Below are 115,343 nucleotides of genomic sequence, written 5' to 3'. Positions count from 1 at the left end.
TTCCCGCATCTGGGTGAACTGCGCAAACGCCACCCTTTGCTGCACATCGACATCGACACCGGCCCGCATCTGGAAGACCGGGTGGGTGACACGCTCGACGCGGCAATCATTTTGTCCCGCGGCCCGGCAGCCGGGCTTCACGCGGTCCGTCTAGACTACAACATGGTGCACGCGATCTGCAGCAAGGAAGCGGCGCAGATGCTGGGCACCAACCCCGACATCGACAAGCTCGCCAAGCAGACCTTCCTGATCCACAATGAACTGCCCGCGAGTTTCGAGGCATGGAAGCAGGAACTGGGTATTGAAGCGCTGGAACCCGCGGCCATCGATCATTACGATTCGGGCCAGCTGATGCTGGAGGCTGCGGCTCAGGGCCTTGGGATCGCCATCATGCACGACGACCATATGAAACGCGCAGCCGACAACCGTCTGGCAAGACTGTTCGATGCAGAAGTCGAGAGCCCCTATAGCTACTGGTTTATCTGCAAACCGACCGCGCTGGAAAGCCGACCTGTACGCCTGTTTCACGACTGGCTGGTACGCGCCGGCCTATAATCGTCAGCCGCCTTTCTTGTGCGGTGTCATCGGCGCATGGACGCATGGATCGGTGCGGAGGAAGCCAGCTCCCGGATGGGGTTTGCCTGGTTCACCGCATTCGACCTCTGGTTTTGTAATCGGATCATCGTCCGCTTCCAGCAGCCCGTAGGCCAGCGGGTCCTCATACGCTGCGATCCAGGTTAGGCAGTCCGCCAGTTTTCGGATGCTGTGTTTCTCGCCCGCGCTGGCAGACGGGTTGCAGTTGATCACAAAGACATCGGCAGCAGGCGGAGCTTTATACTGCCGCAGAATGCGCAGAAATTCACCACGTTCGGCCACGGCCAACCTGCTGATGTCATTCTGCATCGGATCGCCGCTGAAGAATGGCGACGTGTTGAAAACGTAGGCGCGAACGCGCTTGTTATCGATCGAGATCTGAGTAGCGAGTGCACCGCCAAGCGAATGGCCGGTCACTTCGATGGGAATGTCCTGATATTGCTCGGCATCAAGCGCAGCCCGCTCCGCAGCGTAAACCATGCGTGCGCCTTCGCGCTGGCTTTCGCCAAGCGAGCCGGAAAATATGTCTGAAGTAGAACCGAACTCTGTGCCGCGAAATGCGATGACTCGGGCGAGCAGTTCAGTCCGCTCCCCATTTTCGATCAGGTACCGGTCGAACACCGAGTAAGCGAGCCCGCTATCGTCGTTCTCGCTCGCTTCGCGCCTCAGGAAAGCAGGGTGCAGGACGCCGTATTGGTCATCATCCTGGTATGAATTGGAAGCGAGCATCGCATAGGGATAGCTCTCTACCGCCGCCTCCCGCACGAATTCGCACCAGCCGCCCGGCTCCATCCGGCACGGGCTGCGCGACTGAGTGAGGTCGGGATAGGGCGTGATGCAGCCGCTTAACAGCAATACACCCAGCATCGCTGCGATAGTACGTTTTACCATCCGGCGTGCGCCCTATCCCGATCCTTGTCTCTTACGAAACGGTCGCTTTCACGATCTTGCCCGGATTTGCTGGCGGTTCGCCGGTTGGCAATGCGTCAATGTGTTCCATGCCGCTCTCTACCTGGCCCCAGACGGTGTACTGACCGTCGAGGAAGTGCGCATCGTCAAAGCAGATGAAGAACTGGCTGTTCGCGCTGTCAGGAACCTGAGTGCGAGCCATCGAGCATGTTCCGCGCACGTGCGGTTCTGCATTGAATTCCGCCTTCAGATCAGGCTTGTCGCTGCCGCTCATGCCGGTGCCGGTCGGGTCACCGCCCTGGGCCATGAAGCCGGGGATCACGCGGTGGAATACCACGCCGTCGTAAAATCCGTCCTTGGCAAGTTCAGTAATGCGTTCAACGTGACCCGGTGCCAGGTCAGGACGCAATTTGATGACTACGTCGCCGGAATCGAGAGTGAGGGTAAGCTTTTGATCGGCCATATTCTTGGTATCTCCTTCTGAATTGCGCCCGATATAGACACTCATGCGCCGATGTCACCCGCCCGGGGGATGCTGGGCTTGCTTTTCACCCCCGCCCCCTTAGACGAGCGGCATGGGGAACGAGACTTATCAGGACGATGAAGAGCTGATGATCGCCGATAAACCGGCGGAAGAAAGCGCGCGTCCCGATGACCGGATCGATGATGAACGTCTCGACGAGGAAAACACCCTGAAGGCTGACTATGTCCGTTCGGTGCGCGATGCGCTGGACGAAGGAGACAAGTCGCGGGTCTACGATCTGGTGGAACCGCTACACCCGGCCGACATCGCCGACTTGCTGGAACTGTTCGACCGTGATGACCGGCATACGCTGGCCGAGGCGATTACCGACCTGATGTCCAGCGACGTCATCGCGGAACTCAACGATTACGTCCGCGAAGACATGATGGAAGCGCTGCCAGCCGAGGCTGTAGCGCAAATCGCCGAACAGCTGGACACCGACGATGCCGTCCAGCTGATCGAAGATCTCGACGAGGATGACCAGCAAGCCATTCTGGCCGAGCTGGACGATGAAGATCGTGTCGCGATCGAAAGCGCGCTGGCGTATCCGGAAGAAACCGCCGGCCGCCTGATGAGCCACGAAGTTGTGGCGGTGCCTGAGCATATGACCGTGGGGGGCTTGATCGATTTCCTGCGCGAAAACGTCGATCTCGCCAATGATTTCTACGAAGTCTTTATCGTCGATCACAAGCATCACCCGGTCGGCACCTGCCAGCTGAGCTGGATCCTGCGCACACCGCGAAATATCGCCCTCTCCGACGTGATGAAACGCGACCAAACCCTGATCCCGGTCAGCCTTGATCAGGAAGAAGTCGCGTTGATGTTCCAGAAATACGCACTGATTTCTGCCGCCGTGGTCGATGAAAGCGGACGGTTGGTGGGGCAGATGACGGTGGATGACGTCGTCCACATCATTTCCGAAGAGGCGAGCGAAGACGCCCTGCTGATGTCCGGTGCGGGCGACGGCGACATCAACGAACCTATTCGGGAAGCGTATAGTTCCCGCGTCACTTGGCTGATCGCCAACCTTGGCACTGCGCTGATCGCCAGCTTGATCATCGCCTATTTCGGCGCTGCCATCGAGAAACTGGTCGCACTCGCCATCCTGATGCCGATTGTCGCCAGCATCGGCGGTAATGCCGGCACCCAGACAATGGCCGTGGCGGTCCGCGCGATCGCGATGAACCAGCTGACCGAAGCGAACACGATGCGCATTCTGTGGCGCGAACTGCGCGTTGCCATCCTCAACGGGCTGACCATCGCTGTTCTGATCGGATTGGCAACTGGTGCAATATTCACCCCGATGCTGGGCGCCGTAATCGCGCTGGCCATGGTCATCAACGTGGTGACCGCCGGTCTTGCCGGGGTGATGGTTCCGGTGATCTTCGAACGTTTGAAGCAGGACCCCGCGGTTGCCAGTTCGGTGTTCGTTACGATGATCACCGATTCGATGGGCTTCTTTGCATTCCTTGGATTGGCGGTGGCCGCCGGCTTGGCAAACTGATGCCGCTAAACATGACCAAGATCGCCTATCGCAGCGAAAGTATTCACACGCTGCGCGCCTGGGTCGAAGGGCAGCCTGACGGCGCGGTAATGACCACGCGCTATTTGCCCAAGCGGCATGAGGAAATGAAGGGCGGATCGCTTTACTGGATTCATGATCATTCGATCTGCGCCCGCAGCCCGATCAAGGAATTCCGCCAGCGCGACGACGGGCGCTGGAATATCATCCTTGAGCCGCGCCTTATCCTGGTTGAGGCGCGGTACAAGAGGGCCCATCAGGGCTGGCGATATATGGAAGAAGACAAGGCCCCGCGCGATCTGGCCGAGAACGAACAGAGCGGCGATGTGCTGCCGGGCAAACTGCAGAACAAACTGCGCAAGCTTGGGCTGGTTTAAACTGGCCTCGAAACGGCTTTAACCGCTGGCCGGAAATTTCGCGGCCACCCTGCGCAGCGCGTTGGCGTAGACCTCTGGTGCCTGCGCCCCCGGGATCAACATTTTGCCGTCAACGATCATCGCCGGAACGCCGGTGATATTCAGATCGAATGCCTGCGCCTCTTCGGCCCTGACATGCCGGGCAATCTGTTCGTCATCCAGCGCCCGTTCCGCTTCCGTCCGATCAAGGCCGGTTTCAGCAACAACATCGAGCAAAACCTGCCGCTGGCCGATATTGCGCCGCTTGTTGAAATGCGCCTCGAACAGCGCGAGTTTCAGCCGGTGCTGAGCCTGCGGTCCGTGAGTGTGGAGCGCCCATGACAGCGCCTTGTGCGCGTCGAACGTGTTCCACATCATCGCGGGCGGTGCCTCGCCTTCACCGTCATAGTCGAGAGACACCCCCGCCTGCTGCGCGACGCTGCGCATCTGACCGCGCACGGCCTGCGTTTCTTCCGCAGTCCGGCGATATTTGCGGGCGATGTGTTCGGCCTGCTCTTCACCCTGCTGGGGCATATCCGGATTCAGTTCAAACGGCCGCCAGCGGATTTCCGCCTCGATCTCACCTTCCAGTTGAGCCAGCCCTTTTTTCAGCTGGCCGTAGCCGATGATGCACCACGGGCACATGACGTCGGAATAGATGTCGATGGTCATTTTGCGCGGTGTCTGATCGGTCATTGCGGGTCCTTGTTGAGCCACCAGTTCAGCAGGTGATGCGCGATTGCCTGACGCGGCGGCGTATTTATCGGCGCGCCTGCATCACCGTTCATCGCTGCACGCACTTCCTCCCGCGTAAACCAGCGGGCATCGGCCAGCTCCGTGGTGTCGAGCGTGATTTCAGGCGCCTCTGCAGTCGAATAGCACCCCATCATCAGTTGCGAGGGGAACGGCCAAGGCTGGCTGGCGATATATTCGACATTGCCTGCAACCACGCCTGTTTCCTCAAGGACTTCGCGAGCCACGGCTTCCTCGATACTTTCACCCGGCTCGACAAAGCCGGCAAGCGCCGAATACGCCCGCTCCGGCCAGCCGAGGCCGCGGCCAAGAAGCAGCTTCGCATCATGTTCCACCAGCATGATCGTGACCGGGTCTGTCCGGGGGAAATGCTGGGTCTGGCACGATCCGCAATTTCGCTGCCAGCCGCCCTTGGCGATCGAAGTGTCGGAACCGCATGCAGAACAGAACCGGTGGCGTGCGTGCCAGTCCGTTATACTGCGCGCGCCGCCATAGATCGCCAGATCATCGGCGCTGAGCGTGGCCATGATTGCCCACAGATTCGGGTTCGCCATACGCGGGCTCGCATCGCCTTGCGCAGGGACGGCAGCAAAGCATGGCTTCCCATCGTCCAGCCCCAGAAACACCAGCTCCGCATCTTCTGCTGCGTCGGCCAGCGTTCCCCACACCAGCTCGCCTGCATCTCCGATTTCCGGCATCAGCCCGTCGAGTTTGAGGAGCCGTGCGCGCCAGTTCATCATTCCGGCAATCGCCTCGGGATCAGCGCGCAGATTATCAGCCCGGTCCAAACGCGAACCGGTGAATGCAATCGGTTTCGTCATCACTGGATTATGCGCCCTGCAGAACTGCCAGATCCTTCAGCACCAGATCGGGGAATTCCCGCTGGATGCCATAAGATTCGGCTGGCATGTACTGTGTGAAGTTGCCCGCACGAAGTCCGCTCTCGATATCACAGAATGCGGTGGTTCCGGCAGCACCGCCCCAGCCATAGGTTGACCCGGTGACACGGCCGCCAGCACCGAACCCTTGGCCCGCCACCCAAGTACCGCTGAGATCGACAGCTTCTGGCAGAATATTGCTGGTGCCAAGGCGAACAGCCTCTTCGCTCATCACCCGCACTCCATCGATCTCGCCAAGGCCAACGAGCATCCGCTGGAACCGGTCGAAATCTGCCGGGCTGCTGACCAGCCCTGCACCGCCGAATGGGAAGGCAGGCTTGTCGAGATAGATCGAGGCCATGCCCGGATCGATCGGCAGCGGAGTGCCGTTCATGATCCCGTAATTGGTGGTCAGACGGCCGACCTGTGCCTGAGGTACGCGGAAATATGTGCTGTTCATGCCCGCCGGTTCGAACAGGCGGGTGCTCAGGAAACGGTCGAACGGCATACCCGAGACAACTTCGATCACCCGACCCAATAGGTCGAGACCAACCGAATAACTCCATTTTGTACCGGGTTGATAAACCAGCGGGAGCTTGGCCAGACCATCTGCGAATTTCTCAAGACTGTCGACCGGATTGCCGCGGCCCAAACCAGGTATCGGCAACCTGCTGACCTGTCCCGGGATCAGACCATGCTGCTCGTATGCATCCTTGATCGGACCCTTTTGGATGATCCCGTAACCAAGGCCAGCAGTATGCGTCAGCATATGGCGGATGGTGATTTCCGTCTTGGCAGGTTCGAGGTTTTCTTCACCTATGCTGCCGTCATATTCCTTCTGCACCTGCATGTTTGCGAACGCAGGAAGGATTTCGGAAAGCGGCGTGTCCAATGTAATTTCGCCGTCTTCGATCAGCATCATCGTGGCCATGCCGGTGACAGGTTTGGTGTTGGAATAGATGCGATACAGGCTGTCAGTATCGGCTTCGGTGCTGCCGCCAAAGGCAAGCGTTCCGCGCGCAATCACGTCAGGCGCGTTCTGCCCCCAGCCCAGCGTTGCCACCATATTGGCCACCTTGCCCGATGCAACGTAGTCTTCCACCGTCGCCAACACATTGGGCCAATGGCCGCCATGCGCCAATGCCATGCGACCCATCGGCAGCGCGGAAAGGGCAGCACCCGCACCCAGCCATGCGCCGCCCCGCAGCAAAGAACGGCGGGAAAATTCTTGATCGTTGAAATTGCGAAACGCCATGGCCGGATCCTCTGTTGGAAATATATTTTGCAGCTGTTTGGGGGAATGATCCTGAACGGTCAATTGCATGCTTTTCACCCTTGAACAGGCGAAGTGTGCTACTTATATAACACACATGTTCAATATCATCTCTATCCTCATCGGGATCGTCGCCCTTGTTCTCGCCATACCTTCAGCCATCCCGCTGCTTGGGTGGGGCAATTGGATCGTCCTGCCCATTGCCGTGCTTGGCGCAGGCATCGGCGCACTTTCATCGAGCAATGGCGGACGCAATTTCTGCCTGATCGTGTTCATCATCGCGGTCATCCGCCTCAGCCTTGGTGGCGGCATCATCTGACCAAGGGCTGGCTAACGCCCGGCTAAGGCAAGCTGTGCGGCCTTGGCATACAGCGTCGGCAAGCCCGCTTCGCCAAGTTCGCCTAAGGGCCACCATTGCCCTTCGCGGTCTGCAGGGGCGGCGTCGACCTGGCCGATTTTCACAGACAGTTCCAGATGTGCGTGAGTGAATGTGTGGCGTACGGCGCCTGCTGCTTGCCAGTCAGCGTCTACGGGCGGCTGCCCAGTGCCATCGCTTCGTGCAGTCCACCCATCATCGGGTAGCGCGCGCATTCCGGCGAGCATGCCGTTCCCCTGCCTGGTCTCAAGCCAGACATGACCGGCGCACTCAATCCAGAATGCGGTCCCGGTCCGGTTCGGCTTCGGTTTCTTCTGTGCCTTGACCGGAAACCTCTCTGGCTCCCCGGTTTTGCGGGCCTCGCAATGCGCATTTAGAGGGCAAAGGCTGCAAACCGGATTGCGCGACGAACACACTCCCGATCCCAGATCCATCATCGCCTGCGCAAAATCACCTGCGCGGGCATCAGGCGTGATCGCGTCGGCTTTTTCGCGGATGGCCTTGCGTGCGCCCGGCAAAGGCTCGTCAATCGCAAACAGGCGGGAAACCACCCGTTCGACATTGGCATCAACCACTACAGCCCGCCGACCAAACGCGATCGCAGCGACCGCTGCCGCCGTATAAACGCCAAGCCCGGGCAGTTCGCGCAGACCAGCCTCGGTTTCGGGAAACGCTCCTGCCTCCCCGACAACGCGTGCGCATTTCACAAGATTTCGAGCGCGCGAATAATATCCCAGGCCCGCCCAGGCAGCCATGATCTCTTCTTCCGGCGCCGCCGCGAGATCGGCTATGGTTGGCCACCGCTGTGTGAATTTCGCGAAATACGGCTTCACCGCCGCCACGGTTGTCTGCTGCAGCATCACCTCGGACAGCCAGACCCGGTAGGGGTCCGGCGCCGGCTTCCCGGGAAGCGCGCGCCACGGCAAATCACGCGCATGGCGGTCATACCATGCGAGCAGCTCCCCTCCGATCATATCCATGCTGGCAGTCACGCCGCGGCTATGGCATGGCCTGCCGCACGATGGAACGGGATAGCGACTCTTCGAAGGCAAAAGGTGCCGCTGCAAAAGCTGGCGGACTGAAATCCGCGAAGCCGAGGGCCGGAAAAGCGAAATATGGCCAGAAATACGAACGCCCCCGTGGCGGCGCGGCCAAATCCATTTCCGAATTGATGCCGCAAATCGGGCGGACGGCGTTTCGCCGCTTCGGCTTTGTGCAATCGTCTGTCGTCACCCGCTGGCCCGAAATTGTCGGCCCGCACCATGCAAAGGTTTGCGCGCCCGAGGCGATCCGCTTTCCGCCCGGTGACAAGGAAAACGGCATCCTGCAGCTTGTCGTCTTGCCCGCCCATGCCCCGCTGATCCAGCATGTGATCCCGGAAATCATGGAGCGAGTGAACCGGTTTTTCGGGTATCAGGCAGTTACCAAGGTCAAAATCCGGCAAGGCTCGGTTAAGCCTCCGTCTGATGAAAGGCGCAGCAGTGCACCGCCGTCGCTAAAGCCGATCCCGATGGAACTCGGGGAAAGTCTGCGCGATGTGGGTGACCCGGAACTCCGTACCGTTCTGGAATCGCTTGCCCGCAGCCTGGGAAACCAGGCGGAAAATGAGAGATAGGGGATTTTTGTGAAGCAGTTTGTTCGTGCAGCCGGCCTGGTGGTGGCAGCATTCCTCAGCGTGGGTGCCAATGGCAACTGGAACACCAATGTCGTCGAGACTGATCGCGGATACGAAATCGGCAATCCCGATGCCGATGTCCACCTGATCGAATTCGTCAGCTACACCTGCCCTCACTGCGCCGACTTCACCATTCAGGGCGAGGCACCGCTACAGCTAGCCTATATCGGGCCGGGCAAAATGAAATTCGAAGTGCGGTCATTCATCCGCAACGATGTCGATCTCGCGGCGACGATGCTGGTGCAATGCGGCGACAACAGCAAATTCCTGCAGAACCACACCATGTTCATGACCAAGCAGGGCACATGGCTTGGCGAAGCGCGCAAGGCATCGGACGCCCAACTGGCCCAGTGGCTGAACGGCAGCGCATCTGGCAGGCAGTCGATGGCATCTGCGCTAGGCTTCTACAAAATGATGGAAACCCGCGGCTATGGCCGGCCGGAACTGGACAAATGCCTCAGCGATCAGGCCCTGGCCGACAGGCTCAGCTCGAATACGCAAAAGGACATGACCGATTTCGGCGTGCGCGGCACACCCAGCTTCGTGGTTAACGGAGCACTGCTGGAAAATGTGCATGGCTGGCAGCCGCTGGAACAGCATCTCAACACGCTTTATTGAGGGATAAGACGGGGGAGAAGCTGTGGATAGCGCCCCTGCCTGCTTTACCCTTCCCCCCCATCGTATAGCCTTCCCATTCGCAAGAGGAACCTGACATGACGACCACGACTTTCCGCAAGCTGGCATTTGCAACGCTCGCCGCCCCGTTCACTTTGGGACTGGCCGGTTGCGACAGCGCGCCTGAAGGCGGCGCGGCTACATCAGAGCCCATCGCCCCGATCGAGGCTCCGGCTGGTCAGCAATGGACCGACATCGTCAACGTGTCGGAATCGGATGGTTATATCGTCGGCAACCCCGACGCGCCGATCAAGGTCATCGAATACGCTTCGCTTACCTGCCCTGCCTGCGCTGCCTTCGCGGCCAATGGCGCAGAACAGCTTAAGTCGGAATATGTCAGCACAGGCCGGGTCAGTTTCGAACTGCGCAACCAGATCCACGGGCCGCATGATCTTGCCTTGGCAACGATGGTCCGCTGCGGGGCGAAAGAAAGTTTCCACCCGCTATCGGATCAGGTCTGGACGAACCTCCAGCAGGTGCTCCAGCCAATCTTCGACAACGCCGAAGCGGTCGAGCAATCGCTCACTCTTCCTGAAGATCAGCGACTTGTACAATTGGCGGAAATCGGCGGTTTCTACGACTTCTTCGCGGCTCGCGGCCTCAGCACGGATCAAGCGCGCCAGTGCCTCGCAGATGCCGACAAGTACAAGCAGATCGCTGAGAATTCGACGACCCAGTCGAACGAACTCGACGTTACCGGTACGCCGACATTCTTCATCAACGGGCGCAAGCTTGACGCCAATTCCTGGACTCAGATCGAACCTGAGCTGCAACGCGCGGGCGCTCGCTAAGGGCGCCTAGCAACGAAGAGGGGGGACAGCGCCAGCGATGCTCATAAAGCGGCTCAAGCTCAGTGGCTTCAAAAGCTTCGTAGAGCCAGCCGAATTGCGCATCGAACCGGGGCTGACCGGTGTTGTCGGACCAAACGGGTGCGGCAAATCCAACCTGCTTGAGGCGATCCGCTGGGTGATGGGCGAAAATTCACCCAAATCCATGCGGTCCGGCGGGATGGAAGATGTGATCTTCGCGGGCACCGAAACCCGCCCTCAACGCGATTTTGCCGAGGTCGTCCTTCATGCGGAGGACGATTTCGGCGAAGAGCTGGAGGTCATGCGCCGTATCGAGCGCGGAGCCGGCAGCGCTTACCGCGTTAACGGCAGCGATGTGCGGGCGAAGGACGTTTCGCTTACCTTCGCCGATGCCGCCACTGGCGCGCACAGCCCCGCATTGGTCAGTCAGGGCAAGATCGCACAAGTCATTGCCGCCAAACCTGCCGAACGCCGCCAAATGCTGGAAGAGGCGGCCGGCATCGCAGGTTTGCATGTTCGCCGGCGTGATGCAGAAAGCAAACTCAGGTCCACAGAGAAGAATCTCGAACGGCTGGAAGACCTGATGGCAGGCCTCGATTCGCAAATGGCTTCGCTCAGGCGACAGGCGAAGCAGGCTGAACGTTATACGAAGCTGACGGAACAGATCAGCGTGGCCGAAGCCCGCCTGCTGTTTGCGCGCTGGCGTGATGCCGCCGCGGCTGCAGATGCCGCCCGCAAGCAGGCCGAAACTGCCGAACAGCGCGTGAATGTGGCAAAGGGCGAAAGCGCCGAAGTCCAGAAAGCGCAGCATGAAGCAGCCAAGGTGCTCGCCGAAGCACGCGAGGAACAGGCCGACCGCCGCGACGATGCCAGCGCGCACGGTCACCGAATGGCCGCGCTAACGTCTCAGCTGGAAGCGGCGGAGCAGCGGCTTGCCGATCTCGACCGGCAAAAGGCGCGGCTGGAGGAAGATCGCGGCGATGCCGACCGGCTGACCAAAGATGCCGCAGAGGCGCTCGCCCGGTTGGAGAAAGAGCTTTCCGGCAACGAAAAAACCCTCGCCGCAGATGAACAACGTCGCCCGATACTTGCAGCGACTCTGGAAGATGCAGAACGCGCTGGTCGCAGCGCCGAACTGGCGCTTGCGAAGGCAACTGCCGATCACGCGGGGGTCGAAGCAGAATGGCGGGTGGCCGAAGCCGAAATCACTCAGGCCCGCAGCCGCGTGGACCGCGTTCGTGCCGAAACCTCGCGGCAGGAAGAAGCACGAGCTGCCCTTTCATCATCTGGCGACCCGGAGCAGGCGGTTCTGGAGGCAAAAGCCAATGCCGAGGATGCAGGCAAGGATGTCGCTCGCCTGAAAAACAAGCTGGAGGATATGCGCGCCAGCAAACAGGCGCTGCAAACAGCCCGCGATGAAACCGGCAGCGCCCTGGCCAGCGCCAAGGCGGAACTGGCCGGTATCGAGCGGGAACTGAACGCGCTCGTGCGGGACCGTGACGCGCGCGAACGGCAGCGGGCACAGCGTAGCGGGCTGCCCACCGCACTCGACGAAGTACGCGCGAAGCCGGGCTATGAACGGGCCGTTGCCGCGGTGCTCGGGCGTGATGCCAAGGCACCTCTCGGCAGCCCCGATGCGGGCAGCGAAGGGCGTTTCTGGACTGGCAGAGCAGCCCCGAAACCGGTGAACGACAGCCTCGTTAAATATGTGACCGCGTGCCCTGATCAATTGGCGGCTCGCCTCGCTCTGGTCCATGTCACGGACACTGATGACGGGCGGGAACTTGGCCCGGGCGAATGGTTGGTAACCCTCGGCGGACATTTGCGGAGATGGGATGGCTTCGTGGCACGCGGGGAAGGCGCTGCAGAAGCCGCGCGGCTTGAGGCTGAAAACCGGCTTGCGCAGCTCGAAGCGGAAATACCGGAAAAGCAGAAGGCAGCCGAGCAGGCAGAGAATGCACAGGCCGAGGCGCAGCGTGAACTGACCGAATTGCAGCAATCACTTGTGGCGGCAGAACGCGATGTCGCCGAGGCTTCCGAGGCAGAGCGGCAGGCCCTGCGCGCACTGGATCAGGCCGAGACGGCCCGCGAAAGGATCGCTTTCCGGCTGAAAGAGCTTGAAGCGGCGAAGTCCGAACTTGCCGACCAGCAAAGACAGGCGGAACAGGACCTGAAGGCAGCCGAAGACCGGAAATCCGCCCTGCCCGATCCTGAAACCGGGCGAGCGTCTCTCGAGGCGACTCGCGCGAAACACGAGGCTGCACGGTCCGCGCTGCAGGCAGCCACCGCAACGCTCGCCGCCCATGATCAGGCGCTCGCCGTTGCCCGCGAACGAACAGCAGCGCAGCGCAGCGACATGGCCAATTGGCAGACCCGATCCGGCGAAGCGGCTCAGCGTCTGTCTGATATGGCCCGGCGGTTCGAAGAGATAGCGGAAGAGCGAGCGGTGTTCGCGGCCAAGCCGGAAGGCCTGATGCGCGAAATTGAGCAGGGCGACACAGTGCGCACCAGATTGACTCAGGAGCTTGCCGATGCGGAGGCTGCTGTGGCTGAGGCCCAGGAAACCGCACAAGAAGCCGACCGCCGCTTTGCCGAAGTGAACGAAGCGCTGGCAACCGCACGCGAAGCGCGGGCCGGCCTGGCTGCGCGCGCCGAAAGCGAGGAAGCGCGCCGATCTGAAATGGCCCGCGTGTCGGGCGAGCGGTTCCAGTGCCCGCCACCAATGCTGGCACAGAAATTCGGTTTCGAATCAGATGAGGTTGGAAATTCCGGCCTTGAGGGCGAAGAACTCGAGAAGCTGAACGCCAGCCGCGAGCGCATTGGTCCGGTCAATCTGGTCGCCACGGAAGAACTGGCAAAGATCGAACAGGAACACGGTTCCAGCGCGGCGGAGCAGGCGGAACTACACGAGGCCGTCAACCGGCTACGCGGGTCAATCGGCAATTTGAACCGCGAAGGGCGCGAACGACTGAAGGCTGCGTTCGAACAAGTTGATACGCATTTCCAGCGCCTGTTCACGCGGCTGTTTAATGGCGGGCAGGCGCATCTGGCGCTGATCGACAGCGACGATCCGCTTGAGGCAGGATTGGAGATCTATGCACAGCCACCCGGAAAGAAGCTGCAATCGCTCACCTTGCTATCAGGCGGCGAACAGGCGCTGACCGCGATCGCCCTGATCTTCGGGCTGTTCCTTACCAATCCGGCACCCATTTGCGTCCTCGACGAAGTCGACGCGCCGCTGGACGATGCCAATATCGACCGTTTCTGCGATTTGCTGGATGCGATGGCGGCTGAGACCGACACTCGCTATCTGATTGTCACGCACAACGCCGTGACCATGAGCCGTATGCACCGCCTGTTTGGCGTGACCATGATCGAACAGGGCGTATCCCGGCTAGTCAGCGTGGATCTGGGTGCGGCAGAAAATCTGCTCGCTGCGGAGTAGGATCAGGCCGCGAGTGCGTCGGCCAGATTTGCCCTCAACGCCTTCAATTTCGCGAGAATTTCCGCGCGCGGCACGGCGTCGGTATGCGTTTCGGGCTCGGTCGTGGTCAGCGCCGGCGTTTCCGCCTGGGGCTCATTCGATTCTTGCGGCGACGCGGTGTCTTGCTCCGCTTCGCTCTCCGCCGGCTTACCGAAGAAATCCCCTACGCCGCCGTCCACCGCGATGGGGCTGTCAGCGCTGGACATGAAAGGGGGCGTCGAAGTCACTATACTGCTCTCCGTTTCCGCAGTTCCGCCATCGTTTGCGCGCGAATCGACACCGGTTGTGTCGGCGGTGCCGGGAATGTCTGCGCCAGAATCATCTACCGGTTCTGTGCCGTCCGTAGTTTTCGCTTGGCTGTTCGAGGCATCCCTGATGGCTTTTTTGGCGCCCTTCAGAGTGTAACCTTCATGATTGACCAGCCGGTCGATCGTTTCGATCAACTCGACGTCTTCGCTGCGATAATATCGCCGACCGCCGCTTCGTTTAAGCGGTTCCAGCATGGGAAACTGTTGTTCCCAATAACGCAGGACGTGAGTCTTTATCCCCAGCGCCTTGCTGACTTCACCAATGGTACGAAGCGCGCCTTCGTCTTTTCCATCCTCGAATTGCGCGCTCATTTTTTATCCCTTGGCTATTCGTTCTTTAAGCAGCTGGCTTGCGCGGAAGGTCATGACGCGGCGCGGAGTAATCGGCACCTCGACACCCGTTTTCGGGTTTCGGCCAACACGTTCCTTCTTGTCGCGCAGAATAAAGCTTCCGAAACCGGAAATCTTCACATTTTCACCATCTGACATGGCTTCGCACATATGTGCGAGAATTGATTCCACCAGATCGAGCGATTCCGCCCGAGAAAATCCCATCTTGCGATTGATCGTTTCGGCGAGATCGGCCCTTGTCAGTGTGCTCACTGATCGAGACATTCGCTCACTCCCTTACCGGACGCGACCCGGAAATTTTTATCTTATGGCTTAATATGTAACCAGAAAATCGCATTCAGGCAAATTATCTTAGCCAGAAAATGCATTTTCATTCACATGCGGACGAGAGAGGCGCCCCAAGTAAAGCCGCCGCCCATCGCCTCGAACATCACGAGATCGCCTTTTTTGATCCGGCCATCGCGGATGCCGACGTCGAACGCGAGCGGTACGGATGCGGCTGAGGTGTTGGCGTGCTGGTCAACAGTGACGATCACTTTTTCCGCCGGAAGCCCGAGTTTGCGAGCAGTCGCATCGAGTATCCGCGCGTTTGCCTGATGCGGCACCACCCAGTCGATATCGCCCGGCGTGAAGCCGCTCGATGCGAGTGCTTCCTTGAGAACATCGGCCAAATTGACCACTGCATGGCGGAACACTTCGCGGCCCTTCATGCGCAATTTACCGACCGTTCCGGTGCTTGACGGCCCGCCATCAACATAAAGCAGCTGGTTATGGGCGCCATCGGCATGCAGTTTTGTATCGATGATGCCCGGGCCGCCATCGTCCACGTCCTGCACCTCTAGAACGAGCGCACCGGCACCGTCGCCAAACAATACGCAAGTGGTCCGGTCTTCCCAGTCGAGAATACGGCTGAATGTTTCAGCGCCGATGACCAGAGCACGCTTGCCCATGCCTGTACGAAGCATCGAGTCGGCAGTTGCCATGGCATAGAGAAAACCTGAACACACAGCCGCGACATCGAAAGCGATCCCGCCATTGCAGCCCAGATTATGTTGAACCTGTGTGGCGGTGGCGGGAAAAGTCTGGTCGGGTGTGGCAGTGGCCAACACGATCAGATCGATGTCCTTCGCCGCGACACCGGCAGCTTCCATTGCCTTTTCCGCAGCCTTTGTCGCGAGAGTAGAAGTGGTCTCTCCCTCACCCGCGATGTAACGCTGGCGGATACCGGTTCGTTCGACGATCCATTCGTCGCTCGTGTCCACTCGCTCTGCCAATTCGGCATTGGTGACAGCACGTCCCGGCAGGGCCGAACCGCTTCCGATGATGACTGAACGGATCACTTTGCGGCGGCGCTTTCACCGGCGCTTTCATCGGCGCGGCGTGCCTGCAGCTCAGCCAGATCGCTGGTGATACGGTGGGTCAAATTGTCTTCCAGCAGTTTCGCGGCGACAGTGACCGCATTCGCGACACCTGCGGCATTTGCACTGCCATGGCTTTTCACGACAACGCCGTTCAGCCCCAGGAATACCGCGCCGTTATGATTGTTCGGATCAAGGTGGTGTTTCAGCAATTCGGTCGCGGGACGCGAAACGAGAAAGCCGATCTTGGAACGCAGCGAACTGGTGAAGGCATTGCGTAGCAGGTCGGTAACGAACCGTGCCGTGCCTTCGATCGCTTTCAATGCGATATTACCGGAGAATCCATCGGTAACCACCACGTCGACTTCGCCGCGATTGATCTTGTCCGATTCGACATAGCCATCAAATCTGAAATCCAGCCCCGGTGCCGCTGCTTGCAACTCACTGGCCGCGTCGCGCAGACGGTCGAAACCCTTGATCTCTTCTGTGCCGATATTGAGCAAGCGTACACGCGGCTGGCGGCCCAGGATAATCCGCGAATACGCAGCACCCATGATCGCGAACTGGACAAGGTTGCGCGCGTCAGCCTCGGTATTCGCACCGAGGTCGAGCATGATCACATCATCATCTTCGAGAGTGGGCATGACCGCAGCAAGAGCCGGACGATCGATCCCAGGCATCGTGCGCAAGGCAAGCTTGCTCATCGCCATCAATGCACCGGTGTTACCCGCGCTGACTGCAGCGCCGGCGTCACCTTGCTTGACGGCATTCACCGCAAGACCCATCGATGTGGTCTTGGCACGGCGAAGCGCCTGGGTGGGGATTTCATCACCGCCCACCACATCATCGCAATGCAGAATTTCGGAAGCCCCACGCATGTTGGGATGTTGATCGAGAGCGGTTTTGATTCGCGCCTCGTCACCTACCAACAGGAACTGGAACTGGTCATGTCGGCGGCGCGCCTCGGCAGCGCCGTCGATCATCACGCGCACGCCTTCGTCGCCGCCCATCGCATCAACAGCGATACGCGGCAGACTCATGAGCGCAATCTCCGAAAAACGGTCTTAAAGACCGACAGCGACGATTTCGCGTCCGTTGTAGTGGCCGCAAGCGTTGCACAGATTGTGCGGACGCTTGAGCTCGCCACAGTTGGAGCATTCATGGAATGCTTCCGGCTTGAGCGAATCGTGCGAACGACGGATGCCACGACGATGCGGCGATACTTTTCTCTTAGGGACAGCCATAGCGGCACCTGTTCCTTGATAAACTGCAGTTTGTTAAAGCCGCTCTAGGCGAAGCCACATCCGCGCACAAGTGCGTGGAATCAGGCCCGGCCATGACGGGAAGACGCGCCCTATAACCCATATTGGCGCGCATGCAACCCGCGCATTGCAACGATTGCACATTCTCACTAGCACCGCTGCACCGATGTTTTTGCATTTCGGGGCATGAGAGAGGGACCACCAATGCTGTTACCAGTAACACTTTGCACAGCCGCCGCCGCTGGCATTCTGACCCTGTGGATGATGGTCCGCACCGGGCAAATTCGCGCAAAGGCGCACATCGCGCATGGTGACGGCGACAATCCGCATCTGGTCCGCAGGATGCGCGCACAGCTCAATTTCGTTGAAAGCGCGCCGTTCATTTTGTTTCTGATCGCCGGAATCGAATTATCGGGCAAAGGCGCGCAGTGGCTCGGCTATGTTGCCGCATTCTATGTTCTTGGACGCGTGGCGCACACGGTCGGTATGGACAACGAAGAAGTCGGCAAACCGCGCATGATCGGCGTTGCGATCACGATGCTCACCCTTCTCGGCCTGTCGGTAGCTGCGGTGCTGATTGCTGCGAGGGTAATTTAAACCTGTTTAGCTCAGGGCGTAATCGCTGACGAACTGGTTTGTTTTGCGTTCGTGACCGAAGGTGCTGACCGGGCCGTGGCCGGGGATGAACGTCACGTCTTCGCCCAGCGGCCACAGTTTTTGCGTGATCGCATCGATCAGGTCCTGATGGTTGCCCATCGGGAAATCGGTGCGCCCAATCGATCCCTGAAACAGCACATCGCCAACCACCGCGAACTTGCTCGGCCGGTGAAAGAAAACCACGTGGCCGGGCGTGTGACCGGGGCAGTGAATGACCTCGAGCGTCAGATCGCCCACGGTTACCGTGTCGCCATCGTCCAGCCAGCGATCCGGTTCAAAAACTTCCCCGCGAATGCCGTATTTCGCGCCGTCTTCGCCCAGCCGCGAAATCCAGAACCGGTCGGCTTCATGCGGGCCTTCGATCGGCAGGCCGAGCTCCTTCGCCAACACACCGCTTTCGCCGCAATGATCGATATGGCCGTGCGTGATCAGGATTTTCTCCAGTTCCACCCCGGCTTTCGCAACGCCCGCTTTCAGTTTCTCCAGATCACCGCCCGGGTCGACCAAAGCGCCCTTCATTGTCTTGGTGCACCAGATCAGCGAGCAATTCTGCTGCAGCGGTGTCACCGGCATAATGGCGGCTTTCATCGGGGGGATTGCGGATGTTTCAGTCATGTTGGTGATGTGGCGGCTGCAGAGGTATGATGCAAGTCCCACCGCAGGCCCCAGTATGCCCCACCGCGCCAGCCCCAGCGCCGTGCCCCATGCACGGCCAGGTCAACGGCGTTGGATCAGGGTCTCGCCACTACCAGACGGTAACCGCAGTCGATTTCGTCCTTCGCCAGCAGCGAACCGTAGCGCCCTTCCCACACGCCCGATTCGAGATCGGCACGCAGCGCCGCCAATTGTTCGCTGACATCGCCAAGCGCCCAGAATGACGACATGGCACGCCGAACACGGTCATCCAGATACGCTGCAGGGCGCCGCCAATACGCGCTCAAAAAACCGTCAGTGCAGTCATGCGGGATCATCACAGGAGAGATTTCGACGGGCCCGAGCCAGCGCTCATAGTCATCCATTGCGGGCATCTGCCCTTCATCCAGAGTGATCAGGTCGGGAAAATAATCGGTCAGCCAGAAGCCGCGAAATGCAGGGTCAAAGGTCAGCAGCACGATGTTCCCCCGCGTAACCCTGCGCATTTCCGCCAGCCCCGCTGGCTGATCGGACCAGTGATGGATGGTCAGAACCGCCATCGATGCATCGAAACTGTCATCGGCAAAGGGCAGACTTTCGGCGCTCGCCTGCACGGCCGGCGCGGCTGATGCTGCACGTTGACTGATCATCTCTGATGAAGGCTCGACCGCTGTGACGTCCTTGTCCTCCGGCTCATAAGAGCCCGAACCCGCCCCAACGTTCAAGATCGTCTGCGCGCCGCCCAATGCCAACTGGATCGCCGCAGCAATGCGGGGATCGGACTGACGCAGCTTGGCGTAATCCAGGCCGATCGCATCGTAGCGTACCCCCATGTCAAAGCCTCCCGCTCTTCCACACCACCCGGCCGATAATCTCGACATCGTCCGCCCGCACTTCGATTGGCGGATAGGACAGGTTCTGGCTCAACAGCGATAACCGCCCCCCGCCTTGCGAGGCAACACGCTTCACCAGCAGGCTGTCGTCCAACCGGACGACATGGATACCGTCGCGGAACGGCTTGGGCGACCGGTCGACCAGGACTTCATCCCCGGCGCGGAGCAGCGGCTCCATCGAATCGCCTTCGACCGCGATTGCGGAGAGATACGATCCGTCCAGACCCTGTTCGCGCAGCCATTTGCGAGAGAACCTGAAATTGTCGAACGGGATCTCTGCTCCCGCCGCGCGGCCCGGCCCGGCAGACGCACTCAGCGGAAGACGCGGCACATCGACCCAATCGCTCTGGAGAGGCAATGGGCGAGACGGGTTATAGGATTTTTCCTCCGGCCCTCCCAATTCCGATTCGGCCACTCCGAAAAACTCGGCCAATTCCCGCCGATCCTCCTCCTCCAGTTTTCGCGGGCTACCTTTTCGGATAAACTGCTGAAGGTATGTTGGATTTCGGCCAATCATCTCTGACAGCCGAGCCAGAGAGCAGCCTCTGCTTTGCGATAGTTCCAGTAAGCGATCCCGTGCGTCCGACATAGTTTGTCCTCATTGCCGATTTTTTCCTACCTACACGATGTATTTTTCCTAGACAAGTAGGATTTCGGCGGCGACGACTCGGGCATTCAGCCGAATCGCTGCCTTTCAGCACCCGCGATTCACCCGTGCAATCCAATCGCAGAGGACCCGCATGCTAATCCGCAATATCGAGAAATTCCTTCGTCAAACCGGGATGCCCGCAACCAAATTCGGTCGCCTGGCAACCCATGATCCCCGCTTCGTGCTTGACCTTCGCAATGGTCGCATCCCCCGCAGCGACACGGAACGCCGGGTTCAGGAATTCATCCGCAGCTATGACCAGGAGCATGCGCATGTCGGCTGAAACCATGTTTGCAGAAAAGCGGGTCGAATTGTCACCACGCCGGGCACGGCGCGGTCCCGGTGAACGGCTGCGCACTGCGTTGCTGGTCCTTGCCGAAGGGCATGGCGAGGTTGCCCACCATCAGGAACGCGGATGGGCCAGCATCACGTTTTCCGGCACCCGGCACACCGTGCAGCTGGTCTTTGCAGGCGATGCCGCAGTCGAAGCGGGCGAAAACTTCGTCGCCGCCCTGCCCGATCACGAGTTCACCCTTTCCGGCCAGCTGGTCGCTGACGCGGCAATCATCAGTGTTGAACACAGCCAGTTGCCTGAACCGCGGATGCTGGTTGAATGCGAACTGCTGTTGCTGCTGGACGGCTAGCCCGCGCTCTCGCGGCGAATGACGAGGTTGCGGATTTCGGACATGTCTTCCATCGCGAAGCGGATGCCCTCACGGCCCAGTCCGGAATCCTTGACCCCGCCATAGGGCATGTTGTCGACGCGGTAAGATGACACGTCGTTTACAACCACGCCGCCAACATCGAGTTCGTCCCACGCATCGAGCACCTTGTGGATGTCGCGCGTGAAGACGCCGGCCTGCAAACCGAATTTGGAATCGTTGACCTCTTTCAACGCTTTGCCGAAGTCGGAGAACTTGCTCAGCAGCGCCATCGGGCCGAACGCCTCTTCGCGGTATGCGTCGCAAGATGTATCGACATTCTCCAGCAAGGTAGCCTGCAGCATGTTGCCGTCGCGTTCGCCGCCGCACAGCAGCGTCGCACCGGCTTCTACCGCGCCGTCGATCCAGCCTTTGAGCCGCTTGGCCTCACTTTCGGAGATCATCGGCCCGATAAATGTGTCACGGTTTTTCGGATCGCCGGAAACGAGGCTTTTCGTCTTCCCGATCAGCATGTCACGAAATTCGTCATAAACATCTTCGTGAATGATGATGCGCTGCACGCCGATACAGCTTTGTCCGGACTGGTAGAATGCGCCGAAAATGATCCGCTCCAGCGCGTGATCCAGGTCCGCATCCCTGTCGACCACCACGGCGGCGTTGCCGCCCAGCTCCAGGATCACGGGCTTCTTGCCGGCCTTCGCCTTCAGGTCCCAGCCAACCCCGGGCGACCCGGTAAAGCTGAGCAGCTTGAGCCGGTCGTCGGTGGTGAACAGATCGGCCCCGTCGCGGCTGGCGGGCAGGATCGAAAATGCCCCTTCCGGCAAATCGGTTTCGGCCAGAACCTCGCCCATGATGATCGCGCCTAGCGGTGTCTTGCTGGCCGGTTTCATTACGAACGGGCAGCCAATAGCGATCGCCGGTGCGATCTTGTGGGCCGCCAGATTGAGCGGGAAATTAAACGGCGAGATGAAGCTGCACGGACCGATCGGCACGCGTTTCCACATGCCCATATACCCTTTGGCGCGCGCAGAGATGTCGAGCGGCTGCACCTCTCCGTAATTGCGGACGGATTCTTCCGCCGCGATCTTGAAGGTGTCGATCAAACGGTCGACTTCCCCCTCGGCATCGTTGATTGGCTTGCCTGCTTCGACACACAGTGAATAGGCCAACTCGTCATACCGCTCCCGGAACCGCTTCACGCAGTGCTGCAGCACATCCTGCCGTTCGTAGCTGGCCATTTTTGCCATCGGCTCTGCCGCACGGACAGCACCTGCAATCGCTTCATCAATCACATCCGGCGTGGCGAGTGCAGTACGGAACGCCACCTCGTTGGTGAACTTATCCGTCACCTCCAGGTCGGTGTTAGGCTGCGCTGCCTTGTTGTTGAGGTAGAGCGGGTATGTATCCTTGAGCTTGACCATTTTCGGCCTCCTTTAACGCGACAATCCTAGAGCTTTGCGGAAAGTTCCTTGATGTCGTGATTCAGGATCTGGTCGTTTTCCGTATAATCGACAGGGCAGTCGATCAGATGGACGCCAGGCGTGTCGCGGCAATGGGCAAGCAGTTCCTTCAGGTGCTCCGAGCTTTCGACCCGGTGCCCTTTTGCGCCATAACTTTCCGCATACTGGACAAAGTCCGGGTTGCCGTAAGTCAGCCCAAAATCCTTGAAACCCATATTCGCCTGTTTCCAACGGATCATACCGTATGCATCATCGCGCAGGATCAGAACGGTCATGTTGAGGCCAAGCCTGACCGCGGTTTCCATCTCCTGACTGTTCATCATGAACCCGCCGTCGCCGCATATCGCCATGACTTTGCGGTCGGGATACAGCATCGCGCTCATCATGGCTGATGGCAGGCCTGCACCCATCGTCGCGAGGGCATTATCGAGCAGCACCGTGTTGGGAAGATACGCGGTATAGTTGCGCGCAAACCAGATTTTGTAGACCCCGTTGTCGAGGCAGATGATGCCGTCTTCCGGCATCGCCTCGCGGATTTCCTGCACCAGATGAGGCGGGAATATCGGGAAGCGTGTATCATCCGCCAGCGGTGCCGTGTGCGCTTCTTCCGCCTTGCGGTAATCAAGCATTTTGGCAAAATCCCATTTGCCCTGCGGTACGATATCTTCCTTGATCTGCCAGATCGCGTTCGCGATGTCCCCAATCACCTCGATCTGGGGAAAATACACCGGATCGACTTCTGCGGTGTTCATCGAAACATGGATCACCGTGGCTCCGCCTTGCTGCATGAAGAATGGCGGTTTCTCGATCACATCGTGCCCGACATTGACGATACAATCGGCATCCTCGATTGCGCGGTGGCAGAAATCCCCTGCCGAAAGTGCTGCACAGCCGAGGAACAGCGGATGCCGTTCGTCGACCACGCCCTTGCCCATCTGGGTTGAGACAAACGGGATGCCCGTTTTTTCGATCAATTGGCGCAGCATCCGGCCGGTCATCTTGCGGTTTGCACCGGCACCGATGATCAGAATGGGGGCCTTAGCTTTTTCCAGTGCTTCCACCGCGAGGCGCACCGCCTTGTGCTCGGCCGACGGACGCCGTGCGACAGAGGATTTCAGCGGCTGCGCGGATGTGTGTTCTTCCGCGATGTCTTCCGGGAATTCCAGATGGGTCGCACCGGGCTTTTCCTCTTCGGAAAGGCGGAATGCCTCGCGCACGCGGCTGGGAATGTTGTCCCCAGCGGCCAGTTGATGCGCGTATTTCGTTATCGGTCCCATCATGTCGACCACGTCGAGAATCTGGAAACGGCCCTGCTTGGACTTCTTGATCGGTTTCTGACCCGTAATCATCAGCATCGGCATTCCGCCAAGCTGGGCATAAGCCGCAGCGGTCACGAAGTTGGTCGCACCCGGTCCAAGTGTCGCCAGGCAGACACCGGTTTTCCCTGTGTGCCGGCCATATGTCGCCGCCATGAAGCCAGCACCCTGTTCGTGCCGCGTCAGGACCAGCTGGATGGTCTTTGAATATGAAAGCGATTCCAGAAAATCGAGGTTTTCTTCCCCCGGCACGCCGAAGATGTATTCAACGCCCTCTTCTTCCAGGCATTCGATGAAAAGATCAGAAGCTTTCTTCGTGTCGGTCATGGTCGTCCCCCCTGACGATGCCCGGGTGGGCACCGTGTGATGAATTGCGCGACCATTGGCATCCCCGATCCGTGCCGGAGCAGCCTGACTTAAGCTTTACTATCCAACCCGCGGCAGCCTGTCACTGCCTTGCCCACTGTGTCAGTAACCGAGAACCGGATCGAACACGGGATGTATCTCACCGCCTGCAACGTAGGCTTGGAGATTCTGGACAAAGCGTTCGGCAGATCGCCGGAACATGGAATTCTGCGCGCGTCCGGAAAGGTGCATCGTGATATGGGCATTCTCAAGTCCCCATAGCGGATGGTCCGACGGCAGCGGTTCCGGCGTGGTTACGTCGAGCATTGCCGATGCGATTGATTTCTTCTGCAGCGCGTTGATGAGCGCCGGCTGGTCCACCACTGTGCCCCGGGCGACATTTACCAGGACTGCAGTTTCCTTCATCGCCGCAAATTCTTCCGCACCGATCATGCCCTCGGTTTCCCTCGTTGCGGGAACAGCCAGGATCACCCAGTCGAATTCGCCCAGCTTGTCGCGCCATTCATCGGGCCCAAGCGCACCATCGCCGCCCGACCGGCGCACCGGCACAACCTCCACACCGAACCCTTCGAGCCTCGGCTTCACTTGTTTGCCAATGCCGCCAAAGCCCAGCAGCAGCGCGCGTGTCCCGGCCAGCTCGATCTTGCCCGGCGCGTCCATCAGCCATTCGTGACGATCCTGCGCACGAACGATGGTGCGATAATCCTTGGCGATGTTCAGCATCCCCATCACGACATATTCGGCAATCGCGATCGCATTGATGCCGATGCCGTTGGTGATCTTCGTTCCGCGTTCGTGCAGCAGGTCGAGCGGCAGAAAATCGAGCCCGGCGTAAATTGAATTGAGCCATTTCAAATTTTTCGCCAGCTTGACGGCTTCGATCATGGGCTTCTGGTCTTCCAGATCGAACCAGCCGATTTCCGCCTTCGGTGCCAGCTCGTGCATTTCCGCGACCGACGTGTAAAAGTGGGCTTCCACACTGTCTGGAAGGTGCGGCTCTACCATGGGGCGGATCAGGCTGCTGAGAACGGCAATAGTCATACTGGGGAAGCCTCCAATGCTTGCGGCACACCGGAGCAGCGGCAGGGCGTCCGCGTCAAGTAAGAAGCGAGATCCAGCGTGAGTACGGAAAGCTCTCTGTTCACGAAATTCGGCACAATCGACGGGTTTCTCGGCCCAAAAATGTCAGCTCGATTTCTCGAATTTGCCCTGCTGCAAGAAAACAGTTTTGCGCCGACCCGGGTAACTACATCCAGCGAGGAAAGCTCCAGTGACCGATCAGTGCGGCGCAGCTGGCACTATCCCGGCGACCTAGGCGAGATTGGCCGCGAATTTCGCGCCGCCATATCGGACAATCTGGAAAAATGTTTCAGCCTGGCCGGGCTGATGCCAATAGCGGACCCGATCATAGAATGTGACATGGCCGCGCACCGCGACGGGTGTTTCTTTACCCGGCATATCGACACCTTCACCGACGAAACACGCAAGTTTTCGGATACCGACCGCCTGCTGAGCGCGGTCTATTATTTTTACCGGCAACCGTCGGGATTTTCCGGCGGCGAATTGGCAATTGCACCGATCAGGGGCGATGCAGCGCCGCAATTGACCGCCCCGCTGCATGACCGATTGGTGGTCTTCCCGTCTTTCACGCCCCATGCGGTTTTGCCGGTATCTATCCCGGGCGACGCCTTTTCCAACGCGCGTTTTTCGGTCAATTGCTGGATCAGACGCGCGCGTACGCGCTAGTTTGACCGAACGGCTTCAACCCAGCTTCCATTCCCAGCCAATCGGATCGCCGTCCATCAGCTCCACGCCCTTGGCCGCCATTTCATCGCGGATGGCGTCGGATGTGGCGAAATCCTTGTCCGCCCGGGCGGTCTTGCGCCGCTCGATTGCCGCTTCGATTTCGGCTTCGCTTAGCAAAGCATTTTTGGGCCGAATACGAAGGTCTGCACGATTTAGACCGAATAGATTGAGGCCCAAAATTTCATCGCATTCACGAAGAGCAGTGAGTCGGTCTGATGCATAGCCTTTTGAGGCAGCGATTGATTCAGCGATTACTAAAACACGTGCAGTGTTCAAATCATCTGAGATGGCCTCGTCAATTTGGTGGACACTCATGTCGGCTTGGCCAGCGGGTTCCGCCTCAATCCTGGCATTTAGCCGCTCGATGCCTATCAGCATCCGCTTCAGGCGGGTGAGCGCGGCGCCCAGCCCTTCCCATGAAAATTCCAGTTCGCTGCGGTAATGCGCCTGCAGGCACATCATGCGGTAAGCGAGCGGGTGATACCCCTTGTCGATCAGCAATTGCAGACGCAGGAATTCGCCTGAGGACTTAGACATCTTGCCCGATCGTTCGACCAGGAAATTGTTGTGCATCCAGATGCGTGCGCCGCTGTTTTCGGCGTTATCGAGGCCGTTGGTGCAGCAATATGCCTGATTTTGCGCGATTTCATTGGGGTGGTGAATCTCGCGGTGGTCGATCCCGCCGGTGTGGATGTCGAACGGAAATCCGAGCAGGTTTTCGCCCATGACCGAACATTCGAGATGCCAGCCGGGCGCGCCGCGGCCCCATGGGCTGTCCCATTCCATCTGCCGCGTTTCCCCTTCCGGGGTCTTGCGCCAGATCGCGAAGTCGGCGGCGTTGCGCTTGCCTTCGACCGTGTCGATGCGGCCTTCCCCGTCTTCGGTCACTGCGCGTGCCAACCGCCCGTAATCATCGACCGTCGAGACGTCGAAATACAGCCCGCTATCGAGCTCGTAACAGTGTTTGTCTGCGATCCGCTTGCCCCAGGCAATCATCGCCTCGACGAACTCTGTCGCGCGCGGGTGCTGCTTTGGCTGGACGTTCAGGCGGGCAAGGTCACGCTCGAAATCTTCCTGGTAGAATGCTGCGATATCCCAGGCTGACTTGCCTTCGCGGGCCGCCATCCGTTCCATCTTGTCCTCGCCCTCGTCCGCGTCAGAGGTGAGGTGACCGACATCGGTGATGTTGATGACGTGGGTGAGCCTGTACCCCTTCCATTGCAGCGTCCGGCCCAGCGTATCTGCGAACACATAGGCGCGCATATTGCCGATGTGCTGGTAATTGTAGACCGTGGGTCCGCAGCTATAAACACGCGCCTCGCCCGGATGGACGGGTTCGAATGTTTCGAGGCTGCGGGTCAGGCTGTTGAACAGTTTCAGCGGGGCGTCTTTCATGGCCGGTGCCATGCACACGGCGGGCCGACCGGGTCAAGCCACCACTTGTCCCGCCATTCTATTCAGCCGCGCACTGCTCCGCATCGCCTTGCTCGCACTCTTCCGCCTCGATGAACCAGAAATCCTCGTTGCCCGCACCGGTTACCGGCTCATCCAGCAGCGGATCAGGCGAACGTTCAGGATCCGTCCTGAATTCCACTACCATCGACACGATGGTGTCGCCCGCTGGGCTGTCGGGTTCGATCTGGTCTTCGATCAGTTCGCGGATCGGGCTGTCGTTCGGATCATCAAATTCGGGATCGACGATGATGTTTACGCAGGTCGAAGGATCGGCGATCAGGCAGCCGTTGATCGTGGATTGCGCAGCGGGGTCGACATCGGTCAAATCAACCAACGCCAGGGCTTCGACACCGGTTTCGCCTGCGACGATGCCATTGATCACGATATCGACCGGATCGGTGCTACTGTTCCCCACCACGATAACGCTGTCCGCAACGAAACCACGCCTGTCATCAAACGCAGTTCCGGCACCGGTGTTCTGGATCAGCAAGCTTTCGCCCACTTCGAACAGGATTGTACCTGCCTGGAAGAACCCATCGGGCCGCACCAAACCGTCATTCTGGCCAAGCCGTTCGTCGACTTCCGGCAATGAGAGGCCGGAGATATCCGAACGCGCGCTATCGCTGATGGCTTCGACCGATGTGGCGATCAGCGAGACTGTGCCGCCGAACAATCCGTCCGTATCGGTGATGCCGATATTACCGGCCTCGTAATCCACCGTAATCAGGTTGAGGGCATCGAGTTCCACGAAGGTTGCAGACGTCGCATCTGTAACCGAGAGGGAGCCTTCCACTGCGATATCACCGGCGATAACCACAAGGCCGCCATCCTGGCCGATATTGGAGCCGCTCAGATCGCTGCCGACGCCTGCGACAACATCAAGATCATCGATGGTCACGAACGAACCGCCCGTGCTGGAACCGACCGCGTTGAGGGTGACGATCCCGCCGCTGAACACGCGGCTGAATTCATCATTGTCCAGTTCGTACACGCCGGTCACACCGCCTGCTCCGCCCAGAACGGCTTCATCCGTAATGGCGGTGAAAGTAATGCCTGTCGTGCGGTCACTCTGGCCAATCGCTGCGTCGCTGCCGACAGCGATATCGGCAGAAATGATATCGACCAGAATTCCGCTGGCAACTGCCTGAATGTCGACCAGCCCGCTTGCATCGATTTGCAGGTTACCGGCAGCAATAACGTCCGCCAGCACAGTCACATCCGGTACTGCCGAGATGACAATGTCACCGCCGCTTGAATTGACCTGCTGCGACACCGTGACCGAACCGCCCGTGCTGACCAGAGAGATGTTTCCGGGTGCGGTCGAACCGCGAACATCAAGATCGCCCGTGGTTTCAATGTCGACAGTGCCGGTATTGGCGTCAGCCTGCACTGCCAGATCATGGGCGGATCGAAGGAATACCTCGCTACCTTGGGCAACCAGCAAATCATCGAGGATTATGTCGGTATCGACAGAGATTGCCCCGTTCACCGATTGCAACGCAGCCGATGCGGCGGAAAGCGTGTTGAGGATGATCGCCTGATCGGCTGAAATTGTGACCGATCCGGCTGCTGAAATACTGCTCCCCGTCACGCCGCCGGAACTGGCAATCATGCTGACGTCGCCGCCAGCGTCGATGGATGTGAAATCGATCGAAGTGCCTGCAAGGAAATCGGCGTTACCTGCGACCGACACCTGATCGAACGCGATGCTCTGACCGGCAGCGGCAGAAAGCGCCCCACCCTGAATGTCGCCAGACGTGAGGCTGATCGAGCCAGCTGCATCAAGCGACAGGCTGCCGCCGACAATCGCCGATCCGGTCAAGGCAATCGAGCCGGTTTCGGCAGTCATGCTGCTTGCCCCGCCGCCTGCACTGGTCGTGACCCCGGTGATATTGCCATCACCGCGCACGGTGTTGCCTGTAATCCGGGCGAGCAGGTCGATCGTGCCGCCGGCTGTCAGAGATACGTAGTCGATCTGACTGCCAGCCACATCGATCAGGCCGCCGGCGCTCGAATTGCCCAGATCGACGATATTGTCGACATTGATGATGATATCGCCGCCGGTGATTATCGAATTGAGGCCGGTGGTAATGTCCCCGCCGCCAGTCGCGATGAAATCTGCGCCGGCTTCCGCATGGTCAGCGAAGATGTTTCCGTCTGCATCCAGGAAGATAGAGCCGTCGGCAATCATATTGGCGACATCAATATCCCCGGCAGAGGCACCGATGGAAATCGTTCCGCCGCTGAGTATCTCGGCAATCACGGCTGACGATCCGATCATTGTAACATCGCCCACGGCATTGATGCCTGTTCCGGCGATTGCCCCGTCAGCGGCCAGATCGATCGCCCCGCCAGCGACAAGCGCGCCAAAGTCGATAGATGAGGCCGAAACCACACTGATATTTCCAGCAGCGCTGACATCACCGAATATGACCGAGCCGCCATCAAGCGAGATATTGATCGCGGAATTGGCGGCGTCCAATTGCGCCAGGCCGCCAGCTGCAAACAGGATATCCGAGCCCGGAACGGTAACTGTTCCCACTACAATGTCGCCGCCTGCAGAAAAGTCGAGATTTCCACTGCCGACCGAAATCGTGCCCACGCGGATACTGCCCGGGACAGCGAAGAAGCCTTCCAGCACCTCGCCGACATCGGCAGCAGAGGTAATCTCGCCGCCAGCGACAAGCGAGGCAGCGTTAACGTCCAGGCCTACGGTAATTCCGATATCGCCGGAACTGGTGAGCGCGGCATTGCCCAGCAGGCTACCGGCTGCATCAATGATGATCTGCGTGCTGGAAATATCGGCATCGAACAAATTCACATTGCCGGAAATGCTGGTCGCACTGAACAGGTTGGCGGCGCTCAGCTGGGTTGCAATGCCGTTCGTGCCCATAACGATGTCGTTCCGGGTCGTGATCAGGATGTCGTTGGCATCGACGCTGCCTTGCTCGATAATCAACTGGATTACGTCGTTATTGCTCTGCTGGCCGATCTCTATGACGTTGTCGGCTTCGATGTTTCCGATGCAGATATTGCCCTGAAGGCAGTTGGCTGAAAGCAGCCCGGCATCATCACTTTGCGTCACCCCGTCCGCTGGCGCGTCGTTGATATCCAGCGCAATCGAACTGGCGATGAAATCGCCGTCCAGCCCGTCAATCGCATTCCCGGTCGCAATGATCGCCGCACCGTTTGCGTTCAGAGTGCCGTCGATCACGATCGACGCCAACGGTGTTGCCGGAATGCTGAGAAGATTGGTCAGACCTCCTGCATCCAGATCAATCGCCCCCACCCCGTTGAATGGATCGGCGGGATCGGGCGCATTAAGGGGGCTGCGCGCACTCGTAAGCGCGGCACCTGTCCCGACGATTATGTCATCTCCGGTCTGTACGAAAATGCGGTCGTTCGCGGCCGTAGACGATCCGGCCTCGAAGATGGTGCTGCCCCCTGACCGGATCGAAACACTGGCATAGGAATCGACGGCGCCAGTAATCCTGACATTGGCAAGATTATCGTATGCCGAACTGCCGAACGGGTTCAGGCCAGCGTCGATCGAAATGCCGCGAAGGTTTGAAATCCCCTGCGGTCCGGCGGCGAGTGCATTGTTTAGCAACACGCTGCCGCCCGACTGGATGGAAATCGCCGCCGCTGCGCGTAAATCGTCCGCAATCAAAGAACCGCCTGAAAGCAGGATGATCTCGATCGCCGAAAGGATCGAACCCTGCTGCGCGTCGATATTGCCTTGCGCGCTGCCAATGAGGCCAAAGCCGCTATCCAGCGAAATTGTTCCAGCCGCGTTGTTGGTGTGGACGACCGTAATATCCTGCGTGGCATTGAGCGTCGTGGCACCACCGACCCGTATTTGCTCCGCACCGTCCAGCTGCAACAGAATATCACCGGCCTGAGCGTCAAGCAGCAGGCTGCCGCCGATATCACTAGCACCAAGCGTAACAGAATCGCCCGTTATGCTCGCATTTCCGCCTGTGATGATGCCGCCAACCATGGGGGTCCCAGCAGCGGCGATGGTAATTGATGTCGCCGCATCGACGACACCGAAACCAGCATCACCGGCTGTTGCAGTTGCATCCACCGCCCCGCCAGAAGTTACATCGCCGACATCAATCGACTGGCTCAGCAGTGTCACATCGCCGCCGCTTTCAATGTCCCCGGCACCGTTGTTCGCACCGATCAGGCCGTTCGAAGCGCTGAGCGAAATCGCATTGGGCGATGAAAGAAGATTAAACAGCAGGTCCGTCGCACTGGTAAGCGCGATATTCCCTGCGGCAACATCGCCGAGCGCAATCGAATTGGCGCCCACGGTTACCGCATTGGTCGCCGTCAAATCACCGCCATTTACGGCACCGCCTGCGTTGAAAATGATGGAGGCGTTGCTGCTTGCGCCGCCGAATGCGATGTCGCCGCCAGCATCGACAGTGAACGCTCCACCTTGTGCATTGAGCGAGCCGAAACCGATGTTTCCGGTTGCATCCAGATCTATCGCGCCGCCAACCGAAATCGCCCCGCTGCCATCGATATTGCCTGCGGTTGCTTCCCATACCAGATCGCCGGTGATTGACCCGGAGTCGAGAGACGCACTCGCCCCGCGGATCGTAAAGCCAGTGCCCGTTACGGCATTGCCGACCTGCGCCAGCCCTGCCGCAGTAACTGCAGTGCTGAAGGCAGAATCTGTATTTCCGACCAGAGCATCACCCGATGCAGCATCAATGGTAACGGACTGAGTATCCGATACCGCCGAAGCGATATCGACCGAGCTTGCATTGATCGTCAGAACGCCATTGGCACTGAAGGAGCCGCCGGTGAGCGCGCCGCCGACAGAAATCGCCCCGGAGCCGGCAGAGGCATCGAAGGAAGCAATTGCGGCATCCCCGCCGACGCTGATCGGCGTGCCCGGGCTGACAAGGTTCGAAAACAGATTGCCAGCCACAAGATTGCCGCCAGCGGTAATGCTGAGGCCGTTACCGGCAGTGGCATCGCCAATGTTCGCATCCGTCCCCGCGGACACAGTTATGTCGGAAGCGTTTGCGGTGCCGTTGACCAGAAGGTTGCCGGTTGTCACCGACCCCGTCGATCTGGCCACAATGCCGAAGGTTGTGCTGGTTAGATCGCCGGAGACGAGATCGCCCATCAACGCATCGAGCAGGATACCGCCATTCTCGATCACAGCGACCGAGCCCACCGCAATGTCGCTCGCAGAAATTGTCACGCCATTGTCTGAGACGATATCACCGCCAGCTATCGACACGGCGTTGATACTGATGCCGCGGCCGGATGTCAGCGCACCGAAACTCGCGGTGCCATTTGCATCAAGGTCGATCGCAATGCCGCGAATATCCCTGCCGATCGCATCCACATTACCAACCGTCAGGTCCGTACCCGCCGAAACGGTAAGAATGCGCGTGACGATATCATCCAGCACGACCGCAGCGCCTGCGGTAAATGTCGTGTCAGCAGCACCGCCGGTATCAATGGCACCGCCCAGAATACTCCCCCCAGCGACGAAATTCATTCCTGCGGAAGAATTGGCAGCGCTAAATGTGATGTCACCCCCAGCATTGGCATTGAATGTGCCGGTCGAGGTGAGCGACTGGAAATTGATATCAACCCCGGCATCGAGGTCGATGATACCGCCCGCCGTGATCGGGGTTGCTGAATTGATAAAAATGGAATCGGTTGCATCGATATCCAGCAATCCGCCGGTCGAAACGCTGCCGGAAATGGTCGCCGAACCTGCGGTTGCATCGAGCCGCAGATTGCGCCCTGTCGCAACATCGCCAACCGTTACCGAAGTACCGCGGATCAGCGAATCCAGTGTGGGCTGGACCAGGTCGATATCCGCCAATCCAGCGGAGAAGACATTGAAGCTCAAGCGTGACGAGATGCTGCCAATCAACGCATCGCCGGATGTCGTTGTGACCGTGCCCGAGTTGTTCGTATCGACCGAAGCCAGATCGACCGAGGCGGCATCCAGCGTGGTCAGGCTGTTGCCGAAGAAATTACCGCCCGTCAGCGCTCCGCCGACATCCCAGTTCAGAAGCCCGTTGGAACTGACATCGCCCACAATCGCATCGCCGCCCACGGTCACGCCCATGCCGGGGCTGCTCGCCAAGGCGGTTATGTCGCCAGCTGTCAGATCTCCGCCGATATTCCAGGTAAGGCTGGACCGTGAGAATGCCGACGCGATATTCGCATCGCCGCCGGTGGTGACCCCTGTGCCGCTGCCTATAAGTGCACCGGTTGTCGCAGAACCTGTCGCACTGATAGTGACGCCGAAGCTGTCGGACGTCACATCGCCCACGATCACGTCACCCGCGAGACCGCGCACGAAAACGAAACCGCTCAGCGAGCGGACAGTGCCGACATTTACGCTGTCGCCGATTACGTCGACCTGATCATCGCCCAGGACATCGCCGCCATTGATCGCGGTGCCGGTGATATCGAGCAGGGACGCGGAATTGGCCGAAACGAAATCAACCGTTCCGCCTGCCTGGAGGTTCAGGCTGGCCACCCCGCCAGTCGTCGAAACATTGCCGACATCGACATTCGTACCTGCGCGCACTTGCAAGCCAAATCCGCTGGCCGACGCATCACCCAATGTAATGCTGCCCGGCGTGTCGAATGTAGTCAGCGCGCCGCCGCTTACATCACCGCCAACGATATCGCCGCCCGCATTGACATCAATCGAGCCGGTGCCGGTCAGGCTGCCGAATGCAATGCCGCCGGTTGCGTCGATATTGACGATCGCCCCGCCGCTGATGGCACCGGTACCGGTGATGTCGCCTGCCGTCGCATCGATGGTCAGGAACTGCTGAATGTCGGCATTGTCGAGGTTGATCGACGTTCCACGGAAGATACCATCGAAGGCGTTGGTGTTGGCCGCCGTTCCGACGGACAGAGTCCCGCCTGCGATAACCTGAATGCTGTCAGCTGCGTCGATTACTGCAACGCTGATATTCCCGCCCGCATTGATGAAAACGCCATCATCGACCGACTGCGCGGTTCCGCTAAGCGTGATATCCGTGCCTGCGGTAAGCACCGTTCGATCGAAGAATGCGCTGCCGACCGGAGCGTCGTTGATCGCAGAAACGCCGCTGATCGATCCGCCTGCATTAACGGTCAGATTACCATCCGAATTGATGACTGTACCAAATGCGACATCGCCGCCCGCATCGGCGGTAAATCCGGTCGCGGCATCCGCATCCAGAACCGAAATCGCCTGAGTTGCATCCAGATCGATAAAACCGGTCGCAACCATATCGGCGAGGCCGGTGATATCGCCATTCGTAGCGTTCAGGATGATATTGGTTCCGGCAAGAACATCAGAGAAAGTGATGCTTTGTGCGGTGATCGAAACAAGTCCCGACCCGTTGATGATCGATCCGGACTGGAAATCGAAGTTGCCACCAGCCGAAGCGATGAAAGCGCCAGCGCTGTCTATTGATGTTACGGTCAGCGGATTGTTCGTATGGGTGAGCAGGATATCCCCGCCGGCACTGAGCGTGGTCGAACCGCCGACCAGCATTTGTCCATCGCCGTCGAAATTGAAGATAATGTCACCAGCGACATCGGCGTCTAAATCGCCCAGCACCGTAATAGGTCCTGAACTGCTTTCGATGGTCAGCGACGGCGTGCCCGGCGCTGCCGCCGTTCCTGTTGCAATCGCGGTCAGCGAACCCATCGTGATAAGGCCGGCCGGGTCCGCCGAACCATCGGTGATCGTAATCTGTCCGCCTGCCGTTGCTCCGGTGAGCAGGCCCGCACCGCCAATTGCAGTCGCGTCCAGCAGCACATTACCGAGCGTGATGATGCCCGGGCTACCGTCGAAAGTCTCGATCGTCGGCGTGCCTCCCACACCGCCCCCGCCAAGACCCTGCGGGCCCAGCGTCGCATTGCCATCATCGCCGCCGAAACCACCGTTTCCGCCGATCCCCAGTGCGGTCAATTCAACATCGCCTGCAGAGATCGTCCCGCCAACCGATCTGAGCACCGGCGAGCCGCCCGTACCGATCCCGCCGTCTCCGCCCGACCCTTGCGTGCCGCCATTGGTCAGATCCAGATTACCGCCAGTTCCCCCGGCACCGCCCGTGCCGTTTGCCCGCAAGCCGAACGGGTCCGTCGATGGTTGGATCAACGAAACAGAGCTACCGCTTCCGGCGATAATCGCGACTTCACCGCCGGTCGCGCCGCCGCCAATTCCGCCATTACCCGCTGTGAAGCCGAGGAAATTGTCGCCGCCCGATCCGCCAGCACCGCCGGTCGCATCGGCGCCGATCAGGACAATGAAGGGATCAAATTCGAAGCTCGCACCAGCGCCTGACACTGCGAAACGCGCAGCACCGCCGAAAGCGAGGCCGCCCGTCCCACCCGTGCCGCCGACAGAGGACGTATCGCCATTTCCGCCCCGGCCACCGGTGCCGCCAAATGCTGCGGCGTTCAGGTTTAGCGAGATCAGCGACGGCAACATCGCCCCGCTACCGGCAGCAGAGAAATCAATTGTCCCGCCGCGCCCGGTTCCGCCAGTGCCGCCATTCGCGCCGAACCCGCCAGCGCCGCCCGCACCGCCTTGCCCTTCAGCGTCAATGAAAACGGAACCCACCGATGGGTCATTTGCAAGGTTGATGGAAACAGCGCCGCCGATCCCTGCCCCGCCCTGTCCGCCGATACCGCCAAAGGGGTTGTCTGCCCCGCTTCCGCCGAAGCCATTGGCTGAGATATCCAGATTTCCAAGGATGAAGGTGGAAGCTGCGTCAGCGGATACGTTCACCAGACCGCCCGTTGCAGCGCCGCCGTCGCTCCCGTTACCGCCAGTATCCCCGACAGAGGCACCGCCATCTGCGCCGGCATCGATCACCAGATCGGACAGCGAGAGTGATCCGCCCGTCACTGAAACCGTGACAAGGCCGCCTTCCGCATCACCATTGGAGTTTTCGCCTGCGCCGCCGCGGCCAGTCACATCTGCCACCAGGCTTGTGCCAGCGAAGCTCGCACCGCTGCCGACTTGCACAATCACGTCACCGCCAAATGCCGATCCGGCCACGGAGTCTGCCCGGCTGTCGAGACTGGCCAAAGCCCGCGCTTCGGCGATCAGGCTGCCGCCGATATTGAATACCGAGCCAGTGCCCGCGGTGTTAAGCTGTATCAGCCCGCCTGTAGCGTTCCCGTTTAGACCGGGCGCTGCCCGTCCCGCTGAACCAGCAAGCCCGCCATCTCCGCCGCTGCCGCCACTCGCAATAGTACCGAGCGCCAACGTGCCGGATGCTGATGACAGATCGAGGGTCGAGCCGCCCAGCACATCGATCAATATCTGACCGCCGGTCGCGTTGCCTGCATCACCGCCGACGCCGCCCACTGTAAAGGACGCATCGCCGCCTGCCCCGCCATTGCCAGCCCTGGCATTTGCGGCGATCTCGTCATCGAAAACCAGATTGGCAGAAGCCCCGTCAGTCACCTGGATGGATACGGTTCCGCCGATGCCATCACCGCCAACTCCGCCTATGCCGCCGGTTCCGAAATCAAGTGTGTTGGGCCCGCCGACACCGCCCGTGCCGCCGAAACCGCTCGCGCTCATAGTGTTTACGCCGAAGGTGCTGAAATCACCCGCAGCGCCGCTGATATTGATCGACGATGTGCCCGCGGTACCGCTGCCGCCGGCTGCACCTGTTCCCTGAAACAGAATGGATGATCCGCCGGTCCCGCCAACGGCGAGAGTATCGATAAAGAACGAATTCACCCGGACGGAAACATCGTTCACATTGATCGACGCATTCCCGCCAAAGGCATCGCCGCCAACGCCCGCGATATCTCCATTGCCCCCTGTGCCGCCAAGCGACCGGGCAATCGCGACGTAATTTTGCAAATTATCGAGCGCTCGATTGAGATTGATCGAGGCATCTCCTGCAACGGCATCGCCGCCGGCACCGCCGATTGACGACACGCCGTCGCCGGTCTGCGCATTCCCGCCGTTTCCGCCGAAAGCCTCTGCTGCGACGAACAGATTGTTGAAACTGAGCGTTCCGGCGATGTCGTTGAATGTAGCTGTGCCGCCAATTGCATCCCCGCCCGAACCTGCATCATTGGCCGGATCGAAACCCGCAGTCAGAGTAAAGAAGAAGACATCCGACGATCCGCCATTGCCGCCATACGCAGTCGCATCGACCGTGATGATATCGGCAGTGACCACCGCATCACCATCCAGATTGAAGATCGCTGTGCCGCCAATGCCAAGGCCGCCAGCGCCGCCATCTGTGCCGGAGCCTGAGCCGCCATTGCCGCGAATTTCCAGCGTATTGCCGGTCGCGGTCACCGTTAGCGTATCGGTTACATTCAGTGTGCCTCCAATCGCGTTGAAGGTGGCCGTGCCGCCGATCCCGTTGCCACCGGCGCCGCCATTCGTACTGCCGCTGGTTCCCGCTGCGCCTTCGCTGCCGATGCCGTTTGCATTGACTGTGAAGTTCAGAACGGTCGCCGACCCTGCGGTCAGATTGAAGGTCATATCGCCGCCGATACCGTCACCGCCATCACCTGCGGAAGGCAGGCCGGTCGCATGTGCGATTTCCACTGGTGTGATCAGATCGCCGCGCCCCGAAGCAGAATAGAACGCGTCTGAACCGGTGAAGCCAAGATAGTCGGCGGGTGCCGCACTTTCATCCAGTTGGCGCAAACCGTTTCCGCCGATACCCGCATTGATCAGGTCGATCGCGGATAGGGTAAGGTCCCCTCCGCCAATGTTCAGTTCGAGCTTGCCGCCCGCGCCCATGCCGCCTTTACCATCGACGCCCGCAGCACTGGCATCAATGATCAGCGCATCACCGGCAATTTCGGCATCCCCTGATTGGTGCAGGGTGAAGCTGCCGCCCTGATAATCGCGGCCCGCACCGGTCTGCCCCAAGGCAGAGCCGTTGGCCGAAGCCTTGCTATCCACCACCATGGTAGAGAACCTGAGTGCAGCGTCCTGTATGGAAACCGTCACACCGCCCGCCCCGGTTACACCGGTTTCCGAACCCGCCGCAGCCGAGGTGCCAATCGCGATGTTGCCGCCTACGAGCAAGCCGCCAGATAGCCCGGTGCCCGATGCAGAAATCTGCACTTCTTCGCCGGACGCAGCACCGACCGCGCCCGATGTACTTGCATCAACCGTCAGATCACCGCCGACTGCCAAAGTAGAGCCCGCGCCGGTAACGGATATATCGACCGTGCCGCGCGCAATCGGGCCATTGCCGGAAACGCTGGTATCGAGCGAGAGATTGCCGCCGACATTCAGATCACCATTGGAAAACACATCAATCGTGCCGCCAGACTTCCCTTCGACGCCTGCCTTCAGCAAAACATCACCGTTTGCCGAAGCTGACTGGCCTGAGCTGGCACCAAAGCGGATCGACTGACCAGCCGTGGCGCTCACATTACCCGACAGGTCGGCGTCGATAACGTTGATGGAATCGCTATCCCCAGCGGAAAGCACTATTCGCCCGTTCGCATCAACCGATGCAGCGCTTGCCGCCTGATAGCCGACGCTGCCGCCCACCAGCATGGTCATTGCCGAATTTTTCGAGATTCCGGCCATAGTGATACCGCGCGGCGCGCCGCTGGCATTTGCCGACGGGCCCGTGGTCGTACCAGTATGAACGATGCCATTGGCATCTTCGCTGCCCACCAAAACGGCAATATCAAACAGGCCATTATCGATGGTCAACTGTGCCTGTTCAGCGGCGACATAGGCAACCGAACCGCCTGCATCGACGGTGCCGTGCTGTTCGATCCGCGGGGCGACGATAGCAAGCGAACCGGTGGCCGCGATATCAGCGCCCGCTTCGATCACAATCGCGCTGCCAGGCGTTTCCACACCGCTGAACCGCATGCCCCCGCCATTGCCGGAAATCGTGTCGAGCTGGCTGGTGGTCAGGACAAGGCTGCCAACATCAAAGGCGCCTGTCGATCCGACGATGATCCCGCCAGCGCTGTAGAACCAGACATTTCCCCCGGCTGCCCCACCCGCGACCGAGCTGCTGACGCTGCCATCGATCCGGATTGCGCTGTCGAAGCCGGGCGTGAACACTCGGTTGAGAACCGTGTATTGCGACAATTCACTGGTGAAGCCCAGCTTGGCCCCTTCGCCGAGGAAGCTGACTTCACCGCCGGGCGAACCGTTTCCGAACGTTGTCCAGTTGATGATGGCTTCTGCTGCCCTGACGTCGACAATATCCGCCGCGTTTCCAGGCCTGAAGCCGATTTCCGCATCGCTGAAACGCGCATATGCGGAGACATTTATCCCCGCCACACCCGTTCCTGCGGAGCCGACATCGGAAGGAGGCACGGCGGGCGTTGCAGGTGGAAGCACTACCGGTGTCGTGATCCGGATATCTTCCACCATGACCGGCTGCGTATGGCTTTGCACCGCCGCTCTCACGGCTGGCGCAGTCGCTGGCACGAAAGGCGGGTCAAGCGTGGCCCTGCCTGAAATGCGTATGTCGTCCGGGGTGATCAGCCGGACTGGCGCGGCATTGCTCTGAATACTGATCCGGGGCACCTGCGGACCGGACATGATTGGACTGCCGGGACGCATCGGACCCGGCGTTTCCACTGGACGCTCGATCATGACGCTGCGCGGATTGGGCATGGATGGTACGCCGCCGGCAGTCTGCGCTGCGGCTGGTGATGCCAACACCCCGGCAAGCGCGATCGCGATAGAGGTCGCAATTGCCGATCCCGACTTCATGAAGCGCTGCCGTATCGCGCGGTTGCGCTGGCCGCTCGTTCCCGAAAGAGGCGTTTTCACCCGTTGCACCGTCATAGCGTCTTCTCCGCGCTGAACCTGTCAGCGTTTACAACAGCCTGAGCCGCAGAATTAATGGCGATTGGCAAGCTTGATCTGGTCATCGGTTCCACGCCCCCAACTGCACCGAAAGGGTCATGAGCAACCGGACATCGCCCCGCTCAGTCTGGAAAGGTGCGCGCTTCAACGGAACCGCGCCAAAGATATCGAGATAGGCGGTCCGGCCCAAGGTCGTACGCAGGCCGCCGCCGACAGAGGTGATGGTCTGCGGATCGCCCGGCACGTTCTTGGTGCTGACCGACATCAGGTCGAAGAAAGCATAGGGCTGCCACGCGATGCCATCCGGCGTTTCTGGCACCAGCGAACCGTAGGCGATTTCAAACTGCCCGCCGAAACCGGTATCGCCAATTACCGCACCGGGATCGAACCCGCGACCAGCAGTATAATTGCCGCCCGACACTTGCTCGTAACTGAGCAGCGCATCAGGCGAATACTGGAAGCGCGGCTTGAGCGAAAACTTGAGCAATGGTGCCGGCCGATAATCAACCTGCCCCTGCCCCCTGATGACGAACGCGGTTGGGTCACCGTCCAGCTTGGATGGCGGAACCACGCCCGGCTGCGCGCAATTGACGAATGCCGGACCGCAGGGATCGCTTGCCCCGAACAGGTCGAAACCCTGCCTGACTTCGATCGATCCGGCGAGGGCAAAACGCGGTTCGATCGATGAATAACCGCCCGCCCCGCGGACACTCGGTTCATCGACGCTGTTGAAGTCGAGCCGCGCATACATCACCCGCAGCCGGTCTTTGCTGAGCGGCAGTCCGGAAAAGTCGATATCCTGATCGACCAAGTCGAAGCCGACCGTGCCGAAGAAGTTGGACGTCTGCGTCCGCTTGAACGGATAGGTGCCGTAAACCGAAGCGATAAAACTGTCAGATTCGAACAGGTCCGGCCCTGCGATATCGGGTTCCGACCATGCATAGGTTACGTTGCCGCCAACAGTGAAACCTTCGCTGCCAAGGCGAAATTCATGCCCCGCCTGCACTACGATCTGTTCTGATGGTGTTTCTGCCGAATAAACACTTAGCGTGGTTTCATCGCCGGCACCGGTCAGGCCGTTGAAACGTGCGCGCAGCAGCCCGCCGAACCGGCCAACCGCCTTCGAACCGAAATTCTGGATATTTGCATCGGCATAGACAGGGGTGCGGTCGACATTGAAAATCCCGACCACATCGCCCGGCTGCGCGGTTCCATTTGCCGGTGCAGGCTGCATGACCAGCCTGACATCAAGCCCGGGAATATCTCGGGCCAGCAAAAGATAACGCTCAGCCTCAGTGATATTGAACACCGGCTGGGCTGCAATCTTGTCGATGTATTTCTGCAGAAGCTTGCCTGACGGGCCAGCATCGCCGCGCACCTGTACCGCAGTCATCCGGGCCGCAATCACATCAAACCTGACTACGCCGCCGTCAATGGTCTGCACCGGCACCTGCACCGCGGCGAGATACCCCGCTTCGCGCAGCAGAGCCGCCGCCCGGTCGCGAATGTCGCATATGGCCGAGACGGGCATTTCCTGGCCGACGAAACCGGCATAGGCGGGCGTAAGCAAGCCGGGATCAATCGCGCCGAGCCCGGTAAACTGGGCCTCCGAAAGGGTGAAGCGCAGATCGGCAAACTGTTCGTTCGCCAGCGGGCAAGGTGCGCGCTCGATCACGCCGTCCACGGCGACTGCTTGCCCTTCCGTGCGCAGTTCCTGCTCCAGCCGGTCACGCTGGATTTCTTCACGGGTCGTCGGACTCACCACCTGCGCGGCGGCGGTGCCGGACCATGCGCCAATCGCGATGATTGGCAAGGACATGCGGTAGATCTTGCGGCTGAGAGCAATCATCGAAGTTCCATCAGTCTTTCTCGGGGTTTGCTCGGCGCCCCGGGCGCCCTTGGCGGTGTTCATTGCGATCATTGTCCCACCATTGTGTCCGGATCACCGGCAGCCTCGTCTGCCGCAGCCAGCTGATCGGACAGTAGCGGGCGAGCCGCATCGCCGATGATTGCAAAGCCGCCCCAGTAATAGGGGTGCGAAGTGTCAGGACTATCCATCAGAGCGGCTTGCGACTGGCGCAGCGCCTGGCCGATCGAATTGCTGCGACCTGCACGAAACATTTCGCTCATCAGCCTCTCGGTCGCGTCGTAATCGTCGGGTGCGGGCCAGTGGCTCGCCATCACCGCGCGCCCACCGGCACCGATGAAGGAGCGGACAAGACCGTCGAGCGCAGTCCCCCCGCCTGTCGCAACACCAGCTGAGCGCGTCGCCTCGATGCTTGCCTCACCTGCGGTGTCGCAGGCAGAAAGGATGATGATGTCGGCGTCCAGATTGAGCGCGAAGATCTCTTCGAATGAAAGTAGCCCGTCTGAATCGCTCCCACCGAAAGAGGTAAGCAAAGAAGGTTTCGACGGGCATGTCGGACTGGGCGGCGTGACCAGCCCGTGGGTCGCGAAGTGCAACACACGGAAATCGTCGAGATCATCCTTTTCCCTGATCAGGACGTCGGTGAAATCTGCCCCGGTCATCAGTTCGGACTGCCCCTCGCCGACAATTCTTCGAGCCGTCACAAGCTCGGTATCGTCGATCGGCGCGTTCCACACCGCAGCATCCCAGCCGCAATTGTCACTGCCGCCGGCCAGGACGGCACGAATGGCCGGTGACGGATTGTTTCCGATAGCCACATTCTCGCCCATGCCGAGATATTCGCGGCTGGCGGAAGACCGTTCCACCTTTCGCGCGTCGACGAAGGCTTGCGCCGATACGGCGGTGCTGACGCGGCGGTCCCGGGCGAGCCAATTGACCCCCGTGAAATCGAACACGTCACCGTCCGCACGTGCGGAACGCTGGCCATATGCGGCGACCGATGCAGCATCTGTCACAAGGATATCGACGGGCAACCGCAGCATCGCCCCGTCCGGTTCGAATATCAGATGATCGATACCTTCCAGTTCTGCCAAGACAGAGCCGAAAATCTTGCCGTAAAGCTCGTAGGCGAGGCCGACTTCGTAAGGATAGGTCACGTATTGTCCGGCCTCGAAAATCGAAATCGAGCCGCGCAGCATATCGACATAGAAATCCAGATCCTGTTCCGTCAGGTCCAGCTTGCTTGATTTCGCTGTCTGCTTGTCAGCATAAAACAGGAATACGTCTCCGCCGACTATCGCAAGCCGCGCGTAGGCTTCGCCCTCTTCCAGAGTATCGCGGAATTCACTCAGCTCGGTCGAGCGGGGGGATACCACGCGGTATTGCGGGTAATCGCTGAGTGCAGCCTGGGTCAGCAACTGCTGCTGCTCCAGCGCATCAACCTGCTGCGACAGCTCGGCCAGTTCCTGCTCGACAGCCGCATTCCGTTCGGCGCGAAGCAGCGTTTGATACCGGATGCGCGTACGTTCGATATCCCGGTCCAGACTGATCGCCTGCCGGAACAGGCGCGCGCCATCATCTGATTTCGCGCTCAGTTCTCGGGCCAGAATCGCCTGCGTCTCGGCAACACCGGGCCGGACCAGAACCTGCGTCGCTTTGAAGAAATCTTCGGCAGCTGAGGGATCACCCGCCACACGGTGAGCCAGCAGCGTATAGTACGGTGCCAACTGGTTGACGAAACCGGTCACTGCATCCCGTTTGCCCACGGCGCGGTCGATCACGGTCTTGTAGAGATCGAGCGCCTCGCTTTCGCGGCCCCGCCTCAGCAGGAACGAGGCTAGCCGTGCCTGTGCCCCGCTGACCGCGCGGCGTTCGGGATACTGGACCTCCAATATAGCCAGACCGTTGCGCAGATAGGTTTCGGCAGCGCCAAATTCGCCGCGGCTTTCCTCAACTGCGGCCAGCTCTCCCAGAACTTGGGAGCGCAGGCGTGTGATCGATACCACGCGCCCATCACGAACCGCGATTGCTCTGCCGTACGCCGCCAGAAACGATGACCGCGCTTCTTCAGTTTCACCGATCAGGCGTAGCGCGGTTCCGCGCAATTGCAGCGCCTGTGCGTCGATTATTTCGGCACGCTCCTCCGGCGTCAGTTTCAGCTCATCCACGAACCCGAGCAGAGGACCGCCCGACCCGCCCTGATTGATCCGTGCAGACAGTGGCAGGGTTATCGCCAAGCGCCCGTCCATCTGCGCAGCGCCCAATGCACCGCCATCCAGCGCGCGATCCAGTCGGTCGATCGCTTCCGCATGGAAACCTTGGTTAAGCAAATGGATTGCTTCGAAATTGCGCTGCAGGCGGCTGGTGACCGGGTTGGCGGCGGTCTGTTCCTCTGCCTGTGCGAAAAGGCGATTTGCTTCCCCGAATTCGCCAAGATTGCTTTTCTGAAGCGCACGGTTGACCAGGAATTCACCCGGGTTGATTTCTTCTTCGCCGGCCAGCCGCTGTTGCAGCGTCTCAAAATATGCAGACGCCTCTGCATATTCGCCGCCCAGATTGCGCCGGTACCCTTCTGCCAGCGCCTGCTCAGGCTTCAGCGTTTCGGCCTGAACACGAGCGAATGAAAGCGGATCCGCAACCGATGTCGATGCAGCGTCGATCGTGCCCGCTGCAATCCGGTTGTCGAGAATCGATTCCAACGCCAAATGCGATGCGCTGTCATAGGCGGCAAAGCCTTCAGCAATGTAGGTCGTATCGCCGCGAACGAGAGTGATAATCGACCAGTCAAGGCTAGTCCCGCTGACCTTGCACACCGTGCGGCTGCCACCGAATACGCCCGGGTTGGCGGCCGTGGTTTGTGCGGAACAGTCAATTTCCTGCCTTCGCTGGCCAGCAATGGCCTGGACCGGATCGCCGCTGAGTGACCGGAAGGCATAAATCTGGGAAACCGGCTGTGCGCTATCGCGGCAGACAACTGCCCAGGCGCGGTCGAACATCGACCGTTTCGCAGGGTTTTCGACGCTGCGGTCCTGAACCTGGCATAGGATACCGCCGCCATCACCGATCGGGAATGAATCGCGAAGAAGTACCGGCCCGCTCTGCGCATATGCAGGCAGTGCGAACCCCGCCGGGATCAGCGCTGCTGCGTACAAGCTCGCCAGGATTCTGTTATTGCGATTACGCACGTGTCGCCCCCTCCCCAAGGAACTTTGCAGGCAGATCTGATTGATCAGCCATTATAGGCGCGACACCGTTTTTCTGTTCTGTTGGGGGAAGCCTAGCCCAGCCATCGCTTCGGGCCTAGGAAATATGCGTCAGTTTCCGGAATTCATTCGGTAAAATCGGGCCACTCGCCTTTATTGGCGAATGTTCAATCGAAACCGCGCCAGCGCACGGATTCGTCCAGCGCCGCGCGTTTCACAGCGAACTGGTTCACCGGGGCATCCGGGTCTCTGTAGCCGATAGCCATTCCGCAGAAGAAGATATGGTCATCGGGAATGTCCACCACCTCGCGAATTTGCGGGCTGTAAAAGGCCCAGGCTTCCTGCGCGCAGCTATCGAGCCCTTCTTCGCGCAGCAGCAGCATGATCGTCTGCAACCACATTCCGATATCGCTCCATTGCGGCGGGCCCATGTATTGAGGCGTGTGGACCAGCATCAGCACCGGTGCACCGAAGGCACGGAAATTGTTGGCAAACCACATGAGGCGCTTGGCCTTATCCTCGCGCGTAATGCCGAGTGAGGCGTACATATCCTCGCCAGCTCCAAATCGGCGTTCCTCGTAAATCCCGTCGAGGTCTTTGGGATAGAGATCGTATTCGGGCTTCAGCCCCGCGCGCCCTTTGGAAAATTGCGGCGCCACCCGGTCGAACAACGCCTGCATCGGCTCGCCGGTCAGGATGACGGCATTCCACGGCTGGACATTGCCACCCGACGGCGAACGCTGCGCCTTTTCGAGCACGCGGGTGAGGGTGTCGCGATCGACCGACTGATCGGTGAACGCGCGGACGGAGCGGCGGGATTCAATAGCTTTGCTGACCAGCATCATGCGTCTCCAACCATGCTAAGTTTCCTACCTCCTCGTCCCACCATCGCTCGATGGTCTCTCGATGCGGTAACTTTGAATGCCAATTCTGATCGGTCGAATAATTTCGTCGCAGGTAAGCCAAGTAATCTTGAGGCGACGTCTCGTGGATCATCTTGAACTCGATGCCGAGCTCATCGGCAAAGTCATGGATCAATGCCTTGAAGGCAATCTCCTTAGAGCGCAACGGTCTCACCTCTCCACCTCGAACAAGCCCGCAAGCTGTTCGATAATCGTGCCGCCGAGCTGTTCCACGTCCATGATCGTCACCGATTTCTTGTAATAGCGGGTCACGTCATGGCCGATGCCGATCGCGGCGAGCTGGACCGGGGAACTCTTCTCGATCCACTCGATCACCTTGCGCAAATGTTGTTCCAGATAGCCCGCAGTGTTCACGCTGAGCGTGGAATCGTCCACCGGTGCGCCGTCAGAAATTACCATCAGGATACGGCGGTCCTCGGGCCGGCCGAGCAGGCGCTGATGCGCCCACAGCAGCGCCTCGCCATCGATGTTTTCTTTCAGCAGCCCTTCGCGCATCATCAGGCCGAGATTGCGGCGCGCGCGGCGCCAAGGTTCGTCAGCTTTTTTGTAGATGATGTGACGCAGATCATTGAGGCGGCCCGGATGCGGAGGCTTGCCATCGGCCAGCCATGCCTCTCGGCTTTGTCCGCCCTTCCACGCGCGTGTCGTGAACCCGAGAATTTCGGTCTTCACGCCGCAGCGTTCCAGTGTCCGCGCAAGAATATCCGCGCTGATCGCTGCGATGGAGATCGGCCGGCCGCGCATGGAACCGGAATTGTCGATCAGCAGCGTGACGACGGTGTCCTTGAATTCGACTTCCTGTTCCACTTTGTAGCTGAGCGAATGGCCCGGCATGGTGACGACGCGGGCCAGACGGGCAGCATCCAGCAGCCCTTCTTCCTGGTCGAAATCCCAGCTGCGGTTCTGCTGAGCCATCAGGCGGCGCTGAAGGCGGTTGGCGAGCTTGGTCACGATGCTTTGCAAACCGGTCAGCTGGCTGTCGAGATACGCACGCAGCCGCTCCAGTTCCTCTGTGTCGCACAGCTCCGGCGCTTCGATTTCCTCGTCGAAACGGTTGGTGAAATACTTGTAGTCGAAATCGCCGGGAATATCGGTCCACGGCCGGTTCGGGCGCACCGGCATCATGCCTTCTTCGCCGTCGTCGCCAGCCTGCCCGTCGCTCATTTCCTCATCGGAAGTCTGCTCGGTTTCGCTTTCGCCGCTATCCTCGCCCTCGGTGGCTTCGCCAGCCATTTCCGTGGTCTGCGGATCAGCGCCTTCGGACTCGTCTTCGTTTTCGTCCTGCTGATCTTCGTCTTCGCCCTGGTCGTCCTCGCCATCCTCGTCATCGGAGGTTGGGGATTCGTCTTCCTTGATCAGTTCGAGATGACGCAACATGTCGAGCGTAAGCGACTGAAACGCCTTCTGATCATCAAGCGAAAGCGCCAGCGCCTCGAAATCGCCGCCGATCTTTTCTTCTATCGCACCGCGCACCATATCGACGCCCGCTGCCGCACGTTTTGGAACCGGCTTTCCGGTCAGCGCCTCTCTTAGCATCAGCGACAGAGCCGTCTGGACCGGAACATCCGCAGGATTTTGTGCACGCGAAATCGGATCTGATGCGACGCGCAGTTCAATCGCCGCATCAAGGTTTTCCGCTATCCCGCTGAAATTGTTGCTTCCCAGCGCCTCGTAGCGGACCTGCTCTGCGGCATCGTACACCGCGCGGGCCAGCGGCTCGACCGGCGCATTTCGCGTATGGCTTGCTTCGTTATGATGCCGCAGCTTCAGTGCGAAACTGTCGGCAAAACCGCGCGCCTCGGCAGCCTGTTCAGGCGGCAGGTTGCGGCCCGGTAGAGGAACGCGGAAATTCTTGCCGCTGGAAGTCGGGCTGTCCGCGCTCCACGCAACTTCCACTTCCGCCTCACGCGCAAGCGCACGGCTGGCGCTGGTCAGCGCCTGTTTGAACTGGTCGAGAGGAGTCTGGTCAGCCAAGGTTTATCAGACGATCGATTGCCCGGTCTTGGCCCAGTCAGCAAGGAACCCTTCGATGCCCTTGTCGGTCAGGATGTGTTTGAACAGACCCTTGATGACGGCAGGCGGTGCGGTCATCACGTCCGCGCCGATCAGCGCGCTTTCCAGCACGTGGGTAGCGTGGCGCACCGATGCGACCAGGATTTCGGTTTCGAAATCGTAATTGTCATAAATCTGGCGGATGTCACGGATCAGATCCATGCCGTTCGATCCATTGTCGTCATGCCGTCCGACGAACGGCGAAATGAAGGTCGCCCCGGCCTTTGCCGCAAGCAACGCCTGGTTGGCAGAGAAGCACAGCGTCACGTTCACCATCGTGCCGTCCAGCGTCAGTGCGTTGCAGGTTTTCAGCCCATCGATCGTCAGCGGTACCTTGATGCAGACATTGTCCGCGATCTTGCGCAGGACCTCTGCCTCTTTCATCATGGTTTCGTGATCGAGCGCGACGACTTCTGCGCTGACCGGGCCGTCGGTCAGGCCGCAGATTTCCCGGGTCACTTCCATGAAATCACGGCCGGATTTTGCGATCAGTGACGGATTGGTGGTTACGCCGTCGAGCAGACCGGTCGAGGCCAGCTCCTTGATGTCGTCGATTTCAGCGGTGTCGGCGAAGAATTTCATGAACAGTGCTCCGGATTTGCGATTCCCGGTGGCCTTAAACAATGCAGCGGCCAGCGGCTAGGGGTTCGCCTCAAAGATTGCCCAGTCCGAACACGCCGATGATCAGCGGATCGTTGGTGCTTTGCGGGTCGCGCCGGATCGCCGCTTCCTCGATCCCCATTTCGTTCCAGATTGCGTCGTTGATCTGGCCGGAGAATCGGCTTGCAACTCCGCCGACGTCGACGCCGGAAAGCTGCGCAATGGCCCGTCCGATTACCGGGTCGCTGGCAAGCCTGATCGCATCGCCAAGTTCCGGCACCATCGCCTCAACCAGGCTGTTGCCCATTTCGCCGCGCAGGAACGATGTCGCCGCGGTCGGCCCGCCGCGCACAAGCTGTTCGGCGGCCTGAATCCCAATCACCCGGACCGCATCGGCCACAATCGGTGCAGCCCGCTCCGCCCCCTCTATCGCAAGGTCGGCAAACGCATCTTCCAGCCGCGATTTGAACAGGGTCGAGGTAAGAATGCTGGCAAGGATATTGCCGCGCGTGCCCATCACGTTCTCAAGCCCGATCATCCCGACCTGCTGATCCCAATACCCGCCATCGGCGGTCAGCCGGGCAAAAGCGCGCTCGCTGGAAAGCAGCAGCAACCGGCGAATGGCATCGGTAAAACCGAAACCCGGCAGGCTGGCACAACCGGAAAGCGTGACCAGGCCGACGCTGCCCGCCCCCGCCATAAATGCGCGCCTGCTTGCAGCTGTATTCAACAAATCGGTCATTTCCCTGTCTCCTCACCTTGTCCCGGCACTGTAAAGCGTCCCATATTGAGTGCCTATTATGAACCGCGTCCGCCTCATCATATTCAATGCTGCACTTGGCCCCCTTGATTACAAGGTGCCCAAGGGCATGAAGGTCGAATACGGATCGGTGGTTGTCGCCCCGCTCGGTCCGCGCCAGATCATCGGCATCGTGTGGGAGGAAGAACGCCTCCCGGCAAACCCGGTTCCAGAGGCCAAGCTGAGACCAATCATCGAGGCCCTGCCGGTTCCCCCGCTTGGAAGGGAACTGCGCCGTTTGATCGAATGGACCGCCGATTATTATTGCGCGTCCCTCGCCTCGGTCGCGCGCATGGTCCTGTCATCCGGCGGGGCAATGCGCGGGCCAACGACGATGACCGAATACCGGCTGTCGGGCAGCGAACCGGAACGCATGACCCCGCAGCGCGCAGTGGCGATGGACGCGCTGCAGAATGAACAGGCCACCATCCGCGAACTGGCTGAAATGGCAAGCGTCAGCGACGCGGTGCTGCGCGGGCTGGTCAATCAGGGGGTGCTGGAACCGGTCGAGGTGAATATCGACCGCCCTTACCCCAAGGCGCGTGCCGATCACGATCAACCCAAGCTGTCCGATGACCAGCAGCAAGTGGCAGACCGACTGACCGATGCGGTTAAGGCGCGGCAATTCGCCCCGTTTCTGCTCGACGGGGTGACTGGATCGGGCAAGACCGAAACCTATTTCGAACCGGTTGCAGCTGCACTGCGCGACAATCGGCAGGTGCTGGTTCTGTTGCCGGAGATCGCCCTGACCGAGGCATTCCTGAGGCGTTTTGAAAACCGGTTCGGGGCGGCACCTATCGTCTGGCATTCAAGCCTGAAATCGACCGAGCGCCGCCGTGCATGGCGCGCGATTGCCAGCGGCGAAGCGCAGGTGGTTGTCGGCGCGCGGTCTGCCCTGTTCCTGCCCTATGCCAATCTGGGTCTGATCGTGGTGGACGAGGCGCACGAGATCAGTTTCAAACAGGATGAAGGCGTCCGATACAACGCCCGCGATGTCGCGGTGATGCGCGCCCGGTTCGAGAAATTCCCGATCATTCTGGCCAGTGCTACGCCTGCGCTGGAAAGTCTGCAGATGGCAGAGAGCGGAATTTATGAACGGCTGGAACTGCCCAGCCGTTTCGGCGGGGCCACCATGCCCACCATTTCCACGATCGACCTGACCCAGCACCCGCCGGAAAAGGGCCGCTGGCTGGCGCCGGAACTGGTGGAAGCGTTGCAGGACCGCCTCGAAAAAGGCGAACAATCGCTGCTGTTCCTCAACCGCCGTGGCTATGCCCCGCTGACCCTGTGCCGCAATTGCGGTTACCGGTTCGAATGCCCCAATTGCAGCGCCTGGCTGGTCGAACACCGGTTTACCCGCCGGCTGGCGTGCCATCATTGCGGACACGAAACCGCCCAGCCCGATAAATGCCCCGATTGCGGTGAACCCGACTGCCTTGTTGCCTGCGGGCCGGGGGTGGAGCGCATCGCCGACGAGGTCGCTGAAATCATGCCCGAAGCGCGTGTGGCGGTGGCGACTTCCGATACACTTAACTCGCCGGAAAAAGCCGCAGAGTTTGTTGCGCAAGCAGAGGCGAAGGCGATCGACGTGATCGTCGGCACTCAGCTGGTGACCAAGGGGTTCCACTTTCCCGATCTGACCCTTGTCGGGGTGGTCGATGCCGATCTGGGGCTTGAAGGCGGCGATCTGCGCGCTGCCGAACGCACCTATCAGCAGGTCGCGCAGGTGGCCGGACGCGCGGGACGCGGCAGCAAGCCGGGCGAGGTATTCATTCAGACCCGCCATACCGATGCGCCGGTGATCGCCGCGCTGGCCGACGGCGACCGCGACGCCTTCTACGAGGCGGAAACCGATGCACGGCGTCATGCGGGCGCGCCGCCGTTTGGCCGCTGGGCCGCCATCATCGTGTCGAGCGAAGACGAAGCAGAGGCGAAAGAGGCGGCCCGCGCCATTGGCGGAACGAGGCCGAACATTCAGGACGTCATGATATTGGGGCCAGCGCCCGCCCCCCTGTCATTGCTGCGCGGCCGGTACCGCTACCGCCTGCTGATCAACGCCCGCCGCAGCGCGCAGGTTCAGGATATTATCCGAAGCTGGCTCGGCGCCCTCGACTTCCCGCGCGGAGTTCGCGTAAGCGTCGATATCGACCCCTACAGTTTCGTCTAAGGAGCCTACTATGCTGACCGTCCACCACCTTGGTATCTCGCAATCGGAACGCATCGTCTGGCTCTGCGAAGAGCTTGGCCTCGATTACGAATACAAACGTTATAGCCGGCGCGAAGATAACCGGCTGGCACCTGACGAATACAAGGCGCTGCATCCGATGGGGATCGCCCCGGTCATTCAGGATGGCGACCTGGTGTTGGGCGAAAGTGGCGCTATTTGCGAATATATCGACCGCAAATATGGCGCTGCGAAACACTGCCTGGATGTTAGCCATCCCGATTTTGCCGATCATCTGTTCTGGTTCCACTTTACCAACGGCACCTTCATGACCAACGGCATGATGCAGCTGATGCTGTCCATGGCGGAACCGAAAAACCCGATGCCCGCCGAATTCGTCGCGGACCGCACGGCAAAGGCATGGACGATGGTGGAACAGCGTCTGGGCGAGGCGGAATTCTTCGGCGGATCGCAGCTGACGCTGGCAGATATCATGATGGTTTACTGCATCACCACCGCGCGCATGTTCCGTGACACCACGCTGGACGAAATGCCCAACACAGCCGCCTATCTCCAGCGCATTGGCCAACGTGACGCCTACAAGCGTGCCTGGGAAAAATGCGAACCGGGAATACCCCCGCACCTGACCTGACGGGCACTGCCGCGCCGTTCGTGCATTGGACGGGCATGGCAGATCAAAACACAGGCCCGATCCTGGTTCCCGTGCTGGGTGACCAGCTGACCCGTACGCTCGCATCGCTGCGCGGCCGGACGAAGGACGACAGCGTCATCCTGATGATGGAGGTGTGGGACGAGGCAACCTACGTCAAACATCACAAGCAAAAGATCGTACTGATCTTCTCTGCCATGCGCCATTTCGCGCAGGAATTGCGCGATGCGGGGTGGACGGTCGATTACACCAGGCTGACCGACAAGGACAACGCGGGCAGCTTCACCGGAGAGGTCGCCCGTGCGGCCGAACGGCACAATCCGCGCGCCATCCATATTGTCGAGGCCGGCGAATGGCGCGTCCAGCAAGCGATTGAGGAATGGCCGGACAAGTTTGATTGCAAGGTGGAAATTCTGCCCGATGACCGTTTCGTCTGCTCGATTGCAGAATTCGGCGATTGGGCGGCGGACCGCAAAACCCTGCGGATGGAAAACTTCTATCAGGAAATGCGCAAGAAGACCGGTCTGCTGATGGATGACGGCAAACCCGCTGGCGGGCAGTGGAATTACGACAAGGATAACCGTGCGCCGCCCAAGGACGGGATGTCCGCCCCCGCAAGGCCCAAGCCAGAGCCGGACGAGATCACCCGCGAAGCGATGGATCTGGTAGAGGCCGAATTCCCGGACCACTTCGGTGATCTCGGCCGCTTCCAATGGCCCGTGACACGCGACGAGGCGGAAACCGCTGCCGATGCATTCTTCGCAGAACGACTGCCCGATTTTGGCACCTATCAGGATGCGATGGTCCACGGGCAGGATGATCTGTTTCATTCCATGCTGAGCACTTCGATCAATCTCGGGCTGCTTGATCCGATGGAATTGTGCAGACGGGCAGAAGACGCATACCGAAACGGGGACGCGCCGCTGAATGCGGTAGAAGGGTTCATCCGCCAATTGATCGGCTGGCGCGAATATGTGCGCGGTTTTTACTGGCATCATATGCCCGACCTAGAAAGCGCGAACGCCCTGAATGCGCAGCGCGGCTTGCCCGAATTTTACTGGACTGGCGAAACGGATATGCGCTGCCTTGCAGACTGTATCCGCTCAACCCGCGAGAACGCGCACGCACACCACATCCAGCGGCTGATGGTACTGGGCAATTTCGCATTGCTGGCGGGGATCAAACCGCGTGAAGTGCAGGACTGGTTCCTGGTGGTCTACGCAGACGCGTATGAATGGGTGGAATTGCCCAACGTCGCGGCGATGATCCTGTATGCCGATGGCGGTAAACTGGCGAGCAAGCCCTATGCGGCCAGCGCGAATTACATCAACAAGATGAGCGATTACTGCAAGGATTGCGCCTATTCAGCCAGCAAGAAAACCGGCGATGGAGCCTGCCCCTTCAATTCGCTCTATTGGCATTTCATGGACCGCCACCGCGACAGGTTGGAAAGCAACCACCGGATTGGGCGCATCTATGCCAATTGGGACCGCATGGGCGAAGACAAACAGCAGGATTATCTGGATACTGCCGACGCGTTTCTGCGCACGCTTACGCCGGCCAAAAGCGGCTGGGCGGGGGATTAACCTATTCGGAAATTGGTTGACGGGCCTTCCGGTTTCGGACCCAACGGGGCTGGATTACGTGGCCCTTTTTCATGGCCTCGCGCAGCAACCAGACGCCAGCGGTTGTCGCAATAACCAGCGCAATTACAGATGCCTCCAACCCGAATGCACCGCCCGATATCAGCGGGTGCCCGCTCATCTGCGATTCAACCAGCCCGTCCACCTGATTGCCGGAAACCGGTACATCCCAGACGTAGCCCTGCACGATATTCCAGCCGGCATGAAGGCCAATCGCAAGCCACAGATTACGGGTATACATATAAGCAGCGCCGAGCAGGATGCCTGCCTCAATCGAGATTGCGAGCGAGGAAAACCATGTTGCATTCGGGTTGTCTGCATGGAGGAAACCGAAAACCAGCGCAGAGATGACGAGCGCGGCCCAGCTTCCGGCGAACTCCTCCAGAAAACGGAAGATAATGCCCCGGGCGATGACTTCTTCGACGAACCCGGCGAAAAGCCCCGCCTGAAACAGGATCAGCGGCGCACTGGTCGATCCGCCCCAGGCGGTGATGGTGTAGGCGCCGAGAATAAAGGCCACACCGACGCACATTGTCATCAGCCACCCCGCACCGAGAAAGCCGAACAAAGTATCGCGCCCCGCCCCCTTTAATGGCAAATCATCGCGCGGCATTTCGCCCAGATGACGCAGCAAGACCTTACTCAAGGCGAACATCAGCAGAACCGCAATCACGGCGGTCAGCCCCATCATCGCAGCATCGCTAAGCCCGGTATCCGGCAGCCGCGTGACCAGCCATCCAAACCCGAGGATGACACCGACGGCGGCGCCCAGTGCAATCACCAGCGAAACCAGCGGAAACGCAACCACCCGGCGCCATGTCGGCACGGTTCCCGAAGCATTAACGGTTTCTGGCATGATGTTTCCCCTGAGCGGCCCGGTATTCAAGCCGGCAAGAATACGCAAAGCCCGCGCAAGTCAATCGCGTTTACCAAGCTCCCGCTTCAGCAATTCGCGCTTTATCTCCGGTCCGTAGGCGTAGCCTCCAATCGCCCCGTCCGATCTCACCACACGGTGGCACGGGATCAGCACCGCAACAGAGTTTGCCCCATTGGCGCTGCCCGCAGCCCGCACCGCTTTGGGATTACCCGCCGCAGCCGCAATCTGGGCATAGGACCGGGTTTCCCCCGGAGGGATCTTGCGCAATTGCTGCCACACCGCCTCCTGAAAAGCGGTACCTTTTACATCCAGCGGAATATGCGGCGCGTTTCCGGGTTGCTCCACTGCGGCAACGACCTGTTTCAGCAAGTCCGCGAAACTGGCATCTCCCTCGACCAGCTCGGCATTGGGGAAACGCCGTTCGAGCTCGTCCCTGTCCTCTCCGAAAGACAGGCGGCAAACACCCTTGCCGGTGGCTGCGACCAGCATTTCGCCCAGGCTGGTGGAGGTGATTGCATAGCGGATCATGGTATCGCGGCCGCCATCGCGCCACGCAGATGGGCTCATTCCGAAACGCTCCTTGTTTTCATCGTAAAATCTCGACGGGCCGGAATAGCCCGCATCATACATGGCATTGGTTACGGTGTCGCCGACTGACAAGGCGTCTTTCGCCCGCTCGCGCCGCAAGGCCCGGTGGTATGCCGCCGGGGACAAGCCAACTTCCCGCTTGAACAGCCGCTGCAGATGGGTCGGCGAATATCCGGTGACGGTACCCAGCTTTTCCAGAGAGACCTGGCTCTCACTCCAGCGCAAAACCTCAAGACAGCGAAGCACGGCTTTCTCGTCCGGGGCGATTGTTTCGGGGGTGCAGCGCTTGCACGGTCGCAGGCCCGCTGCCTCCGCATCGGCACCGCAGGCATAGAATTTCACATTTTCGCGCTTCGGCGCACGCGCCGGGCAGGATGGGCGGCAATATATTCCGGTTGAATGAACCCCGGTTACAAACACGCCGTCGAATGCGCGATCCTTAGCCATGGCAATCTGCCAGCGCTGATCATCGGTGAGGTTTTTCGCGTCCATCGCCGTGCTCCTATGCCATCTACTGTGCCCCTGATCCAGTAACAGGGTGTCACCGCCAGCTAGCGGCAATTGCACAAGACCGCTTCCCGAAGCTTGCGGTCAATGCAGGCACTCGCCTAAGCCCGCATCCTATGAAGCGTTTCCTGATCCTGTGCGCCGCATTGTTCGGCCTGCTGATACCCGCTCCGAGTTTTGCGGACCCTGCCGATATCAACGCCGCAGCACGCGGGGTCGTGCGCGTGGTAATCATCGGAACGGACGGAACCGACGTTTACCCGGTCAGCCATGGCAGCGGGTTTGCGGTGTCGCCGACCCGGATTGTCACCAATGCCCATGTCGTTACCCAAGCGGCGCAGGACGATACATTGCGGATCGGGATCGTACCTTCGGAAGGAAACGACGCCAATTATGCGAAGATACTGTCGATCAGCCCGCGAAACGACCTCGCGCTGGTCGAAATCACAGGATCCCTGCGCCTCCCGCCTTTGACCATATCGGGCAATCCCAACAGCGACAGCGGCGAAGTATCCTCGGTCGGCTATCCCATGAATGTGGATCAGGCGCAGGGCCTGGATCTGAATGATATCTTCAATTCGCAGCCGCCGGTTAAGAGCCGAGGGTTCATTTCGGGTGCACGACCAAGCCGCCAGTTCGATACAATCCTTCACACCGCGCCAATCGCACGCGGCAATTCCGGCGGCCCGCTGCTGGATGGATGCGGGCGCGTGCTCGGGGTGAACAGTTTCGGCGCCGATTCGGGCGGATCGGATGCGGAGTTTTTCTTTGCCGTTTCGACCAAGGAATTGCTGCCGTTCCTGCGCGCAAACAATGTCAATGCACGGGTCAACGCGCTGCCTTGCCGTAGCCTTGCCGATCTGGACGAGGCTGAACGGGAACGCATCGAACGGCAGCAGACGGCAGCGCGGGCTGAGTTGGCCGAAAGAGCGGAACAAACGCGTGCAAAGCGCGACCGCGTGCAACTGGAAGCAGAACAGGCGGTTCAGGAAGAGCGTGAGAACACCATGGCGCTCGCCTTCCTGCTGGTCCTGCTCGGGGTGGGCGCTGGCGTGATCGCTTGGCAGGCCTGGATGCAGCAAGGCGAACCGGCGACGGACGGCGACACGCATGATAGCCGTACCGAACGCAAGCTGATGATTGCCGGCACGGTCGCCGCCGCCGCGCTGATCGCCGCGCTGGCGCTATGGTTCACCCGGCCCGGCCTCGACGCCATCGACCGCCGCGTCAATGCAGCCATGAACGAAGACGATGGTTCCGACGGCGCTAAGCAGCCTGCCAGCAGCAATGGTGAAGGCACCCTGCTGTGCACGCTGCAACTGGACCGAAGCCGGGTTACCGGTACGCCCGACCCGGAACTGCAATTCACCTGGGCAGAAGACGGCTGCGTGAACGAGCGGACCCAATACGGATTTTCCGGCGGCACCTGGTCGCGCATCTTTGTGCCCAATCAGGAAGACGCCGTATCGGTAAACCGCTATGATCCGGTCACCGGCGAATTCCGCACGGACCGCTATCTGCTGAGCCGCAATGCAATGACCAGCGCCCGCGAGGCGCGCGGCAAATATACGCCCCCCAAATGCGGAACCGATGGTGCCGCAGCGAGCCTCGGCGACATGCAGGGCGCGGTTACGGCAATGCTCCCGCAGCAGCCAAACGAACGCCTGGTCTACAAGTGCGAGGCGAGGACCGACTAAGCCGCCAACGCATCTCCGCTCAGCGTGATGCGGTGCATTTCGCGGGCATACCCCTGATAATCGTTCATGGCGTTGTGCCATGTGACGCGGTTATCCCAGATGGCGACCGTTCCCGGCTGCCACACGACCTTGCATTCATTCTCCGCGCTCAGCGCCGCATCATAGAGCCGGTTCAGCAGCGGCAGGCTCTCCTCGCGCGTGCGGCCGACAATATTGATGGTGAAAGAGCTGTTCACATACAGAAGCTTGCGGCCGGTGTGCGGGTGACGGATGACAATCGGGTGGACCGCGCCGGTTTTCATATCCTGACCGCGCAGCTCGCTGCCCATGTCAGTTTTCGCGTAAATCCCGTCTTCCTTATATACATGGTCGGCGGTGTGGAACGCCTCCAGCCCGTCGATCTCCTGCTTCAGATCATCGGGCAGCGCATCATAGGCTGCGCCCATATGTTTGAAATGCGTATCGCCGCCCTTGGGCGGGAGCGTGCGCGCCACCAGAATCGAACCCATTGCCGGTATCTGGTCGTAGGAATGATCGGTATGCCATGCACCGCCGATATTGGTTTCCTGATCCGCCTTCTTGCGGACGATCGCGATTTCCGGATATTTCTGTTCCAGCGGGAAATACTGGTTGATGTCGATCTGTCCCCAGCGCTTGGCGAAGGCGATATGTTCTTCCGGGGAAAACTCCTGCTCGCGAAACACGGCCACGCCGTTTTCGTAAATCAGCTGCTTGATCGTACCCATCGCTTCGCCTTCTACCTGCGAAAGCTGGATTCCGGTGACTTCTACGCCGCAATTGGGCGACATCGGTGTGGTTTTCATGGTCCTCTCCTCTGGCGATCAGCAGCCGCCTTGCGAGAAGTTTACGCGGAAGATGACAAGAGTCCATAGACTCGTCTTGCATCGTGTCATCCCCAATGATAGGGGCGCGCCAGCTTTGCAGAGGTCGTGATTCCACCGCCTTTTCAGACAAGGCTGATGCATCGTTATTTTCCGGACCCAAGAGGACCAAACGCGTGGAGAACTCCGCCGGTATTCAGGCCAGCCTGGCAGGGCGTTACGCATCTGCCTTGTTCGACCTTGCTTCAGAAGCAGGGACGGTTAGCGCAGTCGAATCCGATCTCGACAAGCTGCACGCAGCACTTGGCGAATCGGATGAGCTGCAAATGCTCATCAGCAACCCGCGGGTCACTCGCGCCGAAGCTGAAAAAGCCGTTTGGGGCATTTCTGCCCTGCTCGGCGTAACAGAGCTCACTCAGAATTTTCTCGGAGTGCTCGCGCAGAACCGCCGCCTTGGTGATCTGCCCGGCATGATCCGTGCATTCGGAACCATCGCAGCAGCGCAGCGCGGCGAAGTGACAGCCAATGTCACCAGCGCGCACGCACTGACGGACAGCCAGCTTGATACGCTCAAGAACAAGCTGACCGCACGCGAAGGTCGCACCGTAAAACTTTCTGCCGATGTCGACCCGGACCTTCTGGGCGGCCTCGTCGTTACAATTGGATCGAAGCGTATTGACGGCTCGATCCGCACCCGTTTGAATTCCCTCGCGAACGCGATGAAAGGCTAAATGATGGAAATCCGCGCCGCAGAAATCTCCAAGGTCATCAAGGACCAGATCGCCAATTTCGGCACCGAAGCTGAAGTCAGCGAAGTCGGTTCCGTTCTCTCCGTTGGTGACGGTATCGCCCGTATCCACGGCCTCGACAATGTTCAGGCTGGTGAGATGGTCGAATTCTCCAACGGTGTTCAGGGCATGGCGCTGAACCTGGAAGCCGACAATGTCGGTGTCGTGATCTTCGGCTCCGACGCTGAAATCAAGGAAGGCGACGTTGTAAAGCGGACCGGCACCATCGTGGACGTTCCGGTTGGCAAGGGCCTGCTGGGCCGCGTGGTCGACGCTCTTGGTAACCCGATCGACGGCAAGGGCCCGATCGTTGCCGACAAGCGCAGCCGCGTCGAAGTAAAGGCTCCGGGCATCATCCCGCGTAAATCGGTTGATGAACCTGTGCAGTCCGGCCTCAAGGCAATTGACGCTCTCGTTCCGGTTGGCCGCGGCCAGCGCGAACTGATCATCGGCGACCGTCAGACCGGTAAATCGGCTGTCGCGATCGACACCTTCATCAATCAGAAGGAAGCGCATCAGGGCGAAGACGAAACGAAGAAGCTTTACTGCATCTACGTAGCTGTCGGCCAGAAACGTTCGACCGTTGCCCAGATCGTGAAGAGCCTCGAAGAAAACGGCGCGATGGAATATTCCATCGTTGTTGCCGCGACCGCTTCGGAGCCTGCACCGCTTCAGTTCCTCGCACCGTATACCGGCTGCGCGATGGGCGAATTCTTCCGCGACAATGGCATGCACGCCGTGATCGTGTATGATGACCTTTCCAAGCAGGCAGTTGCCTATCGTCAGATGTCGCTGCTGCTGCGTCGTCCTCCGGGCCGTGAAGCGTATCCGGGTGACGTATTCTATCTCCACTCACGTCTCCTCGAGCGTGCGGCGAAGATGAACGACGACAATGGCGGCGGTTCGCTGACTGCACTGCCGATCATCGAAACTCAGGCTGGTGACGTTTCTGCCTACATTCCGACTAACGTGATTTCGATCACCGACGGCCAGATCTTCCTTGAAACCGACCTGTTCTATCAGGGTATTCGCCCCGCGATTAACGTGGGTCTGTCGGTTAGCCGTGTTGGCGGCGCCGCTCAGACGAAAGCGATGAAGAAGGTTTCGGGCTCGATCAAACTCGAACTCGCTCAGTACCGCGAAATGGCGGCCTTCGCGCAGTTCGGCTCGGACCTCGATGCTTCGACGCAGAAACTCCTCAACCGCGGTGCGCGCCTGACCGAGCTGCTCAAGCAGCCGCAGTTCTCGCCCATGCCGTTCGAAGAGCAGACCATTTCGATCTTCGCTGGCACCAACGGCTATCTCGACAGCATTCCGGTAGACCGTGTGAACGAATACGAATCCGCCATGCTGAGCTTCATGCGCAGCGAACACGCTGACATCCTCGCGACCATCCGCACCAGCGGCAAGTTCGACGATGTCAAGGACGACACCGTCAAGGCACTCGACGCATTCGCCAAGCAGTTCGCTTAAGCCTGAGAGAGAAATAGGGAGCCGACATGGCAAGCCTTAAAGAACTCAAGGATCGGATCGGGTCGGTTAAATCCACCCAGAAGATCACCAAGGCCAAGCAAATGGTCGCAGCCGCCAAGCTCCGCAAGGCGCAGGCAGCAGCCGAAGCCGCACGCCCTTATGCAGAGCGTCTGGCGTCGGTCATGGCCGCCCTCGCCTCCAAGGTGTCGGGTGACGATGCACCAAAACTGCTCGCCGGCACCGGTTCGGACAAGCGCCACCTGCTGGTGGTCGTGAACACCGACAAGGGTCTGTGCGGCGGTCTTAACGCGAACCTCGTTCGGGCAGCTGCCAACAAGGCCCGCGAATTGCAGGCCGCTGGCAAGGACGTTGAGTTCTATCTGGTCGGCAAGAAGGGCCGTGCCCCTTTAAAGCGCAATTTCCCGAACCAGATCGGCACTCACTTCGACACCAGTGACGTTCGTTATCCGGGCTTCGAAGAAGCGGCTAAAATCGCTGAAGAGCTGGTCGAAATGTACGATGGCGGCAAATTCGATGTTGCCCATCTCGTATACCCGACCTTCAAGTCCGCTCTCGCGCAGGACCCGACTATCGATCAGATCATCCCGGTTCCGGCGCCAGCAAGCGCAGCGGACAGCGATGCCGTGGTCGAATACGAGCCGGGCGAAGAGGAAATCCTCGAAGAATTGCTGCCGCGTTATGTGAAGACGCAAATCTTTGGCGCCCTGCTTGAAATCGCTGCATCCGAACAGGGCGCATCGATGACCGCAATGGACAACGCTACGCGCAACGCAGGCGACCTGATCAACAAGCTTACCATCCAGTATAACCGCAGTCGTCAGGCCGCGATTACCACTGAACTCATTGAAATTATTGCTGGCGCGGAAGCGCTTTAAGATCGAAGGCTAAGGAAGACACCATGGCTACCGCACCCGTACTCAACCAATCGACCAATGGCAGGATTGCCCAGGTCATCGGCGCTGTCGTCGACGTGGCGTTCCCCGGTGAACTGCCCGCAATTCTGACCGCGCTTGAAACCAAGAACGGCGATAACACGCTGGTTCTCGAAGTCGCCCAGCACCTTGGTGAGAACACTGTTCGCACCATCGCGATGGACGCGACCGAAGGCCTGACCCGCGGTCAGGAAGTCATCAACACCGGTAAGCAGATCACTGTCCCGGTTGGCCCGAAAACACTCGGCCGCATCATGAACGTTGTCGGTGAACCGATCGACATGCGCGGCCCGGTTGGCGCGGAAATGTCCGCCCCGATCCACGCAGAAGCACCTGCCTTTGTCGACCAGTCGACCGAAGCGGCAATTCTTGTCACCGGTATTAAGGTTATCGACCTTCTCGCACCTTACGCGAAAGGCGGTAAGATTGGCCTGTTCGGCGGCGCCGGCGTGGGCAAGACGGTTCTTATTCAAGAACTGATCAACAACATTGCGAAGGGTCACGGCGGCGTGTCCGTGTTCGCCGGCGTGGGTGAGCGTACCCGCGAAGGTAACGACCTTTATCACGAATTCCTCGACGCTGGCGTTATCGCCAAGAACGAAGCTGGCGAAGCGATCTCCGAAGGTTCGAAGGTTGCTCTCGTGTTCGGTCAGATGAACGAGCCTCCTGGCGCGCGTGCCCGTGTTGCTCTGTCGGGTCTGACGATGGCTGAATACTTCCGCGACCAGGAAGGTCAGGACGTTCTGTTCTTCGTCGACAACATTTTCCGCTTCACGCAGGCCGGTTCGGAAGTGTCCGCACTTCTCGGCCGTATCCCTTCGGCAGTGGGCTATCAGCCTACCCTGTCGACCGACATGGGTAACCTGCAGGAACGCATTACCTCGACGACCAAGGGTTCGATCACCTCGGTTCAGGCCATCTACGTTCCCGCAGATGACCTTACCGACCCTGCGCCAGCAACTTCGTTCGCCCACTTGGACGCAACGACCACGCTGAACCGCGCAATTTCGGAGCTGGGCATTTACCCGGCAGTTGACCCGCTCGACTCCACCAGCCGCGTCCTTGAGCCGCGCGTTGTTGGTCAGGAGCACTACGAGACTGCCCGTAAGGTTCAGGAAACGCTTCAGAAGTACAAGTCGCTTCAGGACATCATCGCAATTCTCGGCATGGACGAGCTTTCTGAAGAAGATAAGCTGACCGTTGCCCGTGCGCGTAAGATCCAGAAGTTCCTGTCGCAGCCGTTCCACGTTGCGGAAGTCTTCACCGGCATCTCCGGCAAGTTCGTCCAGCTGGAAGACACGGTTGCCTCGTTCAAGGCAGTTGTCGAAGGCGAATACGATCACCTTCCGGAACAGGCTTTCTACATGGTTGGCGGCATCAACGACGTAGTCGAAAAAGCCAAGAAGATGGCTGAGGACGCCTAAGCGATATGGCACTTCACTTCGAACTCGTAACACCGGCCAAGCTGGTCCGCTCGGAAGACGTCCACATGGTCGTCGTTCCCGGTGCGGAAGGCGAGTTCGGTGTGCTGGAAGGCCACGCGCCTTTCATGTCGACAATCCGCGATGGTGCGGTTCAGGTTTACAAGACCGAAGGCGGCACGCCCGAGGAAATCGAAGTCCGCGGCGGTTTTGCCGAAGTGGGCGACAACGGCCTGACCGTTCTGGCGGAACACGTCGAAGGCTGATCCGTCAGCAAATCACGAATTTTAAAGGGCGGCCCACGGGTCGCCCTTTTTCGTTTGCCGCCTGGATAATGTGTCCGATTACCGCTTCACATTCGCATTGCGCTTGCCCAAGGTGAGGGCAGCACATCCCCACAGGAGAGGACATTTGAAACTTGTTTCATCACTTGCCATCGCGGCGGCCATTGCCATGACTGCATCCCCTGCCGCCGCCGACCATCACAGCACCGGTGAAATGGCCGATCAAACTACCGATGATGGCGTACCCGGCCCTGAGCAAGACCCTTACATCTGGCTGGAGGAAGCCCGCAGTGACGAGGCGCTAGCCTGGGTCAGGGCCGAGAATGAGCGCACCACCGAGCTGCTCGCCAGCGATCCGCGCTTCGACAAGCTCAAAAACGATGCGCTGGAAATCTACGACAGCGAAGACCGCATCCCATTCGTCAGCTTTTCCAAATTCGGACTGACCAATTTCTGGCAGGATAAACAGAACCCGAAAGGCCTGCTGCGCCGCACATCGCGCGAAAGCTATCAGACCGATAATCCCGAGTGGGAAACGGTCCTCGACGTCGATGCCCTCGCCGCCGCAGAAGGCCGAGAGTGGGTCTATAAAGGTTCAACCTGTTTGCCCCCAGAAGGCCGGATGTGCATGATCGCGCTGTCCGATGGCGGCAAGGATGCGGCAGAGCTGCGCGAATTCAACATGGAAACCGGTGAATTCGTGGATGGCGGGTTTTACCTTCCGGAAAGTCAGGGCAGCGTTGAATGGCTCGATGCTGACACCATGCTGGTCACGCGCAATTTCGACGAAACGTTGATGACGGAAAGCGAATATCCGTTCACCACCCGCCTGTGGAAGCGCGGCCAGTCGATCGATGATGCAGAAGAGATTTTCCGCGGATCGCCCAAAGACGTCTGGTCCGGTGCCAGCCTGCTGCGCGACAGCACGGGCAAGGTTCACGCACGCACCGCATTTCGCGGCGTCAGTTTCCACGAGACCGAATATTACGTCGACATGGATGGTGAGTGGCTGAAGCTCGACATCCCGCTCAAGGCTGCACCCTACGGCATTGTCGATGGCCATCTGCTCTATTCGACCGATGTCGACTGGAAGGTGGGCGGGCAGACTTTCCCTGCTGACAGTCTGATCGCGGTTGATCTTGAGGAATGGAAAGCTGATCCCAACGGCGCTGCCAAAACGCTCGTATGGGCACCGGCAGACCGCCAGACGAAGCGCGGCGGGGCAATCACTGCCAATCATCTCTATGTCGGCATGCTCGACAATGTGGTGGGCAAGGTGATCCGTTTCGACTTCGCCGACGGTGCCTGGACATCGAAGGAAGTCGAATTGCCCGGCAATGCCACGGTCGGCATTGCGGCATCATCGGAAGAGACAGACGAGATCATGTTCTCCGTCACCGATTTCCTGACCCCCACTACATTGTATTATTCCGACGGCGGGGTGCCAGAGGTGATCAAGACCAGTCCGGAATATTTCAACGCGGAAGGGTTCGAGGTTGAGCAGCACGAGGCTGTTTCCGCCGATGGTACCAAGATCCCCTATTTCATCGTCAAGCCGGAGGGGATGGAACTGGACGGCAGCACACCGATCCTGATGTCCGGCTACGGCGGGTTCCAGATTCCGCGCCTGCCCAGCTATCTCGGCAGCACCGGCAAGCTGTGGCTCGAAAATGGCGGAGCCTATGTACTCGGCAATATGCGCGGCGGCGGGGAATTCGGCCCGGGCTGGCACCAGACTGCGATCCGCGAGAACAAGCAGCGCACCTGGGATGATTTCATCGCCATTGGCGACGATCTGGTCGAGCGCGGTTTTACCTCGCCAGAACATCTGGGCATCCAGGGCGGATCGCAGGGCGGCCTGCTGGTCGGCACGGCGTTTACACAGCGTCCGGACCTGTTCGGCGCAGCGATTGTCGCAATTCCGCTGTTCGACATGCTGCGCTATCACGAGATCGGACGCGGCGCATCGTGGATCGGCGAATATGGTGATCCGCGCATTCCGGAACAGCGCGCATGGATCGAAGGGTATTCACCCTATCAGAAGCTGGTCGATGGCGTGGATTTCCCCGCGCCATTCTTCTGGGCCTCGACCGCAGATGACCGGACCCATCCGGCGCACGCACGCAAAGGTGCGGCGCGCATGAAGGAACTTGGCCAGCCATATTATTACTACGAAGATATGACCGGCGGTCATTCGGGCGGCGTCGATAACGAACAGCGCGCGCGGCTCCAGGCTCTGCAATATGTTTACCTGTTGCAGCGACTCAAGGATGATGAAGCGGCCGAATAACCAGCTTGCGATGAGACGAAAGGGCGGCCCTGCGGTCGCCCTTTTTCGTTTGCGGACCCGCAGCTTGGCAACTCGGCGCGTTCCTGAAACGCTTCACCTTCCGGAATATCGTTAGGGTGAAATTCACCATGTTTGGAAAGGCGGAATAAAGGATTTCCGGCAAGATTTGGCTTCAACAGGGGGCTGAATCTGGAGAATTAACAATGCCTAATGCCGTACCCCCAAGTGCCATGCGCCGCGATGTCCGTTCTCGCATAGAGCGCGCCGGCCTGCCGCCGCATCACCGTGTCCACTGGTCCGATGCCCGCAAGGCCGATGTCGTAAAGGCAGTCCGCGATCAGTTGATCACTTTTGATGAGGCCAGGTGGAATTACCTGCTCAGCCGGAGTGAATTCGAAAGCTGGCAGCGCCAGTTTGCGAAAGAGACAGACCGTCACCGCGAACTTGAACTGGGCTGACTTGATAACCGCCGCATAGGCGATTTTGCGACAGCCGTCCTGGTCCCGGCTGCTCGCAGGTTACTCTGGCCCCAAGAGCCGCCCGGCATCAACGCGAATTCCTGGTCTTTGCGTGAAAGTCGGGCGGTTTGTCTTTTACCCACCGGACGAATTTCGCCACCCGTTCATGTGCCAGGATCAACTCGCGATCTTCACCCATTCTCGCCAGTTCGGCATTGGTGAACGTTACATGGATCGTCTTGTGGCAGATGGGATGAACCGGAACCGTGTCCCGCCCCTTTTTGGATTTGGGCACGGTATGATGCCACTGTATCCGTTTCGCAAACGGCCGTTCGCATAGCCAGCAGGTTGGTTCATCACTCAACGTTCAATTTCAGGCGGATCGGCGCGCATTGTGGCCCCGGTGAAGATATCCTCTATCTCTCCGAACGCACGCTTTGCTGCGTCATACTGGACTGGCATTTCTGCCTGCCCGCCAGCGCAAAGCTGCATCCCGACAAATTCTTCACCGCGCATGATAACGACCCCATCGCTGATTGCCGGATTGTTGGGTTCGCCAGGCGCAAAGTTGGTTCGGATCATGCGGCTGAAAACGATGTAATCGGTATCGCCGTTTGAAAACAGTATCTGCGATTCGCCGCCGCCCGAATACATGGTGTTCGACCATTTACCGCCCGAGAGCGCCAGTTCGGGAGCGTCTTTGCCGAAGCGGTATTGCGCCTTCCCATCAGCCGCTGCGCACACGGCAAGACGCTTGCCGGCCGCCATCTCGCAGGAGAAAATCGTTTCTTCCCCGTCAGTGCAGTCGACCGGCGTGCGCGGCGCGGGATTTGCGGCCGCAGAAGACGGATCCGAAGCGCCTGACACTTTGTCTGGCGCTTGCGAACCTACCACATCGGCGACTTCTTTAGGCGCGGCCTCCGGCGCGGTGTCTGCGGCCTGCTCACAGCCAGCCAGCAGGGCGAATGAAGCCAGGGCCAGTGCGCGCCGCATCACTTCTTCGCCGCTGCCTTTTTCTTTTTCATCGCGTCATGGAAGCGGTCTGCCCAGCCGGGTTTGACCAGCTGTTCGCCGCGCACCATGCGCAAATCGCCCGGGCCCACATCGCGGCTGACCGCGCTGCCAGCCGCCACGATCGCATCTGCGCCGATATTGACCGGTGCGATCAGCGCGCTGTTGCTGCCGATGAAGGCCCGTTCGCCGATCACCGTCTTGTGCTTGAAATACCCGTCATAATTGCAGGTAATGGTCCCGGCACCGATATTGGCCCCTGCCCCGATATCCGCATCGCCGAGATAGGTCAGGTGGCTTGCCTTGGCGCCCTTGCCCATCACCGCCTTTTTCATCTCGACGAAGTTGCCGATTTTGGCGCCTTCTTCCAGCACCGCACCCGGGCGCAGGCGCGCATAGGGGCCGACGCTGCAATGTTCGCCCACTGTCGCCCCTTCAAGATGGCTGAACGCGCGTATCGTCGCATGGTCGGCAATTTTCACTCCGGGCCCGAAGACGACGTTGGGTTCGACCTCTACATCGCGGCCCAGCTCGGTATCCCAGCTGAAAAATACGGTTTCTGGTGCTCTGAGCGACACACCGGCGGCCATCGCCTCTTCCCGCTTGAAAGTCTGCCACTGCGCCTCTGCCGATGCCAGCTCGGCGCGCGAATTGATGCCCGCCACTTCGTCCGGGGTGGTTTCAACCGCGACCACACGGCTCCCCTCTGCAATCGCGTTGGTCGCGACATCGGGCAGGTAGTATTCGCCCTGCGCGTTATCGTTGCCGACGCTTTCCAGCAGGCGCCAGATGTCATTGCTATGCGCCACGATTACGCCCGAATTGCACAGGTCGCATTTGCGCTCTTCCTCGCTGGCATCCTTGTGCTCAACCATCTTGCGCACGGTTCCGTCGGCATCGGCGATGATGCGACCATAGGCGAGAGTATCGGTGGGTCGGAACCCGAGCACCGCAACCTTGGTATCTCCGGTAAGCGCATCACACAATTTGCGGACAGTCGCGGCCTTGACCATCGGGCAGTCACCGAAACTGACCATCACCAGCCCGTCGAAACCGGCCAGTGCATCCTTCGCCATCAGGGCAGCATGGGCCGTCCCAAGCTGCGGTTCCTGCAGCGAAACCGTAACATTCCGGTCTGCCACGGCATCGCGCAATTGCTCGTGCCGGTCACCGGCCACCACAACGGTGTGCGAAGGCGACAATTCTTCGAAGCTGTCCAGCAAATGGAACAGCATCGGTTTACCCCCGATCGGGTGCAGGACCTTGTGCAGGTCGGATTTCATGCGAGTGCCCTTGCCAGCGGCGAGGATAATGGCTGCAAAATTGTTCATCCGGCTCCCTTGCCAGCAATCGCTTGCGGTTTGAAGTCAGTTCAGCCACCCCTTCACGGCAATGAATCATTTTCCCTACAGCGCCATCGGCTTCGACCTTGATGGAACCTTGCTCGACACGTTTCGCGACCTTGGCGAAGCGGTAAATCACGCGCTTGAACTGGGCGGCTTCAAGCCGGTGCCGGTGGACAGTTCAAAGGATTTGATCGGCGGCGGGGCCAAGATCATGCTGTCGCGCGCAGTCGATGCCCAAGGCGGTATGGAGCGGGAGGATTTCCGCGCGCTGTACAAGAAAATGCTCGCCTTTTACGCAGACAACAACGCGGTCCACTCGCGCCCCTATCCGGGGGTGATCGATGCACTCGACCAGTTGGCCGAACACGGCGTGAAAATGGCGGTAGTGACCAACAAGTTCGAAAGTTTCGCCACCGATATCCTCACCCAGCTTGGCCTGGCGGATCGGTTTGTCACGATAATCGGTGGCGACACGATGGGCCGCGGCCGGGATGGGCAATTGCTGGCAAAGCCTGCCCCCGATCCGGTAATCGAGGCGCGCCAACGCTGCGCCGCCGGTCAGGACAGCACCGGCCAATTCGCATTTGTGGGCGACAGTTCCTACGATGTCGCCGCCGCGAAAGCAGCCGGTGTTCCTGTTATCGTCGCGGCGTATGGTTATTGCGACAAGCCGCCGCACGAACTGGGCGGACACGCCGTTATCGATGGTTTCGACGGTCTGATTCCGGCGCTGCACAGCCTCCCCCGCCCCTGATTCGCCGCATTGGCGGTTTATCGACGCTACGGAATGGCGGACCGGCTTGTTCGCAGTTGCAACAGGCACGATAAACTGCCACTTCACCCTCACGTTTACGGGAACGTAAAGCCCGTTCGGAATTCGGCCCTCCCCCGGGCCAAAGCAAGATGGAGAGAAAGCCATGACCATTTCGTTCAAGGATCGCGTAGCAATCGTAACCGGCGCCGGTGGCGGCCTGGGCCGTGAATACGCGCTCGAACTCGCACGCCGCGGCGCGAAGGTCGTCGTAAACGACCTCGGCGGATCGCGTGACGGCACCGGCACTTCGGACGCGGCAGCACAGGTTGTCGAAGAAATTGAAAAAGCTGGCGGTGAAGCAATCGCCAACGGTGCCTCGGTCACCGAATATGACCAGATGGAAAAGATGGTTGCCGACGCCAAGCAGAAGTGGGGCGGCGTCCACGTCCTGATCAACAACGCCGGCATTCTGCGCGACAAGAGCTTCGCGAAAATGACGCCGGACGATTTCGAGCTGGTCGTGAAAGTCCACCTGCTGGGCTCGGCCTATGCGACCAAGGCTTGCTGGGAAACTTTCCGCGAACAGGCCTATGGCCGTATTCTGATGACTTCCAGCTCGACCGGTCTGTTCGGCAATTTCGGCCAGGCAAACTACGGCGCTGCCAAGCTCGGCCTTGCCGGCCTGACCAAGACGCTTCACCTCGAAGGCGCGAAGTACAACATCCGCTGCAACTCGCTGTCGCCGGTTGCCGGTACACGCATGACCGAGGACCTGTTCCCGGCTGAAGCGTTCAAGCTGTTTTCGCCTGAAAACGTTGCCCCGGCTGCGCTGTATCTCGTTAGCGAAGATGCACCGACCAACCAGATCGTTGGTGCCGGTGCAGGCGGCTTCCACAGCGCATGGGTGACCATGAACGACGCGGTCTGGTTGCAGGAAGGCGAGCGCACAGTCGAAGGTTTCGCAGCCCGTTGGGACGACATCAATTCGATGACCAACCTCAAGGCCCCTCAGTCGGGTGCAGAACAAAGCGCTGCTATCCTGAAGGCGATGCAGGAAGTGCTCGGCCCTGATGCTGCGCCGTCCAGCACGCGTGGCTAAGCGCCTACTGTATTGACACAGTAACACACTGGGCCTACTCCAACCCTTCCACAGGGTGAGGAGTAGGCCCAATGTATACAGAAGACGATCTGCGCACGGCGGTAGCGACCGGCGCATTGAGCCCGGAAGCCGCGGACGCCTTGCGCAATTCCGTGCGGCAATCGCGCGAGGCACCGGCCGGTGATGAAGAACATTTCCGGCTGATCAACAGTTTCAACGACATTTTCGTGACCATCGCAGCGGTTCTGCTGCTGGTGGCGATGGGCGGTATCGGTCAGGCGCTGACCCCGAACATCGACGGACCGCCGCCTTTCGCCGGTTTGCTGGTGGCGGGTGCAGCTTGGGGCATGGCTGAATTTTTCACTCGCAAACGCCGCATGGCCCTGCCCAGCATCGTACTGCTACTCGCCTTTGTCGGCGGTATTTTTGCCGCCTTGCTCGGCTTCATTGTCATGTCGTTTGGCGGTGACAATTTTGGCCGCAGTGACGAGGTCCTGGGCGGCCTGCTGATTGCCGGGTCGGGTCTGATCACCGCCGGCGCAGCCTATGCACACTGGCGCCGGTTCATGGTGCCCATTACCGTCGCCGCAGGCGCTGCCGCGCTGGCAGTTACGGTAATCGCGCTGGTCATTACCGGGATTGGTCCGTCGTCACTCGACAGCCCTGACCACGTTCTGATGCCGATGGTGTTCATCGTCGGCCTCGCGATCTTTGGTTTCGCCATGCGCTGGGACACGAGCGACCGCGAACGTCAGACGCGCCGCAGCGACGTTGCGTTCTGGCTGCACCTGCTTGCAGCGCCCATGATCGCGCATCCCATTTTCCACACGCTGGGCGTTACGGAAGGCAGTGCGATTGGCCTTGGCGGTGCGGTTGCGGTGCTCGCCATCTATGTTCTGTTCGGATTGGTTGCGCTGGCGATCGACCGGCGCGCATTGCTGGTGTCTGCGCTGGCCTACGTGCTGGTTGCGCTGACATTCCTGTTCGACCGCTTCGGTGCGGTAGAACTGAATGTGGCACTGACCGCGCTGGTGATTGGTTCCGCCCTGCTGATGCTCTCAGCATTCTGGAGCCCGATCCGCAATAAAGTGGTCCAAGCCCTGCCCGGCGCATTGCAGCAGCGCCTGCCGGTGTCGGGGAAATTGGCGATTAGCTGACTTAACCACTTGAACTCGCAACAAACCCCGCGCAGAAATGTGCGGGGTTTTTTGTTGGGGGCCGTATCCGGTGAGTTTCGAGAACAATGTTCGCAGCCTGCGAACGCGGGCAACGCTAGTGAAGATTTTCGCCTGGACGTTTGTTGCCACGACGGTTTTTCAGATGGGCGCCTTGGGGTATGAAATATTCAAACCGCCAGTCGATATCGTGGTGTCCGCTGGCCCGGTAACAGAGCCAGCTTTCCCGTTATGGGCCATGATCGTCGGCATTGCCGCCCTCATCTTGCCCATCTCCATTCTCGGCCTGATGCTGTGCGCGCTGGTCTGGGTCTACAAGGCACATCGCAACCTGGCCGACGAGAATGTCGATTTAGACTATTCAGCAGGCTGGGCAGTTGGCAGCTATTTCGTGCCGTTCATCAATCTGATCGTGCCGATGCGCGCCATGCGCGAACTGCATAACCGAAGCCACGGTGAAGTACCCGAACTCGCCCATTCACCGGTCGATGACGTTGCGGCATGGTGGACAGCCTATATTATCGGGATCGTCCTGTCGCTCGGCCTGCTCCTCAAAGTCACAGTCGATGCGGCGACGAATATCGTATTCCTGACCCCTGCCTGGATGGAATTCGCGATGGCCGCATTTGCCAGCCTGCTTTTCGTCATCTCGGCGGTCATGCTGGTCAAACTGGTCGGCGCAATCACGCAGGCACAAAGCGAAGGCAATCACGCCTGGAAGGCTTTCGAATAGACTAGCTGTCGACCGACTTTAGCAACCGACGTTCGATAGGAGCCAATACGCCCGCCAGTTCATGGCCGCGTTTAAGCACCTGTCCGTGCTCGCCGAACAGGGTCCACATGCCTTGCCTGTTACGCAACGAGGGACGCTTCTCGATCCGCGCTTGCGGCCGTTCAGCCGCGCGGCGAAATGCATCGAAAACGGCCACATCCTTGGTGAATTCCATCGCATAATCGCGCCATTCACCAGCGGCGACCATCCGGCCATAGAGATCGAGGATCCGCTGCAATTCATCACGTGCGAACGCCACTTGGGCTGGCTTGCGGCCCGGAAATGCGATGATCCGCCCTGGTGTATCAGCAAGCGCGCCCATGCCGGGCCCAGATCCTGACGCCATCAGTCGCCGGTTCCGCTTCGCTGCGCTGGCACTTCCCGCTCGGCCTTGAGGACTTCCAAGTCACTGCGCATTGCTGCCAATTGGGCTTCAAGCTCAGCGATACGCCTCGGGCCGGTTTCCATCAGTTCCTCGCATGGCTCATCGCAGGGCGTGCCATAGGGAATGAAATCCTTGAGCCATTCTTCCGCCGGAACAAGTGTAGAGCGCGCTTTCAATCCGATCATCGTTGCGCCTTCGGGCACATCGTCGGTGACAACCGCATTAGCGCCAACGCGTGCGCGCTCGCCAACAGTAATCGGGCCGATGATCTGCGCACCTGACCCGATAATGACATTGTCTTTCAGCGTCGGATGACGTTTGCCGCCAACACCGTTGGTCGGGTTCGTCCCGCCGAGCGTCACGCACTGGTAAATCGTAACGTTGTCGCCAATTTCAGCGGTTTCCCCGATCACCGTAAATCCGTGATCGATGAAAAAGTTTTTACCGATTGTCGCGCCTGGATGGATATCGATGGCGGTCAGAAAACGAGCGATATGATTGATCAGCCGGGCGAAGAAATACAGCTTCGCACCGAACAGCCAATGCGCCACGCGGTGCAGGCCCAGTGCCAGGACGCCAGGATAGGTAAGCACTTCCCAGCGCGAGCGCGGTGCCGGATCGCGTGCCCGGATGGAATCCAGATAATTGGTCAGACCAGTGAACATTGGCCGATTCTCCCATCAAACGGCACCAAAGGCAAGTTGGTCGCCCTTATAAAAGGCGGCCTTGCTCCGGGCCTTGCACGGCCTCCAGCGCGTCACGCCAGATGCCTTGCGTGGCTGGTGCCTTACGTTCCAGACTTAGCCGGTCGATCGTCTCCACAAGACGTTCGATGGCGGCAAAGCTGCGCTCGGCACGCGGTACGAGGTAGGTAAGCGCCCCTTCGCCAAGTGCAAGACCGCGCTGAATGGCAATGGTTTCAATGAGAGAAGCCAGCATTTCATCGTCCGGCGTTGTGATTTCCAGATGCAGGGCTGCGCCAAGGCGGGATCGAAGATCGGGCAGCTTGATATCCCATTGCTCGGCATCGCTGATCAGCAAGAGCGGGCGGCCATCCTCCTGCGCCCTGTTCCACCTGTGAAACAGTTCTGTTTCGTCGATGGCATCGGCGCCATCGATCACATCGCCCATGCCCGAGCTTTCGAACCATTTGCCCAGCAGCGATTTGCCCGAGCGTTCCTCCCCCGCAAGGATCGCTGTCTTGTAAGGCCAGCTGTCGGGCTTTTGCAGCGCGTCGATCACCGCCGCATTGGCGCTGCCGATGACGATGCGGTCGGGATCTGAAGAACCCTGGTGGGATAGCGGCAGGGCAATCTGCGACATTACGCGGCGCCCTGTGACTAACGGCTGATGGCGAGCGCGTTGCTGCCCTGTGTAACCGTGAAGCCGCGAGCCCGCAGAGCCCCGGCCAGATCGCTCAGGCTACCGCCATAGCTGACGCTCATCACCGATGTGCCGCCAATCGCAATGCTGCTGGTCGCCGCACCGCGCACACCCGCAGTGGCGCGAACAGCAGCCAGCGTCGCGTCGATTGTGCCGGCGTCAGGGCTGGCGAACTGAACGACGTAGCTGGATACGACCGCGGCGGTCGGGGTCGGAGTAGGAGTCGGCGAAGTGCCTTCACCTGTTTCACCGGCAGCGGCGGCCGCACGCTGCGCGCGTTCCTGTGCCTGTGCTGCCCGGCCAATCTCGATCAATCGCTGAAGGACCGGATCGGCACCCTCGCCGCCCACGTTTAGCGTCGGGTTGGGGCGGAGTTTCCCATCGGCAAGCGCGGCTTCGAATATATCGTCGAACCGGGTCACCGCCTGCGCCAGCATCTGGGGTAAGTCCTGATCGTTTTTCGCAGTCAGGGTAAAGCTGTCCAGAAACTCGCTGTCAGGACCATAGCGTGCGGTGAAATAGCCCTTCACCGGGCCGCCGGGATATTGATATTCCAGCCGCGCGATCGGCACCAGCACGTCGGCAGCACCAAACTGGTCGAGGATGTTGCGCCACCACAGCCGGCTGCGTCTGGTCGTCTGACCGTAAGTCAGCATGAGCGAATCGCCGCCCGCGCCCGACGGGCGGACATAGTTGATCCGGCTGGAACCCGCCTGATATTCCGCCCACACGCGCTGCCACGGGTTGCGCTGCTGATAAACCATCGCCGATCCGCCAGACAGCGTTACCGGAAGCAGCAGCATCGGTGCAGACTGAGTCCGCTGCGCGTTGCCGCCAAGATAGCGACCGGCGCGCGCGCGGTCGAAAATGACCCCCAGGGTGGCGATATAGCGGCGCGGGCCGATCCGTTCCTGTTCGATCACCACGGCTGATACCAACGACTCCAATTGCGAATCGGGTAGACTTGGTCCGCCCAGCTTCGCCCAGCCCTTGCGCTGCGCCTCGCGCCAGCCGGCTTCGCGCGCTTCCTCTGCGGAATCGCCGCGTACGTCGACTTCGATGCCGCCGACATCGATATCGATGCTGCTGGTCACCGGAGCGATGCCGCGATCACCCTCCACCTGCGCCTGCAGAACGCGGCCAGCGACAACAGCAATCGCCAACGCAACCAGCACCGCAATCGTCTGACGAATCGCGTGTCCGGAAAGGGGGCGCTGGGCGCGTGAAAGGGCGAAGGATTGAGCCATCGGGGAAAACTTCGGGCCTTTTGCCCAAACGGGCATGGAAATCCAAGCGCGAATGACTAAAGCCTGTGGTCATGTCGGCAGATAATTCATCACAAGAGAGCTACACCTACGCAAAAGCGGGGGTTGATATCGATGCCGGCAATGCGCTGGTGAAGGCGATCGGGCCGATGGTGAAAGCCACCGCCCGCCCCGGCGCAACGTCGGAGCTTGGCGGATTTGGCGGATTTTTCGACCCGAAGGCCGCTGGCTATTCCGATCCGCTTCTGGTCGCTGCCAATGACGGTGTCGGCACCAAGCTGAAACTCGCGATTGATTTCGATCGCCACGATACCGTGGGCATCGATCTGGTGGCAATGTGCGTGAACGACCTGATCGTTCAGGGCGCAGAACCGCTGTTTTTCCTCGACTATTTCGCCACCGGCAAGCTTGAGAACGGCATTGCGGAGCGGGTCGTCTCCGGAATCGCAGACGGGTGCAAGCAGGCCGGATGTGCGCTGATCGGCGGCGAAACGGCTGAAATGCCGGGCATGTACGCTGCCGGCGATTACGATCTGGCGGGCTTCTGCGTCGGCGCAGTCGAACGCGGCGAGCAACTGACCGGTGAAGCCGTCACCCCCGGGCAGGTGCTGCTGGGACTGGCAAGTTCGGGGGTGCATTCCAACGGGTTTTCGCTGGTTCGCCGCCTTGCCTCTGACAAGGGCTGGAAACTGGACCGTCCGGCGGTGTTCGATTCGGACAAATTGCTGATCGACACGCTGATCGAACCGACGCGGATTTACGTGAAGAGCCTGCTGCCTGCGATTCGCGGCGGCAAGATTGCCGCACTCGCCCACATTACGGGCGGCGGCTTGCTGGAAAATATTCCCCGCGTATTGCCCGAAGGCAGTCATGCCACCGTCGATGCAGACGCATGGGACCAGCCGCGCCTGATGGCATTCCTGCAGGCGCAAGGTAACATCGAACCGGCGGAAATGGCCCGCACCTTCAACTGCGGCATCGGCATGGTGCTGGCGGTCGAACAGGATGCAGTTGCCGCCCTGACCGCTGAACTGGAAGCGGCCGGTGAAACCGTCTTCCGCATCGGTGAAATTGGCGAAGGCCAGCGCGGATGCACCGTGAAGGGGGCAGCCGGAACTTGGTCGGCGAAATCCGACTGGGAAGCCGCCCACCTTGCCTGAAACGGCGTCTGCCAAGGTGAAAACCGCCATCTTCATCTCCGGCGGCGGCACCAACATGGCAGCGCTTCTGTATGCCAGCCGACTGCCGAATTCCGCCTATGAAGTGGTATTGGTAGCCAGCAACGTCCCTGACGCTTCGGGTCTGGGCTTGGCAGCTGCCGAGGGTGTCGGCACCTTTGCCCGCTCTCACCAGGGTATGAGCCGACCAGATCATGACGCTGTGATGGAACAGGCCGCGCGGGATGCTGGGGCCGAATGCATTATCCTGGCCGGATATATGCGGATACTCACGCCCGAGTTTACCGAACGGTGGCAAGGCCGGATGCTCAACATCCACCCCTCGCTGCTACCCAAATACCGCGGGTTGGAAACCCACAAGCGGGCTATCGAGGCGGGAGACAAGGTTCACGGCGCATCGGTCCACCTGGTGTCGAGCGAACTCGATGCCGGCGAGGTGCTGGGCCAGATCGAGGTGCGCATCACACAAGGCGACACGCCGGAAACCTTGGCCGACCGGGTCAAGATCGCCGAGCATCAGCTTTATCCGCGCGTGGTGAACGAATATCTGGGCCGCGCAAACGATCCGGAACATCTGCTGCAAAAAATCCGCGATCTGGCACTTGCATTGCCGGGCACGCACGAGCGTGAAAGCCACGGCTCACCCGGTTGGCGCGTGGGCACCGAGAAAAGCGGAAAGTATTTCGCCCACTTCAATGACCAGCATCACGGCAGCGAACATATCGCACTACTGGTCAAGACCGACAGCATGGATGAACTGCTGGGCTTGGTAGAAACGCATCCCCACGCCTATTTCAAACCGGCCTATTACGGGGCGAGTGGCTGGATCGGCGTGATCCTGAACCGATCGGGTGTGGAGTGGGATCATGTGGCCGACTGGCTCGAACGCAGCTGGCGCAACGTCGCGCCGAGACAGTTCACCAAACTGCATGATGCCGCCGACCAGTTCTGATGCCGCCGCCCCGCTCCAGCCTGCTAGACCGCGCGCCGATTGTCGGAAAACTCAACACCCGCCTGCAAGGTGCATGGAACAGCGGGTGGCTTAAACCGATTGAGCTGGAGCCTGACTGGCTTTGGCGAAAGGCGGCTAAGGGCTTCGGCTTGGACGACGAGCGTGGTGGACGCAGCGATGAAGACGTCGCAGATTTCCGCGAACGGCTGAGTGTTTTGTGCCAGTCGATCAATGCCGAGGCGAGACTGAACCCGATCGGGCAATCTTTCGCCTATGGGCAATTGGTCAGGGCAATCCGCCAACGGCTTGAGCTAGGCAGAATGTGGCGCGCCGGTCCCGCGATACCGAATACCCCGCTGGCAAAGCCGATCATAATCATCGGCCAGATGCGGTCTGGCACCACCCGTATCCACCGCCTGCTTGCTGCCGATCCGGCGCACACGGCAACCCGTTTTTGCGACAGCTGGCACCCGGTCCCGACGAAACCTGATTTGCGCCCGGTATGGAGCGGAATGGCTCTGTTCTGGGCCCGGCGGCTGAACCCGTGGATCGACACCATCCACCCGTTCGGCGCGTCGCAATATGATGAAGAACTTGGCTGGCTGGCCAGCGCGCTCGACCATTCGGCCTATGAAGCGCAGTGGCGCATCCCCTCCTACACGGCATTCAGCGAAGCGCGCAGCGCCGCGCCGGTATACCGGGAGGTTGCACGGATCCTGCGCACCGATGCAAACCATCACGGGAATGCAGGCCAGCCTCGGGTGATGAAAGTTCCGCAATTCGCCGAAGATCTGGAAGAATTACTGGCCCAGTTTCCCGGTGCCAGTTTGGTCATCTGCCGCCGCAATGATGATGACGTGCTCCGCAGTTCGGTGTCGATGGTGGCCAACCAGATGGCGATGCAATCGGACAGCGTCGATCCGGATTGGATCGAAGGGGAATGGCAGCGAAAGCTGGCCTTGCGCGAAGCCAGACTATCCAAGGCGCTTTCGCATCATGACGGTGCAATCGCCGAAGCGAGTTTCGATGCCTTGGGTGCCGACTGGCTCGGCGAGATACGGCGCATATACAGCGCCCTGCAGATCGAACTGTCCGATGAAGCGGTCCGCGCAATGGAGCGCCAGATGCAGCGCAGCGAAAGCAGCCCGCATCTGGCACACCGAGAGCAGTTGGATAAGATAAACGCCAGTTAGGCGCTCGCGTCAGGCCGCCGAGCGCGCTTCGTTGACGATCGCAGTAATTTGATCGAGCAGGCCAAGGCGCTCCTTCTTCAACTGTTCCATCCGGTCGTCGGATGCAGCCTCCACCTCCGCGTCGATCCGGTGCACTTCCCGGTTCACCTCGTGGTATTTGTCGGCCAGCTTTACGAAATGCGGGTTATTCATCTTGAGGCTGTGAAGAATCGCAGAATCCTTCGAGAATACAGCGCCCAGTTCATGCGGAGTGTGTGCCATGTGGTTCCTTTCCAATTATGCGGAAAGTTTACCAGCGGCATCAGCGGCGGCTTTGCGCCAGATCAAATTTGCGAAATTTCGCCAGTTGCCGCGATGTGCCTATTGGCCATCAGGCGCGCTGGGCAACTTCTTCAGGCGCATCACAGATTGTCAGCGGCTGTGCCACTTCGGGCATCAGCAATTTCGCCATTGCTGGCGGATTGTCACCCCGGAAACTCTGGAAATAGCTGATCTTCCGGCGGTGGAACTTTAGCGCGAAAAGCAAGTCGTCGCTCGCCATGATTGGATCAGATGCGATGACCCGGCCCTGGACAAGTGCCTGACCCCCGACCAGCGCAATGGTTTCGGGCTCTTGCCGATATGACGGGTCGACCTGCCACAGCCGCGACAGCAGTTCCAGGCAGTTGTCCCTGCCCGTGATGCAGTTCTGACAGCTATCGATGTACACGAAATCCCGTGCCATCAGCCGCTCCGCCCGTTCGAGGGAGCAGGCATTCAGTGCATCGAAAAAAGCGCGAACCGTAAATTTGCGACTCCGGATCATTCAAATTCACTAGCGTACTGAGACAGATAAGGCGAATCTGCGCGCGAGATGGCCAAAAACACAAAGGCCCCGGTGGACTTTGATGTCCACCGGGGCCTCAATATCTCGTGAGCGAGATGCTTATCCGACGATTTCGTCTTCGTTGAAGAAGAAGTCGATTTCGATCTTGGCATTCTCTTCGCTGTCGCTGCCGTGGACCGAATTGGCTTCGATCGATTCGGCGTAAGTCTTCCGGATGGTGCCTTCGTCAGCGTCTGCCGGGTTAGTTGCGCCCATGATGTCGCGGTTGCGCTTCACAGCGTCTTCACCTTCGAGAACCTGGACAACGACCGGGCCGCTGATCATGAAATCCACCAGTTCACCGAAGAACGGGCGTTCGCTGTGAACGGCATAAAAACCTTCGGCCTGGTCGCGGGTCATGTGAATGCGCTTCGACGCAACGACACGCAGGCCGGCATCTTCAAGCATCTTGGTGACTGCACCAGTCAGGTTGCGCTTCGTGGCATCAGGCTTGATGATCGAAAAAGTGCGGGTAACCGCCATGGGTATTTCCTTACGTTGTACGGGGGTAATATAGTTGCGCGCGCCACTAGCGCCGGGTTGCAGAATTCGCAAGCTTTAAGCGTATCAGGCTACCTTGACCCATTTCCCGCCATCTTGTCGGAAAAAGCTCCGCTCGAGATTTTCGGTTCCATCGAGCGAGCGCCAGCAAGACCGTGCATCCTCCAGCGTGTTTTCGCCAAACAACAGGAAACTGCGCGCGAACTCGCTGGCCTCGCCGCGCCACTCTCCGTCAGCGAAAATAACGTGGCTGGCCCCGTTTTCGGCCCCGTTTTCAACGTTGCAATGCGGTGCTAGCAATATCGGTTGGCGGGCTGCCCCTGCTTCGCCGGACTTGCCGTTGGCCAGGAAGGCTTCTGGGTCTGTTTCCCAAAGGGTCTTGCCGATAAGGTCCAGTTGATCCCCGTCGGACGATACAACCATCAACCGTTCACCGGAACCGAGCACCCGCTGCGCGATCAGGGCGACGACCCGTTCAACAGGATCGTTGCTGATCTGCCAGAAGTCGACTTTCACGTTGTCTGCCCCCTGTTCCGCTTACACCGTTCGGAGCAGTACAGGACGTTATCCCAGTCCCGCTCCCACTTTTTGCGCCATGTAAAGGGGAGCCCGCATGCCTTGCAGATCTTGCTTGGCAAGTCCGCTTTCTTGCGCATGCGGGCCATGTTGTCCCCTTAACTGGCAGTGCCGTCAGGCGCCGAGTGTGTTGCGAATGAACCGGTCGAGAAGGCGCGTGCCGTAACCGGTGGCACCCTTGTCCCATGTCTGGCCGGGTTTATCAGCCCACACCATTCCGGCGATATCCAGATGCGCCCACGGCGTATCGTTTTCGATAAAGCGCTTGAGGAATTGTGCGGCGGTGATCGAACCGGCACCCTTCGGGCCGATATTCTGCATGTCGGCAATCGGACTGTTGATCAGCTTGTCATAGGCCGGTGAAAGCGGGAAACGCCACAGCTTGTCACCTACCTGCTTGCCCGCGTCCAGCAGATCGTCGGCCAGACTGTCATCGGTGGAGAAAAGCCCGCCGTGCTCGCTGCCCAGCGAAATGATCATCGCACCGGTAAGCGTCGCGAGATCGACAATCCTTGAGGGCGCAAATTCGCGCTGGGTCCAGGTGAGCACGTCAGCGAGCACCAAGCGCCCTTCGGCATCGGTGTTCAGCACTTCGATGGTCTGGCCGGACATCGACGTAACGACGTCGCCGGGTCGCTGCGCCTTGCCGTCAGGCATGTTTTCAACCAGTCCAACGACGCCAACGACGTTCGCCTTGGCTTTGCGCTTGGCAAGCGTCAGCATCGCGCCAACGACCGCGCCGGAACCGCCCATATCCCATTTCATGTCGCCCATGCCGGGGCCAGGCTTGAGCGAGATACCGCCAGTATCAAAGGTTACGCCCTTGCCGACGAAAGCAATCGGCGCATCGCCCTTTTCGCCGCCATCCCACTTGATCGCCAAAATGCGCGAAGGCTGTTCCGAGCCAAGGCCGACGCCGAGCAGAGAGCCCATGCCCAGTGCTTCCATCTGGTCATCGTCGAGAACGATCAGCTCAGCACCGGTTCCGGCAAATGCTTCGCGGCATTTTTCAACGAAGCTTATCGGGTAGATCTTGTTGGCCGGTTCCGCGACCAGATGGCGAGTCAGCTCAACCCCGTCGGCGACGCTTGCTGCGTCAGCCCATGCCGTTTCGGAACCATCCGCAGCGCCAACCACGGTCACGGAATCGAGCGTGATCTTCTGCTCGTCCTTCAGCTTCGTGCGGTACAGGTCGTGCCGCCAGCTACGCAGTCGCAGGCCCAGCAGAACCGAAGCGGTTGCCGCTGCATCAAGACCGCTGCCGGTCAGGTCGAGGACCAGGTCGGTCTCGCCTGAAGTCAGGTATTTCGCCGCCAGTGCAGCGCCGGCCTTTTCGAGATTGATGGTGCGGCCATCCGCTCCGGCTTCACCGGCGCCAACGATTGCAACGCGCACTGTTGCGCCGCTGCGTTCAACGAAACTTTCGAAAAACTGGCCGGCATTGCCTTTGAAGCGCGCAGTCTTCGCGCCTTCGCTCAATGGTTTTTCCAATCCGTCTGGCAACTTGCCCTTGTCGGCAATATGCGCGATCAGCCGCGCGCCTGATGGCTGGGTGCCTGAAAAAGTGACTTGCATGTTATCTCCAAAACTCGTGTCTTTCATGCTCAGCGTCTCTCCGGGAGCAATGTTCCGAAATGAGCCAAGGAATGGAATTGCGATTAGGCGCGGGCGGTGCGATAGGCAAGCCATGCTGCCGCTGCCAAAATCACTCAAGCCCGGGTCGATATCGCTGTCGATGACACGGCACTTCGCCTGCGCTTCAGCCGTGGCCGCACTCAGCATGGCTCTGGCTGCACCGGCCCAAGCGCAAGACCCCGCAGCGATCAATCCCGAAGCTCTCGAGCCAGTGGAAACGCAGGTCACCCCGATCGAGAGTCCGTCTGACACGGCGCCAAACGACCAAACGGGCGATCGGCAGATCGATTTCGAGGCCAGCGAATTGGCTTACGATTCGGAAAACGACCGGGTGATCGCGAGCGGCAACGTTATCCTGCGCAGCGAAGACCAGTCCGTCCGCGCACAGGAAGTTGTCTGGGACCGGAAGACCGGCCGCATCCAGGCATCCGGCGATGTCCGCTTCGTGGATGCAGAAGGAAATCAGCTCTACACCGAAAGTATCGAGCTGACCGACGAATTCGAAGCCGGGGCGATGGAAGATCTGCTGCTGGCGCTACGCCAGGGGGGAAGGCTAGCCGCCCGCTCCGGCGATCGCGGCGAAGACGGTACCATCGTGCTGACCGACGCCGCCTATAGCGCCTGCGCCGTGGTCGATCCGGAAGGGTGCGACAAAAGCCCGAGCTGGCGGATAACCGCAGACCGGGTCACCTATGATCCGGACGAAAAGCGGATTCGGTTCAAAGGGGCGTATCTGGAACTGTTCGGTGCGCGTCTGCTGCCGCTGCCCGGGCTGACGGTGCGCACAGATGGCAGAGCCGAATCCGGCCTGGTAATCCCTGACCTGCGTTTTTCAGAATCGAACGGAGTGGAGATCGAGGGCGGCTATTACTGGCGGCTCGCCGATAACAAGGACCTGACTGCAAAGGCTTATGTCTTCACCAAAGCCCCACCGATGCTGTCGGCGCAGTGGCGTCACCTGACGGACAAGGGCGCATACCAGATCACTGGATACGCCACCAACAGCAACCGGATCAGCCGCTTCGGCGTTGCACCTACGACCGAAAATGATCCACGCGGCTATCTGTTCGCCAATGGACGGTTCCAATTCTCCCCCGAATGGAGCTTTACCGGCTCTTTGCGGCTGGCCAGCGACCGCACATTCCTGCGCCGCTATGACATCAGCCGCGACGACCGTTTGCGTTCGACTTTCAATCTGGAGCGTATTTCCAACACATCTTATCTCTCGGTTGCTGGATGGGCCACTCAGACGCTGCGCATCGGCACCAATCAAGGTCAGGTGCCGCTTGCCCTGCCCGTCATAGACTACCGTAAGCGCCTCTCTGACCCGCTCAGCCTCGGCGGGACGCTCGAACTGCAGGCGAACTCGCTCGCGATTGTCCGCGATGAGGGACAGGATACGCAGCGCGCGTTTGCCGGCGCCCGCTGGGATCTGCGCAAGCTGACAAACCTCGGGCAGATCGTGACAGTGACCGGCCTGGTTCGAGGCGATGTGTACCATAGCGATGAAAACCTGCTGACCAGCACCGCAGTTTACCGCGGAAATCCCGGTTGGGAAACGCGCGGGATCGCTCTCGCGGCGCTAGATATGCAATGGCCCTTTGTCGGCGAGGCATTTGGCGGAACCCAGGTATTCACTCCCCGCGTCCAGATAGTCGCAAGTCCGCCAATCCGTAATCTGGCGGTGCCAAACGAAGACGCCCGCGCAATCGATTTGGAAGATTCCAACCTGTTCGCGCTCAATCGTTTCCCCGGCTATGACCGGGTGGAAGACGGTGTGCGCGTAACATACGGATTTGACTGGGAAATGCAGCGCCCCGGTTGGCGTGTAAAATCCACCTTCGGCCAATCTTACCGGCTGGACAAGGATCAGGACATCCTGATTGATGGTACCGGCCTGAGCGAACGGGTTTCCGATTTTGTCGGCCGCACAGAAGTCCGCTTCCGTGATCTGGTGAAATTCACGCACCGGTTCCGGCTTGACAAGGATAATTTCGCAGTCCGCCGCAATGAATTTGACGCGACCTTCGGCAGCAAGAAAACCTACGCTGAAATTGGATATCTGAGGCTGGACCGCAACATCGCCGCCGGAATCGAGGATCTTCAGGACAAGGAAGAACTGCGTTTCGCAACCCGTGTGGCATTCGCGAAATACTGGTCACTTTTCGGTTCGGGCGTCATCAACCTGACCGACCAAAACGAAGATCCAACGCTTTCGTCGGACGGATTCGAGCCAATCCGGACACGGCTTGGCCTCGCCTATCAGGACGACTGCCTTGAACTCGGCCTGACTTGGCGGCGCGATTATGTGAACGCCGGCGATGCGCAGCGCGGCGACACATTCCAATTGTATTTTGCCCTCAGAAACCTGGGCTTCAGGTAAGCGCCAACGACCCTGTTGTGGACCGCCGATCGGTTCAGCTTCTGGGTCATTGGCATAAGCCTTCAAACGCGCTATCCGGCGTGCTTCATCTTTGGCACTCAGCTTTGGTTAAGCCTGAATGGGCGAAACACAGGGCACCCAAGGCGCGAAGGACGGCGCTGCAGACGGAATTTACATGTGATTGATATGAAACTTACCAAGCTTGGCTCCAAGCTTCTGGGCGGACTTGCCACACTCGGCCTTGCAGCCAGCCCGATCGCGCTTCAAGCGCAGGCGATTGGTCAGTCCGGTGCTTCAAACAGCAACGTTTTGAATATTCCTGACAACGTGGTCCTGATGGGTCAGAGCGACCCGAACGTTCGCACTGCCACTGCCGTTGTGAACGGTACGGTAATCACCGGAACCGACGTGGATCACCGCACCGCGCTGCTGACTGCCGCATCCGAAGGCGAATTGCCGCCTGAGGAACTGCGCCGCGTGCGGATGCAGGTGCTGCGCAACCTGATCGACGAAACCCTTCAAATCCAGGAAGCCGCCGCGCAGGAAATCGAAATTTCCGATGGCCAGGTCAATCAGCGTTACCAAACTCTGGCCGCACAGAATTTCGGCCAGCAGACTGAAGCGATGGACCAGTATTTGCTCAGCATCGGGTCCTCTCCCGCCTCGCTGAAACGTCAAATCAAGGGCGAATTGGCCTGGACGTCCCTGCTGCGCCGCAACATTTCGCCGTTCATCAATGTTTCCGAGGAAGAGGTTCGTGAAGAACTGAAACGGATGGAAGCAGAGAAGGGAACCGAAGAGTTTCGCCTTGGCGAAATCTATCTGAGTGCGACCGCTGAGAATCTTGAAACGGTGCAGCAGAACGCGGCCCAGATCGTCGACCAATTGCGTCAGGGCGGCAGTTTCGTCGCCTATGCACGTCAGTTTTCCGAGGCTTCGACCGCTTCGGTCGGCGGTGATCTTGGCTGGGTTCGCCTGCCGCAATTGCCGCGCGAACTTTCTTCTCAGGCAACACAGATGCAGCCCGGCGAACTGCGCGGCCCGATTCCGATCCCCGGTGGTTTTTCGATCCTGTTCCTGATCGACAAACGCCAGATCCTGATGGCTGACCCGCGCGATGCGACACTCAGTCTGAAACAGATTTCGATCAGCTTCAGCCCGGGTGTGACGGAAGCTTCTGCCGCAGCGAAGGTGGAGACATTCACCAATGCCGTCGCGTCAATGCGCGGCTGCGGCGATGCAGAATCCGTTGCAGCGGGAATCGGTGCAGACGTAGTCAGCAACGAGATCGTGGCGCGGCAATTGCCAGAACAGCTGCAGGCTTCGCTGCTCAACCTTCAGGTTGGCCAGACCACCCCGCCCTTCGGCTCGGTGAATGATGGCGTGCGTGTTCTGATGCTGTGCGGCCGTGACGATCCCGAAACTGTCGGCGGTCCCACCATCGACGATCTGATCGCGCAGAAAGAAGAAGAACGCATCCAGAAGCGCGCCCAGCGCTATCTTCGCGATCTGCGCAACGACGCCTATATCGAATATAATTGAGGCCCGCCGTTTCACCGATAGCTATCTCTCTCGGTGATCCGGCTGGCATCGGCCCGGAACTCATTGTCCGCGCCTGGTCACAGCGTGAGGAGCACGGCCTTGCGCCTTTTCTCGTGTTCGGTGGGTATGGAGTGCTGGTCAGGGCAGCTGCCAAACTGGGCATTGAATGCCCGATCCGGATAGTCGCCTCAATCACGGAAGCGGCAGATACATTCGCGCAGGCAATCCCTGTGTTTGGCACGCTTGATGCCGAAACTCTTCCCGGCCATCCTGATGCGGATGGGGCGAGGCTGGCACTCGCATCACTACAGGGCGCGGCCCGGCTAGCGCTTGGCGGAAAAGCAGGCGCGATGGCGACTGCCCCGATTGCCAAATCTCATCTGGCAAAGGTCGGGTTCAACCATCCGGGACAAACCGAATTCCTGGCCGATATTTGCGGGCTCGATGATCAGGATGCAGTGATGATGCTGTCCGGTCCGCAATTGCGGACCGTTCCGCTAACGGTGCATTGTGCGCTTGCGGATGTCCCCGGAATGATCACAGCCGATCTGATCGTCCACCGCACCCGGATCACGATCGCCGCGTTGAAGCGCGATTTCGGAATAGACGATCCGCGCATCGCCATAGCCGCGCTCAACCCCCATGCGGGCGAGGATGGCAAGTTCGGCAACGAAGACCAGACCATAATCGCACCGGCAATTGAAACGCTGCATGCAGAAGGGCATACGGTGTCCGGTCCGCATCCGGCAGACGCCCTGTTTTCGCCGCACAAACGCAGCAGCTACGATGCTGCTATCTGCATGTATCACGATCAAGCATTGATTCCGGTGAAAGCCCTCGATTTCGATAGCGGTGTCAACATTACCCTGGGCCTGCCGATCATCCGAACGTCACCCGATCACGGGACCGCTTTCGATATTGCCGGCAAGGGAGTTGCCCATCCCGGCGCGATGATCGCAGCTATCAGAATGGCCGGCGAATGCGCCCGCACCCGGATGTTGAGTGCCGACAATGCCTGATCTTCCCCCACTGCGCGAAGTCATCGCACGATACGGCCTCAGCGCTTCCAAGGCGCTCGGCCAGAATTTTCTGTTCGACAGCCAGCTGCTCGACCGGATCGCCGCGATCCCCGGCGATTTGCAAGACAAGGCGGTGCTCGAAATCGGACCGGGTCCCGGCGGTCTGACCCGCGCTCTGCTAAAGGCTGGTGCGCGCGTCACAGCAATTGAAATGGACGATCGCTGTCTTCCGGCTTTGGCCGAGTTGTCAGACGCATTCCCGGGGAAATTGTCGGTAATTCATGGCGACGCGATGAAACTGGACCATGGCGAGATCATGGGCGAACCGTTCGCCGTGGTCGCCAACTTACCATATAATGTCGGGACCGCGTTATTCACCGGTTGGCTCGGCGGTGAGGATTGGCCGCCGCTGTGGACGTCGCTGACACTCATGTTCCAACAGGAGGTAGCCCAGCGGATAGTCGCCAAGCCCGGCGGGTCTGCGTACGGTAGACTGGCGGTGCTGGCTCAGTGGCGCAGCTCTGCCCAGCTGGCAATGAAAGTGCATCGCAGCGCCTTCACCCCGCCGCCGAAGGTGATGAGCGCTATCATCCATGTCGAACCCGGACAGATGCCCGGCGGCGTGTCTGCCAAGACGCTGGAAAAAGTCACCGCCGCCGCATTCGGCCAGCGACGCAAAATGTTGCGCCAGAGTCTGAAAAGTGTACCCGGCGCGCTTTCAGCGATGGAGCAGCTGGGGCTGGACGAAACGCGCCGCGCAGAAACACTTTCAATCGATGAGTTTGTCTCAATCGCCAGAATACTGAGTTAGACTGAATTACCAAAAAAAGGGGCTGGAGCCCAATGGTGCCCCAGCCCTTGAAGTGGGCCCGCCAGGTAAGTTGGGGGCCGGGTCGCCTCGTGAACTGTCCTTAGGCAGTCGAGGCAACCGGATCTGAGGTTCGAATATTTTTGAATTATTTTGCCGAAGGTGTGCTTGGTCTGGCTGCATATTTTGCAGCCAATTCTATTCCACCGCCGAAATCGATAGCGCGCGCCGATACAGATGCCAGGTTGCATGCCCGATCACTGGCAGCACGATCAGCAGTCCGAGAAAAAAGGGTAACATCGCCGCGCCCAGCGACACGGCAATGATACCTGCCCAAGCCAGCATCACTGACATATTTCTGCGAACCGTTTTCACGCTAGCAATGATGGCCGTGATGCAATCAACGTCGCGGTCGATCAGCATGGGCAGGCTTATCACGGTTATCGAGAAAAGGCCCCAGGCCAGCAAAGCGCCAACCATGCTGCCGACAGCAAGCATGGCAATCCCCGCCTCGGTCTGAAGCGCGGCGATACCGTCTGTCTCCATTCCGGTGTTAGGCAGGAATATCAGCGAGATGGTGTGCGCCAGAATGACCCAGAAACTGAAAGCAACAAACACGAAACCGCCCATCAGAATGATCTGCTCATCCCCGCGCCCTTTGAGTGCGCCAAGTATTGGCCCCCAGTGCATCGGCAGGCCCGCCTCGCGCCGGCGGCTCACCTCGTAGAGGCCCACAGCAATGAAAGGGGCGATGATCGGGAAACCGGCGATGGCCGGAATAAACCATGCGGTCTGGCCCCAAGTGCGAACGCCATAATAAAGCGCCAAACCCGCAAAGACATAAATGGCAGCGAAAAAGAGACCGAACACAGGATTGGCGCGAAAATCATCGCAACCTGAAGCGAGCACACGCCCCAGATCAGCGAAGGTCAGGTCGTCGGCAACTTGAGCAGCCGGTCCTGTTGTCCCAGATTCCATTTTCAGCGCCCTCTCCCGAACTCTGATGGAAGCGATGCTGCATCAAATGCCGAGCAGCATCAAGTCCTGAGCTCTGGGGTTACGCCAGTTCGGCACTCCAGAGTGTCAAATTCTAAGGCTTCCCGGTGCGATCTGCGTCTGTCAGAAAAAAGCGCGGCACCCGCTGCTCTCGGAGCGCTGAGAGTAACCCCAACTGCGATAGCCCGAAACATCCAGGTGGAAGCGCCCGCTGGCATTGTCGGCCTTTTCTGGATCGAAATACGCTCCGAGACCGAGGCGGCTTTGTGGTCCCAAATTTCGCTGAACGGCACAAAGGCGGCGAAACAAGTCGGCATTGGCAATGTCCCCGACAGGCACAAGGTCCACTGCAGAAAATTCCAGATGTCTGCTCCGCCGCGCTCCGCCAACACACGCATTGAAGTCAGTTGTTCGATAGGAGGATTGCACCTCGACCTTACCGATTTCCGGCACGATCTGGTCGCGCATCAGGGTGAGGACCGGGATGATGTTCATCCATTTATCTCGCGGCGGGATCAAAAAGGCGGGGCGTTCGCAATCGTTTGAGCGATTGGCATCAGTGCGGGTCAGCTCCCATGCTGGCACCACATCGCCCACGTCATGGCTCGCGAGAAATTCGCCAAATGCCTCGAACTCGCCGCGGCGGTCCGGATCGGTGACAACCCATTTGTCGAATGCCGCGCGCGAATATGCGTACGGCTCACCTTTAGCGACCAGTTGCACTTCTCCCGGCCGCGCAAACAGCCAGAGCACAAGGCCGGCCACGCACACGAAAACCAGGATCAGGCTAAGCCGGCGCATCTTTTTCTGCTTTTACGCGCCCTTCTTTACCAGGCGCCAGTGATGCAGCAGAGGCTCGGTGTAGCCGCTCGGCTGCTCGGTTCCCTTGAAAACCAGATCGCACGCGGCCTTGAACGCGACGCCGTCCCAATTGTCGGCCATAGGCTCGTAGTCCGGATCACCTGCGTTCTGTTCGTCAACCTTGGCTGCCATCCGCTTTAGGCTGTCCAACACTTGATCTTCGCTGCACACCCCGTGAAGCAGCCAGTTGGCCATGTGCTGGCTCGAAATGCGCAGCGTCGCACGGTCTTCCATCAGGCCGACATCGTTGATGTCCGGCACCTTTGAGCAACCGACCCCGGCATCGATCCAGCGCACCACATAGCCGAGCAGGCCCTGTGCGTTGTTGTCGAGCTCATCACGGACCTCTTCCTCCGACCAGTTGGTACCTTGCGCCAAAGGAATGGTGAGTAGCGGTTCCAGACCCGGTACTTCGCCCAGCCCTTTCTGCACTTCGAACACATCCTTGCGATGGTAATGCAGCGCATGCAGCGTTGCCGCGGTTGGCGACGGCACCCAGGCAGTGTTCGCACCGGCATCAAGGTGACCGATCTTCTCGATCATCATCTTGCCCATCAGATCGGGCGCGGGCCACATTCCCTTGCCGATCTGCGCGCGGCCCGACAAACCGTGGCGCAGGCCAATGCCAACATTGCGTTTTTCGTAGGCACCGAGCCAGGCGCTCGATTTCATCTCGGCCTTGCGGACCATCGGGCCAGCCTGCATCGATGTGTGGATTTCGTCGCCAGTACGGTCGAGGAAGCCAGTGTTGATGAACACGATGCGATCTTTCACGGCATGGATACATGCCCCGAGATTGGCACTGGTGCGCCGTTCTTCGTCCATCACGCCGACCTTGATCGTGTGCCGGTCGAGCCCCAGCAGATCCTCAACCGCATCGAAGAGTTCATTGGTGAACGCACATTCTTCGGGGCCGTGCATCTTCGGTTTGACGATGTAGATCGAACCCTTGCGGCTGTTGCCGTATGCGGCATGGCCTTCAACGTCGAGCGTGCTGACCGCGCTGGTAAAGACCGCATCCATGATACCTTCAGGCACTTCGCTGCCATCGGGCAGATGGATCGCCGGATTGGTCATCAAATGCCCGACATTGCGCACGAACATAAGGCTGCGGCCCGGCAGGCTGCCCTGCTTGCCATCAGGTCCTTCATAGCTCTTGTCCGCTTCAAGCTTGCGGGTCAGGGTCTTGCCGCTCTTACTGAAACTTTCTTCCAGATCGCCGCGAATGATGCCCAACCAATTGGTGTAGGCCAGAAGCTTGTCCTCTGCATCGACCGCCGCGACCGAATCCTCGCAATCGGCAATCGTCGTCAGCGCACTTTCGAGAACGATGTCTGCAATGCCAGCCTTGTCGGTGCTGCCGATCGGGCTTTCACGGTCGAAGATAACTTCGATGTGCAAGCCATTGCTTTTGAACAAAAGGCCGCGCTCCGTTTTGCCAACATACTGGCTTTCGTCCTGAAGCTGGCCGTCCTGGTCGTCTTCCAGATCGGCCCAGCTTTGACCAGCAAGCGGCAGTGACTGGTCGAGGAAATCGCGCCCGGCCTGTATCACGGCGGCACCGCGCACGGGGCAGTAGCCCGCCTGCTGCGCGGGCGGCGCATCGGGCAGCGCATCAGTTCCGTAAAAGGCATCATACAGGCTGCCCCAGCGCGCATTGGCTGCATTGAGCAGGAAGCGCGCATTCAGGATCGGAACAACCAGCTGCGGGCCGGCCATGGTCGCGATTTCCGGATCGACGTTCTGCGTCCCGATGGTAAAATCGCCGGGTTCGGGAACGAGATACCCGATTTCCTCAAGGAAGGTGCGATAAGCGCCAGCGTCATGAGGCTGACCCCGGTGCTGACGGTGCCAGCTGTCAATTTGTGCCTGCAGCGATTCCCGCTTGTCGAGCAGCTGCCGGTTGCGCGGTGCAAACCGGTCCAGCAGCGCAGCGAAACCCGCCCAGAATGCATCGACATCACGGCCCAGCGGGTTCAGCACCTCTGCTTCAAGAAATTCCGCCAGTTGCTGTTCGATCTTCAGGCCGGCACGGTTTGCGATATCGCTCATCAAGTCCTCGTAAAATTACACGCAATTGAAAGCGCACGGATTGCTCCGCAACGCGTTTATTCGATCAAGTTTCCCGGGGAGGACGGGGCCGATATGGCTGCGAAGACCAGCAATTGCAACGCTTTTACGGAATGTTTTGGAGCACCGTTTCAGCAGCGGGGTTGGACAGCCCTGCTCACCAAGCTAAAGCCGTTTCAGATGAAACAACTCGATACAAATCAAGAAGCCCTGATCGCTCCTATCGATCAAGATGCCATGCTCGCTCATGCGCAGAAATGGAGCGCGATAAACACCGGCACTGCCAATCTGGAAGGCCTTGCTGAAATGGCGGCAACCCTTGCCGACGCGTTCTCCGACCTGCCCGGCGATGTGAAGCTGCTCGATCCGGCACCGGTAACTGCCATCGGGGCTGACGGCAGCGAGTTCGAGAAGCCGCACGGCCAGCATCTGACGCTCAGTGTCCGGCCCGGTGCGCAGCGGCGCCTTCTATTCACCGGTCACATGGATACCGTCTTTCCCAAAGACAGCGCATTTCAGGATCAGAAATGGCTGGACGAAGAAACGCTGAACGGTCCCGGTCTTGCGGACATGAAGGGCGGTATTGCCGTATTCCTCCACGCCCTGAAAGCTATCGAGGAAAGCGGCGCTGGTCAGCAAATTGGATACGATGTGCTGATCAATTCGGACGAAGAAACCGGTTCGCTGGCATCCGCACCGCTGATCGAAGCGATGGCGCAGGGGAAATATGCTGCGCTTACCTATGAACCGTCTGCCCTTCCCGATGGCACATTGGCCCATGCACGCGGCGGTAGCGGCAATTATTCTCTCACCATCACCGGCAAATCAGCGCATGCCGGTCGCAATCCGCAGGATGGCCGCAATGCCATCGTAGCGGCGGCCGCCCTCGTTCTAGGACTGAAAGATTTGCAGACGGAAGATTGCCCGATCAATCCGGCCAAGATCGAAGGAGGCGCGGCGAATAATGTCGTTCCCGATCACGCTGTGCTACGATTCAACATCCGCCCGAAAAGCCCCGATGCCGCCGCCGCGTTTGAAAGTGCCCTCGCCGCGCTGGTGCGCGACACACAGCAGGCTCACGAAGTCAGCATTCACCAGCACGGCGGCATTTCACGCCCGCCTAAGCCTGTCGATCGCAAGGCGCAGCGCCTGTTCGATCTGGTCCGCGATTGCGGCGCTTCGCTGGGCCAGGAAATCGGCTGGCAATCCACCGGCGGCGTTTGCGACGGCAACAACATCGCATCATGCGGCGTGCCCGTGGTCGACACGATGGGCGTGCGCGGCGGTGCAATCCATTCGGCTGACGAATTCATGATCGTCCCGTCCCTGAAAGAACGCGCAGCGCTGTCTGCGCTTGTCATCCACCGACTTGCATCGGGAGAAGAGCTTTGAGTTTTCGCCTGCGCGCTGCGCGCACCAAGGATCTGGAGCCACTATACGAAATGGCGAAACTGACGGGCGGCGGGTTTACCAACCTGCCCCCTGATCGGCCCGCGCTCGGCGCCAAGCTAGAGCGGGCTGCTGAAGCGTTTGGCCGTGATGATGACGAACTGGGCGATGACCAGTTTGTTCTCGTACTCGAGAATGCGCAGACCGGCGAAGTGCGTGGCACCTGCCAGCTGTTCAGCAAGGTTGGCCAGCAATGGCCGTTCTATTCTTACCGCCTGACCACTCTGACCCAACATTCGCAGGAACTGGACCGGACCGTGCGCGCTGAAATGCTGAGCCTGGTTACCGATCTGGAAGGGTCAAGCGAGGTCGGCGGCCTGTTCCTGCACCCTAACGAGCGTGCTGGCGGGCTCGGCCTGCTGCTCGCCCGCAGCCGGTATTTGTTCATCGCCATGCACCGCAAACGTTTCGCGGACCGGATCCTGGCCGAATTGCGCGGCATCATCGATGACCGCGGCGGTTCGCCGTTCTGGGACGGTGTCGCAGGGCGTTTCTTCGGCATGACATTTCAGGAAGCGGACTATTTCAACGCCATCAATGGCAACCAGTTCATCGCCGACCTAATGCCCAAGCATCCGGTCTATATTGCCATGCTTTCCGACGATGCGCGCAGCGTGATCGGGCTACCGCATCCAACCGGACGCGCGGCGATGCGCATGCTCGAAAACGAGAATTTTCGCTACGAAGGCTATGTCGATATTTTCGACGGCGGCCCGTCGATGATCGCACATACCGATGACGTGAAAAGCGTAAAGGAAGCTGTGTCGGCCCAAGTGTCCGAAATGGAACTGGGCGAAGGCGAACGGTCGCTGATCGCAACCGGCCACCTGACGACGTTTCGCAGCTGTTACGGTGCGCGCAAGCTGAATGATGACGGGACAATCTCGCTAGACGCGGCGGCCGCCGATACGCTGGACGTGCAGCCCGGTGACACAGTCTGGAGCGTCGCCCGATGAACGACAGCGACAAGCTGGTAGAGATCAATTTCGACGGCCTCGTCGGGCCAAGCCACAATTATGCCGGCCTCAGCCTAGGCAATATCGCATCCTCCAGCCACAAGGGCGACACATCCTATCCGCGGGCGGCCGCCTTGCAGGGTCTGGAAAAGATGCAGGCCAACCGGGCGCTCGGCCTTGCACAAGGCTTCTTCCTGCCCTTGCCCCGGCCCAATGACGGCTTGCTGCAACGGCTGGCCGTCGATGAGACCGCCGACGCTGCCCTGACCCGCGCTGCATGGTCTGCCAGCTCGATGTGGACTGCAAACGCAGCGACAGTCAGCCCGGCACCGGACACAATCGACGGAAAATGCCACCTGACCCCGGCGAACTTGATTACCATGCTCCACCGAGGTCAGGAGTGGCGCGACACCGCAGCACAGCTAAAGATCGCATTCGCGGACGACAGATACTTTGCGGTGCATGATGCGGTTCCCGACAGCTTTGGAGATGAAGGCGCTGCCAACCACATGCGCTTTGCCGAAAGCCACGGCTCGGCCGGAGTGGAAGTGTTTGTTTACGGCCGGACAGGCGGAAAATTCCCCGCACGCCAGCACGAACAGGCCAGCCGTGCGGTGGCCCGCCTCAATCGGGTAGACCCGCAGCGGGCAGTTTTCATCGAACAGAACTCGGCAGCGATCGAAGCCGGCGCGTTTCACAACGACGTCGTCGCCGTCGCAAACGAGAAAGTGCTGTTTACGCACGCTCTCGCCTTTGCCGATCAGAGCGCAGCCTATGACGCGATCCGGGCCAGATTTCCGGCGCTTGAAGTGGTCGAAGTGCCCGCTGATGCGGTCTCGCTGGCAGAGGCGATCAAGACCTATTTGTTCAATGCGCAATTGCTGACCTTGCCCGATGGCATCATGGCTCTGGTCGTGCCGGAGGAATGCCGCGAAAGCGCCGCTGTGTGGAGCTGGCTCGAAGGGATGCTCGCCGGCAACGGCCCGATCCGCAAAGTGATCCCGGTGGATGTACGGCAAAGCATGGCGAACGGAGGCGGCCCAGCCTGCCTGCGGCTGCGCGTGGTCGCTGATCCTGCCACCGTCGATCAGCGCTTCATGCTCGACGATGCAAAGGCCGAAACAATCGCCCGCGTAGTTTCGGAGTACTGGCCCGAAACGATACAGCCTTCTGAAGTCGGGAACGATGAACTGGCCGAGCGCGTTCGAAACGCACGTGGCAAGTTATTGGAAGCACTCGATTTAACGGAGCTTGGTTAACAAGCTGGACTGACTGTCGGACTGCGTTACACTTGCCGCCACGTTAACCTTCGTGACTCGCGAAACTCTGCCACTGGCACGGAAATTGCGACTGAAAAGATTAACAGGAAAGGGCACGCATGCTGAAGAAGATTGGCCGGCTATTCGTTATCAAGACGAAGTTCGAAGCCTATGCTATCATCTATGCGCTTGCTCTGGGTGCGACCGCGCGCGGTTCGCAATACCTTGTCGAATACCCGGGATGGGGCGGCAAACTTCTGTTTCTGGCCACAACCGGTGCTGTTTTCCTCGCGGGGGCAAAAATTCTCGACTGCCTGCGGTACGAGAAGGAAAAGCGCAACGCGCAGCAGCCCGCAGCGGCAGATTGATCGTTTCAATTTGAAGGAATGAGTGGGGGTTTCTGTTGCTAGCTACCCCCGGAGCCCCGGAATCCGCTTCTGTTGCCCGGTGGGTCCAACCGCGCTTAGGCTTTGTAAAGTCAGGCCGTTAGGCCATCAAATTACGCAGCGAGAGCGAGTGCTTCGTTATCGTTTGCACTTATAAAAATGAGCTTTTTACGGGGATTCTCAACCCGGGCAAAAACAATGCTTTTCAACACACGTCGATCCTAGTTCGGCCCCGTCAGGAACCGCAGTTTCCTGCGGTTTTTGGTGGAGCCGCCGGGTACTGCCCCCGGGTCCGTTATGTCTATTGCACACTGCAATTTATCGCCATATCCGGTCGAAACCGGCATCCCCTATATAGGCGATGCCGGCTTAATGTGAAGTGACCGAATTTGGCTCAGCCCATCGGACCGTTCTTGGGCGCACCCGGAGCGCCGCCTTTCAGAGCGTCGCGGATTTCAGCAAGCAGTTCGACCTCGGTCGGGCCAGCTGGCGCTTCTTCTTCAGCAGGCTTTTCAAACCGCGCGGTCACCTTGTTGGTGTAACGAACCAACAGGAAGATGATGAACGCCAGGATCACGAAGTTGATGATCGCCGTGACGAAAGCGCCCCATGCAAGCACGTTTGCGCCTGCTTCACGGGCAGCTTCCAGCGACATTCCCGCCTCTACTTCGCCGCTCAAGACAATGTATTTGCTGCTGAAATCGACATCACCGAAGATCATGCCAACGATCGGCATGATAACATCGCTGGTCAAAGACGCGACGATCACAGCGAACGCGCCGGCGATGATCACCGCGACGGCCAGTTCCATTACATTGCCCTTGGCAATGAATTCCTTGAATTCAGTAAGCACTTCTTTTTCCCCTCAGGTTTAATCCAGAGGGTTTTCTGGCAGCATGACGTCATCCTGCCAAGAGGGTGTAGCGCCTATCCTGACTGTGCCTCGCGCAAGCCTTTCAATTCCTTCCTGATATCACGCAGCACATCCAGTTGAGGATCGGTCGGAACTTTCTCATTTTCCGAACTGTTTTCGCCAGCTTTCTTGTCTTCCTCGATCGCATCCAGCACCTTGTTCACGCCCTTGATGAGCATGAAGAGAGCAAAAGCGAGGATCAGGAAGTTGACCATCTGGGTCAGCAGATCGCCATATCCGATCATCGCGACACCTGCCTCCTTCAATTCCGCGTAATTCGTGGTCGAACCGGTATAACCCTCAGGAATGCTACCGAGCAGGATAAACCAGTTTGAAAAGTCGACCGCCCCGAAAAGCCAGCCGATAAACGGCATCAGGACGCTTTCGGTCAGTGCAGTTGTTATCTTGCCGAACGCAGCACCGATCACGACCCCTACCGCAAGCTGCAGCACATTACCGCGCGATATGAACTTCTTGAATTCGTCGAAAATCGTCATGCGTTCACCCCTTCAATTTTATTCATCTGCAAACGCTAGGCAGGCCGCACGGTTCCTTGAACGCGGGCGTGCGTGTGCTATGTATGCAAGACAGCTTTCGCTTTCTTCTGAGAGGACCAATTATGACGCTTCGTTCCGCCACCCGGTTTACCATCACTGCTGTAGGCGCCCTGCTGCTGTCAGCTTGCGGGATCAATTCCGTGCCAACGGCGGAAGAAAACGCGAAAGCCAAGTGGGCCGATGTGGAGGCGCAGTTCCAGCGCCGCGCCAATCTGGTGCCCAATCTCGCGGAAGTCGCACGGGGCGCTGCCGAATCCGAAGGCGCAATCCTTCGCGATGTCACTGAAGCGCGGGCCCGTGCAACCAGCGTAAACGTTAGCGCGGAAGATCTGGGCGACGCCGAAAAGATGGCAGAATTTCAGGCAGCGCAAAACGAACTTGGTCAGGGGCTTGGCCGCCTGCTCGCCAGCTTTGAAGCGTACCCGCAGATCCAGTCAAACCAGAACTTCCTTGCTCTGCAAAGCCAGCTCGAAGGTACTGAAAACCGCATCGCCGTGGCGATCCGCGATTATAACGAGGCAGTTCGTCAGTATAACACCACCATCCGCACCTTCCCCGACACGATCGGTGCAAACCTGATCCACGGGGCGGAACCGATTGTGCCTTACGAAGCTGCGACCAACGGCGCAGAAATCGCCCCCGAACTCGATATGACTTCGGGCAGCTGATCGCAGGCCTGATGCCAAACCTCTCACGCATTGCAGCAGGCCTAGCCATTGCGCTCGGCCTGCTGACCGCCCAGCCGGCGCTGGCCCAGGATTTCCCCGAACTGACGGGCCGCGTTGTCGATGCGGCGAATATCATTCCCGACGATCAGGAAGCCGCGTTGACCGCAAAGCTGGCGGCGCTGGAGACCCAGTCGCAGCGCCAGCTTGTCGTGGCCACGCTGCCTGATCTGCAAGGCTATGACATATCCGACTATGGCTATCAGCTGGGCCGTGAATGGGGCATCGGCGACGCAGAACGCAATGACGGCGCGCTGATAATCGTCGCTCCGAACGAACGGAAAACACGGATCGAAATCGGCTACGGACTGGAAGGGATCATGACAGATGCCCTGTCGTCGGTGATCGTCAACCAGCAGATGCTGCCACGCTTTCGCGAAGGCGATTACGCTGGCGGTATCAATGCCGCGGCTGACACCATTATTCAGCAGCTGACCTTGCCCGAGGAAGAAGCCCGCGCCATCGCAACGCAGGCCGCGCCAGAACGGTCGAGAAGCAACGGATCGATCATCGATTTTCCGACCATCATTTTCCTCGGTTTTTTCCTGTTCTTCATCATCATTCCTATGCTGCGCGGCAAACGCGGTAAACGATACCGGCGCAACGGCACGCTGACCGGCAGCAGCATTGGCGACATCATCCTGTGGGAAGTCGGCAGTGCAGCTCTGCGCGGCGGATCCCGGGGTCGCTCCGGCGGCGGATGGGGCGGCGGCGGGTTTGGCGGCGGTGGCGGCTTTTCCGGGGGCGGCGGCAGTTTCGGTGGCGGCGGCGCCTCGGGTGGTTGGTAGGGGCCTTTCATGACACGAACCAATTATCTCGACGCCAGATCGCACAAGATCGTATCCGACGCTGTGGCTCAGGCGGAGCTCCAGACATCGGGCGAGATCGTTACCGTTCTGGCCGACCGTTCCGACGGTTATACCGACATTGCGTTGGCATGGTGCGCCCTTGCCTCGTTTCTGGCCCTGACGTTTTGCGTTACCTTTCCAGACTGGATCCTCAGCACCTATGCCGGGCTGCACGATGGCTGGAACACTGACTGGACCGCGCGCGAGATTTTCTCGATGGCAGCGGGCGCAGCGATTTTCTGGTTCCTGATCGTGTGGCTGATCCAGCTTTGGGACCCGGTGAAATTTGCGCTTATCCCTGGCAAGGTGAAAACCTTGCGCGTGCATTCCCGCGCCATCGCCCATTTCAAGGTCGGTGCGGAGCGGCGCACGCATGGGCGTACCGGGATCATGATCTACCTTTCCATGCAGGAACACCGCGCCGAGATCGTCGCGGATGAACCAATCGCGGAAATTGTTCCGGCCGAAGTCTGGGGCGAAGCGATGGCCGACATGCTGGACGAGATCAAACGCGGCAACATCGCTGAAGGCATGGCGGCGGGCGTGCGCGACGTAGCAATTGTGCTCGCCGAACATTTCCCGCGCGGGGATGAAGACCAGAACGAATTGCCAGACCGCCTGATCGAAGTCTAAGCCTCAGGAATGACAGCTTCAGACCCCGATGCGCAAAAGCCAGAACAGATTGTCTGGGAAGGCAAATACATAACCGCCAAAGTGCGCGGACGATGGGAATATGTCGGCCGCGCGAGGAACATCCGCGCCGCTGCAATCATCGCCATCGAGGATGGTCACGTCTTGCTGGTCGAGCAGTACCGCATCCCTTTGGGCAAACGCAGCCTGGAAATTCCGGCGGGTCTTATCGGCGACGATGACGGCGCAGAAGGAGAAGCGCCGGAAACGGCCGCCATGCGCGAGTTGGAAGAAGAAACCGGTTACATCGCCGACCGGATGGAAAACCTCGGCGAATACTATTCCAGCCCCGGAATGGTCAGCGAAAGTTTCACTCTGCTCCGCGCACACGGTCTGACCAAAGTCAGCGAAGGCGGCGGCACGGAAAGCGAAGATATCACTGTGCACCGCGTCAAACTCGGCGATCTGCGGCAATTCGTTGCAGACTGGCGGGCAAAAGGCCATGCGGTGGACGTAAGGCTGGCCATTCTGATGGCCGAGGAATTTCTGGGAGAGGATTGAAGATGGTTGATCGCGTTAAAGGCAAAATGGCCCTGGTAACCGGCGCAGCACAGGGCTTGGGTGCAGCGCACTCGATGCTTCTCGCGCAAGAAGGCGCGCGCGTTCTGTGCACCGACATCAATGGCGATGGCGCTCAGGAAACAGCAGACGGGATCAACAGTGCGCTCGGCGCAGGAACCGCTTTTGCGATTCAGCACGACGTAACGGATCCCGACGCCTGGGAAGCCGCGATTGACTGTGCGCGCGAGAATATCGGCGGATTGAATGTGTTGGTGAACAATGCCGGTATAGGCGTCGCCGGAAACATCGAAACCTGCAAATTCGAAGACTGGAAACGGTGTTTCTCGGTCAATGTCGATTCGATCTTTCACGGCTGTCAGAAAGCTTTGCCCCTGATGCGTGAACATGCGCCGGGTTCGATCATCAACATTTCCTCGATCGCCGGACTGATCGCCAGCGATACAATGCCGGCATATAATTCATCCAAGGCTGCGGTCTGGATGCTGAGCAAATCGATCGCGCTGCATTGTGCGAAAAAGAACATGAACATCCGCTCGAATTCGGTGCACCCGACATTTGTCGATACGCCGATCCTGGATGGCACGGCTCGCAATCACGATATCGACAAGGATGTTTTGCTGGAAAAGCTGGCGCGGCAGATACCGCTGAAATTTGTTGGCGAGCCCAACGACATCGCCAATGCTGTGCTTTATCTCGCCAGTGACGAGAGCCGCTTCATGACCGGGGCCGAACTGAAACTGGATGGCGGCATTTCCGCAATGTAGCTTCGGCCCCGTGGACTGTTGTTGGCCAGTTTGTGGCTGGTTGGTGTGTGAGAGTGAGACCCTCTGGCCTCACTCTCAATCTGCGATCAAGGCAATCGCAAGGTAGACAATCAGCAGCGAGCCGAAGCCGAGGAGCGTTCCGGCGACAAAGCCGATCCGGACCAGTGTGGCATCGATGCCGAAATAGTTGGCGATACCGCCACATACGCCCCAGAGTTTTGCATTCGGCTTGTCGAGATTGAAACTCTGCGATGGCGATGCGCCGACGGGTTTGTGTTCCAGGTTGCTCATGCCATCATTCCTGCGAATACGACGCCCTGCTCTGCGGGGACAATTGCGTAGGCGAACAAGACGCCGGAGATCGCGAGGGAAGAGATTGCGGCAACCGCTCTGCTTCCAATTTCGCTGAGGTTAAACATGGTATAAATTCCTTTCATTGGTTCGGTATTGGGATGATCAGGCAAGGATGCCGGTCGGGGTTGCTGGAACAATGGCGGTTGCCATGAACAGTGCGGAGATTGCGAGAGCCGAGAAAGCGGCGAAAACGCGGTTGCTGAAGTTGTAAGCGGTCATTTTGAAGTCCTTTGTTTGGTTCGGTGGGCCATTCCCGCCGATGCCAAGTACATTGCAGGGACCGTGCCAATTCCGAAAAACCCCGGAATTCTGCCATTCTCAGCCTGTCTTGCCCAATTTCAAATATGAACGATAACTGAATAGTGGGAAATTACACCACCATTTGGGATTGCGGTTTCATGTGGCGTTAAGGTGCTGCGCTAGCTAGGCGTTTTCCGGTATGGCGCTGGACCAGATCACCCTTTCCGATTTTCGCAACCACGCCGACACTCGCTTGGTCGGAACGCGGGGTTTCAACCTGCTCATCGGGGAAAACGGCGCCGGAAAGACCAACATTCTGGAGGCCTTGTCTCTGTTCGCGCCCGGTCGCGGGCTTCGCCGCGCTTCTCTGGCCGAAATGATCGGAGGCGGCGGACCTGGCGGGATGGCAATTGGCGCCTCTCTTCATACCGCGAACCAGGATGAACCTGTCCGGCTGGGTAGCCACATCGACCCGGCACGCCCCGGCAGGCGGCTGGTCAGGATCAATGGCAGCGAAAGCAGCGCAGTTACTCTTGGTGAATGGCTATCCATCAGCTGGCTAACCCCGGCGATGGACCGGCTTTTCGCAGACAGCGCGGGCGCACGCCGCCGCTTCCTCGACCGAATGGTCCTCGCTCTTGATCCGCTTCATGCCCGTCATGCGGCGCGGTACGAAGCCGCGCTCAGGGAACGCAACCGCCTGATCAGCGATGACCGGGAACCCGAGGCAGCATGGCTCGACGGGGTCGAACAGCAACTGGCCGAGCACGGTGCCATGCTGGCCAGCGGGCGTGCCATGCTGATTTCACGGCTGATGGAAGAAATGGCCATATTGCCAGAGGCCCCGTTTGCCCGACCCGCTTTGTCCTATGCTGCCGGGGGACCGATCTTGCGAAGCGATCTTGCCTCCGCACTGTTGGAAAATCGCAGGCGGGACCGGCGCGCAGGACGAACCCTAGCCGGTCCTCACCGCGACGATTTGGGGGTCCAGATGGCAGGAAAAGGCGTGCCGGCTGCATCCTGTTCGACGGGCGAGCAGAAGGCGATGCTGATCGCGATCATTCTCGCCCATGCCAGTCTGGCGGCAAAGGGACGCCCCAACCTCCTATTGCTCGACGAAGTGGCTGCTCATCTCGATCCGCTGCGGCGAGAAGCCCTGTTCGCCCGGCTGCGGTCGAGCGGTGCACAAGTGTGGCTGACAGGCACCGAACTGGCCCAATTTGGCGCCATCCGGGGTGAAGCGGCAATTTGGCGTGTGGAGGAAGGCGCCGCCGAGCGGGTGGAGTGACGATCAGCCTGCCGGCTCTTCCGGCAACGCCAGTTTGACTGCACCGACAGTTGCGCCAACGAGGGTTTCGATCCCCTCTGCCGTTGGATGAACGCGGTCATCCTGGATCAGCTCGGGCTTGGTATAGATCGAATCCAGGAAAAACGGCACCAGCTCCGTACCGTATTGTCGGGCCAGCTCTGGATAGAGCGCGTCGAAGTCAGCCTGAAATTCGCCAAAGTTCGGCGGCGCACGCATTCCCATCAGCAGCACCGGGATTTCCCGCCTCTGCAATTCGGCCAGCATAGTCTCGATATTCTGGCGCGTCTGACCGGGCTGTATCCCGCGCAGCAAATCGTTCCCGCCCAGTTCCAATATGAACAGGTCAGGCTTTTCTTCCTGCGCATCGAGTGTGAAGGTCAGACGCTGAAGACCCGCTGCGGTGGTATCACCCGACACGCCGGCGTTGACGACGCGCGCATTCACGCCGCGGCCACGCAGGGCTGCCTCCAGTTTTGCCGGATAGCTGTCTTCCGACGCAACATTATAGCCCGCAAAAAGACTGTCGCCGAATGCCAGAATGCGCCGTTCCGGCCCCATCACGGGCATCTCTGCCGCACCGCCCCGTGCTGCGGTGGTTTCGGCAGGAGCCGGCGCCGGGGCCTCTGCACTACATCCACCCAACAGGGCGGCGGAAAAAACTACGGGAACTATCGACCAACGACTGAGTAACATCTGTGAGCCTCCTTGCTCGCCCCATTCACCTATGCGATTGGATTGCGGTGACAAGCCCAAACTCAATTTCCGCCCGAAATCTCACCCTGACCTACGATCCGGACAAAAACCCGGTCGAGGTGCTGCGCGGTATCGACCTTGAAATCGCGACCGGTGAAGTGGTCGCCCTGCTGGGTCCATCCGGTTCAGGCAAAAGCTCGCTCATGGCGGTCCTTTCCGGCCTTGAACGGGCCTCTGGCGGCGATCTGACTGTGGCCGGACAGGATTTCACCAATATGGATGAGGACGGTCTGGCAAAGGCACGGCGCGGCCATATCGGAATTGTCCTGCAGGCGTTTCACCTGCTGCCGACAATGACGGCGCTGGAAAATGTCGCCACGCCAATGGAGCTGGCCGGTGATGCCGATGCCACCGCAAAGGCGCGCGCCGAACTGGAAGCCGTGGGCCTTGGCCACCGGATCGATCATTATCCGACCCAGCTTTCCGGAGGAGAGCAACAGCGCGTCGCCATTGCACGGGCCATCGCCCCCGGCCCCGAACTGATTTTTGCGGACGAACCAACCGGCAATCTGGATGTTTCGACCGGCCATGACATTATCGAATTGCTGTTCACGCGGCGCACGGACACCGGCGCAACGCTGCTGGTTATCACCCACGATGTCGAACTGGCGCAGCGGTGCGACCGGGTTATTACCATCGGCGACGGCCTGATTGCGAGCGACACCAGAAAATCGTGACTGGCGACCTGACCTGGACGGCGGCATGGCGGATTGCCAAGCGCGACCTGAATGCGCGCTTCAAGGGCCTGCGCCTGCTCCTCGTATGTCTGTTCCTGGGGACAGGCGCCCTTGCCGCGATTGGAACGCTGACCGGCGCGATCGAGAGCGAGCTTGAAGGACGCGGCCAGCAACTTCTCGGCGGCGACCTGGAGGTTGAAGTCTGGCAGCGTGATCTTTCTGCTGAGGAACTGGCGGCCCTGGGCGAATACGGCACATTATCCGGCGGCACACGGCTGCAGGCGATGGCCAGCGCAGGCGAAAACGCCGCACCGATCGAACTCAAGGCAGTTGACGCCAAGTGGCCGCTCTACGGCACACTGACGCTGAAGGGCGGAACAGAAGCTGCCGCGCCAAGTGCCAACGATGCCTATCTGGCGCAGGGCGCGATCGACAGGCTGGGCATATCGGTTGGCGACAATTTCCGCGTGGGACAGGCCCAGTTGGTGGCCGCCGGAATAATCGAAAACGAACCTGACCGCCTGAGCGAGGGCTTCCAGCTTGGCCCGACCATCCTGGTGGCCGAAGGTATTCCGGCCAAGGCAGGATTGCTTGCCCCCGGGTCGATGTACCAGAGCAAGTACCGTGTCGCGTTCGAACAAAACCGCGATCCCGATAATGTGCAGGAGGCGTTGGAAGAACGTTTCCCCGATGCAGGATTCGATTACCGCACACGCGACCGCGCATCGCCCGGCGCCGACAGGTTTGTTTCACGGATGGGTGAATTCCTGACACTGGTCGGCCTTGCTGCTTTGGTCATTGCCGGAATAGGCATCGGCGGCGGCGTATCATCCTATCTCGAGGCGCGGCGCGCCAGCATCGCAACCCTGAAAGTGCTCGGCGCTTCCAGCCGGGACATCGCGCGCATTTACGCGCTGCAAATCGGGTCGGCAGCTTTGGCCGGCAGCCTACTAGGGCTGGCCGCCGGTGTTTTGGTTACCCCGCTTCTGGCGGCGGCGCTGGACGGCCTGTTGCCGGTGGAACGCGGATTTGTGTTCGAGCCGGTCGCGCTGCTGATTGCGGCAGCATATGGTTTGCTGGTGGCGCTGGTGTTTGCCGCCACGCCGATCCTGCGCGCTCGCCGTTTCCCCGCAATGGCCCTGATGCGTGCCCGCATCGTTCCGCTGTCCCGCGATGGCCGTGCACTGTCATGGGTCTTGGGCGGGATGGCAGGTATCGTCGCCCTAGCCCTGATTACCGCGCGCCAACCGCTGCTGTCTGGCGGATTCCTGCTGGGGGCCGTCGTGGTGCTTGGCCTGCTCGCGCTGCTCGGCCTCGGTATCCAAAGGCTGGCTCGCATTGTTCCTCGCCCACGCAACCCGCTGGTCCGCAATGCGCTGGCCAATCTGCACCGCCCCGGCGCATCAACCGGTGCGCTGGTCACCGCGCTCGGCTTCGGTCTTAGTGCATTTGTCCTGCTCGCAGCGATCCAGACCAGCATTAACGGCAATATTGACCGCCGTGTGCCCGCACAGGCACCTGATTACTTCGTGCTCGATATCCCGCGCGACCGGGTGGACGATTTCCGGCAGCTGGTCACAGACGACCAGGCAGACGCGGAAATCCGCACCGTGCCCGCGCTGCGCGGCGCGATTCTGGCTTACGGCCCCGAAGGAAACATGACACGGGTCTCGGATCTGGAAGAGATCCCCGATGGCGCGTGGCCGCTGCGCGGGGAACGCGGATTGACCTATGCAGACGAAGTTCCGGCCGGCAACCGCATCGTCGAGGGCAAGTGGTGGGACCCGATGTACGATGCGGAGCCGCTGGTGTCGGTAGATGAAGAATTTGCACGGGCGATCGATCTTGAAATCGGCGATCTGGTCACAGTGGGCGTGCTGGGTGTCGAAAAGACCGCCCGGGTGGCCAATCTGCGGGTCATCGACTGGGAAAGCATGGGCTTCAATTACGTGCTGGTTTTTTCCAGTAATGCGCTGGCCGATGCACCGCACAATATTGCGGCGACGATCGATCTGCCAGACGGTGCGGCCACCGGGCCTCTGTTGCGCCAATTGGTGAACACCTTCCCATCCAGTTCGGTGATCGAAATCGGTCAGGTCCTGTCGGAAGCGCGGGTGATATTGAGCCAGGTTGGTCTTGCCACCTTTGCAGCAGCATCTGTCGCAGTGCTGGCGGGTCTGGCGGTGCTGATCGGTGCAATTGCCGCTGCCCGTGCGGTGCGCACTTATGACACCGTGGTGATGCGGGTTCTAGGCGCAAGCCGGAGGCAGGTGCTGGTGATGCAGCTGGCAGAATACGGGATCCTTGCGCTGATCCTTGCGGCTGTCGCACTGGCGCTAGGCAGCGGACTGGCATGGCTGGTCATCACGCAATTGTTCGAATTCGATTGGTTGCCCGACTGGGGTGTCGTGCTGGCGGTGCTGGGCGGCGGACTTGCTTTCGTGCTTGTGTTCGCGCTGGCCGGGTCGCTTCCGTTGCTCCGGGCCAAACCGGCTCAGGCGTTGCGCGCGCTCTAGGAAAAAACGTCCGCGATATCTTCGTCGTAAACCGGCGGGCCATATTGGTTCTCTCCGTTCTTGGGAGGCAGGCTCATCACGATCATGTAGCCGATCCAGCCGATGATGCTGAGAAACAGCACCGCAAATATCGCTGCAATGACGAGCCAGCCGGGCAAGCCAATGTCATGAAGCCTGCGGGAAGTGAGAGCGAGACCGGGAATGAAGTTCAGCAGAAAGACCCCGCCGAATGTGCTGATCGCGGCGTTACCGACTGTCGCATCCTCAGCGTCGATTGCGACATAGGCGATAAGAATGCCTGACGCGGCAAGATAGCTGAGGAACAGCAGCAGGCTGTATCACCAGAATTCCCGGCGGCCCGACCGGCCACCGAACTGCGCATAACGGCGGTAAGGCAGAACCATCCAGGCCAATACATTCCCTGTTTCAGGAATGTCTGCGCGGGAATCTGCCACTATTCGAAAACAGCTGCTGTGCCGGGGTCTTTCGGATCATCCCCGTACTGGTTCGGGCCGCGCGTGCCATCGATACACATGAACACGAAGACGATCAGCCATCCGATATACGGTATGAAGCTGAGCAGATAGAGCCAGCCGGTCATGTCCTGATCGTGGAACCGGCGCACGGTGACGGCGATCGAAGGAACAATCGTGCCGAACGCGAAAATCATCATCAGCCCGCCAGCAATCCAGACCAGCGGGCCCGGCGTCGCCGCTTCGTTCACTACAACGCCCGCGTCATCAAATTCAGGCCAAGGGATTCCAGCAAACAGCAGCACGAACAGGATGATGAAAACAAGATAATACAACAGGAAATACATCCAGTATTCCTTGCGCCGAGAACGGCCCGAAAAATCAGCATACCGCCGCAGCGGCATCAGCATCCATTCCATCAAATTGCGACCCCTGAAGTAAAATGGCGGACCTTTACCGGCCCGCCATTCAATTGATTATTCGAACACCTCGGTGTTCGCCCCGCCCTTGGGATCGGGGCCATATTCATTGTCGCCCCGGTCGCCTTCGAGACACATGAAGACCAGCACGATGATACCGCCGATCAGCGGAATGAAACCGAGCAGAACCATCCAGCCCGATTTACCCTGATCGTGGAAGCGCCGGACCTGAACGGCAAGGCTGGGTATGATGATCGCGATAATGAACAGCGTCGTTAGCGGTCCGTATACCCCGCCAACCATGCCTGACATTCCCAGCACACCTTCGATTACGCTCAAAATCACCGCAGCGATGATCATGAACAAAACGAACATCCAGTATTCCTTGCGCCGCGAACGGCCTGAGAAATCGGCATACCGCTTTAGCGGCATCAACATCCATTCCATGGGAAACCCCCTCTTTCCAAATAGTCCCGGTCAGAAAGGCACCACAGAATTTCATGTATTTCAATAAAAAAGGGGCCGCCCGCAGGCAGCCCCTCAATTTATTCAGTCGGGTTCGTTTAGAACTTGAAGCGAACCGTACCGCCGTATGTGCGCGGCTGGTTCGGATAGCCCGAAACAGTACCGGCCTGGGCAACACCATCGAACACCTGGGTAATGAAGCGTTCGTTGAGGATGTTACGGCCCCATGCGCTCACTTCGATACCGTTGTTCAGGCGCAGCGTCAGCGAACCGTTCACCAGGTTCACTTCGCGGCGGAACAGTGTCTCCGCCGTCGGACCAAATGCCGGAAGGCCGTTGGTGATGTTGACGTTGCTTTCGTGGTTGTAATCGACACGGGCGATCAGGAAATTGCCGCTGTAGCCAAACTCGTGCGTGTAAGTCGCCGAGGTAGCGAGGGTAATTTCCGGCGTACCGCCCGGTGTCTGGCCTGTCAGATCACCAACCGCCGAATTCGGGAACGAATCGAACACCGAATCCAGGTAAGTCATGGCGAAAGTCAGAACCAGCGGATCGACCGGGTTGATCGTGGCGTCGAATTCGAAGCCCTTGGTCGACTGCTCACCAGCATTTGCCAGCGCGAAACCGGTGCCGGTGAAGATGTTCGACTGGAAGCCTTCCAGCGTCTGGTCGAACAGCGCAAGGTTGAAACCGAAGCGAGGGAACTGTGCCTTCAAGCCGATTTCATACACTTCCGCGTCTTCCGGACCTGCAAAGCGGGTGCCGGTGTTCAGGTTCGGAACCGCGATGCCGGCATCGGTGATTGGCGATGGCGGCGCAGCAAATGCACTCAGGCCCGGGCCCGGTACAAAGTCGGTCGGAAGCGGACGCGAGTCGCGCGACAGGTTGACCGACGAAGCCTTGAAGCCCGTTGCATAGGTGAAATACACGTTGATCTGATCCGACACGTCATACGCAGCGCGCAGGGTGTAGGAGAAATCATCGTCACGGGTCTTACCGTCTTCAACTGCGTTCGGGATCGCCAAGAAAGGCGGCTGGAACTGGAATGCCGCCAGCGGCAGCAATGGGTTGACGTTGGGATCGGTCGCCAGTCCCAGCAGGAACGCCTGGTTCGCTGCCGGCAGTGCCTGGAACTGTGCCGGAGTGGTCACGGTTCCGCCGGTTGCCTGAACGATGAAGGCATCCACCAGATTGATTTGGCCGAGTTCGTCGAACGCGGTCAGGTTGGCAGTGAAGTCCTTCTTGTCGTCGGTGTAGTTGAAGCCGGCGGTCAGCGTGAGCCGGTCCGTGACTTCGAAATCGACAGTTCCGAAGATCGAGATTGCTTCGTTATCCAGCGTGAACGCTTCGTCCGTCAGCAGACCCGGGCTGAAAATGCTGTTCTGCGGCAGTCCGAGTGCGAGCTCGACACCGTTGAAAACAGCCGGATTGCCTGCGAGCAGCGAGAAGAATGCACGCGAATCGTCACCGGTAATCAGCTGGCTGGTCTGTTCGACGTCTTCCTTGAAGTAGTAAGCGCCAAGGAGGAAGTTGAGCGGGCCGTCGAAGTCCGAAGCAATACGGAGTTCCTGGCTGAACGTGTCGATTTCCTGATCGCGGATTTCGTTGACGATATCTGCGCTGGAGAAATCGACGTCCTGCTGGTTGAACGCTTCAAGCTTGCGGTACGCGCTGATCGAAGTCAGCGCGAGCGGGCCTGCTTGATAATCCATCTGGACCGAACCGCCGTAGCTGTCGATCTTGTTCGACGGGGCGATGTTCAAAAAGCTGGTATCGTTGAACAGGTTTTCCGGATCGATCTGGCCGCCCAATGCGAACAGCGCAGGCACCGAAGGGCCAGCGACAACGTTACCGGCGAAGCAGCACTCTTCGTCGATGCGGCTGAAATCACCGATCGCACGGATTTTGAAGTCCGAGGAAGGCTCTACCAGCAGCTGGCCACGAAGGCTCCAGCGGTCGCGGTTGTTGATGTCAATGCCCAGGTTCGGAACTTCGACATAGCCGTCACGCTTATTATAAAGCCCGTCGATCGAGAAAGCGACGCTGTCGGTAATCGGGCCGGTAACGTCACCCTTCAATTCCATCTGGTTGAAATTGCCATAGGTCGCTGCAACCGAACCACCGAATTCGAACTGCGGTTCGCGGGTCACAACCGAGATTACGCCTGCCGATGCGTTCTTGCCGAACAGCGTCGACTGCGGTCCACGAAGAACTTCGATGCGCTGGACGTTGGCAAGGTCGCCGATCTGCGCGGCGGAACGTGAACGGTAGATACCGTCGATGAAGACACCGACCGATGGTTCGATACCGGCATTGTTGGCGCCGTTGCCGAAGCCGCGAATGATGAAGGTAGTGTTGGCCGAACTTTGCAGCTGGCTGGAACGCAGCGACGGTGCAACCGTGGTCAGATCGCTGAGATCGCGGATCTGGGCCTGCTCAAGCGTTTCGCCCGAGGTGACCGAAACCGAAATCGGCGTTTCCTGCAGCGTGGTTTCACGCTTGGATGCGGTAACGACGATGATGTTGCTGTTCGGACCGCCAATTTCATCTGGCTGGGCTTCATCTTCGTCTTCCAGGACAGCTTCGTCAGCATCCTGTGCCATCGCGCCGGTCGGAATTGCCAGACCGATTGCAGCCACACCTGCGTAAAGTGCAGCGCGCTGAACCGCGCTGCCTTTGAATGAGTCAAACTTCATGGAGTCTCCATCCTCTGTAGTGCGGGATCGTTGTAAGGGGCCCGCTTCTGGGTATGACGCATAGGTATGCACCATACCTTGCTCAAGCAAATTGCACGGTTTTGCAGGGGTTTCCGGCATTTGTGGCGACTTGGCCACAGTCCTTTTTTGCGCGCAAAGCTTGCCGTAGGGTCAGCCCTCGGCTAGGGCGCGCGCGATATTGCGCTGCACAATGGCACGCACCCCAAACTGAAAGCACAAATGATGTCCGCTAACCAGCGCAACGTGGCGATTATCGCCCACGTCGACCACGGCAAGACCACCCTAGTCGACCAGCTATTCCGCCAATCCGGCACTTTCCGCGACAACCAGCGCGTGGAAGAACGCGCGATGGACTCCAACGATCTGGAGAAAGAACGCGGAATCACGATTCTCGCGAAGTGTACTTCGGTCGAATATGGTGAGGGTGACGAAACCCGCCGCATCAACATCGTCGACACACCTGGCCACGCCGACTTCGGCGCAGAGGTGGAGCGTATCCTGAGCATGGTGGACGGCGTGATCCTGCTGGTCGACAGTGCCGAAGGCGCCATGCCGCAAACCAAATTCGTGACCGGCAAGGCTCTGGCACTCGGCCTGAAGCCGATCGTCGTCGTCAACAAGATCGACCGTCCTGACCAGCGCGCAGTCGAAGTGCTGGACGAAGTGTTCGACCTGTTCGTGTCGCTCGACGCAAACGATGAACAGCTGGACTTCCCGGTTCTCTACGCATCGGGCCGCGACGGCTATGCCAGCGAAGATCCCGATGCCCGCGACGGCACGCTGGACCCGCTGTTCAAGAAGATTGTCGAGCACGTTCCCGCACCGGGTCTAGACGAAACCGGAAAGTTCACCTTCCTCGCAACCCTGCTTGACCGTGACAACTTCATGGGCCGTGTTCTGACTGGCCGCATCCAGTCGGGCACCGTCAACGTGAACGATCCAATCCACGCCATCGATGGCGACGGCAAGGTTGTGGAAGTCGGCCGCGCTACCAAGCTGCTCGCCTTCAACGGCCTCGAGCGTGTCCCGGTAGATAGCGCCAAGGCCGGTGACATTATTGCTTTGGCCGGTCTGGAAAAAGCGACCGTTTCGAACACCATCTGCGACCCGTCGGTTTCCACCCCGATCGAAGCGCAGCCGATCGATCCGCCGACACTGGCGATGCGCTTCTCCGTCAACGACAGTCCGCTGGCCGGCCGCGAAGGCAGCAAGGTTACCAGCCGCATGATCCGTGACCGCCTGAACCGTGAAGCAGAAAGCAATGTCGCAATCCGCATCACCGAAAGCGACGACAAGGACAGCTTCGAAGTTGCTGGTCGCGGCGAATTGCAGCTCGGCGTTCTTATCGAAACGATGCGCCGCGAAGGCTTCGAGCTCGGCATCAGCCGTCCGAAAGTTCTGTTCCGCGAAGAAAACGGCAAGCGTATGGAACCATACGAACAGGTCGTGATCGACGTGGACGATGAGCACTCCGGAACCGTCGTTGAAAAAATGCAGCGCCGCAAAGCCGAGCTGGTCGAAATGCGACCTTCGGGCATGGGCAAGACCCGCATCACCTTCTCCGCCCCGTCACGCGGGCTTATCGGTTATCACGGTGAATTCCTGTCCGACACGCGCGGCACAGGTATTATGAACCGGTTGTTCGAGAAGTACGACGCCTACAAGGGTCCGATCGAAGGCCGCCAGAACGGCGTGCTGATCTCGATGGTTCCAGGCGAAGCTGTTGGCTATGCGCTCAACGCGCTGGAAGAACGCGGCGAGCTGTTCATCGGCGCTCAGGCAAAGATCTACGAAGGCATGATCATCGGCGAAAACGCCAAGCCTGACGATCTCGAAGTGAACCCGATGAAATCGAAGCAGCTGACCAACTTCCGCTCGACCGGCAAGGATGATGCAATTCGCCTCACCACGCCGCGCAAGATGAGCCTGGAACAGGCGATTGCGTATATCGACGACGATGAAATGGTCGAAGTGACGCCTGAAAGCATTCGCCTGCGCAAGGCGCTGCTGTGCCCGCACGAGCGCAAGAAGTTCAAGCGGAAGATGGAATCGGCGTAAGTCAGACCGATCATCTGGACACGAAAAGGCCCCCGGAGTTTACCGCTCCGGGGGCCTTTTTCATTTGGTCAGAACATTAGCCGTGGGCCATGAAATTGGGCTGACCGTTCGATGCGCTCACCCCGCCGTCTACGGGCAGGTTTACGCCGGTGACAAATTTCGCATCGTCGCTGGCCAGAAACAGGACCGGGCCAGCGATGTCTTCGGGCTCTGCAATGCGGCCCAGCGGCAGGCGGTTCATGAACGCTTTCATCAATTCTTCGTTCTCGGTGATGCCGCCGGTCATATCGGAACGGGTGACCGAAGGCAGCACGGCGTTAACGCGCACCCCCTTGCCGCCCAGTTGCAGGGCGAGGCTGCGGGTCAGGTTGGTAACGGCGCCTTTCGACGCGTTGTAGATCGGCAGCGTCCAGTCGCCGCCAATGCCGGAAACGCTGGAGATATTGACGATCGAGCCGCCGGTTTTCTTCAGTTCGGGGATTGCTGCTCGGCTCAGGTAGAGAACGCCTTTGACGTTGATGTCGATCACCTTGTCGATGTCGCTGTCATCGGCTTTCTCCAGCATCCCGGATACGGCCACGCCGGCATTGTTGACCAGAACATCGACGCCGCCGAATTTTTCGGCCGTCTTGCTGATCAGTTCCTTGGCGAATTCCGGTTTGGAAACGTCACCCGCCACGATCAGCGTGCGGCTAGGGTCCAGATCAGCTGCAACTTTCTCGCAATCTTCGCGGCTGCGCGAATTCAGCACAACATTGGCGCCTTCGGCTGCGAAGCGGCGGGCTATGCCCTCGCCGATACCGTGCGACGATCCGGTTATGATCGCGGTCTTGCCGTTGAAACGAGAGAGGGTTGTCATGCAAATTTCCTTCCGATTGCGAGTCTGGCTGATCAACGCACCGGAAGGGCAATTGCTCCAACCTTGTCGTCCTAGTCCGCGCTTACGCCCGACGGCGCATCCCACAGCAGGTGGCGTGTTTCCAGAACCACGATATTGTTGGGCCGGATGATTTCGGCCCGGCTCTTGTAGCCAAGCAGCGTTTCCGCCGGGATATCGAGGTTGTTGACCAGGATCCGCGTCTCTTCAGAGGTGAAATCGGTCAGCCCCCTCGCCCGCTCGATCCCTTCCCCGTCATAGATATGCAAGACATCACCCCGGGTGAAATCGCCATCCATCGACACGATATCGTCCCGCTTGATCGCGACACCGTCATCCAGCCTTGCCGCAGCCTCGTCCTTCAGCACAAGCGAGCCTGCCATTTGCAACCGGTCCGACAGCCAGTTGCTCCAGCCGGATGCCGGCTCTTTATGTGCGATGCATTTGGTGCAGGCGCGTTCCTTACGCAGGACCGAAGATAGCGGACGATCCGCCTCACCATTGGCGATATAGGTCGTGCAGCCGGCGTTTTGCGCCATATTGGCCGCCTGAAGCTTGGTCAGCATACCCCCGGTGCCGAGCGTGCTGGTGCCCGTGGTTGCTTCCAGATATTCGCTGACGTCCTGCAATTCCTCGACCAGCTGGGCACCTTCTTCTGAAGGATTACGATCATAAAGGCCGTCGACGCCGGTCAGGATGATGAAGTCCTTCGCCTCGACCATCTGCGCGATCTTGGCAGCCAGACGATCGTTGTCACCAACCTTGATTTCCTCGGTGGTGATGGTGTCGTTCTCGTTTACGATCGGCATAATGCCGGACTCGAGCAAACGATGCACAGTGTTCTTGGTATTCAGGAATCGGCGGTGATCTTCGAAATCGCCCAGGGTCAGCAGGATCTGCGCGATTTCGAACCCGTATTCATGGGCAACCTGCTTGTAGGCATTGAGCAGCAACGGCATGCCGCACGCTGCAGCGGCCTGCTTGTCGCTCAACCCGGCAGTTTCCGGCTTTTCGCCGACCAGGTTCATCCCCAGCGCGACCGCGCCCGACGAACACAGGATCACATCGTAGCCATCGGCCCGCAAGCGCGCGATATCCTCAAGCAGGCGCTGCATGAAACCGAAGCGGGGAGTAAGCAAATCCGAATTTGCCAGCAGGCTGGAGCCCACTTTGACGACGAGACGCTTTCTCCGAGACACATTATTCCTTTCAATTGCCTTGAATTGTATGCAGCACCATCTAGATACCCGTTGTGCAGCGCACAACCATCAAATTAAGAAAAGTTTAGGCTTCAAATATTGAAAAGTACTAAAGCAAGTATAAAACAAGAGTATCTTGAACTATTTTGATTTTACTTTTCTATATCTCCTAATTTCGAACACATACTGCGCTTAATGAATTTATGCTTAAAATTTTACGGGATTTAACTTGAATATACTATTGATCGGATGCGGAAAGATGGGGGGAGCACTGCTGACGCACTGGCTTTCCGGACCAGAAAGCTTCTTCATTGTCGACCCGGGCCTGGAAATCGCGCCCGACGGAGCAACACTTGTTGCTGGCCGAGATGATCTCGCGGGGCGCAAGTTTGATGTCGTTATCGCTGCGGTCAAACCGCAGCAGATCGACGACATTCTTCCGCAATATGCAGACGCGTATCAGGATGACGGGTATCTGCTTTCA

At 59.5% G+C, this 115,343-nt stretch carries 102 protein-coding genes, 1 other RNA gene and 1 pseudogene (2 of these 104 only partly in view); 47 read left to right on the top strand and 57 right to left on the bottom strand.

Features of this window, described 5'->3' with window-relative positions:
• Positions 1–555, top strand: partial view of a LysR substrate-binding domain-containing protein gene (locus GRI43_RS02110; RefSeq protein WP_160729448.1) — the 3' portion only. Its footprint begins 330 nt before the window's first position; only the last 555 of its 885 coding nucleotides appear in the window; the start codon falls outside the window, past its left edge; the stop codon is at positions 553–555.
• A 3-nt stretch (positions 556–558) separates the two neighbouring features.
• On the opposite strand, the gene GRI43_RS02105 is transcribed toward GRI43_RS02110, so the two are convergent.
• Together GRI43_RS02105 and GRI43_RS02100 are read right to left on the bottom strand one after the other, a co-directional pair.
• Entirely contained in the window at positions 559–1,485 is a 927-nt protein-coding gene (locus GRI43_RS02105) for an alpha/beta hydrolase family protein (protein WP_160729447.1), read from the bottom strand.
• A gap of 31 nt (positions 1,486–1,516) precedes the next feature.
• A complete protein-coding gene (locus GRI43_RS02100; protein WP_160729446.1) occupies positions 1,517–1,966 on the bottom strand; it encodes a peptidylprolyl isomerase in 450 nt (149 codons plus the stop codon).
• Between the two features lie 112 nt (positions 1,967–2,078).
• Here GRI43_RS02100 and mgtE point away from each other — a divergent pair, with 112 nt between their 5' ends.
• Positions 2,079–3,530 carry a magnesium transporter gene (gene mgtE, locus GRI43_RS02095; protein WP_160729445.1) on the top strand — a complete coding sequence of 484 codons (1,452 nt, stop codon included), beginning with the start codon at positions 2,079–2,081 and terminating at the stop codon, positions 3,528–3,530.
• Entirely contained in the window at positions 3,530–3,925 is a 396-nt protein-coding gene (locus GRI43_RS02090; RefSeq protein WP_160729444.1) for a DUF1489 domain-containing protein, read from the top strand. Before mgtE ends, GRI43_RS02090 begins: the two co-directional genes overlap by 1 nt.
• Before the next feature lie 18 nt (positions 3,926–3,943).
• Here GRI43_RS02090 and GRI43_RS02085 read toward each other — a convergent pair whose 3' ends face one another.
• Genes GRI43_RS02085 through GRI43_RS02075 form a run of 3 tightly spaced genes read right to left on the bottom strand, consistent with a single transcriptional unit; the run spans position 3,944 to position 6,829 of the window.
• Positions 3,944–4,639 carry a DsbA family oxidoreductase gene (locus GRI43_RS02085; RefSeq protein WP_160729443.1) on the bottom strand — a complete coding sequence of 232 codons (696 nt, stop codon included), beginning with the start codon at positions 4,637–4,639 and terminating at the stop codon, positions 3,944–3,946.
• The gene (gene nudC, locus GRI43_RS02080) at positions 4,636–5,517 is read right to left on the bottom strand and encodes an NAD(+) diphosphatase (RefSeq protein WP_235903573.1); all 882 of its coding nucleotides are present in this window, start codon (positions 5,515–5,517) and stop codon (positions 4,636–4,638) included. Before nudC ends, GRI43_RS02085 begins: the two co-directional genes overlap by 4 nt.
• Positions 5,518–5,524: 7 nt before the next feature.
• Positions 5,525–6,829, bottom strand: a complete 1,305-nt coding sequence (locus GRI43_RS02075) for a serine hydrolase domain-containing protein (protein WP_160729441.1) — start codon at positions 6,827–6,829, stop codon at positions 5,525–5,527.
• Between the two features lie 115 nt (positions 6,830–6,944).
• Here GRI43_RS02075 and GRI43_RS02070 point away from each other — a divergent pair, with 115 nt between their 5' ends.
• Positions 6,945–7,166, top strand: coding sequence for a hypothetical protein (locus GRI43_RS02070; protein ID WP_160729440.1), 222 nt, complete (start codon positions 6,945–6,947; stop codon positions 7,164–7,166).
• Between the two features lie 11 nt (positions 7,167–7,177).
• On the opposite strand, the gene GRI43_RS02065 is transcribed toward GRI43_RS02070, so the two are convergent.
• Positions 7,178–8,215: an NUDIX domain-containing protein gene (locus GRI43_RS02065; RefSeq protein WP_160729439.1), complete on the bottom strand. Its 1,038-nt coding sequence runs from the start codon at positions 8,213–8,215 to the stop codon at positions 7,178–7,180.
• A 29-nt stretch (positions 8,216–8,244) separates the two neighbouring features.
• Between GRI43_RS02065 and GRI43_RS02060 the strand changes: the two genes are divergently transcribed.
• The 4 genes from GRI43_RS02060 (at position 8,245) to smc (ending at position 13,827) form a co-directional block, all read left to right on the top strand.
• Positions 8,245–8,838, top strand: a complete 594-nt coding sequence (locus GRI43_RS02060; protein WP_160729438.1) for a DUF721 domain-containing protein — start codon at positions 8,245–8,247, stop codon at positions 8,836–8,838.
• Between the two features lie 9 nt (positions 8,839–8,847).
• The gene (locus tag GRI43_RS02055) at positions 8,848–9,516 is read left to right on the top strand and encodes a thioredoxin domain-containing protein (RefSeq protein ID WP_160729437.1); all 669 of its coding nucleotides are present in this window, start codon (positions 8,848–8,850) and stop codon (positions 9,514–9,516) included.
• Between the two features lie 95 nt (positions 9,517–9,611).
• Positions 9,612–10,364, top strand: coding sequence for a thioredoxin domain-containing protein (locus GRI43_RS02050; RefSeq protein ID WP_160729436.1), 753 nt, complete (start codon positions 9,612–9,614; stop codon positions 10,362–10,364).
• A 37-nt stretch (positions 10,365–10,401) separates the two neighbouring features.
• Positions 10,402–13,827 (top strand): chromosome segregation protein SMC, encoded by a 3,426-nt coding sequence (smc, locus tag GRI43_RS02045; RefSeq protein WP_160729435.1) that lies wholly within the window; start codon positions 10,402–10,404, stop codon positions 13,825–13,827.
• 407 nt (positions 13,828–14,234) lie between these two features.
• Here smc and GRI43_RS02040 read toward each other — a convergent pair.
• The 5 genes and pseudogenes from GRI43_RS02040 to rpmF all read right to left on the bottom strand — a co-directional run.
• Positions 14,235–14,486: pseudogene (locus tag GRI43_RS02040) on the bottom strand (MerR family transcriptional regulator); the annotation flags it as partial.
• 3 nt (positions 14,487–14,489) lie between these two features.
• Positions 14,490–14,789, bottom strand: a complete 300-nt coding sequence (locus GRI43_RS02035; RefSeq protein ID WP_160729434.1) for an integration host factor subunit alpha — start codon at positions 14,787–14,789, stop codon at positions 14,490–14,492.
• 110 nt (positions 14,790–14,899) lie between these two features.
• The gene (locus GRI43_RS02030; protein WP_160729433.1) at positions 14,900–15,865 is read right to left on the bottom strand and encodes a beta-ketoacyl-ACP synthase III; all 966 of its coding nucleotides are present in this window, start codon (positions 15,863–15,865) and stop codon (positions 14,900–14,902) included.
• Positions 15,862–16,923 carry a phosphate acyltransferase PlsX gene (gene plsX, locus GRI43_RS02025; RefSeq protein ID WP_160729432.1) on the bottom strand — a complete coding sequence of 354 codons (1,062 nt, stop codon included), beginning with the start codon at positions 16,921–16,923 and terminating at the stop codon, positions 15,862–15,864. The genes GRI43_RS02030 and plsX overlap by 4 nt, the downstream gene beginning before the upstream one ends.
• Before the next feature lie 24 nt (positions 16,924–16,947).
• Positions 16,948–17,127: a 50S ribosomal protein L32 gene (rpmF, locus tag GRI43_RS02020; RefSeq protein ID WP_160729431.1), complete on the bottom strand. Its 180-nt coding sequence runs from the start codon at positions 17,125–17,127 to the stop codon at positions 16,948–16,950.
• A gap of 222 nt (positions 17,128–17,349) precedes the next feature.
• Here rpmF and GRI43_RS02015 point away from each other — a divergent pair, with 222 nt between their 5' ends.
• Positions 17,350–17,742: an MAPEG family protein gene (locus GRI43_RS02015; protein ID WP_160729430.1), complete on the top strand. Its 393-nt coding sequence runs from the start codon at positions 17,350–17,352 to the stop codon at positions 17,740–17,742.
• Between the two features lie 6 nt (positions 17,743–17,748).
• On the opposite strand, the gene GRI43_RS02010 is transcribed toward GRI43_RS02015, so the two are convergent.
• The 4 genes from GRI43_RS02010 to GRI43_RS14085 form a co-directional block, all read right to left on the bottom strand.
• Entirely contained in the window at positions 17,749–18,390 is a 642-nt protein-coding gene (locus tag GRI43_RS02010; protein ID WP_160730587.1) for an MBL fold metallo-hydrolase, read from the bottom strand.
• 143 nt (positions 18,391–18,533) lie between these two features.
• Positions 18,534–19,268, bottom strand: a complete 735-nt coding sequence (locus GRI43_RS02005) for a class I SAM-dependent methyltransferase (RefSeq protein WP_160729429.1) — start codon at positions 19,266–19,268, stop codon at positions 18,534–18,536.
• 1 nt (position 19,269) lies between these two features.
• On the bottom strand, positions 19,270–19,761 hold the full coding sequence (locus GRI43_RS02000; RefSeq protein ID WP_338089995.1) for a S24 family peptidase: 492 nt from the start codon (positions 19,759–19,761) through the stop codon (positions 19,270–19,272).
• Positions 19,762–20,071: 310 nt separating this feature from the next.
• Positions 20,072–20,251, bottom strand: a complete 180-nt coding sequence (locus GRI43_RS14085) for a hypothetical protein (protein WP_160729427.1) — start codon at positions 20,249–20,251, stop codon at positions 20,072–20,074.
• Between GRI43_RS14085 and GRI43_RS01990 the strand changes: the two genes are divergently transcribed.
• On the top strand, positions 20,250–20,621 hold the full coding sequence (locus tag GRI43_RS01990) for a hypothetical protein (protein ID WP_160729426.1): 372 nt from the start codon (positions 20,250–20,252) through the stop codon (positions 20,619–20,621). The genes GRI43_RS14085 and GRI43_RS01990 overlap by 2 nt on opposite strands.
• Here the strand turns inward: GRI43_RS01990 and GRI43_RS01985 are convergent.
• From GRI43_RS01985 to GRI43_RS01975, 3 genes are all read right to left on the bottom strand, one after another.
• On the bottom strand, positions 20,618–22,060 hold the full coding sequence (locus GRI43_RS01985; RefSeq protein WP_160729425.1) for an aldehyde dehydrogenase family protein: 1,443 nt from the start codon (positions 22,058–22,060) through the stop codon (positions 20,618–20,620). The two genes, GRI43_RS01990 and GRI43_RS01985, sit on opposite strands and share 4 nt — an antisense overlap.
• Positions 22,061–22,086: 26 nt before the next feature.
• Positions 22,087–23,742 (bottom strand): acetolactate synthase large subunit, encoded by a 1,656-nt coding sequence (locus GRI43_RS01980; protein WP_160729424.1) that lies wholly within the window; start codon positions 23,740–23,742, stop codon positions 22,087–22,089.
• Between the two features lie 141 nt (positions 23,743–23,883).
• Positions 23,884–24,822, bottom strand: coding sequence for a D-2-hydroxyacid dehydrogenase (locus GRI43_RS01975; RefSeq protein WP_160729423.1), 939 nt, complete (start codon positions 24,820–24,822; stop codon positions 23,884–23,886).
• Between the two features lie 78 nt (positions 24,823–24,900).
• Here GRI43_RS01975 and GRI43_RS14060 point away from each other — a divergent pair, with 78 nt between their 5' ends.
• Positions 24,901–25,527, top strand: coding sequence for a 2OG-Fe(II) oxygenase (locus tag GRI43_RS14060; protein ID WP_160729422.1), 627 nt, complete (start codon positions 24,901–24,903; stop codon positions 25,525–25,527).
• A gap of 15 nt (positions 25,528–25,542) precedes the next feature.
• Here the strand turns inward: GRI43_RS14060 and cysS are convergent, their stop codons facing one another.
• The 8 genes from cysS to GRI43_RS01930 all read right to left on the bottom strand — a co-directional run bounded on the left by cysS (position 25,543) and on the right by GRI43_RS01930 (position 49,252).
• Complete coding sequence (cysS, locus tag GRI43_RS01965; protein WP_160729421.1) at positions 25,543–26,982, bottom strand: cysteine--tRNA ligase; 1,440 nt, start codon at positions 26,980–26,982, stop codon at positions 25,543–25,545.
• A 58-nt stretch (positions 26,983–27,040) separates the two neighbouring features.
• Positions 27,041–39,844, bottom strand: coding sequence for a hypothetical protein (locus GRI43_RS01960; RefSeq protein WP_160729420.1), 12,804 nt, complete (start codon positions 39,842–39,844; stop codon positions 27,041–27,043).
• A gap of 82 nt (positions 39,845–39,926) precedes the next feature.
• Complete coding sequence (locus tag GRI43_RS01955; protein WP_235903571.1) at positions 39,927–41,714, bottom strand: ShlB/FhaC/HecB family hemolysin secretion/activation protein; 1,788 nt, start codon at positions 41,712–41,714, stop codon at positions 39,927–39,929.
• Positions 41,715–41,782: 68 nt separating this feature from the next.
• Complete coding sequence (locus GRI43_RS14055) at positions 41,783–44,917, bottom strand: CHAT domain-containing protein (RefSeq protein ID WP_160729419.1); 3,135 nt, start codon at positions 44,915–44,917, stop codon at positions 41,783–41,785.
• Between the two features lie 185 nt (positions 44,918–45,102).
• Complete coding sequence (locus GRI43_RS01945) at positions 45,103–45,780, bottom strand: nitroreductase (RefSeq protein ID WP_338089994.1); 678 nt, start codon at positions 45,778–45,780, stop codon at positions 45,103–45,105.
• Between the two features lie 228 nt (positions 45,781–46,008).
• Positions 46,009–47,832, bottom strand: coding sequence for a cobaltochelatase subunit CobT (gene cobT / locus GRI43_RS01940; RefSeq protein ID WP_160729418.1), 1,824 nt, complete (start codon positions 47,830–47,832; stop codon positions 46,009–46,011).
• A 6-nt stretch (positions 47,833–47,838) separates the two neighbouring features.
• Positions 47,839–48,492, bottom strand: a complete 654-nt coding sequence (gene fsa, locus GRI43_RS01935; RefSeq protein WP_160729417.1) for a fructose-6-phosphate aldolase — start codon at positions 48,490–48,492, stop codon at positions 47,839–47,841.
• A gap of 70 nt (positions 48,493–48,562) precedes the next feature.
• A complete protein-coding gene (locus tag GRI43_RS01930; RefSeq protein WP_160729416.1) occupies positions 48,563–49,252 on the bottom strand; it encodes a DUF4197 domain-containing protein in 690 nt (229 codons plus the stop codon).
• Positions 49,253–49,310: 58 nt separating this feature from the next.
• Here GRI43_RS01930 and GRI43_RS01925 point away from each other — a divergent pair, with 58 nt between their 5' ends.
• From GRI43_RS01925 to GRI43_RS01915, 3 genes are read left to right on the top strand one after another with little or no spacing between them, the layout of a single operon-like run.
• Entirely contained in the window at positions 49,311–51,476 is a 2,166-nt protein-coding gene (locus GRI43_RS01925; RefSeq protein ID WP_160729415.1) for a primosomal protein N', read from the top strand.
• Between the two features lie 10 nt (positions 51,477–51,486).
• Positions 51,487–52,125, top strand: a complete 639-nt coding sequence (locus GRI43_RS01920; RefSeq protein ID WP_160729414.1) for a glutathione S-transferase family protein — start codon at positions 51,487–51,489, stop codon at positions 52,123–52,125.
• A gap of 35 nt (positions 52,126–52,160) precedes the next feature.
• The gene (locus GRI43_RS01915; protein ID WP_160730584.1) at positions 52,161–53,729 is read left to right on the top strand and encodes a cryptochrome/photolyase family protein; all 1,569 of its coding nucleotides are present in this window, start codon (positions 52,161–52,163) and stop codon (positions 53,727–53,729) included.
• A gap of 1 nt (position 53,730) precedes the next feature.
• Here the strand turns inward: GRI43_RS01915 and GRI43_RS01910 are convergent, their stop codons facing one another.
• Positions 53,731–54,642 carry a CPBP family intramembrane glutamic endopeptidase gene (locus tag GRI43_RS01910; RefSeq protein WP_160729413.1) on the bottom strand — a complete coding sequence of 304 codons (912 nt, stop codon included), beginning with the start codon at positions 54,640–54,642 and terminating at the stop codon, positions 53,731–53,733.
• Positions 54,643–54,702: 60 nt separating this feature from the next.
• On the bottom strand, positions 54,703–55,743 hold the full coding sequence (gene ada / locus GRI43_RS01905; RefSeq protein ID WP_160729412.1) for a bifunctional DNA-binding transcriptional regulator/O6-methylguanine-DNA methyltransferase Ada: 1,041 nt from the start codon (positions 55,741–55,743) through the stop codon (positions 54,703–54,705).
• Between the two features lie 131 nt (positions 55,744–55,874).
• On the opposite strand from ada, the gene GRI43_RS01900 reads away from it, so the two are divergent.
• Positions 55,875–57,455, top strand: a complete 1,581-nt coding sequence (locus GRI43_RS01900) for a S1 family peptidase (protein ID WP_160729411.1) — start codon at positions 55,875–55,877, stop codon at positions 57,453–57,455.
• Here GRI43_RS01900 and GRI43_RS01895 read toward each other — a convergent pair.
• Complete coding sequence (locus GRI43_RS01895; RefSeq protein WP_235903570.1) at positions 57,452–58,279, bottom strand: TauD/TfdA dioxygenase family protein; 828 nt, start codon at positions 58,277–58,279, stop codon at positions 57,452–57,454. The genes GRI43_RS01900 and GRI43_RS01895 overlap by 4 nt on opposite strands.
• Before the next feature lie 194 nt (positions 58,280–58,473).
• Here GRI43_RS01895 and GRI43_RS01890 point away from each other — a divergent pair, with 194 nt between their 5' ends.
• From GRI43_RS01890 to GRI43_RS01860, 7 genes are all read left to right on the top strand, one after another.
• Positions 58,474–59,028, top strand: a complete 555-nt coding sequence (locus GRI43_RS01890) for a F0F1 ATP synthase subunit delta (RefSeq protein ID WP_160729410.1) — start codon at positions 58,474–58,476, stop codon at positions 59,026–59,028.
• 3 nt (positions 59,029–59,031) lie between these two features.
• Entirely contained in the window at positions 59,032–60,558 is a 1,527-nt protein-coding gene (gene atpA, locus GRI43_RS01885; RefSeq protein WP_160730582.1) for a F0F1 ATP synthase subunit alpha, read from the top strand.
• Between the two features lie 26 nt (positions 60,559–60,584).
• Positions 60,585–61,454, top strand: a complete 870-nt coding sequence (locus GRI43_RS01880; RefSeq protein WP_160729409.1) for a F0F1 ATP synthase subunit gamma — start codon at positions 60,585–60,587, stop codon at positions 61,452–61,454.
• A 23-nt stretch (positions 61,455–61,477) separates the two neighbouring features.
• A complete protein-coding gene (gene atpD, locus GRI43_RS01875) occupies positions 61,478–62,935 on the top strand; it encodes a F0F1 ATP synthase subunit beta (protein ID WP_160729408.1) in 1,458 nt (485 codons plus the stop codon).
• A 5-nt stretch (positions 62,936–62,940) separates the two neighbouring features.
• Complete coding sequence (locus GRI43_RS01870) at positions 62,941–63,198, top strand: ATP synthase F1 subunit epsilon (RefSeq protein ID WP_160729407.1); 258 nt, start codon at positions 62,941–62,943, stop codon at positions 63,196–63,198.
• 145 nt (positions 63,199–63,343) lie between these two features.
• Positions 63,344–65,506, top strand: coding sequence for a prolyl oligopeptidase family serine peptidase (locus tag GRI43_RS01865; protein ID WP_235903569.1), 2,163 nt, complete (start codon positions 63,344–63,346; stop codon positions 65,504–65,506).
• 203 nt (positions 65,507–65,709) lie between these two features.
• Entirely contained in the window at positions 65,710–65,964 is a 255-nt protein-coding gene (locus GRI43_RS01860) for a DUF1153 domain-containing protein (protein WP_235903568.1), read from the top strand.
• Between the two features lie 88 nt (positions 65,965–66,052).
• On the opposite strand, the gene GRI43_RS01855 is transcribed toward GRI43_RS01860, so the two are convergent.
• From GRI43_RS01855 to glmU, 3 genes are all read right to left on the bottom strand, one after another.
• On the bottom strand, positions 66,053–66,259 hold the full coding sequence (locus tag GRI43_RS01855; protein WP_338089993.1) for a hypothetical protein: 207 nt from the start codon (positions 66,257–66,259) through the stop codon (positions 66,053–66,055).
• A 65-nt stretch (positions 66,260–66,324) separates the two neighbouring features.
• Complete coding sequence (locus GRI43_RS01850) at positions 66,325–66,957, bottom strand: hypothetical protein (RefSeq protein WP_160729405.1); 633 nt, start codon at positions 66,955–66,957, stop codon at positions 66,325–66,327.
• Positions 66,957–68,306 (bottom strand): bifunctional UDP-N-acetylglucosamine diphosphorylase/glucosamine-1-phosphate N-acetyltransferase GlmU, encoded by a 1,350-nt coding sequence (gene glmU, locus GRI43_RS01845; RefSeq protein WP_160729404.1) that lies wholly within the window; start codon positions 68,304–68,306, stop codon positions 66,957–66,959. Before glmU ends, GRI43_RS01850 begins: the two co-directional genes overlap by 1 nt.
• A 61-nt stretch (positions 68,307–68,367) precedes the next feature.
• On the opposite strand from glmU, the gene GRI43_RS01840 reads away from it, so the two are divergent.
• From GRI43_RS01840 to GRI43_RS01825, 4 genes are all read left to right on the top strand, one after another.
• Positions 68,368–69,075, top strand: a complete 708-nt coding sequence (locus tag GRI43_RS01840) for an HAD hydrolase-like protein (protein WP_160729403.1) — start codon at positions 68,368–68,370, stop codon at positions 69,073–69,075.
• Positions 69,076–69,238: 163 nt separating this feature from the next.
• The gene (locus tag GRI43_RS01835; RefSeq protein WP_160729402.1) at positions 69,239–70,174 is read left to right on the top strand and encodes an SDR family NAD(P)-dependent oxidoreductase; all 936 of its coding nucleotides are present in this window, start codon (positions 69,239–69,241) and stop codon (positions 70,172–70,174) included.
• A gap of 71 nt (positions 70,175–70,245) precedes the next feature.
• Positions 70,246–71,331 (top strand): hypothetical protein, encoded by a 1,086-nt coding sequence (locus GRI43_RS01830; RefSeq protein ID WP_160729401.1) that lies wholly within the window; start codon positions 70,246–70,248, stop codon positions 71,329–71,331.
• A 70-nt stretch (positions 71,332–71,401) separates the two neighbouring features.
• Positions 71,402–72,082 (top strand): DUF4328 domain-containing protein, encoded by a 681-nt coding sequence (locus GRI43_RS01825; RefSeq protein ID WP_160729400.1) that lies wholly within the window; start codon positions 71,402–71,404, stop codon positions 72,080–72,082.
• A 1-nt stretch (position 72,083) separates the two neighbouring features.
• On the opposite strand, the gene GRI43_RS01820 is transcribed toward GRI43_RS01825, so the two are convergent.
• From GRI43_RS01820 to GRI43_RS01805, 4 genes are read right to left on the bottom strand one after another with little or no spacing between them, the layout of a single operon-like run.
• Positions 72,084–72,467 carry a DUF2794 domain-containing protein gene (locus GRI43_RS01820; RefSeq protein ID WP_160729399.1) on the bottom strand — a complete coding sequence of 128 codons (384 nt, stop codon included), beginning with the start codon at positions 72,465–72,467 and terminating at the stop codon, positions 72,084–72,086.
• Entirely contained in the window at positions 72,467–73,171 is a 705-nt protein-coding gene (epsC, locus tag GRI43_RS01815; RefSeq protein WP_160729398.1) for a serine O-acetyltransferase EpsC, read from the bottom strand. Before epsC ends, GRI43_RS01820 begins: the two co-directional genes overlap by 1 nt.
• A gap of 46 nt (positions 73,172–73,217) precedes the next feature.
• Positions 73,218–73,829: a P-loop NTPase family protein gene (locus GRI43_RS01810; protein ID WP_160729397.1), complete on the bottom strand. Its 612-nt coding sequence runs from the start codon at positions 73,827–73,829 to the stop codon at positions 73,218–73,220.
• Between the two features lie 17 nt (positions 73,830–73,846).
• Positions 73,847–75,136: a heavy-metal-associated domain-containing protein gene (locus GRI43_RS01805; protein WP_160729396.1), complete on the bottom strand. Its 1,290-nt coding sequence runs from the start codon at positions 75,134–75,136 to the stop codon at positions 73,847–73,849.
• Positions 75,137–75,207: 71 nt separating this feature from the next.
• On the opposite strand from GRI43_RS01805, the gene purM reads away from it, so the two are divergent.
• Genes purM through GRI43_RS01790 form a run of 3 tightly spaced genes read left to right on the top strand, consistent with a single transcriptional unit; the run spans position 75,208 to position 78,477 of the window.
• Positions 75,208–76,314 carry a phosphoribosylformylglycinamidine cyclo-ligase gene (gene purM / locus GRI43_RS01800; RefSeq protein ID WP_160729395.1) on the top strand — a complete coding sequence of 369 codons (1,107 nt, stop codon included), beginning with the start codon at positions 75,208–75,210 and terminating at the stop codon, positions 76,312–76,314.
• Between the two features lie 16 nt (positions 76,315–76,330).
• The gene (gene purN / locus GRI43_RS01795; RefSeq protein ID WP_338089992.1) at positions 76,331–77,284 is read left to right on the top strand and encodes a phosphoribosylglycinamide formyltransferase; all 954 of its coding nucleotides are present in this window, start codon (positions 76,331–76,333) and stop codon (positions 77,282–77,284) included.
• Positions 77,284–78,477 (top strand): sulfotransferase family protein, encoded by a 1,194-nt coding sequence (locus GRI43_RS01790; RefSeq protein ID WP_160729393.1) that lies wholly within the window; start codon positions 77,284–77,286, stop codon positions 78,475–78,477. The genes purN and GRI43_RS01790 overlap by 1 nt, the downstream gene beginning before the upstream one ends.
• Positions 78,478–78,486: 9 nt before the next feature.
• Here GRI43_RS01790 and GRI43_RS01785 read toward each other — a convergent pair whose 3' ends face one another.
• The 6 genes from GRI43_RS01785 to GRI43_RS01760 form a co-directional block, all read right to left on the bottom strand.
• The gene (locus tag GRI43_RS01785) at positions 78,487–78,738 is read right to left on the bottom strand and encodes an HP1242/YdcH family protein (RefSeq protein ID WP_160729392.1); all 252 of its coding nucleotides are present in this window, start codon (positions 78,736–78,738) and stop codon (positions 78,487–78,489) included.
• A 109-nt stretch (positions 78,739–78,847) separates the two neighbouring features.
• Positions 78,848–79,282, bottom strand: a complete 435-nt coding sequence (locus GRI43_RS01780) for a nuclear transport factor 2 family protein (RefSeq protein ID WP_160729391.1) — start codon at positions 79,280–79,282, stop codon at positions 78,848–78,850.
• Positions 79,283–79,402: 120 nt separating this feature from the next.
• Entirely contained in the window at positions 79,403–79,825 is a 423-nt protein-coding gene (gene ndk / locus GRI43_RS01775) for a nucleoside-diphosphate kinase (protein WP_160729390.1), read from the bottom strand.
• 84 nt (positions 79,826–79,909) lie between these two features.
• Positions 79,910–80,359, bottom strand: a complete 450-nt coding sequence (locus tag GRI43_RS01770; protein WP_160729389.1) for a DNA polymerase III subunit chi — start codon at positions 80,357–80,359, stop codon at positions 79,910–79,912.
• A complete protein-coding gene (locus GRI43_RS01765; protein WP_160729388.1) occupies positions 80,356–80,508 on the bottom strand; it encodes a DUF2256 domain-containing protein in 153 nt (50 codons plus the stop codon). Before GRI43_RS01765 ends, GRI43_RS01770 begins: the two co-directional genes overlap by 4 nt.
• 25 nt (positions 80,509–80,533) lie before the next feature.
• The gene (locus GRI43_RS01760) at positions 80,534–81,994 is read right to left on the bottom strand and encodes a leucyl aminopeptidase (protein WP_160730579.1); all 1,461 of its coding nucleotides are present in this window, start codon (positions 81,992–81,994) and stop codon (positions 80,534–80,536) included.
• 112 nt (positions 81,995–82,106) lie between these two features.
• Between GRI43_RS01760 and GRI43_RS01755 the strand changes: the two genes are divergently transcribed.
• The 4 genes from GRI43_RS01755 (at position 82,107) to rsmA (ending at position 87,809) form a co-directional block, all read left to right on the top strand.
• Positions 82,107–84,437, top strand: a complete 2,331-nt coding sequence (locus GRI43_RS01755; protein ID WP_235903566.1) for an LPS-assembly protein LptD — start codon at positions 82,107–82,109, stop codon at positions 84,435–84,437.
• Between the two features lie 186 nt (positions 84,438–84,623).
• Entirely contained in the window at positions 84,624–85,979 is a 1,356-nt protein-coding gene (locus tag GRI43_RS01750; protein WP_160730577.1) for a peptidylprolyl isomerase, read from the top strand.
• Positions 85,976–86,998, top strand: a complete 1,023-nt coding sequence (gene pdxA / locus GRI43_RS01745; protein WP_160729387.1) for a 4-hydroxythreonine-4-phosphate dehydrogenase PdxA — start codon at positions 85,976–85,978, stop codon at positions 86,996–86,998. The genes GRI43_RS01750 and pdxA overlap by 4 nt, the downstream gene beginning before the upstream one ends.
• On the top strand, positions 86,991–87,809 hold the full coding sequence (gene rsmA, locus GRI43_RS01740; RefSeq protein ID WP_160729386.1) for a 16S rRNA (adenine(1518)-N(6)/adenine(1519)-N(6))-dimethyltransferase RsmA: 819 nt from the start codon (positions 86,991–86,993) through the stop codon (positions 87,807–87,809). The genes pdxA and rsmA overlap by 8 nt, the downstream gene beginning before the upstream one ends.
• Positions 87,810–88,004: 195 nt before the next feature.
• Here rsmA and GRI43_RS01735 read toward each other — a convergent pair whose 3' ends face one another.
• From GRI43_RS01735 to GRI43_RS01725, 3 genes are all read right to left on the bottom strand, one after another.
• Entirely contained in the window at positions 88,005–88,784 is a 780-nt protein-coding gene (locus GRI43_RS01735) for a DUF2189 domain-containing protein (RefSeq protein WP_160729385.1), read from the bottom strand.
• 141 nt (positions 88,785–88,925) lie between these two features.
• Complete coding sequence (locus GRI43_RS01730) at positions 88,926–89,603, bottom strand: D-Ala-D-Ala carboxypeptidase family metallohydrolase (RefSeq protein ID WP_160729384.1); 678 nt, start codon at positions 89,601–89,603, stop codon at positions 88,926–88,928.
• A gap of 12 nt (positions 89,604–89,615) precedes the next feature.
• Positions 89,616–91,715 carry a malate synthase G gene (locus GRI43_RS01725; protein ID WP_160729383.1) on the bottom strand — a complete coding sequence of 700 codons (2,100 nt, stop codon included), beginning with the start codon at positions 91,713–91,715 and terminating at the stop codon, positions 89,616–89,618.
• A 198-nt stretch (positions 91,716–91,913) separates the two neighbouring features.
• Here GRI43_RS01725 and GRI43_RS01720 point away from each other — a divergent pair, with 198 nt between their 5' ends.
• The 4 genes from GRI43_RS01720 (at position 91,914) to GRI43_RS01705 (ending at position 95,765) form a co-directional block, all read left to right on the top strand.
• Positions 91,914–93,125: a hydrolase gene (locus GRI43_RS01720; RefSeq protein WP_160729382.1), complete on the top strand. Its 1,212-nt coding sequence runs from the start codon at positions 91,914–91,916 to the stop codon at positions 93,123–93,125.
• Positions 93,122–94,138: an arginine N-succinyltransferase gene (locus GRI43_RS01715; RefSeq protein WP_160729381.1), complete on the top strand. Its 1,017-nt coding sequence runs from the start codon at positions 93,122–93,124 to the stop codon at positions 94,136–94,138. The genes GRI43_RS01720 and GRI43_RS01715 overlap by 4 nt, the downstream gene beginning before the upstream one ends.
• Positions 94,135–95,397, top strand: coding sequence for an N-succinylarginine dihydrolase (locus GRI43_RS01710; protein ID WP_160729380.1), 1,263 nt, complete (start codon positions 94,135–94,137; stop codon positions 95,395–95,397). Before GRI43_RS01715 ends, GRI43_RS01710 begins: the two co-directional genes overlap by 4 nt.
• Before the next feature lie 119 nt (positions 95,398–95,516).
• Positions 95,517–95,765, top strand: coding sequence for a hypothetical protein (locus GRI43_RS01705; protein WP_160729379.1), 249 nt, complete (start codon positions 95,517–95,519; stop codon positions 95,763–95,765).
• 58 nt (positions 95,766–95,823) lie between these two features.
• Here the strand turns inward: GRI43_RS01705 and ssrA are convergent.
• The 3 genes from ssrA to mscL (GRI43_RS01690) form a co-directional block, all read right to left on the bottom strand.
• Positions 95,824–96,166, bottom strand: a transfer-messenger RNA (tmRNA) gene (gene ssrA / locus GRI43_RS01700).
• A gap of 11 nt (positions 96,167–96,177) precedes the next feature.
• Positions 96,178–96,636, bottom strand: a complete 459-nt coding sequence (gene mscL, locus GRI43_RS01695; protein ID WP_160729378.1) for a large conductance mechanosensitive channel protein MscL — start codon at positions 96,634–96,636, stop codon at positions 96,178–96,180.
• 74 nt (positions 96,637–96,710) lie between these two features.
• On the bottom strand, positions 96,711–97,193 hold the full coding sequence (mscL, locus tag GRI43_RS01690; protein WP_202391572.1) for a large conductance mechanosensitive channel protein MscL: 483 nt from the start codon (positions 97,191–97,193) through the stop codon (positions 96,711–96,713).
• Positions 97,194–97,315: 122 nt separating this feature from the next.
• Between mscL (GRI43_RS01690) and GRI43_RS01685 the strand changes: the two genes are divergently transcribed.
• Genes GRI43_RS01685 through GRI43_RS01665 form a run of 5 tightly spaced genes read left to right on the top strand, consistent with a single transcriptional unit; the run spans position 97,316 to position 100,802 of the window.
• Complete coding sequence (locus tag GRI43_RS01685) at positions 97,316–97,921, top strand: LemA family protein (protein WP_160729377.1); 606 nt, start codon at positions 97,316–97,318, stop codon at positions 97,919–97,921.
• Positions 97,922–97,932: 11 nt separating this feature from the next.
• Entirely contained in the window at positions 97,933–98,766 is an 834-nt protein-coding gene (locus GRI43_RS01680) for a TPM domain-containing protein (RefSeq protein ID WP_160729376.1), read from the top strand.
• 9 nt (positions 98,767–98,775) lie between these two features.
• Complete coding sequence (locus tag GRI43_RS01675; protein ID WP_160729375.1) at positions 98,776–99,459, top strand: TPM domain-containing protein; 684 nt, start codon at positions 98,776–98,778, stop codon at positions 99,457–99,459.
• A gap of 9 nt (positions 99,460–99,468) precedes the next feature.
• Positions 99,469–100,017, top strand: a complete 549-nt coding sequence (locus GRI43_RS01670; protein WP_160729374.1) for an NUDIX hydrolase — start codon at positions 99,469–99,471, stop codon at positions 100,015–100,017.
• A gap of 2 nt (positions 100,018–100,019) precedes the next feature.
• Positions 100,020–100,802 carry an SDR family oxidoreductase gene (locus GRI43_RS01665; protein WP_160729373.1) on the top strand — a complete coding sequence of 261 codons (783 nt, stop codon included), beginning with the start codon at positions 100,020–100,022 and terminating at the stop codon, positions 100,800–100,802.
• A 75-nt stretch (positions 100,803–100,877) separates the two neighbouring features.
• On the opposite strand, the gene GRI43_RS01660 is transcribed toward GRI43_RS01665, so the two are convergent.
• Positions 100,878–101,093, bottom strand: coding sequence for a PspC domain-containing protein (locus GRI43_RS01660; RefSeq protein ID WP_160729372.1), 216 nt, complete (start codon positions 101,091–101,093; stop codon positions 100,878–100,880).
• The gene (locus GRI43_RS14010; protein WP_268893566.1) at positions 101,090–101,221 is read right to left on the bottom strand and encodes a hypothetical protein; all 132 of its coding nucleotides are present in this window, start codon (positions 101,219–101,221) and stop codon (positions 101,090–101,092) included. Before GRI43_RS14010 ends, GRI43_RS01660 begins: the two co-directional genes overlap by 4 nt.
• 374 nt (positions 101,222–101,595) lie before the next feature.
• Between GRI43_RS14010 and recF the strand changes: the two genes are divergently transcribed.
• Positions 101,596–102,684 (top strand): DNA replication/repair protein RecF, encoded by a 1,089-nt coding sequence (gene recF / locus GRI43_RS01655; protein WP_160729371.1) that lies wholly within the window; start codon positions 101,596–101,598, stop codon positions 102,682–102,684.
• A gap of 3 nt (positions 102,685–102,687) precedes the next feature.
• On the opposite strand, the gene GRI43_RS01650 is transcribed toward recF, so the two are convergent.
• A complete protein-coding gene (locus GRI43_RS01650) occupies positions 102,688–103,398 on the bottom strand; it encodes an arylesterase (RefSeq protein ID WP_202391570.1) in 711 nt (236 codons plus the stop codon).
• 47 nt (positions 103,399–103,445) lie between these two features.
• Between GRI43_RS01650 and GRI43_RS01645 the strand changes: the two genes are divergently transcribed.
• Entirely contained in the window at positions 103,446–104,135 is a 690-nt protein-coding gene (locus GRI43_RS01645) for an ABC transporter ATP-binding protein (protein WP_160729370.1), read from the top strand.
• Positions 104,132–106,651, top strand: a complete 2,520-nt coding sequence (locus tag GRI43_RS01640; RefSeq protein WP_420849964.1) for an ABC transporter permease — start codon at positions 104,132–104,134, stop codon at positions 106,649–106,651. Before GRI43_RS01645 ends, GRI43_RS01640 begins: the two co-directional genes overlap by 4 nt.
• On the opposite strand, the gene GRI43_RS01635 is transcribed toward GRI43_RS01640, so the two are convergent.
• The 4 genes from GRI43_RS01635 to GRI43_RS01620 all read right to left on the bottom strand — a co-directional run bounded on the left by GRI43_RS01635 (position 106,648) and on the right by GRI43_RS01620 (position 110,704).
• On the bottom strand, positions 106,648–106,977 hold the full coding sequence (locus GRI43_RS01635; RefSeq protein WP_235903657.1) for a DUF805 domain-containing protein: 330 nt from the start codon (positions 106,975–106,977) through the stop codon (positions 106,648–106,650). The genes GRI43_RS01640 and GRI43_RS01635 overlap by 4 nt on opposite strands.
• Before the next feature lie 128 nt (positions 106,978–107,105).
• Positions 107,106–107,543 carry a DUF805 domain-containing protein gene (locus tag GRI43_RS01630; protein ID WP_160729369.1) on the bottom strand — a complete coding sequence of 146 codons (438 nt, stop codon included), beginning with the start codon at positions 107,541–107,543 and terminating at the stop codon, positions 107,106–107,108.
• A gap of 57 nt (positions 107,544–107,600) precedes the next feature.
• Positions 107,601–107,990 (bottom strand): DUF805 domain-containing protein, encoded by a 390-nt coding sequence (locus GRI43_RS01625; RefSeq protein ID WP_160729368.1) that lies wholly within the window; start codon positions 107,988–107,990, stop codon positions 107,601–107,603.
• Between the two features lie 116 nt (positions 107,991–108,106).
• Complete coding sequence (locus GRI43_RS01620) at positions 108,107–110,704, bottom strand: TonB-dependent receptor (protein ID WP_160729367.1); 2,598 nt, start codon at positions 110,702–110,704, stop codon at positions 108,107–108,109.
• A 243-nt stretch (positions 110,705–110,947) separates the two neighbouring features.
• On the opposite strand from GRI43_RS01620, the gene typA reads away from it, so the two are divergent.
• A complete protein-coding gene (gene typA, locus GRI43_RS01615) occupies positions 110,948–112,783 on the top strand; it encodes a translational GTPase TypA (RefSeq protein WP_160730572.1) in 1,836 nt (611 codons plus the stop codon).
• A 76-nt stretch (positions 112,784–112,859) separates the two neighbouring features.
• On the opposite strand, the gene budC is transcribed toward typA, so the two are convergent.
• Both budC and proB read right to left on the bottom strand, forming a co-directional pair.
• Positions 112,860–113,642, bottom strand: coding sequence for a meso-2,3-butanediol dehydrogenase (budC, locus tag GRI43_RS01610; protein ID WP_160729366.1), 783 nt, complete (start codon positions 113,640–113,642; stop codon positions 112,860–112,862).
• A gap of 71 nt (positions 113,643–113,713) precedes the next feature.
• Positions 113,714–114,859 (bottom strand): glutamate 5-kinase, encoded by a 1,146-nt coding sequence (proB, locus tag GRI43_RS01605; protein WP_160729365.1) that lies wholly within the window; start codon positions 114,857–114,859, stop codon positions 113,714–113,716.
• 229 nt (positions 114,860–115,088) lie between these two features.
• On the opposite strand from proB, the gene proC reads away from it, so the two are divergent.
• Positions 115,089–115,343: the 5' end (the start) of a pyrroline-5-carboxylate reductase gene (gene proC / locus GRI43_RS01600; protein WP_160729364.1), read on the top strand. Its footprint extends 522 nt past the window's final position; only the first 255 of its 777 coding nucleotides appear in the window; its start codon is at positions 115,089–115,091; its stop codon lies beyond the right edge, outside the window.

Origin of the sequence: Pontixanthobacter luteolus, assembly GCF_009828095.1 — a bacterium.
GTDB lineage: Bacteria > Pseudomonadota > Alphaproteobacteria > Sphingomonadales > Sphingomonadaceae > Pontixanthobacter > Pontixanthobacter luteolus.
The sequence above is the reverse complement of the archived record's forward strand: the minus strand, read 5'-3'. Positions and strand labels throughout refer to the sequence as shown.

What these genes read in the sequence shown, in the direction of transcription:
- GRI43_RS01870 (WP_160729407.1), top strand. Translation starts at nt 62,941, where the DNA reads ATGGCACTTCACTTCGAACTCGTAACACCGGCCAAGCTGGTCCGCTCG.
- GRI43_RS01665 (WP_160729373.1), top strand. Translation starts at nt 100,020, where the DNA reads ATGGTTGATCGCGTTAAAGGCAAAATGGCCCTGGTAACCGGCGCAGCA.
- ada (WP_160729412.1), bottom strand. Translation starts at nt 55,743, where the DNA reads ATGGACGCGAAAAACCTCACCGATGATCAGCGCTGGCAGATTGCCATG.
- GRI43_RS02105 (WP_160729447.1), bottom strand. Translation starts at nt 1,485, where the DNA reads ATGGTAAAACGTACTATCGCAGCGATGCTGGGTGTATTGCTGTTAAGC.
- GRI43_RS01895 (WP_235903570.1), bottom strand. Translation starts at nt 58,279, where the DNA reads ATGAAAACCACACCGATGTCGCCCAATTGCGGCGTAGAAGTCACCGGA.
- purM (WP_160729395.1), top strand. Translation starts at nt 75,208, where the DNA reads ATGTCGGCAGATAATTCATCACAAGAGAGCTACACCTACGCAAAAGCG.
- GRI43_RS01930 (WP_160729416.1), bottom strand. Translation starts at nt 49,252, where the DNA reads ATGACCGATTTGTTGAATACAGCTGCAAGCAGGCGCGCATTTATGGCG.
- GRI43_RS01705 (WP_160729379.1), top strand. Translation starts at nt 95,517, where the DNA reads ATGCTGAAGAAGATTGGCCGGCTATTCGTTATCAAGACGAAGTTCGAA.
- rsmA (WP_160729386.1), top strand. Translation starts at nt 86,991, where the DNA reads ATGCCTGATCTTCCCCCACTGCGCGAAGTCATCGCACGATACGGCCTC.
- GRI43_RS01835 (WP_160729402.1), top strand. Translation starts at nt 69,239, where the DNA reads ATGACCATTTCGTTCAAGGATCGCGTAGCAATCGTAACCGGCGCCGGT.
- GRI43_RS02010 (WP_160730587.1), bottom strand. Translation starts at nt 18,390, where the DNA reads ATGAAAGCCGCCATTATGCCGGTGACACCGCTGCAGCAGAATTGCTCG.
- GRI43_RS02070 (WP_160729440.1), top strand. Translation starts at nt 6,945, where the DNA reads ATGTTCAATATCATCTCTATCCTCATCGGGATCGTCGCCCTTGTTCTC.
- GRI43_RS02050 (WP_160729436.1), top strand. Translation starts at nt 9,612, where the DNA reads ATGACGACCACGACTTTCCGCAAGCTGGCATTTGCAACGCTCGCCGCC.
- fsa (WP_160729417.1), bottom strand. Translation starts at nt 48,492, where the DNA reads ATGAAATTCTTCGCCGACACCGCTGAAATCGACGACATCAAGGAGCTG.
- mgtE (WP_160729445.1), top strand. Translation starts at nt 2,079, where the DNA reads ATGGGGAACGAGACTTATCAGGACGATGAAGAGCTGATGATCGCCGAT.
- GRI43_RS01960 (WP_160729420.1), bottom strand. Translation starts at nt 39,844, where the DNA reads ATGACGGTGCAACGGGTGAAAACGCCTCTTTCGGGAACGAGCGGCCAG.
- GRI43_RS01955 (WP_235903571.1), bottom strand. Translation starts at nt 41,714, where the DNA reads ATGATTGCTCTCAGCCGCAAGATCTACCGCATGTCCTTGCCAATCATC.
- GRI43_RS01840 (WP_160729403.1), top strand. Translation starts at nt 68,368, where the DNA reads ATGAATCATTTTCCCTACAGCGCCATCGGCTTCGACCTTGATGGAACC.
- GRI43_RS01680 (WP_160729376.1), top strand. Translation starts at nt 97,933, where the DNA reads ATGCCAAACCTCTCACGCATTGCAGCAGGCCTAGCCATTGCGCTCGGC.
- GRI43_RS01755 (WP_235903566.1), top strand. Translation starts at nt 82,107, where the DNA reads ATGCTGCCGCTGCCAAAATCACTCAAGCCCGGGTCGATATCGCTGTCG.
- mscL (WP_202391572.1), bottom strand. Translation starts at nt 97,193, where the DNA reads ATGACGATTTTCGACGAATTCAAGAAGTTCATATCGCGCGGTAATGTG.
- GRI43_RS01730 (WP_160729384.1), bottom strand. Translation starts at nt 89,603, where the DNA reads ATGCGCCGGCTTAGCCTGATCCTGGTTTTCGTGTGCGTGGCCGGCCTT.
- GRI43_RS01880 (WP_160729409.1), top strand. Translation starts at nt 60,585, where the DNA reads ATGGCAAGCCTTAAAGAACTCAAGGATCGGATCGGGTCGGTTAAATCC.
- GRI43_RS01805 (WP_160729396.1), bottom strand. Translation starts at nt 75,136, where the DNA reads ATGGCTCAATCCTTCGCCCTTTCACGCGCCCAGCGCCCCCTTTCCGGA.
- atpD (WP_160729408.1), top strand. Translation starts at nt 61,478, where the DNA reads ATGGCTACCGCACCCGTACTCAACCAATCGACCAATGGCAGGATTGCC.
- cysS (WP_160729421.1), bottom strand. Translation starts at nt 26,982, where the DNA reads ATGAAAGACGCCCCGCTGAAACTGTTCAACAGCCTGACCCGCAGCCTC.
- recF (WP_160729371.1), top strand. Translation starts at nt 101,596, where the DNA reads ATGGCGCTGGACCAGATCACCCTTTCCGATTTTCGCAACCACGCCGAC.
- epsC (WP_160729398.1), bottom strand. Translation starts at nt 73,171, where the DNA reads ATGTTCACTGGTCTGACCAATTATCTGGATTCCATCCGGGCACGCGAT.
- GRI43_RS02060 (WP_160729438.1), top strand. Translation starts at nt 8,245, where the DNA reads ATGGAACGGGATAGCGACTCTTCGAAGGCAAAAGGTGCCGCTGCAAAA.
- GRI43_RS01630 (WP_160729369.1), bottom strand. Translation starts at nt 107,543, where the DNA reads ATGGAATGGATGCTGATGCCGCTGCGGCGGTATGCTGATTTTTCGGGC.
- GRI43_RS01720 (WP_160729382.1), top strand. Translation starts at nt 91,914, where the DNA reads ATGAAACAACTCGATACAAATCAAGAAGCCCTGATCGCTCCTATCGAT.
- GRI43_RS02100 (WP_160729446.1), bottom strand. Translation starts at nt 1,966, where the DNA reads ATGGCCGATCAAAAGCTTACCCTCACTCTCGATTCCGGCGACGTAGTC.
- GRI43_RS01685 (WP_160729377.1), top strand. Translation starts at nt 97,316, where the DNA reads ATGACGCTTCGTTCCGCCACCCGGTTTACCATCACTGCTGTAGGCGCC.
- smc (WP_160729435.1), top strand. Translation starts at nt 10,402, where the DNA reads ATGCTCATAAAGCGGCTCAAGCTCAGTGGCTTCAAAAGCTTCGTAGAG.
- GRI43_RS01625 (WP_160729368.1), bottom strand. Translation starts at nt 107,990, where the DNA reads ATGGAATGGATGTTGATGCCGCTAAAGCGGTATGCCGATTTCTCAGGC.
- GRI43_RS02005 (WP_160729429.1), bottom strand. Translation starts at nt 19,268, where the DNA reads ATGGGGGTACGCTACGATGCGATCGGCCTGGATTACGCCAAGCTGCGT.
- GRI43_RS01860 (WP_235903568.1), top strand. Translation starts at nt 65,710, where the DNA reads ATGCCTAATGCCGTACCCCCAAGTGCCATGCGCCGCGATGTCCGTTCT.
- rpmF (WP_160729431.1), bottom strand. Translation starts at nt 17,127, where the DNA reads ATGGCTGTCCCTAAGAGAAAAGTATCGCCGCATCGTCGTGGCATCCGT.
- nudC (WP_235903573.1), bottom strand. Translation starts at nt 5,517, where the DNA reads ATGACGAAACCGATTGCATTCACCGGTTCGCGTTTGGACCGGGCTGAT.
- GRI43_RS01780 (WP_160729391.1), bottom strand. Translation starts at nt 79,282, where the DNA reads ATGATCCGGAGTCGCAAATTTACGGTTCGCGCTTTTTTCGATGCACTG.
- GRI43_RS01765 (WP_160729388.1), bottom strand. Translation starts at nt 80,508, where the DNA reads ATGGCCCGCATGCGCAAGAAAGCGGACTTGCCAAGCAAGATCTGCAAG.
- GRI43_RS02085 (WP_160729443.1), bottom strand. Translation starts at nt 4,639, where the DNA reads ATGACCGATCAGACACCGCGCAAAATGACCATCGACATCTATTCCGAC.
- GRI43_RS01810 (WP_160729397.1), bottom strand. Translation starts at nt 73,829, where the DNA reads ATGTCGCAGATTGCCCTGCCGCTATCCCACCAGGGTTCTTCAGATCCC.
- GRI43_RS01900 (WP_160729411.1), top strand. Translation starts at nt 55,875, where the DNA reads ATGAAGCGTTTCCTGATCCTGTGCGCCGCATTGTTCGGCCTGCTGATA.
- GRI43_RS02035 (WP_160729434.1), bottom strand. Translation starts at nt 14,789, where the DNA reads ATGTCTCGATCAGTGAGCACACTGACAAGGGCCGATCTCGCCGAAACG.
- GRI43_RS01975 (WP_160729423.1), bottom strand. Translation starts at nt 24,822, where the DNA reads ATGACTATTGCCGTTCTCAGCAGCCTGATCCGCCCCATGGTAGAGCCG.
- GRI43_RS01650 (WP_202391570.1), bottom strand. Translation starts at nt 103,398, where the DNA reads ATGTTACTCAGTCGTTGGTCGATAGTTCCCGTAGTTTTTTCCGCCGCC.
- plsX (WP_160729432.1), bottom strand. Translation starts at nt 16,923, where the DNA reads ATGAGTCTGCCGCGTATCGCTGTTGATGCGATGGGCGGCGACGAAGGC.
- GRI43_RS01670 (WP_160729374.1), top strand. Translation starts at nt 99,469, where the DNA reads ATGACAGCTTCAGACCCCGATGCGCAAAAGCCAGAACAGATTGTCTGG.
- GRI43_RS14010 (WP_268893566.1), bottom strand. Translation starts at nt 101,221, where the DNA reads ATGTTTAACCTCAGCGAAATTGGAAGCAGAGCGGTTGCCGCAATCTCT.
- GRI43_RS01710 (WP_160729380.1), top strand. Translation starts at nt 94,135, where the DNA reads ATGAACGACAGCGACAAGCTGGTAGAGATCAATTTCGACGGCCTCGTC.
- atpA (WP_160730582.1), top strand. Translation starts at nt 59,032, where the DNA reads ATGGAAATCCGCGCCGCAGAAATCTCCAAGGTCATCAAGGACCAGATC.
- GRI43_RS01925 (WP_160729415.1), top strand. Translation starts at nt 49,311, where the DNA reads ATGAACCGCGTCCGCCTCATCATATTCAATGCTGCACTTGGCCCCCTT.
- GRI43_RS01760 (WP_160730579.1), bottom strand. Translation starts at nt 81,994, where the DNA reads ATGCAAGTCACTTTTTCAGGCACCCAGCCATCAGGCGCGCGGCTGATC.
- GRI43_RS01920 (WP_160729414.1), top strand. Translation starts at nt 51,487, where the DNA reads ATGCTGACCGTCCACCACCTTGGTATCTCGCAATCGGAACGCATCGTC.
- GRI43_RS01620 (WP_160729367.1), bottom strand. Translation starts at nt 110,704, where the DNA reads ATGAAGTTTGACTCATTCAAAGGCAGCGCGGTTCAGCGCGCTGCACTT.
- GRI43_RS01790 (WP_160729393.1), top strand. Translation starts at nt 77,284, where the DNA reads ATGCCGCCGCCCCGCTCCAGCCTGCTAGACCGCGCGCCGATTGTCGGA.
- GRI43_RS01735 (WP_160729385.1), bottom strand. Translation starts at nt 88,784, where the DNA reads ATGGAATCTGGGACAACAGGACCGGCTGCTCAAGTTGCCGACGACCTG.
- GRI43_RS01910 (WP_160729413.1), bottom strand. Translation starts at nt 54,642, where the DNA reads ATGCCAGAAACCGTTAATGCTTCGGGAACCGTGCCGACATGGCGCCGG.
- ndk (WP_160729390.1), bottom strand. Translation starts at nt 79,825, where the DNA reads ATGGCGGTTACCCGCACTTTTTCGATCATCAAGCCTGATGCCACGAAG.
- typA (WP_160730572.1), top strand. Translation starts at nt 110,948, where the DNA reads ATGTCCGCTAACCAGCGCAACGTGGCGATTATCGCCCACGTCGACCAC.
- GRI43_RS01820 (WP_160729399.1), bottom strand. Translation starts at nt 72,467, where the DNA reads ATGGCGTCAGGATCTGGGCCCGGCATGGGCGCGCTTGCTGATACACCA.
- GRI43_RS01660 (WP_160729372.1), bottom strand. Translation starts at nt 101,093, where the DNA reads ATGAGCAACCTGGAACACAAACCCGTCGGCGCATCGCCATCGCAGAGT.
- GRI43_RS01850 (WP_160729405.1), bottom strand. Translation starts at nt 66,957, where the DNA reads ATGCGGCGCGCACTGGCCCTGGCTTCATTCGCCCTGCTGGCTGGCTGT.
- GRI43_RS14085 (WP_160729427.1), bottom strand. Translation starts at nt 20,251, where the DNA reads ATGCGCATGCTCCTGGTCATAGCTGCGGATGAATTCCTGAACCCGGCG.
- GRI43_RS01830 (WP_160729401.1), top strand. Translation starts at nt 70,246, where the DNA reads ATGTATACAGAAGACGATCTGCGCACGGCGGTAGCGACCGGCGCATTG.
- GRI43_RS02090 (WP_160729444.1), top strand. Translation starts at nt 3,530, where the DNA reads ATGCCGCTAAACATGACCAAGATCGCCTATCGCAGCGAAAGTATTCAC.
- GRI43_RS02075 (WP_160729441.1), bottom strand. Translation starts at nt 6,829, where the DNA reads ATGGCGTTTCGCAATTTCAACGATCAAGAATTTTCCCGCCGTTCTTTG.
- GRI43_RS01725 (WP_160729383.1), bottom strand. Translation starts at nt 91,715, where the DNA reads ATGAGCGATATCGCAAACCGTGCCGGCCTGAAGATCGAACAGCAACTG.
- glmU (WP_160729404.1), bottom strand. Translation starts at nt 68,306, where the DNA reads ATGAACAATTTTGCAGCCATTATCCTCGCCGCTGGCAAGGGCACTCGC.
- GRI43_RS01990 (WP_160729426.1), top strand. Translation starts at nt 20,250, where the DNA reads ATGTCGGCTGAAACCATGTTTGCAGAAAAGCGGGTCGAATTGTCACCA.
- GRI43_RS01750 (WP_160730577.1), top strand. Translation starts at nt 84,624, where the DNA reads ATGAAACTTACCAAGCTTGGCTCCAAGCTTCTGGGCGGACTTGCCACA.
- GRI43_RS01915 (WP_160730584.1), top strand. Translation starts at nt 52,161, where the DNA reads ATGGCAGATCAAAACACAGGCCCGATCCTGGTTCCCGTGCTGGGTGAC.
- GRI43_RS02015 (WP_160729430.1), top strand. Translation starts at nt 17,350, where the DNA reads ATGCTGTTACCAGTAACACTTTGCACAGCCGCCGCCGCTGGCATTCTG.
- GRI43_RS01980 (WP_160729424.1), bottom strand. Translation starts at nt 23,742, where the DNA reads ATGACCGACACGAAGAAAGCTTCTGATCTTTTCATCGAATGCCTGGAA.
- budC (WP_160729366.1), bottom strand. Translation starts at nt 113,642, where the DNA reads ATGACAACCCTCTCTCGTTTCAACGGCAAGACCGCGATCATAACCGGA.
- GRI43_RS01785 (WP_160729392.1), bottom strand. Translation starts at nt 78,738, where the DNA reads ATGGCACACACTCCGCATGAACTGGGCGCTGTATTCTCGAAGGATTCT.
- GRI43_RS01985 (WP_160729425.1), bottom strand. Translation starts at nt 22,060, where the DNA reads ATGGTCAAGCTCAAGGATACATACCCGCTCTACCTCAACAACAAGGCA.
- GRI43_RS01675 (WP_160729375.1), top strand. Translation starts at nt 98,776, where the DNA reads ATGACACGAACCAATTATCTCGACGCCAGATCGCACAAGATCGTATCC.
- GRI43_RS01945 (WP_338089994.1), bottom strand. Translation starts at nt 45,780, where the DNA reads ATGATGCTGGTCAGCAAAGCTATTGAATCCCGCCGCTCCGTCCGCGCG.